Source organism: Salinicola endophyticus, assembly GCF_040536835.1.
GTDB lineage: Bacteria > Pseudomonadota > Gammaproteobacteria > Pseudomonadales > Halomonadaceae > Salinicola > Salinicola endophyticus_A.
The window spans coordinates 2,218,540-2,330,803 of the sequence record NZ_CP159578.1 but is presented as its reverse complement, the minus strand read 5'-3'; the positions used below and the strand labels follow the sequence as shown (position 1 = coordinate 2,330,803).

The window sequence follows — 112,264 nt, the reverse complement described above, 5'->3', positions numbered from 1 at the left end:
GCGGCGGCCAGCGCACTCTCCAACAGTATCAGCGGCAGCGGGGTGTTCTATGAGTCTCATCTGTCGCGTTGGCTGCAGGGCAACTATCCGCTGGCCAAACTTTGGCAGGAGCCACAGGCCTGGATGGGGCTCAGCTTTCGTCCCAGCCCTCAACCCCAGGCTGCCTTTTCGCCGCTGCTGGCGGCGTGGCGCTCACTGCTGCTCGAGCGCCCAGGTGTCTCGTCTTCTGGTCCGGCCCCGCGCAGTGACAGGCACGCCGGAAACGCCGCTGCCGCAGCCAGCGCGGTGCCGCGAAGTGGTACGCCCGCGACGTCGTCCAGTGTCCCTGCCGGAGCGTATCGGGCGGATGGCACTCAGGTCGCAGCGCGGCCGGCTGCCGCTGTGACGGCTGCGCCGCCACCGCTGGGGGGGGGGCAAGTCACGGCGGGTGACGATATGGTCTCGCCAAGGCAGGTGCATCAGCTGTCGCATCAGCCGCCCGAGCATCTACAGTCGCTGGTACGTCATCAGCTCGAGCTGGTAGCGTCGCCGACGCTGCGCTGGGAGGGGCAACTGCTGCCGGGCATGCCGATGTTCTTCATGCTCACGGAGATGCCCTATCGGGAATCGCACGAGCAATCGGAGGGCTCAGGCGAACGTGAGCAGGCACAGCGACAGTGGCGTGGCGAGATTCGTCTGACGCTGCCGCGGTTGGGCGAGATCGAGGTCGAGCTGGAAAGTGTCACCGCCGATCACTGGCGCGTCGTCATTGGCGCAAGCGATGCGCAGGCGCAGCAACGCATCGTCGAGGCGTTGCCGGCGCTGCGCGAGCAGCTCAACGCAAGGCAGCTGCGCGTCGATCTCGACATGGCCGAGGAGAAGCTGGCATGAGCGACAGCGATTCGCGTAAGCGCGCCGTAGCCCTGGCCTACTCTGGCGAGCGTCACGATGCACCGAGGGTGGTCGCCAAGGGGTATGGCGATGTGGCCGAACGCATCATTGCCTCGGCCAGCGCCGCGGGCATCTTCGTACACGATGCGCCCGAGCTGGTAGCGCTGTTGATGCAGGTCGACCTCGACGAACGCATTCCCGAGTCGCTCTACCAGGTGGTCGCAGAGCTGCTGGTATGGATTGCCCAGGTCGATGGTACCGCGCTGACGGTCGACGCCCATCGACCAGGCCCTGTAGCCAGCGAGTGAACGGCGAGGGTGTGGCTCATCATTCTGTAACGTTAGAGCGTTAACTTTCCCAAAATACCCTGAACAATCAGTCACCTTGGGTTCGAATTAAGGTGTTTGCCCCACAAATTCGGTTACGGCGAGAAAAATTTAGTAACAAAGGTTGATTTTTTTCATCCGGAAGTTGCACACTATATCCATCAAAAAGATCTGATGTAAGTGAGATTGACTTACAAACAGACGGAGCGTCCGGCTCACGGGCGCCAACAAAAAACCCACACGCAGGGACCCCAGGCATGCACAAGAACGGCTATCTCGAAGACATCCAAGACCTCAACCTGTCTTATCTGCTTTTAGTTCAGCGGCTTCTGAATGAAGACCGCGAGACCGCCATGTTCCGCTTGAATCTCGATGCCGAGATGGCTGACGCCATTGCCGGGCTATCGATCAAGCAGTTGACGCAGCTGTCACGCACCAATCAGCTACTTTGCCATCTGCGCTTCTCCGATGCGCGCCAGCTCGATCTGCTGCTCAACAATCCGCGTGCCCAGGGGCTCAGTCAGACCCATGCCGCGCTGCTGATGGCGGGGGCCAATCGTGCCGTGCTGCCATCATCCCAGGAGGTCTGAGCCATGAGCGACAAGAGCCTGGTGGGGGAGATGCTGCAGGTTCAACTGGCCATCGAGCTGATCGAGTTGGGCGCTCGGCTGCAGGTGCTCGAGACCGAGACCGCACTGAGCCGTGGTCGGCTCATCAAGTTGTACAAGGAAGTCAAGGGGATGTCGCCGCCCAAGGGGATGCTGCCGTTCTCGGCTGACTGGTTCGTCACCTGGCTGCCCAATATCCACTCGTCGCTGTTCTACAACGTCTACCGCCGTCTCCACGAGGAGCTTGGCTGCGAGCGCATGAGCGCCTTCGTCAAGGCCTACCGGCTCTACCTGGAGCAGGTGCAGCTGGATCAGGCTGAGCCTACGCTCGGGCTGACCCGCGCCTGGACCCTGGTGCGTTTCTTCGAGAGCGATCTGCTTCAGCTCTCGCGCTGCCAGAGCTGCGGCGGCGACTTCGTCGCCCACGCCCACAGCCCCACGCGGGATTACGTCTGTGGCATCTGTCAGCCGCCGTCGCGGGCTGGCAAGACGCGCAAGGCCAAGCAGGGTGCCGGCAGCGAAGAGCCGGCTGGCGATCACGAGCAAGTGCAGCCGCTGCGCCGCATCGCTTCGCGCTGAGCGGGGGAGTGCGACCCAGGACGGACCCCTTCGGGGGTCCGTTTTGCGTTTCAGGGTCGCGTGTCTGTGTGCCCGGGTTATGCGCTTTTCTATGCCGCTCACCCTCAAGTGAACCCCAGCGTCTGCCGATAGAGAAGGCAGATTCGCCATGCATCGTCGCCGGGAGCGTGCCTCGTGTTGATTTTAATCGGTTACATCGTTGTCATCGGCAGCGTCTTCGGAGGCTACGCGGCGATCGGCGGCCACCTGGGCGCGCTGATACAGCCCTGGGAGTTCGTGATGATCGGGGGGGCTGCGGTCGGTGCCTTCATCTGTGCCAATAACGGCAAGGCGATCAAGGCAACGCTGAGATCGTTCTCCAAACTCAAGCGGACCAAGCGCTACAACAAGATGATGTACATGGAGCTGATGGCGCTCCAGTACCGTCTGCTGACCAAGGCGCGCCGCGACGGGATGTTGGCGATCGAGCGCGACATCGATTCTCCCCAAGAAAGCGCGATTTTCGGGGACTACCCCAAGATTCTTTCCGATCCCATGATCATGGCGTTCCTGACCGATTATCTGCGCCTGATGGTCAGCGGCAACATGGATCCATTCGAGATCGATGCGTTGATGGAGCACGAGATCGAGACCTTCCAGCACGAGGCTGAGGTGCCCGCGCATTCGCTCTCCGCGGTTGGTGATGGTTTGCCTGCTTTCGGTATCGTGGCCGCGGTCATGGGAGTGGTTCATGCCTTGGGTGCCGCCGATCAGGGTGCGGCGATGATGGGGCAGATGATTGCCCAGGCGCTGGTGGGCACCTTTGCCGGGATCCTCATGGCGTACGGCTTCGTCACCCCGGTGGCTCACCATCTCAATCTCCAGGTGAGTGAGGCGACCAAGATGCTGCAGTGCATTCGCGTGACCTTGATGGCCAGTCTCAACGGTCTGGCTCCGCAGCTGGCGGTGGAGTTCGGCCGCAAGGCGCTGTTCACCGCGGTGCGGCCGTCGTTCAGTGAGCTCGAGGAGCATGTGCGCTCGAGCGGCCAGACCCTGCGAGGAACCGGGACGGATAACTCATGAGTGCGGGGGGCGATCGGCGGCCGATTATCGTCAAGCGCAAACGCGTCCAGAAAGGCGGGCATCACGGTGGCTCATGGAAAATCGCTTACGCCGACTTCATGACCGCGCTGATGGCGCTGTTCCTGGTGCTATGGATTCTCTCGACCGTCAGCGAAAACGAGCTCGAAAGTATCGCCGAATACTTCCGCACGCCGCTGGCGGTGGCATTGACCGGCGGTGACAAGAATACCGCCAGTACCAGCGCCATTCCCGGCGGTGGCGCCGATCCCACTGCCAGCAAAGGCGAGGTGCGTCGGATCGATATCCGTGAGCAGACCCGCCCGAGCGACGAGCAGCGCATGCTGCGTGCCCTGCGTGATCGCCTGAGCAGCGTGATCCGCAATGACCCCCAGTTACGCCAGCTGCAGTCGCAGCTGCGCATGGACTTCTCCCCTGAAGGGCTGCGCGTGCAGATCGTCGATAGCGATCAGCGGCCGATGTTCGAGCTCGGCAGCGATCGACTGGAGCCCTATATGGTCAAGATCCTGCACAAGATCGCACCGGTGCTCAACGAGATGCCCAACCTTATCAGTATCAGCGGGCATACCGATGCGCTGCCCTATGCCGGTGGCGAAAAAGGCTATAGCAACTGGGAGCTCTCCGCCGACCGCGCCAACGCCTCGCGGCGCGAATTGATCGCCGGTGGACTGTCGCCCGACAAGCTGTTGCGCGTCGCCGGCATGGGCTCTCGCGTAACGCTGCCGGGTACCGACCCGACCGATGCCGTCAATCGTCGTATCAGCATCGTCGTACTCGACAATCGCGCCTCAAGGGCGATCGAGCAGCGCGACGAAGCAGCGCTGCCGAACCCGCTGGATGATCAAGGGCAGCCCGAAGAGGGTGGGGCAATGCCGACGCCGTCAACCACGTCGCCCGGCAGCGACGCGGTACCCGCGATACCGGCATCGGCAGTTGACGAGACCACGCCGGGCGGCCCGATTCCGTCAGCAGCGCCGGCTGCCTCGGCTCCGATGGCTGCCGGTGCCGCGCAGTCCGAGTAGACGTCAGCGCTCGCGCGTCGGGTCGTATCTGGCTTGCGGCATGCCAGAACGGGGTCGAGGAGTCCTGGGTATCTCGCCCTTGCGCTCGCTGCCAGCCGCACGACCGCGTGGTGTGCGCCATGTCAGAAGACATCCACCGCGCTGAGCCTCTCGCCCGCCAGGCGGGCTGCCGATAAGGGTATTTAACGGCAATGCCTAAACAATCCTCATGCGCTGCCGATAGTGGCAAGTAACGACGCTGTTCAGCGCAGGGGTTGCCATGAACAGGCGTTGGTGCAAGCGGTTAGGCCGCGCCGAGGTCGCTATCGTGCCAGCATTATCAATGGCTTGGGTACTTCATAATGGACATAAGTGATTTTTACGACACGTTCTTCGAAGAGGCCGAGGAGCTTCTGGCGGACATGGAACGCCTGCTGCTCGAGCTGGACGTGGATGATCCCGATGTCGAGGATCTCAACGCCATCTTCCGGGCCGCGCACTCCATCAAGGGCGGCGCGGGTACGTTCGGTTTCACGGTTCTCCAGGAGACGACGCACATCCTGGAGAACCTACTCGACTATACCCGGCGTGGCGAATTGACCCTGCGCCGCGACATCGTCGATACGTTCCTGGAAACCAAAGATATGCTTCACGATCAACTGGATGCCTACCGCAACGGCAATGAACCCGACGCCGAGGCCTTCGAGCGCATCTGTCGCATCCTCCAGCAGATCGCGCAGGACGAGCTGGGTCTGCGCAACGCCGTCTCCGCCACTGCAGCGGCGGAAACACCGGCGGCCGCGCCGGCGCCTGTCGCAGAGCCCGAGCCCGAGCCCCAGCCAGCAGCCTCTGCTGCCAGCGAACCCGCGACCTCTGGGGCGCGTCAGCTCACCATTACGTTGCTTGGGGTGAGTGCCAAGGACCGCGAGCTGCTGGTCGAGGAGCTCAAGCACTTTGGTGACATCGGCGCCCAATCTGGCGACGAGACGCGCTTCCAGGTGAGCCTCGAGAGCTCGGAGTCCCAGAGCGATATCGAAGCGGTGCTCTGCTTTATCATCGAGCCCGAGCAGTTGCAGGTCGAGGTGTCCGCGCCTGTCAGTGCTCCCTCGGCCAGTGCCAGCGCGCCTGCCGCCAGTGCCCACGACGCCGAGCCTGCGTCTGCAGCGTCCGTCCAGGCCAGCGCGCCGGCCGCGGGTGGTCCCGAGGAGAGTGCGGCGACGGCGCCTGCCGCCAAGCCGCCCGCTGCCGGTGGCCCCAAGTCGAAGGCGGCGGCCAAGGCCAAGGCCAAGGGCGGCGAATCCGGCACCATCCGGGTGCCCGTCGACAAGGTCGATCAGATCATCAACCTGGTCGGCGAGCTGATCATTACTCAGTCGATGCTCGAGCAGACCGCTAGCGACATGGATATCGTCTCCCACGGCCCGCTGGTCAATGGCATGAACCTGCTCCAGCGTAACGCGCGCGATCTGCAGGAGGCGGTGATGTCGGTGCGTATGATGCCGATGGACTACGTCTTCAGCCGCTTCCCGCGACTGGTGCGCGATCTGGCCGACAAGCTGGGTAAGGACGTCGAGCTGGTCACCGAAGGGAAATCGACCGAGCTCGACAAGAGCCTGATCGAGCGCATCATCGATCCGCTCACCCACTTGGTGCGCAACAGTCTCGACCATGGCCTCGAGTCGCCTGACAAGCGCGAGGCCGCAGGCAAGTCGCCCACGGGTCGACTGACGCTCTCGGCCCAGCATCAGGGTGGCAACATCCTGATCGAGGTGATCGATGACGGCGCCGGACTCAGCCGCGAAAAGATCCTGGCCAAGGCCCGCGCCAACGGTCTGACCATCCCGGATAACATCAGTGACGACGATGTCTGGCAGATGATCTTCGCGCCGGGCTTCTCCACCGCCGAGCAGGTCAGTGACGTCTCCGGACGCGGCGTGGGCATGGATGTGGTCAAGCGGAACATCCAGGAAATGGGCGGCCACGTCGAGATCATGAGCCAGCCGGGCAAGGGTACCAACACGCGAATCGTGCTGCCGCTGACGCTCGCCATCCTCGACGGCATGTCGATCCGCTGCGGCGAGGAGACCTTCCTGCTGCCGCTCAACGCCGTGCTCGAATCGCTGCAGCCGCTGGACGAGGATATCTACTCGATGGCCGGTGATGACCAGGTGCTCAAAGTGCGCGACGAGTACCTGCCCATCATCACGCTGCACCATGCGCTCGACATCCCAGGTGCCAAGACCACGGTGACCGAGGCGATCGCCGTGATCGTGCAGGGCGAGGGACGTCGCTATGCATTGCTGGTCGATGACCTGATCGGTCAGCAGCAGGTCGTGGTGAAGAACCTGGAAACCAACTATCGCCGGGTGCCGGGTATCTCCGCGGCGACCATCCTGGGTGACGGTAGCGTCGCCTTGATTCTCGATATCGCCGACTTGCATCGCCTCGATCGGCGCAAGTCCCAGCAGCGCCATCAGGCGAAACACCATCATTCAGTGGAGGTACAGCCAGCATGACAGCACAAGCGAGTGTGGCGGCCATCGTCAGCGAGGCAGCCAGCAACGAATATCTGGTCTTCTCCCTGGGCGACGAGGAGTATGCGGTCGATATCCTCAAGGTCCAGGAGATCCGGGGCTACGAGAACGTTACCCGTATCGCCAACGTGCCCGAGTTCATCAAGGGCGTGACCAATCTGCGTGGCGTGATCGTGCCGATCATCGATCTGCGTCTGAAATTCCATCTCGAGAACGTCGAATATGGCGGTCAGACGGTGGTCATCGTGGTCAATGTGGCCGATCGCATCGTGGGTATCGTGGTCGACGGCGTCTCCGACGTCATGAGCCTCACGCCGGATCAGATCAAGCCGGCTCCCGAGTTCGGAGTCACCCTCTCTTCCGACTACCTGAACGGTATCGGCAGTCTCGATGATCGGATGCTGGTGCTGGTGGACATCGAGAAGTTGTTGACTCACGAAGAGATGCAGCTGGTCGACCGTACCGCCACCCAGGGTTGAGCTATCGCTAGCGCGATGTAGATCAAGACCGCAGCCTCGGCTGCGGTCTTGCGTTTGGAGCCCCCGATTTTCGACGTCGTCGCTCTCGACACGTGGCGGCGGTGGGCAAGTCAGGCCGATCGAGGCATCCAGCGGTGCGATGGGGGCCTCATGGGGGAGGCGAATCAGGGATGATTCAGGTGGCGGTCCATTCAGGCCACGTCGATGACAGACCATGGAAGGTTTAAGACAACGCTGTATTAGCCGATATAGCCAAAGTTATCGATTCCGCGCGGTGTCACGCGATTCACGTTATAGCCGACGCAGGCATCGATTAGCGGCACTATCCAACCTTCAGGAATGTAATGACATGTTGAACCTTCGTGATTGGACCATGCGCCGCAAGCTGTGGGCGACCCTGATTCTGATGTGGGTCGGATTGATCATGGTCGCTGGATGGTCACTCTATTCCATGCGCGCCAATCTTTTCGAGCAGCGAACCCAGAGTCTCGAGTACTTCATCGGCAGTGCCAAGCAGCTGGTCGACAGCTACGTCGATCAGGCGCAGCAGGGCAAATTGAGCAAGCAGGAGGCCGAGGCGCGCGCCATTGCCGATCTCTCTCATCTCAGTTTCGGCGCCGATGGCTATCTGTTCGTCTTCGACTCCAAGCTCGATATCGTCTATCACCCGCGCCGCGATACCGGCAGTAGCATGCGTGATTACCAGGACCCCAACGGCAACTATCTCTATCGCGACATGCTCGCTGCGGGGCAGCAGCCGGGCGGTGGCCTGGTGCGCTACGTATCGCGGCGCAGCGGCGGCGACAAGATGTTCGACAAGCTGAGCTACGTCATGCGCGTCCCGGCGTGGGACTGGCAGATCGCCACCGGGGTCTACGTCGATGATATCGACGCCATCATCATGCGTGGCCTGCTGGTCTACCTCGGCCTGATCCTGGCCATCGGCGGCGTGCTGTCGCTGATCATGGCCTGGGTCATTCGTAACGTGCTGTCGCGTCTGGGTGGTGATCCGGGACACGCTCGGGAGCGCGTCCAGCGTATCGCCGACGGAGACTTCACCCAGCCCCTGGCACTCAAGTCCGGCGACGACAGCAGCTTGCTGCACGCCATCGAGGGCATGCGCCAACGGCTCAACGATACCTTTGCCGACGTTCGCGCCAGTGCCGAGTGGGTCAACGTGGGCGCAGGGCAGATCGCCAGCGGTAACCAGGATCTGGCGGTGCGTACCGACCAGCAGTCGGCGGCGATCGTCGAGACCGCCTCGAGCATGGAGCAGTTGACCCAGACCGTGCGTCACAACGCCGACAACGCCGATGCCGCGACCCAGGCTGCGGCGCAGACCCGCGACCGGGCCCAGCAGGGCGGCAGCATGATGCATGATGTCGAATCGACCATGGCCAAGATCCAGGAGAGTTCGCGTCGCATGGCCGAGATCGTCGACATGATCGACAACATCGCTTTCCAGACCAATATCCTGGCGCTCAACGCCTCGGTCGAGGCGGCGCGCGCGGGTACCGCGGGCCGCGGCTTTGCCGTGGTCGCCGAGGAAGTACGTAACCTGGCCAGCCGCAGTGCCGACGCCTCGCGCGAGATTCGCGGCCTGATCGGTACCGCCGGGGAACAAGTGGAGACTGGGGTCGACCTGGTCGGCAAGGTCGGTGCGGCGATGGAAGAGATCGTGGCGTCGGTATCCAGTGTCAGCGGCCTGATGGACGAGATCGCAAGTGCCTCGCGCGAGCAGCGTAGTGGCATCGAACAGGTCAATCAGGCGATCTCCGAACTCGATCAGGTCACCGGTCAGAACGCCAGCCTGGTACAGCAGACCGCCAGTGCCTCGCAGTCCCTGGTCGAGCAGGCCAAACGCCTCGAAGCGGCGCTCGAGCAGTATCGCGTGCAGGCCAGCGATGCGCCTGACAGCCATCTCCAGGTCGGGCGGCAGCCCGCAGCGCGGGCTCGACTGGCGTCAGCGCCGGCCACGGCCTGAGGTAGGACACCGTAGCCAAGACTAAAGTTCGGGCCCGGTGCGCCGATAGCTAGAGCAACTAATAAAGCGGGTACGGGAAGCGTAATCAGCTCGTTACCGTACCCGAAACAATACCAGGGAAACTGCCATGCGAAACAACCAACCCGTGATCGACCGGGAAGTCCCGCTGGACGACGACGCCTATTTGATTTCGCGCACCGATCTCGATAGTCGGATCACCTATGCCAATCCGGCCTTCGTCAGTGTCAGCGGTTTTGGCTACGAGGAGCTGCTCGGGGAGCCGCACAACATCGTGCGCCATCCCGACATGCCGCCGGCAGCCTTCGCCGATCTGTGGCAGACCCTGAAGCAGGGCAAGGCCTGGACCGGGGTGATCAAGAACCGTTGTAAGGACGGCAGTTTCTACTGGGTGCAGTCGACGGTGACGCCGATCATCGATGGCGGAGAAGTGGTTGGTTACACCTCGGTGCGCGTCAAGCCCAGCGACGAGGAGCGCAAGCTCGCCGAGGCGGTCTATCCGCGCATGCTCGCCGGCCGTGGTCGCGGCTACCGCCTGCAGCAGGGGCGTCTGCAACGGCGTGGTGTGTTGGCGGCCCTCGGACGTTTCAATCTGGGCTCGCTCAAGGGTCGTCTGATCGCGATGATGTTGTTTGCGCTCTTGATTCTGGTGGCCAGTGGAGGGGTCGCGGTCTATGCGCTCAATGCCAGCGGCGAGCGCTTGCATACGCTCGCCGAGGAGGGTATGGGCGATCTGGCGCGTCTGCAGAAGATCGATCAGTTGATGTCGAAGGGGCGCGACCTGGTGTCAAAACCGGTCAGTAATCCCATGGCCGCCGATCTGGCACCGGTCAAAACCCAAGTCGATGCCTTGATCGGCGAATTGCAATCCACCTGGCAGGCCTACTATGAAGGTCGCCCGGAGAATCACACTCCCGCGGCCGAGACGTTCGCTGCCGATCTGCAGCGCTATCGGGAGCAGGGTCTGGGCGCGGTGATGAAGGCGCTGGAGGGCGGCGATTTCTACCAGTCCTACGTTGCCTTCAACGATGTCCTGCAGGCGGACAGCGACAAGAGCAGCGCCGATCTCAACGCGCTGGTGAAAGCCAAGCGCAGCAGCGCTCAGGAGATGGTCGCGACCGCCGAAGCGGCTCAGCATCGGGCCCTGATGGTGTTGATCGGTCTGCTGTTAGCTGGTGCCTTGGTGCTGTTGATCATCGGTGCGTCGACGATCCGCGCTGCGCTCAGACCCGTGCGCGAGGCACTCGACTTCACCCGTCAGATCGCTTCCGGCAACCTCGGCGCCGAGCTGAACCAGCGGCGCAAGGATGAACTGGGGCAGTTGATCATCGCGCTCAATGGCATGCGCCAGAGCCTGGGAACCATCGTCGGTGATGTCGATGCCAATGTGGCGGTGGTGCGTCCGGCGACCCAGGATATCGCCCAGGGCAACGAGGATCTGTCCACGCGTACCGAGCAGCAGGCCGCCTCCCTGGCGGAGACGGCGAGCAGCATGGAGCAGATGACCGCGACGGTGAAGCAGAATGCTGACAATGCGCGCCAGGCGAGCCAGCTGGCGGGGGGCGCGGCCGACACGGTCAGACGCAGTGGCGAAGTCATGGGGCAGGTGGTCGACACCATGGGGCGGATCACCGATAGCTCGCGCAAGGTCGGGGATATCGTTGGCTTGATCGACTCGATCGCCTTCCAGACCAATATCCTGGCGCTCAACGCCTCGGTCGAGGCGGCGCGAGCCGGGGAGCAAGGGCGCGGCTTTGCGGTGGTGGCCGGTGAAGTGCGCAGTCTGGCCAGCCGCAGCGCCGACGCGGCCAAGGAGATTCGCACCCTGATCGACAGCTCGAACAATGAAGTCGGGCACGGCGCGGATCTGGTACGCGAGGCCGAAGGCGCGATCGGAGAGGTCGTCGATGCGGTGACCCGAGTCAATGACATCATCAGCGAGATATCGGCCGCCTCCGAAGAGCAGACCAGCGGAATTCAGCAGATCAGTCAGGCGGTGGCACAGATGGACGAGGTGACACAGCAGAACGCCCAGCGCGTGCAAACCAGCGCGGCGTCCGCGGTGGAGCTGCGCACCAGCGTCGACAGCCTGGCACGCTCCATTGCGGTATTCCGGCTTGCCGGAAGTGGTAAAGAGCGGGTGCCCGGTGGTGGCCGAGAGCCGCGCCTGGCGCCTAACCAGGCAGCGTCGAAACGTGCTGCCCCGGCGTTGGTATCGAGCGACAAGTCCCGGGCACGCCCGGCCGGCGGTAACGATGCAGGGGAGTGGGAGGCATTTTGAAAAACGATCAGACCATGTTTGCTGCTGCCAATTCGGAAGCAGCCGATGCCCCGGCGAGCTTCTCTCGCGATCTCGATTTCACCGTGCGCGACTTCGAGCGGGTGCGGGCGTTGATCTACCGGCGCGCGGGTATCGTCATGGCCGACAACAAGCGCGAGATGGTCTATAGCCGTCTGGCCAAGCGCTTGAGGCTACATGGCATGACCCGCTTCGGCGACTACCTGGCGCACCTCGACGCTCGACCGGACTCCGACGAGTGGGAGGCGTTCACCAACGCGCTGACGACCAATCTCACTGCCTTCTTCCGTGAGGCTCACCACTTCCCGGTGCTGGCGGAGGAGATCAAGCGCCGCGGCCCCAGCATCAAGATCTGGTGTGCCGGCGCCTCGACTGGCGAGGAACCCTACTCGCTGGCGATGACCGTGCAGGAAGCGCTGGGTTCGGCGGCGTCGCAGGTCAAGATCCTGGCCACCGACATCGACACCGAAGCGCTCAATACTGCGCGCCAGGGCATTTATCCGCTGGAGGCGGTGGAAAAGCTGGGTGAGGCGCGCTGTCGGCGCTTCTTCCAGCGTGGCAGCGGCGCGCGTGCGGGCAAGGCGCGGGTGCGGCCGGAACTCGCATCGATGATCGATTTCCGCACGCTCAACCTGGTCACTGACAAGTGGTCGCTGAACGCACCTTTCGACATCATTTTCTGTCGTAACGTGATGATCTATTTCGACAAGGAGACCCAGTCGGCGATCCTGCGTCGCTTCGCCTCGCAGATGAAGCCGGATGGTCTGCTGTTCGCCGGTCACTCCGAGAACTTTTCGTTTCTGAATCAGACGTTCCGCCTGCGCGGTCAGACCATCTATACCCTGGCGGCGAATGCCGTCGCCGGCGCCGCGCGAGGAGGGCGCTCAGCATGAAACCTCGGATCAAGGTACTGTGCGTCGACGACTCGGCGCTGATTCGCGATCTGATGACCAAGATCATCGAGTCGCAGCCGGATATGGAGGTCGTGGCCACCGCGCCCGATCCGCTGGTGGCGCGGGATCTGATCAAGCGCCACAACCCGGATGTGCTGACCCTGGACGTCGAGATGCCGCGAATGGATGGGCTCGACTTCCTCGAACGCCTGATGCGCCTGCGCCCCATGCCGGTGCTGATGGTCTCCTCGCTGACCCAGCGCGGCTCCGAGATCACCCTGCGGGCGCTGGAGCTGGGGGCGGTCGATTTCGTCGCCAAGCCCGAGGTGGGCATTCGCGAAGGCATGCTCGAGTATGCCGACATGATCGCCGACAAGGTGCGCGCTGCGGCGCAGGCGCGGCCGCGTCGTCAGCCCGAGACGGCGACGCCGGCGGTGCCCCGCGAGGCGCTCAAGGCGCCGATGCTGTCGAGCGAGAAGTTGATCATCATCGGCGCTTCCACCGGCGGTACCGAGGCGATTCGTCAGGTGCTCGAGCCGCTGCCCGCCAACAGCCCGGCGATTCTGGTGACCCAGCACATGCCGAGCGGTTTCACGCGCTCGTTCGCCGAGCGCCTCGACCGCCTGTGCCGGGTCACGGTCAAGGAGGCCGAGCAAGGCGAGCGTGTGCTACCCGGGCACGTCTACATCGCGCCCGGCGACTGGCACATGCGCCTGGCACGCTCCGGGGCCAACTACGTGATCGCGCTGGACGACACCGCGCCGGTCAATCGCCATCGGCCCTCGGTCGATGTGCTGTTCGACTCGGCGGCCAGCTGCGCCGGCCGTAACGCGGTCGGGGTGATTCTCACCGGCATGGGCAAGGACGGTGCTGCCGGTCTGCTCAAGATGCGCCAGGCTGGGTCGCACACCGTGGCCCAGGACGAGGCCAGCTGCGTGGTGTTCGGCATGCCCAAAGAGGCGATAGCCCTGGGGGGCGCCGAAGAGATCGTGTCGCTGCCGGATATCGCGCGCCATCTGGTACAGCAGATGCACGCTTCCGGTCGCGCACAGCGAGTGTAAAGCTGACGGCGCGGTTGCCGATAATCAGGGCAACCGCCCGCGTATTGACAAGGATTGAGGAAAGACGATGGCTGACAAGAACATGAGCATTCTGGTCGTGGATGACTTCCCGACCATGCGACGAATCGTGCGCAGCCTGCTCAAAGAGCTCGGGTTCGAGAACGTCGAAGAGGCGGAAGATGGTCAGGAAGCGCTGACCAAGCTGCGCGCCGGCGGGTTCGAGTTCGTGGTCTCGGACTGGAACATGCCCAATCTGGACGGTCTCGAGATGCTCAAGGAGATCCGCCAGGATCCGGCGCTGTCGTCACTGCCGGTCCTGATGGTCACGGCAGAAGCCAAGAAAGAGAACATCATTGCGGCGGCCCAGGCCGGCGCCAACGGCTACGTCGTCAAGCCGTTCACGGCTGCCACGCTGGAAGAGAAGCTCAACAAAATTTTCGAAAAACTGGGCAAATGACGCCACAGGAGGGTAGATCATGAGCGGTGCCAACCCTCAAGAGACGGCGGCTCCCGACGACCTGATTCGTCGCATCGGCCATCTCACGCGCATGCTGCGCGACAACATGCGCGAGCTGGGCCTGGACAAGGAGGTCGAGCGCGCGGCCCAGGCGATTCCCGATGCTCGCGACCGCCTGAGTTACGTCGCTTCGATGACCGAGCAGGCCGCCGAGCGGGCGCTCAACGCCATCGACCAGGCTCAGCCGATCCAGAACTCGCTGGAGAGCGAAGCGCTGGCGCTCGACAAACGTTGGGACGCCTGGTTCGCCGAGCCCAAGGAGCTCGACGAGGCCAAGGCGCTGGTCACCGACACCCGCAGCTACCTGCAGGCAGTACCCAAGCAGACCAGCGCCACCAATGCGCAGCTGCTCGAGATCATGATGGCCCAGGACTTCCAGGATCTCACCGGTCAGGTGATCAAGAAGATGATGGACGTCATCCGCGAGATCGAACAGCAGTTGCTGCAGGTGCTGATCGACAACGCCCCGGACAGTGCCGAGCGGCGCGAGCTCTCGGCGACCGTCGCAGCCAAGCAGTCGAATTCGCTGCTTAACGGCCCCCAGATCAACCCCCAGGCCGCCGACGTGGTGAGCAATCAGGATCAGGTCGACGACCTGCTCGACAGTCTCGGCTTCTGAACCGATGCCGCGTCCCCGGCTGGGACGCGGCACTCTCTTTCTCTGCAGGCCGCTCTGTCGATAGTGCTTGATCGGGCAGCTTCTCCCTGCTGAGTTCCCATGCCGCGGCCCTGGACAGGGCCTCGGCCGGTGCGCCGTAGTCGCGCGACAAATAGCCGCCACTTGGGCGTGCTATTTCCGCCTTTGACTTTCCCCGCCGCCACGCAAAATGTCGTCCACGCGATGATGCGCCTCACTGTGGCGGAGTCCGCTTGGCCGAGCAGAACGACAGCGATCAGGAAAAGACCGAACCAGCGACACCTCGACGCCTGCAGAAGGCGCGCGAGGAGGGGCAGGTCGCACGCTCGCGTGAGCTCGCCACCTTCCTGCTGCTGGTCTGCGGTGTCGGCGGACTGTGGCTCATGGGGCATAGCCTGTACGACGACCTGGGCATGGTGATGGAACAGTCGTTCATGTTCGATCGCGGCATGATCTTCGACACCTCGCGCACGCTCAGCCACGTCTGGAGCCTGGGCCAGAGCACCCTGATCGTGCTGCTGCCGCTGTTTTTGCTGTTTGCGGTGGCGGCGGTGCTCGGCCACACGCTGCTCGGTGGCTGGCTGATGTCGGCCAAGTCGATGGCGCCGCAGCTCAGCAAGCTCAACCCGCTCAAGGGGTTGAAGCGCATGTTCTCGACCCAGGCGCTGGCCGAGCTGGCCAAGGCGATCGCCAAGTCGGCGCTGGTCGGCGGGGTCGGCGTCTACTATCTGTGGTCGCACAAGGGTAGCCTGCTCGGACTGATGGAGCTGCCGATACAGCAGGCGCTGGCCACGGCGATGCGCATCGCGGCGATCGGCTGTGGCTTGATCGTCGCCTCGATGATCGTGGTGATCCTGATCGATGTGCCCTATCAGATCTGGAGCCACCACAAGAAGTTGCGCATGAGCCGTGAAGATATCCGGCAGGAGCACAAGGAGAGCGAGGGCGACCCCCACGTCAAGGGGCGCATTCGTTCGCAGCAGCAGGCGATGGCGCGCCGACGCATGATGAGCAAGGTGCCCGCTGCCGACGTGATCGTCACCAACCCGACCCACTACGCCGTGGCGCTGAGCTACGAGCAGACGTCGATGGCCGCGCCCCGGGTGGTGGCGAAGGGCGCTGACGCAGTCGCCGCACGCATCCGCGAGCTGGGCGACGAGCACGGCATTCCCCGACTGGAGGCACCGCCGCTGGCGCGGGCGCTCTATCGCCACGTCGATCTCGACCACGAGATTCCGGCCGATCTGTATACCGCGGTTGCCGAGGTGCTGGCCTGGGCCTTCCGGCTCAAACAGGTAGCGAGCGAAGGGGGCGAGACGCCGCCGACGCCGCACGATCTTCCCGTCCCGCCGAGTCTCGACGATCGCGGTGACGGTACCGATATCCCCAAGGAGGGTGAATGAACGCGCTGACCCAGTGGTTCGGCCGGCAGCAGATGGCCGGCAGCTCACAGTTGAAGCTGCTGGCCGGCCCGGTGCTGATCATCATGATTCTGAGCATGATGATCCTGCCGCTGCCGCCGTTCGCGCTCGATCTCTTCTTCACCTTCAATATTGCGCTCTCGATCATGGTGCTGCTGGTCAGCATGTTCACCGAGAAGCCGCTCGACTTCGCGGCCTTTCCCGCGGTGCTGCTGTTCTCGACCCTGCTGCGACTGTCACTCAACGTGGCCTCGACCCGGGTGGTCCTCATGGACGGGCACGAAGGGGGAGACGCCGCAGGCAAGGTGATCGAGGCCTTCGGTGAATTCCTGATCGGCGGCAACTTCGCCGTGGGTCTGGTGGTGTTCCTGATTCTGGTGGTGATCAACTTCATGGTCATCACCAAGGGGGCCGGGCGTATCGCCGAGGTCGGCGCGCGTTTCACCCTGGATTCCATGCCGGGCAAGCAGATGGCGATCGACGCCGATCTCAACGCCGGCCTGATCGGTGAAGAGGACGCGCGTCGGCGGCGCAGCGAACTCAACCAGGAGTCCGAGTTCTACGGCTCCATGGATGGTGCCAGTAAGTTCGTGCGCGGTGACGCCATGGCGGGGCTCTTGATCATGGTGATCAACCTGATCGGCGGGCTGATGATCGGGATCGGCCAGCACGGCATGCCGTTCGCCGAAGCGGCCAAGACCTATACGCTGCTCACCGTGGGTGACGGCCTGGTGGCGCAGATCCCGGCGCTGGTCATCTCCACCGCGGCGGGTGTCACGGTCTCCCGCGTCAACACCGACCAGGACGTCGGTCAGCAGCTGCTCAGCCAGCTGTTCAACAATCCGCGGGTCATGTACCTCGCCGCCGGCGTGATGACGCTGCTCGGGGTCATCCCCGGCATGCCCAACCTGGTCTTCCTGCTATTCGCGATCGCCCTCGGCGGTCTCGGCTGGTGGCTGTCGCGCCAGAATCAGCAGCAGGCGGCGCAGCGCGTGGAGGAGAAGGCGCCCGCCGCGGTGCAGGAGACGCCCGAGGCGAGTTGGGACGATGTGCAACTGGTCGATACCCTGGGACTCGAAGTGGGGCACCGGCTGATTCCGCTGGTCGACCAGCGCCAGCAGGGCGAGCTGCTGGGACGGATCAAGAGCGTGCGCAAGAAGTTCGCCCAGGACGTCGGTTTCCTGCCCTCGGTGGTGCATATCCGCGACAACCTCGAGCTCAGCCCCAATACCTATGTGATCACTCTCAAGGGGGTCGAGATCGGGCGTGCCGAGGCGTTCCCCGGACGCTGGCTGGCGATCGACCCGGGCCAGGTCTCCGGGGCGATCGACGGCGTCGAGACCGAGGACCCGGCGTTCGGTCTCAAGGCCTACTGGATCGATACCGCCCAGCGCGAGCGCGCGCAGATCTACGGCTACACGGTGGTCGATGCCAGCACCGTGGTGGCGACCCATCTCAACCACCTGCTGCACGAGCACGCCGATGACATGCTCGGCCGCGCGGAGGTGCAGCAGCTGCTGGACAAGGTCTCCGAGCAGCAGAAGTCGCTGGTCGAGGACGTGGTGCCCAAGCTCGTTCCGCTCACCACGGTGCAGCGTATCCTGCAGAACCTGCTCGCCGAAGACGTGCCGATTCGCGATATGCACACCATCCTCGACGTGCTCGCCGAATTCGCGCCGCAGCAGACCGACGCCAACGAACTCACCGCCATTGTTCGCGTGGCGCTGGGCCGTGCCATCACCCAGCAGTGGTTCCCCGGGCACGAGCCGATGCATGTCATCGGGCTCGAGCCGCGCCTCGAGCAGGTGCTGACCCAGGCACTCAACAACGGTGGGGCACTCGAGCCGGGATTGGCCGATACCCTGATGAAGCAGGCCGCCGCTGCAGTCGAGCGCCAGCAGAGTCGTGACGAACCTGCGGTGCTGGTGGTCCAGCACGGCCTACGGGCGCTTTTGGCGCGTTTCCTGCGGCGGCAGATCAAGTCGCTGGTGGTGCTCTCTCAGGCGGAGATTCCCGACGACCGCACGCTGCGAGTCACCGCTACCATCGGTGGTAACGGCTGATGCGGCGCGCGGCGCTGATGGCCCTGACGCTGGCGATGTGCGCTACGCTGGGGATGAGTGCCGCGTTGGCCGCGGCGGCAGGTTCGTGGGTCGGCGCGCTGCCGCGGCAGGTGGTGGTGCCCAGTCAGCGCGCGCTGAGCAGCGATCCGGTCATGCCCCCCGCGCATCTCGGCCGGGCCAGCGTGACCCGCGTGGCCTGGCGCTTCGATGTCGAGGGCCCGGTTCAGGCCCTCGAGGCGCGGCTGTGCCAGGCCGAGCTCTGTGTGGCGCTGAACGCGACCCACGGCAGCACCCGGCGTTTCGCCGGCCGTGATGCCGGGCAGCCGCTGATGTTCTGGTTCCGTCTGCGGCCGCAGAGTGGCGCGCGCGCGGTGATCAGCCACGGTCAGGTCATGGTGGACTTCGACCGTGGCGCACCGCAGCAGCGCGACAAAAAGGCAAAATAGCGTCGCCGAGCCCGGGAATTTGACGGCTAGCGCTGGTCCCGGCGGCGCATAATGGATCGACTGGCACCGCTTTTGGGGTTGGGCCGGACGGGTTAATCACGAGGCGATTCGATGTATACCGTACAGGGCAAGATCGATCAGCGGGCAATGCTCGAACAGTACATGCCAATGGTGAGGCGACACGCGCTCTCGCTGCAGGTCCGGCTGCCCGCGAGTGTCGAACTCGATGATCTGATCCAGGCCGGCATGGTAGGTCTGCTCGATGCCATGGGGCGGTACGACAATGCCCATGGCGCCAGCTTCTCCACCTACGCCAATCAGCGTATTCGCGGCGCGATGATCGACGAGTTGCGTAGCCGCGACTGGATGCCGCGCAGCGTGCGCCGCAATGCGCGGGCGCTCGATCAGGCTGTCGGACGTCTGGAACAGCGGCTCGGGCGCACGCCCGAGGAGCGCGAGATCGCCCAGGAGATGGGCATCTCCCAGAGCGAGTACCACCAGCTGCTGACAGACGCCAACAACGGCTTCCTGCTCGCCTACGACGAGAGCGACAGCGAGAACGGGGTGGGTGCGGTCAGCGAAGGTGGGCCACCTTCACCCTTCGAGGCGCTGCTCGATGGTGACAACCGCGAGCGCCTCATGGCGGCGATCGATGCACTACCGGAGCGCGAGAAGCTGCTGCTGGGGCTCTACTACCAGGAGGAGCTGAATCTCAAGGAGATTGGCGCGGTGCTGGGGGTGAGTGAGTCTCGCGTGTGTCAGCTGCATAGTCAGGCGGTTGCCCGCCTGCGTAGCCGCCTGGTCAACTAGCCGCTTCCTGACAGTGGCCGCGCCAGCGGCAGCCTATCCGCATACCGCGACCCGGACGAGTCTCTCTTCGCCCGGGTCGCTGCTTTTCCGGCGCGGCGTCTTTTCAGTTGGGCTCAGGGGCTGCAGTCGGACTCAGGGTGTCTTGCCACTGCTCGGAAGCGACAGTTCGCTGGCAATGCGCTCACCGACCGCCTCCCAAGCCTCGCCCAGGGTGCGTACCAGCGCCGGATAGCCATCGGCGTTGAGCGGCCGGGTGATGTTGAAGGGCGCCTGACGCACCACGCGATTGCCCTCGCGTAACTGCCACTCACCCGACACCACCGCCTGGCCATCGTAGCGGCCCTGGAAGCGATCCACCTCGACGCTGAGACGCGCGTCACCGCCGCTGCCGGCACCCAGTACCAGCGTCTGCGGCAGTGCCTGGGTCAGGGTCTGGCGCAGGTTACGCGTCAGCTGACTGCCCAGGCTATCGGCCCACAGGTTCTGATTGGCGCTGTTGAGCTCGATATCGCTCAACTGCATCACGATGCCCTCCTGATCCAGATAGCTCGAGATCGCCACCGGCTGTACCACCAGCGTCGGCACGCTGACGCCGGTCACCGGTGGCACGTCGCCGACCGCCGGCAAGGTATAGCGGCTGGGATTGCTGGGCGTGCCGGCACAGCCGGCCAGGGTGAACAGGCCGGCGACCAGCAGCAGGCCGAGGGCGCTGCGGCCTGGACGCAGTTTTCGTATCTGCGCCCGGCGCAGCATCTTGCGCGTCGATGTGGTGGACAGTGTCTCAGGAGACGGTCTCATGGCGCGGCCCTCGGCGTCGGATCGGCCTGAACCTCACGATCGAAGATCAGGGCATTGGGTTTTTCGCTCAGCGTACGCGCCACCGGTTGCAGGTCGCGCATCAGCTGCTCCAGTTGCTTGAGCGTATCGTTGAGCTGACGGTAGCCGGACGATCCGGAGGAGAAGCCGTTCAGCGTGTTCTGCAGCTCCTCTAGGGTGTCGTTGACGCTACCCGGCAGCTGCTGGGTGGCTGGGTCGGAGACGATCGCGTTGACCGACTCGGCGATCTGCTGAACCTGTTCGAGGGTCTTCTGCGACGTCTGCATGGTCTTGTCCAGACTCGACAGGATCGGTTCGACCTTGAGGTTGTTGAGCTTGTCGAGCAGGTTGGAGACCTTCTGTTCGATCTGCGCAAAGCCGCCGGAGACCGTCGGGAAGACCGGCTTGCCATCGAATGTCATGGGTTTGTAGGCGGGGGCATCATCGCTGAAGTTGAGGTCGACGAAGAGCGCACCGGTGAGCAGGTTGCCGGCCTTGAGCGTGGCGCGCAGGCCGAGCTCCTTGAACATCTTCTCGAAGCGCTGGCGCACCTCTTGATCGTCGATCTTCTTGTTGATGTCCTTGCCGCTCTCCAGCCGCTGCGGCTCGATCCGGATCAGCACCGGGATCGCGAACTGGCTCAGGGTGTCCGGCTGTGGCGCGGTGAAGTGCCAGGGTACCGAGACCACGGTGCCCACGCGCACGCCGCGATACTCCACCGGGGCGCCGCGGCTCAGACCGCGCACGGTGTCATCGACCAGCAGTACGTAGTCGACGTACTGATCGTAAGTGCCCTCGCGGGCGCTCTCTTCGCTGTTATAGAGCGTGTAAGTGGCGTTCTGCTTGGCCGGGTTGCCCTGGGTCACGTCCTCCGGCACACCGAAGGTGACCCCGCCGCTGATCAGGGTTTCGAACGAGTCCAGGTTGACGCTGACGCCTTCGGAGTTGAGCTGCACGTCGATGCCCGAGGCGCTCCAGAAGCGTGTGGTGTCGGTCACCAGCGAATCGTAGGGCGCCTGAATGAATAGGCGATGGCGCATCTCGCGCTTGTCGGGGTCGAAGTCGGTGCTCTCGACGCGACCCACGGTGTAGCCCTGATAGGTGACCGGATCGCCGGCGCTGAGCGAGTTGCCCACCTGGCTGACCAGATTGATACGCAGCCCCGGTGCGTCGGGCGGGGCGACCGGCGGCTGATCGAGCACCTCGAAATGGTCCTGATACTTGCCGCTCTTGCCCGGTGCCAGCTGAATGTAGGCCCCTGAGAGCACCGTGCCCAGCCCGCTGATACCCTCGCGGCCGATACGCGGCTTGACCACCCAGAACCGGGTGTCAGTGTTGAGCATGCGCCCGGCATCGCTGGACATGCGTGCGGTCACCACGGTGTGGGAGAGGTCGTCGGAGAGGCGCACGCTCTCGACGTGTCCGACCTCGACGTTACGCGTCTTGATCAGCGTCTTGCCGGCTTCGATGCCCTCGGCGTTCTCCATATCCAGCGTCACCAGCGGGCCGCGGCTGGAGAAATTGTCCCATACCATCCAGGCGCCGATCAGCGCCGCCAGCAACGGCACGATCCAGATCGGCGACAGGCGCGACTGGGACAAGCGCTTGGCGCGCTGCAGCGAATCAGACATCGTCGGCTTCCTTGACCGGAGAGTAGGGAGACTGGCGCTTGAGGGCTGCGGGCATATGCGGTTGCACATCGCGCGTGTCCCAGATCAGGCGCGCGTCGAAGGTGATCGCCGCCAGCATGGTGATGACCACCACCGCGGCGAAGGCGAGCGCCGCCGGCCCCGGGGTGATCGCCAGCAGCGAACCGGCATGCACCAGGGAGACCAGGATCGCCACCACGAACACGTCGATCATCGACCAGCGGCCGATGAACTCGGTGATGCGATAGAGCTTGAGCCGCTTGTGGCGGTAGCTTAGCTGGCCGCGTCTGCGCACCACGATGCACAGCCATGCCAGGGCCAGAATCTTGCCGATGGGCACCACCACGCTGGCGGTGAAGATGATCAGCGCGATCGGCCAATCGCCGTGGGCGAGGAAGATCATGACACCGCCGATGATGGTCGAGGGGGTCTCGCTGCCCAGCGAGGTGGTGTTCATGATCGGATAGAGATTGGCCGGAATGTAGAAGATCACCGCTGCCAGCAGCAGTGCCCAGGTACGCTGCAGGCTGTGCGCGTTGCGAAAGCGCAGCCGCTCGCCGCAGCGCGCGCAGCGCCCGCGTCCGAAGTGGCTCAGCCGATTGACCAGGCCGCAGGTGGGGCAGCCGGTCACGCCCTGCGCCGCCGCCGGCTCACCGAGCCGGCAATGCTCCGGCGCGGGTGGCTCGCCGGCGAGGGAAAACCACATCCAGTCGATGTCCAGCGAGCGCGAGGTCCACAGCAGCAGCAGGGCAAAGGCACAGAACGACCAGAAAGAGAGCCCCAGATCGACCGAGGCCATGCCCGCGATCTTGATCAGGCTGACCAGGGCGCCGATCACGAAGACATCCGCCATCATCCAGGGGGATAGTTGCACCAGGGCGCGCGCAATGCGCCGGCTACGGGGCAGCGGTCGACGGCGTAGCAGACCGATCTGCAGCCAGATCACGCTGAGCAGGTAGAACACCGGCAGCACCACGATGGTCAGCAGCACCAGAATGCCGACGAAGGGCTCGTGGAAGTCGACCAGGCTGATCGCGGTATCGGTCAACTGAATGGCGTTGCTGACACCGCGTGCCTCGAAGCGAATGAAGGGAAAGCTCAGCGCCGCGATGAGGGCGATCAGCGCGGTGATCGCCAGCGCCAGACTGCGCTGGGCCGGGCGCGCGTGGCGGTGACTCAAGGTGTGGCCGCAGCGAGGGCAACTGGCACGCTGGTGAGGACGTAACGGCGGTAATGCCACCAGCAGGTCGCACTCATGGCAGGCGCGCAGCCGCCGACGCCGCGTGGCAGAGCGCCACGGCGCGGTGTCCTGAGCGACGGGGTGGTCGATACGCAGAGAGGCCAATCAAGCTTCCTTCGAGTTGCGGTCGTGCCGAGTCGTCATGTTACCTGAATACATACATTCATGCATGTTTGCTGGCTTGTCGGTAAGCCAGTGTAAGCCACGGCAGTCCGCGACTCGTCGGGCGTGCGGCACGCTGGTTCCGTGTCACGCTCCGATACTATAGTAGGTCAAGGCGCGAGTGCCTTAGAAGAACAATCGCTTACGCGGCGTCTAGGAGGAGAGCGCGCACCGTCAAGTGCGCTCGAGTGATCGCTATAAGGAGAGGGATAGCCATGCTGGCTCTTGGGGCAATCATCATTGGGCTGTTACTACTCGTCTGGAGCGCCGACCGTTTCGTCGAAGGGGCCGCCTCCACGGCGGGGCATCTGGGGCTGCCACCACTCCTGATCGGTATGCTGGTGATCGGCTTCGGCACCTCGGCGCCGGAGTTGATGGTATCAGCACTGGCGGCGAGCCAGGGTAACCCCGGGTTGGCCCTGGGCAACGCGTACGGTTCCAATATCGCCAATATCGGCCTGATCGTTGGGCTGGTGGCGCTGATCAGTCCGCTGATGGTGAATTCGCAGGTCATCCGTCAGGAGCTGCCGCTGCTCGGCGTGGCGACCCTGGTCTCGCTCTGGTGTCTACACGACGGTGAGATCTCGCGCGGCGACGCCGCACTGATGCTCGGGCTGCTGGCACTCTACTTGATCTACAGCGTGGCGCGCGCGCGGCGCCAGGATGACGACACTCTGGCGGTCGATGTCGAGAGTCATGCCGCGGCGCACGCCATGAGCCTCAAGCGCGGCCTGTTCTGGACCCTCTTCGGGCTGGTGCTGCTGATCGCCAGCTCACGGCTGCTGGTGTGGGGGGCGGTGAGCATCGCCCAGGCGCTGGGGGTCAGTGACCTGGTCATCGGCCTCACCGTGGTAGCGATCGGTACCTCGCTGCCGGAACTTGCCTCATCGCTGGTGGCGGTGCGCAAAGGGGAACACGACTTGGTACTCGGCAACGTAGTCGGCTCCAACTTCTTCAATACACTGGCGGTGGTGGGCTTGGCCGGGATGATCCATCCGATCGCCGTCGACGCCGTGGTAGTGACTCGAGACTGGCCGGTGATGGCGGGGCTGACCCTGGCGCTGCTGGTCTTTGGCATCGGTCTGCGCGGTCGCCAGGGGCGTATCAATCGACTCGAAGGCGGTGCGCTGCTGGCCAGCTTCATCGCCTACACCACCTGGCTGGTCGCCACCGTACTGGTATGAGGTCAGTGGCGCTCTAGCCAGCAGGGGAGCGCCAAAGGCAAGCGTCAGGGCTTGGCATATTGTCGCACCCTCAAGCGGGTGGCGACCCCGCTGCGAGCGTGGTGGGCGTCGCCAGCCCGCGTGGTTGGCGGCTTATGGCAGATTTGCCTAATGTTTGATCAGGGCCTGCGGCAGGGCTGCGACATTGCGACATCGTGTTAGCGGCTGTCAGCGCTCGTATCATCATTGCCAAGACCTGCGAGGGTCGATCTCCGCCGACCTCGACGGCCGGTCACTATAGAGGGAGCGCGCTCGGCAAAGCGGATGGCCCATCCGTTCCACCGGCTTGCGACGCTCTCGCACATCCGAGGAGCCAGCCATGGCACTAGATCCCATCCTACTCTCACGATTGCAGTTCGCGTTCGTGGTCTCTTTCCACGCCATCTTCCCGGTGTTCACCATCGGTCTGGCCTCCTATGTCGCCGTGCTGCAGGGGCTCTACGTCGCCACCGGTAACGCAGTATGGGACCGACTGGGCTACTTCTGGACCAAGATCTTCGCCGTGGTGTTCGGTATCGGCGTGGTCTCGGGCATCGTCATGGCGTTCCAGTTCGGTACCAACTGGAGCAACTTCGTGCGCTTCGCGGCCAATATCATCGGGCCGCTGCTCAGCTATGAGGTGATCACGGCGTTCTTCCTCGAGGCGGGGTTCCTCGGCGTGCTGCTGTTCGGCCGCCACCGGGTGTCACCCTCGGTGCACTTCTTCGCCGCACTGATGGTGGCGGTGGGCACCTTCATCTCGGCGTTCTGGATTCTGGTCTCCAACAGCTGGATGCAGACCCCTCAGGGCTTCGAGATTCGTGAGGGCGTGGCCCACGTGACCTCTTGGATGGAGGCGATGTTCACTCCGTCGTTCCCGTATCGCTTCGCCCACATGGCGCTGGCGGCCTTCCTCACCGGCGGTTTCGTGGTGTGCGGTGTCAGCGCCTGGTTCCTGATCCGCGGGCGCGACGTCGAGGCCCATCGCCGGGCGCTGTCGATGACCCTGTGGCTGCTGCTGATCCTGGCGCCGCTGCAGGCCTTCGTCGGTGACGAGCACGGGCTCGATACGCTCGAGCACCAGCCGATGAAGGTGGCGGCGATGGAGGGCAACTGGGACACCCAGTCCAACGTGCCGCTGCTGCTGTTCGCGCTGCCGGATCGCGAGCTGCAGGCCAACCGCATGGAGATCGGCATTCCCAATGGCGCCAGCCTGATCCTGCGTCACGATCCCAACGGGGTGGTGCCGGGGCTCAAGGAGATTCCCGAGTCGCAGCAGCCGCCGGTGTGGATGGTGTTCTACAGCTTCCGGGTGATGGTGGCGATGGGGCTTTTGATGATCGCCTTCGCGCTGGCCGGGTTGTTCCTGCGCAAGGGCGGGCGCCTTTACACCTCGCGGTTCTATCTGCGCGGGCTGCAGTTCATGAGCCTGGCGCCGTTTCTGGCGGTGCTCTCGGGCTGGTTCGTCACCGAGATCGGGCGCTCGCCGTGGCTGGTCTACAACGTGCTCTCCTACAAGGATGCGGTGACGCCCTCGCTCTCCGGCTGGATGGTTTTGGTGACGCTGATCGGCTACATCACGGTCTATGCGGTGATCTTCGTCTCCGGGGTCTACTACCTGTTCAAGGTGATTCGCCAGGGGCTCGACGAGCTCGATCCGGACGAAGAGATTCACGATGCGGATCGCCCGGCGCGGCCGCTCTCCGCCACCCACGTGCCGTTCGACGGCCACACCTCGGCCTCCAGGAGCTAAGCGCATGCAAATGTTCGATCTCTCCCTGATCTGGGCGGTCATCATCGCCGTCGGCGTGATCATGTACGTGCTCATGGATGGCTTCGACCTGGGTCTGGGTATCCTCTTCCCGTTCGCGCCGGACGAAGATGCCCGCGATGTGATGATGAACTCGGTGGCGCCGGTATGGGACGGCAACGAGACCTGGCTGATCCTCGGCGGTGCCGGGCTGATCGGCGCCTTCCCGCTGGTCTACACCATTCTGCTGCCGGCGCTCTACCTGGGCGTGTTCCTGATGCTGGCGGGGCTGATCTTCCGCGGCGTGGCGTTCGAGTTCCGCTTCAAGTCGCACCGCTCCAAGCGCTACTGGAGTCTCTCCTTCGCCGGCGGCTCCTTCCTCGCGGCCTTTGCCCAGGGCTGCGTCGTCGGCGCCTATATCCAGGGCTTCGAGACTGCCAATGGGGTCTATGTCGGTGGTGCCCTCGACTGGCTGACGCCGTTCACCATTCTTACCGGCTTCGGTCTGGTGGTCGGCTATGCGCTGCTGGGGGCGACCTGGCTGGTGCTCAAGTCCGAAGGCCACGTGCGTGACTGGGCGCGGGCCCTGGTGCCCAAGCTGCTGCTGGGGGTACTCGCGGTGTTCGCCATCGTCAGCCTGTGGACGCCGTGGATCGATCAAGGAGTATTCGACCGCTGGTTCGACCACCTGCAGGTGATCTGGCTGCTGCCCGGCGGGGCGCTGCTGTGCGCGCTGGGTATCTTCCTGTGCAATCGTCACGGGCGTGAAGGCGCTGCCTTCCTGCTCACACTGGGGCTATTCGTGTGCACCTATCTGGGGCTGATCGTCAGCCGCTGGCCCTATGTCGTGCCGCCTAAGATCACCCTGTGGGATGCTGCCTCGGCGCCGGAGTCGCAGTTCTTCCTGCTGATCGGGATGCTCTTCGTGCTGCCGATCGTGCTGGTCTACACCGCCTGGTCCTACTGGGTATTCCGCGGCAAGGTGCGCGTCGGCGAGGGCTACCATTGAGCCGAGCGTCGCGTTCAGGTGCCAGCTCACGTCCGCGCAACCCGTCGCGGGCGTGGCTGGAAGCCCAGGCCACGGCCATTCGGCCGTGGCACCGGCGTGCGCTGGGCTGTGGTTTGCTTGCGGCCTTGGCCACGCTGGTTCAGTTGGGCGGGCTGGCCTGGATCGTGAACCAGGCGGTGATCGCCAAGCAGGGCATCGCCGAGCTGTGGCCGGCACTGCTGGTGGTGGGCCTGGCGCTGACGTTGCGCGCCGCCGCCCAGTGGGGGCAGGAGGTGAGCGGTCAAGCCTGCGGCTTGGCAGTGAAGCGCGCGGTGCGTGCGCAGCTGCTGGCCAAGCTCCACGCGCTCGGCCCTGTGCGCCTGGCCTCCCGGCACAGCGCCGGTCTCGCCAGCCAGCTGGTCGACCAGGTCGAGTCACTGGAGGGCTACTACGCGCGGTTTCGTCCTCAGGTGATGCTGGCGCTGGCGGTGCCGCTGCTCTATCTGGCGGTGGTGCTGTGGCTCAACTGGCTGGCCGCGGTCTGGTTACTGATCGCCGCACCTCTGATTCCGCTGTTCATGGCGCTGATCGGCATGGGCGCGCAGCGTTTGAACGAGGCGCAGTTTCGTGCCGTCACGCGGCTTTCCGGCCACTTCCTCGACCGCGTGCGCGGGATCACCACGCTGCAGCTGTTCGGCCTTGGTGAGCGCGCTACCGCCGAGGTAAGCGATGTCGCCCATGATTATCGACGGCGCAGCATGCGTACCCTGCGCGTGGCATTTCTCTCCTCGGCGGTGCTCGAGTTCTTCGCCGCGGTGTCGGTCGCGGTGGTGGCGATCTATATCGGCCTGGGCCTGCTGGGCTATATCGACTATGGCCCGGCCGGCGAGCTGGGCTTGTTCAGCGGCCTGTTCATCCTGCTGCTGGCGCCGGAGTTCTTTCAGCCGCTGCGTACGCTGTCGCAGCACTACCATGACCGTGCCTCGGCGCTGGGGGCAGCGGAAGGGCTGATGGCGCTGCTCGACGAGCCAGTGCCAGAGACGGACCCTGCAGCGGCGCCAACATCGAGCCGGACGATGACGGCAGCGGTGGAACTCGAGACCGTAGAGCTCAGCCATGTCGGCCGACAGCGGGTGCTGGGGCCGCTCTCGCTGCGCGTGGAAACCGGCGAGGTGGTGGCTCTGGTTGGTCCCTCCGGCAGTGGCAAGTCGAGCCTGCTGCAACTGATTGCCGGCTTCGTCGCCGCCGACCGCGGCCGCGTCGCGGTGGCCCCCGGTGCGGCGATCGCTTGGCTCGACCAGCGTCCGCTGATCATCCAGGGCACACTAGCCGAGAATCTGCGCCTGGTGGCGCCGGCGGCGAGCGATACGGCGCTGCACGAGGCGCTGGAGGAGGCCGGACTGGGCGCCTGGCTGCGCGCGACCGGATCTGGCCTGGAGACCCCATTGGGTGAGCGCGGCGTCGGGCTTTCAGGGGGGGAGGGGCAGCGTCTGGCGCTGGCGCGAATCTTCCTGTCGCCGGCGCGTCTGGTGCTGCTCGACGAGCCTACCACCGCCCTCGACCCGGAGACCGAACGCGCGGTCGTGGCCGCGCTCCAGCGGCTCGCCGCCAGCGGTCGCACACTGCTGGTGGCGACCCATCATCCGGCGCTCATGGCCATGGCCGATCGCGTGCTCGCCCTCGATGGCGGCCGCTTGATCACCGCACCCGGCACCCTGTGGCAGGAGGCCTCGAATTCATGAGTACGTTGGCAACGGGACTGACGCATCTCTACCGCAGCCTGCGCCCATGGCTCGGTGTGCTCGGTGCACGACGTGGTCGGCTGTGGCTCGGTGCCGCGTTGATGCTGGCCACACTGGTGAGCGCGCTGGGCCTTTTGTCGCTCTCTGGCTGGTTCATCACCGCCACCGCGGTGGCGGCGCTCTCCCTAACGGTGTTCTTCGATGTCTTCGCGCCGGGCAGCGGGGTGCGCGCCTTCGCCGTGGCACGTACCGCGAGCCGCTATCTCGAGCGGCTCTACAACCACGATACCGTTCTGCGCCTGCTGGCGGATCTGCGTGGTGGGGTGTTCGCAAGGCTGGTGCGGCTGGACGCGCGCACGCTCTCCCGCGCCCGCGCCGCGCAGTGGCTCAATCGTCTCACCGCGGACATCGACACCCTCGACAACCTCTATCTGCGCCTGCTGGCACCGCCGCTGGTGGCGCTGGCGGCGATTCTCGGTTTCGCCCTGTTCGCCATGCTGTTCCTGCCCGTGGCGGGTTGGCTGCTGCTGGGGCTGTTGGTGCCCTTGTGGCTGGTGCTGACGGTGGGCTGCGCGGTGTGGGGTTGGCGTGCCAGTCATCGCCGGGTGGATCGCCAGGAGGCGCTGCGGGTACGTGCGGTGGAGCAGGTGGAAGGGCTGGCCGAACTCACCGCCTATGGTGCCCTGGAAACGCATCTGGGCCATTGGCGGGCCGAGGAGCAGGGCCTGCTCGACGATCAGCGCCAACTGGGCAAGCGCACCGCTGCAGCCAATGCGCTGACCACGCTGGTGATTCAGCTTGCCGCCGTGGGTGTGCTCGCACTCGGCCTGGGGGCGCTGTCGAGCGCTGCGCTGAGTGGCGCACAGATGGTGATGCTGACCCTGGGCACGCTGGCCGTGGCGGAGGGCCTCGGCGGCCTGCCGATGGCCTTCACCCAGCTCGGCGCGACCCAGCGCGCGGCGGAGCGTCTCAATGCCCAGACCGCGCTGACGCCCGAGCAGGAGGGCGCGAGTCTGCAGGGCGGTGGTGCCGCACCGAGTCTGGTCTATCGCGATATCGGGTTGCGCCAGGGCGGGCGCTGGGTTCTGCGCGGGGTCGACCTGGTCCTGGCACCGGGGCAGCAGGTTGGGGTGATCGGCGCCTCCGGCAGCGGCAAGTCGACCCTGGCGCAGCTGGCGGTGCGCGCCTTCGATCCCGATATCGGCGAACTGCGCTTCGATGATCATGGGGTCGCCGGATTGTCGCCGGATTCGCTGCGTGCGCGCATCGGCTACCTCACCCAGCGCAGCGAGCTGTTCCACGACACGCTGGCGGCAAATCTGCGCATGGGCGACCCCACCGCCAGCGACGCCCAGCTGTGGACGGTGCTGGAAAAGGTGGCTCTGCGTGAGTGGGCCGAGGCGCTGCCGCAGGGGCTAGAGACCTGGGTCGGCGAGCAGGGTCGTCAGCTCTCCGGTGGCCAAGCGCGTCGGGTGGCGCTGGCGCGGGTGATGCTGCGCAACTCGCCGCTGGTGATTCTCGACGAGCCGCTGAGCGGGCTGGATGCGGCAACCGCGGAGGTGGTGAGAACGGCGCTGTCGCACTGGCTGGCCGGGCGCACCGCACTGCTGCTGGCGCATGAACCGGCCGCGCTACCGCCCTGCGATAGCTGCTGGCGACTGGTACCCGGCGCTCAGGGGGCCGCGTTGCAGCCGATGTCTTGAAAGTGCCGAGTAGTCTCAGTGTCTCAATGGAAACGTCGATATTTCATATGGAATATCGACGTTTTTCGCATATCCCTTCTGTCAGCCCTGGCGTACGCTGCTCCTCAGGCGCTGTCTTCATGCGCCATTCTCTCCTTTCGACATAGCGCCAGGAGGCGTGTGCCATGTCCGGTTTCCAGTGGGACGATCCGCTACTCTTCGACCAGCAGCTCGACGATGAAGAGCGCCAGATCCAGCAGGTGGCGCGGGACTACTGCCAGACACGGTTGCAGCCCAGGGTGCTGGAAGCATTCGAGTCGGAGCGCTTCGAGCGCGAGATTCTCTCCGAGATGGGCGAGCTGGGGCTGCTCGGCGCGACCGTGAGTGAAACCTACGGCGGCGCCGGGGCCAGCCACGTGGCCTACGGCCTGATCGCGCGCGAAGTGGAAAGGGTCGATTCCGGCTACCGCTCGGCCATGAGTGTACAGTCGTCGCTGGTGATGTATCCGATCGAGGCCTACGGCAGCGAGGCGCAGAAGCAGCGCTGGCTGCCGGGGCTGGCGCGCGGCGAGCTGGTCGGCTGCTTCGGGCTTACCGAGCCCAACGCCGGCTCCGACCCCGGCAGCATGCAGACCCGGGCGCGCAAGGTCGACGGCGGCTACCGGCTCAGCGGCCAGAAGATGTGGATCACGAATAGCCCGATCGCCGATGTGGCGGTGGTGTGGGCCAAATCCGATGCCCACGAGGGGCGCATCAAAGGCTTTCTGGTCGAGCGCGGCGCGCCGGGTTTCTCCACGCCTACCATCCAGGCCAAGGCCTCGCTGCGGGCGTCGGTCACCGGCGAGATCGTGCTCGACGACGTCTTCGTCGAAGAGGAGGCGCTGCTGCCCGGTGCCGCTGGCCTGAGCGGGCCCTTCGGCTGTCTCAACAAGGCGCGCTTCGGTATCGCCTGGGGCACGCTGGGCGCCGCCGAGTTCTGCTGGCACGCGGCGCGTCAATACACCCTGGACCGCCAGCAGTTCGGCCGCCCGCTGGCGGCCAACCAGTTGATCCAGCTCAAACTGGCCGACATGCAGACCGAAATCGCCCTGGGGCTGCAGACGTGTCTACGTGTCGCGCAGCTGCTCGATGCCGGTAAGGCGACGCCGGAGATGATCTCGCTGATCAAGCGCAACCACAGCGGCAAGGCGCTGAACATTGCGCGCGCCGCCCGCGACATGCACGGCGGCAACGGTATCTCGCTGGAGTTCGGGGTGATCCGGCACATGCTCAACCTGGAGACGGTCAACACCTACGAAGGCACCCACGATATCCATGCGCTGATCCTGGGGCGTGCCCAGACCGGCATTCAGGCGTTCGGGTGAGGCCATGAGTGACGCCCAACCTCCACTCGCCGGCCTGCGTGTGCTCGACCTGTCGCGGGTGCTGGCAGGCCCCTGGTGTACCCAGCAACTAGCCGATCTGGGCGCCGAGGTGATCAAGATCGAGCGCCCCGGGCGGGGTGACGACACTCGTGGCTGGGGGCCGCCCTGGCTGCCGGGCACCCGGGAGTCCGCCTACTTCCTGAGTGCCAACCGCGGCAAGCGCTCGGTGGCGATCGATCTCGCCGACCCCGAGGGCCAGGCGCTGGTGCGCCAGCTGGCGGCTCATGCCGACGTGCTGATCGAAAACTTCAAGGTGGGCGGACTGGCGGCCTACGGGCTCGATCACGCCAGTCTCCAGGCGGATAACCCCGGCCTGGTCTACTGCTCGATCACCGGTTTCGGTCAGGATGGCCCTTATGCCGCGCGGGCGGGATACGACTTCCTGATCCAGGGCATGGGCGGGCTGATGAGCCTCACCGGGCAGCCCGACGCGGCCGGCGGCGAGCCGACCAAGGTGGGCGTTGCCCTCACCGATATCTTCACCGGGCTGTATGCCGCCAACGCCATTCTGGCGGCGCTGCGCCGGCGTGAACACGATGGCAAGGGCGCCTATATCGACATGGCGCTGCTCGATGTGCAGGTCGGCGTGCTGGCCAATCAGGCGCTCAACTATCTCACCAGTAGCAGCGTGCCCCAGCGCCTGGGCAACGCTCATCCCAATATCGTGCCTTATCAAGCATTTGCCGCCGCTGATGGCCATCTGATCATCACCGTGGGCAACGATGACCAGTTCCGGCGTCTGTGCGAGGTGCTCTCGCTGGCGGCGTTGGCCGACGATCCGCGCTTCGCCACCAACGCTGCCCGAGTGGATCACCGCGAGCTGCTGGTGGCGCAGTTGGCGGCGCGCCTGGTCGAGCGCCGCCGCGACGACTGGTTATTGGCGCTGGAACGGGCGGGGGTGCCGAGCGGGCCGATCAACACCCTGGATCAGGTGTTCGACGACCCGCAGGTACGCCATCGTGGTATGCAGATCGAGCGCCGTGGCGACGATGGCCGCGTCGCACATCTGGTCGGCAATCCGATCAAGCTGGATGGCGAGCGCCTGGGTGCGTCGGGTATGCCGCCGCGGCTGGGCGAGCACACCCTCGATGTGCTCGAAGGGTGGCTGGGCCCCGGCGCGGCGGACTGGGAGGCGCTGCGCGAGCGCGGCGTGATTGGCTGAGACCGTTCATGCCCATGCTCCGTTCACGCCCAGCCACGCTCTATCAGCCGTCGCTGGATGATCGCCACCGGCGTCAGTAGATGGTCACGTAGTGCGCGCGCGGCACCCTCGGCGTCGCGCGCCAGCACGCGCTCGACCAGTTCCGCGTGCTCGACTCGCTTGGTGGTCAGCGCCTCGGCCGAGAAGACCGTCTGGTGCAGCCACAGGTGGCGGTAGCGCTGGGCCTGATCGAACAGCGCCGCCCGGGCCTGCAGCAGCGGGGGGCAGCCGCAGCCGGCGACGATCGCCGCATGCAGCGCCTGATGGCGGGCATCCCATAGATCGAGCATGTCATCACCCGAGTGCAGCTCGCTGACCCGAGACAGGCGATGCGCTGCGGCCAGGATCGCCGCTTCCCAGGTGTCGTCGCCGCGTTCGATGGCCAGCCGGGTCAGCAGCCCCTCGAGTTCGGCACGCGCATCGTAGATCGCCTCGAGTTCGCCTAGTGACATCGGCGCCACGCGGTAGCCGCGTTGGCTGATGCTGGTCACCAGGCGCTCGCCCACCAGACGGGTCAGCGCCTCGCGTAGTGGCCCGACGCCGATGGCGTAGCGCGCCTTGAGTTCGCTCATCAGTAGCTTCTCCGACGGGGCGTAGTGGCCCCGTACGAGATCGCGCTTGAGCGCGGTATAGGCGGCTTCGGCGCTCTGGGGCGCGGCGCTGGGAGCGCCCTGGGGCGTGGCGGATGGCATGGTGAGTCGACCGAGACGGTGAATGAGGAAGAGATGTAGATATTGAACGAAAATATCGATGCCTTGAGAAGCGCGACCAGAGACGCATTGCATCGCACCGGCCTGCAGGTTACACCAGATGGAGCGATCCTAAGGATGCTTTGCCCATGCCGTTGACCTCAGCCTCTCAAGTCGCTCACCAGATCGATAGCCTCATGGGGTTCTACCACCCGCGTTGCATCGATACCCAGGCGGGATTCTTCCACGCCTTCACCGATAGCGGCGAACGACTTCAGCCCCAGCGGCGCCATCTGCTCTCCAGCGCCGGCTTCGTGATCAACTATGCGCGCTACGCGGTGTATCGCGGCGAGCCGGAGTATCTGCACTGGGCGCGCCACGGGCTGCGTTTTCTCGAAGAGCACCACTACCAGACGCGAACTCAGGGCTACGCCTGGCTGCTCGATGGCGCCACGCCGGAAGACGAGGTCCAGCGCTGTCTGGGGCTGGCGCGGGTGCTCGAGGCCTATGCGGTGGCCCTGGACGCTGGTATCGGCGAGGCGGTGGCGGGGCTGACGCGGGTACGGGCACTAATCGACAAACATTTCTACGAAACTGGCAGTGGACGCTACGCCGACTCGGCGGATGCGCGCTGGCGGATCGCACCCTACCGCAGTCAGCGCGCCAACCTGGAGATGTGCGAGGCGCTGCTGGCCTGCCAGGCGGTGAGCAGCGATGCCGAGCCTCTGGCGCGGGCGTTGAGTGTCACCCGCAGCGTCTGGCAGCAGTTGGCACCGCTCGCCGGCGGCTGGCTATGGGAGCACTTCGATCGCGACTGGCGGGTGGATTTCGAGCTGCACCGCTACCGCCCCGATGACCGCTACCGCCCGTGGGGCTTTCAGATCGGCCATCTCGCCCAGTGGGCCAAGCTGATGACGCGACTCGCCGCGTGGGTGCCAAGTGCGCGTGGCTGGCTGCTGGATACCGCCGGGTCGCTATTCGCAGGGGCGATGGAGGCGGGCTGGGATGGTGTGCATGGCGGGCTGTTCAGCGGCGTGGACATGCGCCGCGAGGTGGTCAATCGTGACAAGCAGCACTGGGTTCAGGCGGAGAGCCTGGCCGCCGCGGCGCTGCTCGGCGACGCTACCGGGCAGCCGCGCTACTGGCGCTGGTACGACCGCATCGCCGACTACTGCGGCCAGCATATGATCGACGGCGCACGTGGGGGCTGGTATGCCACGCTGACCGCGGACAATCGCCCCTATTCGCGTGAGAAGAGCCCGCTGGGCAAGACCGACCGCCGCCCACTGGCCACCTGCTATCTGCTGCTGCCGATCCTGCGTCGCCGCGAAGGGCTGGAGAGACCGGGGCACGTCATCGGCGGCGGGTTCGCCGATGCCTAAGAGGGTCTTTCACAACCGCTAGACGGCGTGGGCTTGTCCGGCGGCAGGGCATCGCGAGGGCGCTGTGAACCCCTCCCTGGGCGCTACCTTTGCCATCCCTGGCAAAGGACCCTCGCTTTGCCTTGCCTCCGGCGCCCATCGTCAGAAAGTTTGGAAATGAGCTCTAAGGCCTCAACTGGCGGCGTCCGGTGATTCGGCGTTGGCTCGGGCTTCATCGTCCAGGCGGTGGCGCAGCTCGGTCCAGGCGGCGTAGGTGCTGAGGTAGACCTCGCCGCTCAGGTGGTCGAGAAAGTCGCTCTTCTTGAGCCGATCCATCACCGGGCCCTTGACCTCGGCCAGGTTGAGCGCGATCTGGGAGTCGGCCAGGCGCGCATTGATCGCTTCCAGGCTCTCCAGCGCCGAGGCGTCGATCATATTGACCGCCGAGCAGATGAGCACCAGATGGCGCATGGCCGATCGATCGGCGATCAGCGCGTAGACGGTATCCTCGAGATAGCGCGCGTTGGCGAAATAGAGACTCTCGTCGATTCGCAGCAGCGCGATCTCGGCATCGATCTCGGCCTCGTGGCGGCGTACGTTGCGAAAGTGTTCGGTACCCGGCAGCCGGCCCACCACCGCGGTGTGCGGCCGGCTGGTACGGTAGAGATAGAGTGCCAGCGATACGCCCACTCCTGCCATCACGCCAGCCTCTACCCCTTCCAGGAAGGTGAGCACGATGGTGATCAGCATGGCGGCGAAGTCGCTTTGTGAGTAGCGCCAGGTCCGCTTGAGCCCGGGCAGGTCGACCAGGGTCATCGCCGAGACGATGATGCTGGCGGCCAGGGTGGCGATCGGCAGATAGGCGATCAGCGGCGTCAGGCACAGGATCACCAGACCCACGCCGAGCGCCGCCAGCGCGCCGGCGGCGGGGGTCCGCGCACCGGCATCGAAGTTGATCACGGTCCGCGACAGGCTGCCGGTGACCGGCATGCCCGAGGTGAAGGCGGCGGCGAGGTTGGCACTGCCCAGACCGATCAGCTCCTGATCGGGCGAGATGCGCTCGCGCCGCCGGGCGGCCAGCATCTGCGCCAGCGACACCGACTCGATGAATCCCACTACGCTGATCAGAAAGGCCGGCAGCAGCAGCTCGCGCCACACGGACGGGTCGAGCGAGGGCAGGCTGAGCGGCGGCAGGTGGGCGGGAATCTCGCCGACTACGGCCACCCCCAGGGCGGGCAGGTCGAGTGTCCACGAGAGTAATGTGGTGATGGCCACCGCCATCACCGGGCCCAGGCGCACAATGAAGGTGGCGGTGCCGGCGGCAAGCCCCAGGCGGCGCAGTAACGGTGCGGCGCGGCGCATCAGCAGCAGGAACATCAGCGCACTCAGCCCCAGGCCCAGCGTGGGCCAGTGTAACTGGTCGAGCTGGCGCAGAATGTGCAATAGCTGGTCGAGTAGCGTGAAGCCGGAGCCGCCGATACCCATGAGGCTGGCGATCTGGCTGGCGGCGATCAGCACGCCCGAGGCGGTCAGCAGGCCCGAGACCACCGGGTGACTCAGGAAGTTGGCGAAGAAGCCCAGCCGCAGCAGACCCATGAGTGCCAGAATCAGCCCAGAAAGCAGCGCCAGAGTGACCGCACCCTGGCTGTAGGCGACGCTGCCGGGCACGAACAGCGGTGACAGTGCCGCGGCGGTCATCAGCGAGACGATCGCCATGGGGCCGACGGCAAGGGTGCGGCTGGTGCCGAACAGGGTGTAGGCGATCAGCGGCAGCATACTGGCATAGAGCCCGGCGACCGCCGGCAGCCCGGCGAGAATGGCGTAGGCCAGCGCCTGCGGTATCACCATCAGGGTCACGATGACCGCTGCGATCAGATCTTCGCCGAGCAGATGACGATTGTAGTAGGGCAGCCAGGTGGTGATGGGAAAGTAGCCGGCGATGCGAGCGCGCAGCCGAATCCGTTCGCGGGGCTCGCTAGCGAGCCATCGGCGCCATCGGCTCATGGTGTTTTCGGCCTCTGTTCATAAGCTTATCGTTGGAAGCGATAATGGTGCGCGCTCGCCGGAGTGCATGCAAGCGAGCCGCCGCCGAACGTGCTCAACGGGCGGGCATCTCACGGGCGAGAAAATCGAGCGCCGCTGCTTCGGCATCGCCACGCAGCAGGAAGGCGGTGATATGGCCGCGCCAGCGCATCCAGTAGAGCTCGGCGTGGACGCCGTGGGACTGCAGGGCGCTGAACAGCCCCCGGGCGTGCTCGGGCGGCACCAGATCGTCCCAGGTACCATGGAACAGGAAGAAGGGCGGAGCTCCGGCGTGAACATGGGTCAACGGCGATGCGGCGGCATAGGCTTCAGGGAGTTCCTGCTTGGTGCCACCCAGCAGCTGTATCAGCAATCGGCCGCTGTCCCAGAGTCGTAGATCTGCCGGTGTGCCCCCGGAGACCACCGCGGCAAAGCCGGTATCCGCGCCACCGTAGGGGCGATCGAGCGGGCTATCGGTGCCGGCCACCAGCGCTAGCAGGCTGACCAGGTGGGCGCCGGAGGAGTAGCCCAGACCGGCGATGCGATCCGGGTCGATCCGCCACTCGCGGGCGTGGGCATCGATCCAGTGACGCGCCAGCTGCAGGTCGTGCAACTGTGCCGGAAAGCGGAACTCGGGGGCGAAACGGTAGCTGACGTTGACCACCACGTAGCCGTGGCGCGCGAAACGCTTGGCGATCGGTGTCATGTCGTCTTTCGAGCGACCCTCCCAGCCGCCGCCGTGCACCATCATCACCGCCGGGCGCAGCTCGGTGCTCGAGCTGTCGGGCAGATAGACATCCGCCATCAGCGCTTGCGGCCAGTCGGCCGGGGTGAAGCGTTGATCATGCAGAACCTGGTAGTCGAGCCCCTGTGGGGTGCGGGCTGCCGCGGCGCCGGCATCGTCGGGCGCGTTGACGTAGGTCGAACAGCCGCCCAGCGCCAGGCTTATCAGTAGCCAGATCCCCATGCCTTTCAAGCTTCGCAGGGCACGCATCGCGCGCGCCACCGATCGCGTTCTCCTTTTCACCACCCATCGACCCATCATCTCGCCGCTCCCTCGGCCATCAGTCGTGACCTCAGCGTAAGCGCTGGCGCGTGATTCGACGAGTCGAAACCTTGTGCCACGAGTGCTTTCACGCTCTCCAAGACGTTGTGTTGCCTCAGTGAGCAGGCCGGTGGCGGGAGGGGGCGACCCTGGCGTCAGGCCGAGGCGTCGACCAGGCGCCCCTGATCATCGGCGAAAGCCTGGGCGATGCGCAGCATCTCTTCCGACGGGATCTGACGGATGACCTCGCCGGTAGCCCGATCGACGACCTGGGTGATCACCTGGCTGTCGAAGTCACTCAGTTCGAAGCGCAGGCCGTATTGATACATCACGGCGTTGAGCTCGTTGATCTGGTCGCTCAAGTAGCCCTTGCCCTTGCGTTCCTCATCGTTGGCGGCCGCACTGGTCTCCTGAGCGAAGGGCAGATTCTGTCGCGCCTGCTGCATCAGGGTGTCGAGGCGCTGCTGCGGCGAGCTCCCGGTTCCCAGGTTGAGCGATAGTGTGTTGAGATCGATGGGGCTGGGCATGGCTTGTCACTCCCGTTGCGATACTTGGATCAGAGGCCTCTGCTGCCAGCATCCAGCCGCTGTCAGCCATTTTTGTTGACTGGTCGACTCAACGCGGCGGGTTGCCCACGCGAGGGCCGCCGACATTGACGTTTCCTGACAGGCTTGCGCCCTCGTCGCACTGCAGGCGATGCGCCTTGAGCGTGCCCTGCACCCGCGCGCCGGGAGCGATCATTGCCGTACCCTTGACACGCTGCTCGCCCGATACCCGACCTGAGATGCGCAGCGTGCCTGCCCTCAACCGCGGGCCGACCTCGGCCTGCGATCCGATGACGACATCATGTTCGTCGGCTGCCAGCGTGCCGTCGAGCCGCCCTTCGACACGGATCGATTCGGCGCAGTCGATGTCACCAATCACTCTCACACTGGCGCCGATCAACGTGGCCGCGCTGTCGCGCGCTAGGCTGGGCGAAGGGGCTGCTGGCTGCGGGGAAGGCGCGGGTGGGCAGGAAGATGAGGCGTCGACTTCGGCCGGCATTGGCTGGGCTTCATGCTGCGGACTCTCGATGCGCGTCGCCTGCAGCGACGACGATGACTGGGCTGTCAGCACGCGCTCACGCCGCCCACGTGCCCGACGGTAGCCGTCGAGCAGCAGCAGCAGACAGCAGCCTAGGCCGCCCAGTAGAAGCCACTCTCCCAAATCCATGCTGCCCTCTTCTTGTACTGATGCCCGCATCCGTCTCCTGGCGTTGGCAGGGTGCAGGCTCGGCGCCGACCATCATCTTGACGGAGGCATTTGATCCTTGTATCGGCGCTGATACGCAAACCTGAAGGTAGCCGTGACTCTTCTGTAGCACGGCACGCGGTGCCGTCCGTCGTACGCGTCGACGAATGAGAGTGAGTAAGGTTTGATCCCGGCTAGGGGGCGAATGAAATCGCGCGCGGACGCGGAAACGCGAGGGTGAGGCCTTTCGTGGTCAAGATATCGGCATGATCGCCGATGAAGGAATTCAGCGTTCGGGCAGCTTGCGCCCGAATATCGCCAACCCGTGATCGAGAGCTGTCCGATGTTTCCCAAATCCAGCCAAGCGCTTCGCCAGACCGCTTCGAGTGAGACCATCAGCACGCCGGCGCGTGGTAGTGAGCCTACCCAACCGCTACACGGCATGTCGCGGATTGGCGCCAGGACTACGATTCGTGGCGATGTCAACGGCGACGAAGACCTGCTGATCGAAGGCCGAATCGTCGGCGATGTCAGCTTTCCCCATCATGCGGTGACGGTCGGCAGTGATGGCCAGGTCGAGGGGCGCCTGATCGCCCGCGAGATCACGGTGAAAGGGCGGGTCGAGGGGCAGCTCATCGCGGCCGAGCGGATCACGCTGAAAGCTACGGCCGCGGTCCAGGGTGAGCTCTACGCCCCTGGTTTGATCCTCGAGGATGGTGCGGCCTTCCACGGCAACATCGATATGAATCCCGAGCACGATGTACTGCGCGAGGCGTTTGGTGGCGAGCCCCGGGGCGACAGGGTGACACCGTCAGCCGTAGCGGAAAGCGACGAAGCGGAGGACGAGACCCACGCCGACCGGCCGGTCGAATGAGTCGGTAAGACACGCCAGTCGTCTCGCCGCTCGCTGACTGGCCGCTCGTCTCTGAAGGGGCGTGTCGAACGTGGCGTTCCGTCGTCCGATAAGCGACGAACTGGAGCGCCTGGAGGCACTTATTCACCGTAACGTTCGCTGCCGATGCGGGCATGCTGGCAGTCAGCGGAGAACTCTCGACGGGTGCGGCATGAAAATAGTGGTCACGGGCGGTGCGGGTTTCATCGGCAGAGCTCTGGTTCAACACCTGCTGACGGCTACCGAGCATAGCGTCGTCAATATCGACAAGCTCGGCTATGCCTCGCACCCGGATAACAGTCTGGTTGACGCCTATGCCGGCCGCTACTGGATGGAGCCGATCGATATCAATGATCGGGCGGCCCTGGAGCAGGTCTTCGGGCGCCATTCGCCTGACGCCGTCATGCATCTGGCTGCGGAGACGCATGTCGACCGCTCCATCGACGATCCGCTCTCGTTCGTGCATCACAACGTCCTCGGTACGGCCACGCTGCTGGAGGTGACGCGAAGCCACTGGCGTGGACTCACCCCGGCCCGCCGTGAGGCGTTTCGCTTTCACCATGTCTCCACCGATGAAGTGTTCGGCGATCTCGGCGCAGATCGCGCGGCGCGCTTCGATGAGAACTCGCCCTACGCTCCCAACTCCCCCTATTCGGCCAGCAAGGCGGGGGCCGACGGGCTGGACTTGTCTCGACTGGGGACGCCGGCATGACGCGCTACAAGGGTATCGTGCTGGCTGGCGGTGCCGGTAGCCGTCTGCACCCGATCACCATGGGTGTCTCCAAGCAGCTACTACCGATCTACGACAAGCCGATGATCTACTATCCGCTGTCGGTGCTCATGCTGGCGGGGATACGCGACATTCTGATCATTACCACCCCCGAAGATCGAGACAACTTCCAGCGTCTGCTGGGCGACGGCGCGCGCTTCGGTATCGATTTGCAATACGCCGTGCAACCGCGACCTGAGGGTTTGGCACAGGCGTTTTTGATCGGCGAGTCCTTCATCGGTCAGGACAACGTCTGCCTGGTGCTCGGCGACAACATCTTCTACGGGCAGGCGTTCAGTCCCAAGCTCAGAAGAGCCATGGCATGTGCCTCTGGCGCTACAGTGTTCGGCTACCAGGTCAAGGATCCGGAGCGTTTCGGCGTGGTCGAGTTCGATGCCGAGCGTCGCGTACTGTCACTCGAGGAAAAGCCGAGCCAACCGCGGTCCCATTATGCGGTCACCGGGCTCTACTTCTACGACAACGACGTTATCGAGATCGCCAAGCATCTGAAGCCTTCGAGTCGAGGCGAGTTGGAAATTACCGATGTCAATCGCGCCTATCTCGAGCGAGGTGACTTGCAGGTTCAACTGCTAGGGCGCGGCTTTGCCTGGCTCGATACCGGTACCCACGAAAGCCTGCTGGAAGCCGCCCAGTTCGTCGAGACCATAGAGAAACGCCAAGGGTACAAGATCGCTTGCCTGGAGGAGATCGCCTGGCGCCAAGGGTGGCTGAGTGAAAGCGAGCTGGCCGCGGCGGCCAAAGTCTTCGCCAAGAATGGTTATGGGCGTTATCTGCTCGAGTTTCTCGAAGAGTCCTCATAACCACGATCAACAAGGGCCAATCAGCTCACGATACCAGTGGGGCCGGTGGGTATCCGAGAAAAGGTAATTCATGAACGACAAGCCCATCTATGTCACCGAGCCCTATCTGCCACCGCTTGACGAGTTCATCCCCTATCTCGAACAGATATGGGCGAGCAAGAAGCTGACCAACAACGGGCCGATGCACCAGCAGCTTGAAGCAGCGCTCCGTGATTACCTGGGCGTACCGGAGATCGCGCTCTTCAACAACGGCACCATTGCGCTGCTGACCGCGTTGCAGGCGCTCAGAATCAGCGGCGAGGTGATCACTACGCCGTTTTCGTTCGTGGCCACCGGGCATGCTCTGCTCTGGAACGGCATCACGCCGGTCTTCGTCGATATCGATCCGCAGACCTTCAATCTCGACCCCCGGAAGATCGAGGCGGCTATCACGCCGCGGACGACCGCGATCATGCCCGTGCACTGTTACGGCAACCCCTGCGATGTCGCAGCGATCCAGGAGATTGCCGATACCTACAACCTCAAGGTGATCTACGACGCCGCTCACGCCTTCGGCGTCGAGGACAAAGGGGGCAGCATTCTGCGTCATGGCGACCTGAGTGCAATCAGCTTCCACGCCACCAAGGTCTTCAACACCTTCGAAGGTGGCGCCATTGTTTGCCCCGACGCCAAGACCAAGCGCCATATCGATAACCTCAAGAATTTCGGCATCGTCAACGAGACGACGGTGGTGGCATCGGGTATCAATGGCAAGATGAGCGAGATCAACGCGGCCTTTGGTCTGCTGCAGCTGAAGCATATCGATGGTGCGATACGCCGTCGTGCGGAAGTGGACCACTTATATAGACATCGCTTGAAAGGTGTCGACGGCATCCAGCTGCCGGATTTTCACCGGCAGGTCGTCTCCAACTATGCCTATTTTCCTGTGCGTGTCGGTCGCGGCTACGGATTGAGTAGAGATGACCTGTACGAGCGCTTGCGAGCACAGGATATTTATGCGCGGCGCTACTTTTATCCGCTCGTTAGTGACCACTCGGTGTATCGCGGGGGAGAAAGCCTGACGCCGTCATCCTTGAGTCACGCACGCAGCGCTGCGGATGAAGTGATTTGTTTGCCAATGTCAGCTTCTCTTTCTGAAGAACAGGTCGAATTCATTTGCCAGATTGTCAGAGCGTCTCGGGGTGAGGTGTCGTATGGATAAGCTTGTGATCGGCATCTGTTCAATTGGTAGTGGTGTCGGGCAATCGGTGATCGACTCATGCAAGCTGTTCAAGCCGGGTGCCGTTCAGACAGTCGGTTTGGGGAACACTCCCTCGGCCTTCGGCGCGACGGAGTGCGATCGCAGCCGGCTGATTCCTGGTTACCATGACGGCGGCTATATAGAGAGATTGATCGAGGTCGCGACAGAAGAAAATATCACGTTACTCATCCCGGGACACGACGATGAGGCGTATATACTGGCAAAAAATAGAGAAAAACTCGGGGCGCACGGTATCGGAGTGCTGGCCGCGCCGGAAGCACTGATTGCGATGTGTAGGGATAAATACAGCTATACGGAGACGTTTCAAGAAGCTGCGCCTTTTTTTGTGAAAAGTTATACTCATCAAGAGTTGCTTGACGCTGACGAGGACATCTTTCCACTGATCAAAAAGCCGCGATCAGGGTACGCATCTAAAAGCATTAGCGTCATTGCGAATCGGCAGGGTTTGAATGCGGTCGATGACGGGGAAAGCCATATCTATCAAGAAATCGCCATGCCGGCTAGTGGCGACGATCTCTCTGTTGAGTACAGGAGCAGCTTGTCACGTGGAGAGAATCGACAAGTCAGCGAGATCTCCTTACAGTTGATTTTCGATCAAGGTTCAAAGCTGCGGGCCTGCTGTGCCACGACTAATCGTCTGGTCAACGGCGTGCCGATCGAGATCGTTCCAATCGATCTTGCACCGCTCAATCACTTTATCGAGGCCTTTTGCCGATCGATGCTTCGATGGAGTGCTTTTGGACCTATCAATGTACAAGGACGCATGACGGACGAAGGTTTTAAAGTCTTCGAGATCAATCCGCGCTTTACCGGTATTACTGGGCTCAGAGCCAAGCTCGGGTTCAATGAGGTCGAGTATGTGGTCATTGGATTGCTGATGAAGCAGCCATGTTTGCAGCCTCGTCTATCGTCGAGACATGCCGGTGTCAGGCAGGTGGCGAGTAAAAAGATCGATCTGCCCCCATCGCGTTGGCCAGCCTCGGACTCGGGGCATCGCGCTGAGGTATCGGGGGTGAGGAGGGTGTTGCTCTCTGGTAGTACCGGATTGCTCGGGGGGCTCTTGTTGGATCGCCTGCTCTCTGACACCGACTTTGAAGTCTATACAGTCGACCGCCACCGTAACGGAAGACAGGGGATTAGACAGGCTTACTGTTTTGAGGAGCTGCGCTCCGGAGTGGCAGATATTCGCGGTATCGATGTAGTGCTCCATGGCGCCTTTGCCAGGCCTCACCACGGGCCTGAAGATCATTTTGCCGCCATTCAGACGAGTATGGAATTCTTGCGGGCCTGCATGTGCATGGCGCCTGCGAAGATCATCTTCCTCTCCTCTCAAAGTGTCTACGGGAATTCGAAAGACGTGTTGTCTGAGGCGTCTCTGCTACGCCCGGAAAGCTCTTACGCCCAAGCCAAAGTGCTCGTGGAAGATCACTTGAAATCGCTTTCACAGATGACCCGGGAAACTCGATTCACGATCTTGCGGCTCTCTTCCGTCATGGGGCCGCTGGATGCGCTAGTTGAACAGGAAGCTTACTCATCCATGATGTCGACATTGGCGGGCGGCGGTGAAGTGTCGGCAAGACACTTATCGCGTCGGATCAGTAAGATTGACTATAGAGACGCTGTCGATGCGTTGCTTCATTTTACAAAGCGCGAGTCGCAGCATGGCTTCTTCGACATCATCAATATAGGCCCCGGCAGCACGCCTTCTCTAGGAGAGGTTCTCGATGCCGCGGTAGAGAGGTTGGGGGCGAGTTATCGCGTCATGGCGTCGTATGCTGAGGGTGTGCCTGATGACCTGATCATCTCCAGCCATAAAGCCCATCAAGAGTATACCTGGTATCCACGTCACGATATGCAAAGTACCATTGACAGCTTCAGGAAATAACGCATGGCGAGGAAAGCCTTTGTTTTTTGTAGCGACCTGAGGAATTACCAGGTCTTCGGGACTTTTCTGGAGATGCTGCATAGGCTCAGCGTGCAAGGTGGCTTCCAAGTTGTCCCGTGGGTCATTGTGGGGGAGCGGGATGCTGAACGTCTCGCCGATATTCGGTCAGTTGTCTCCCGAATCCTCGGAGATCATCAGGGCTACTATCAAACGACAACTAGGTCTGCCGAGTCTTCCAGGGAGATATCGGTGCTGGTCGATGAGCTGCTGCGGCCGGTGACTGATATCGAAGCCTTGAGGGCCGTCACCTATCGAGACCTCAATATTGGGGTGGCCATCGTCTCTAACCTGATCTCGCGCTACCGTTGTGTCTCGTTGGATATCGACAGCTGTTGGTCAGAGGTCGAGTCTTATCTTTTTCAGGCGATACTTTTCGTAGATCACTTTGAGACCAGCGTGCAGTCGGTTGGCCTGGAGTCGGGTGATTGTGTTTATATTTATAATGGGCGCTCATATAATACTTACCCACAAACATTGATGCTGGAGCGAATCGGACAGCAGGTTGTCTATTATGAAAGAATGAATGCAGGGGCAGCACTCAGGATTCAGCCTTGTCGTATACATGACTTTGGAGCTATGTCTGCGGTAGTCAAGGATTTTTGGGAAGCGTCCAGTGATCCACGGAAGGTGGAAAAGGCGGAGGCTTTTTTTGCCAAGCAAAGAGCCAATGTGTTTGCCGATAAGTTTTCTGAGATGCCAGCCAGGTGTCGCGAGTACATCGTCTATTTTGTGTCTAGCGAAGACGAGTATGCATCTCTAGATCCGAGAATAAAGTTGTCGACTATTTTTGCGACCCAGCGTGAAGCCGTTGCATGGCTGATAAGCTGGGCTGCCAACCAGTCTCGCTACCAATTGGTTATTCGTAACCACCCCAATCAAGCGGGTATCTGTCGTCGTGATTTCGACTACTGGCATGGTCTGGCCGGTGACAATGTCGATGTCATTCAGAGCGATTCCGTCGTCAGTTCTTACGATCTCATGCAGGGTGCTGCCAAGGTTCTGTGCTTTTTCTCGACGGTGGGTGTCGAGGCGGCCTATATGGGGGTGCCGAGCATCATGCTGGGTAAGGCCATCTATAGCGGCCTCGATGCCGTTTACGAGCCCGATACTCGCGAGGCGCTGGCACTCATGCTCGACACAGACATCGAACCGAAGCCCGCTGCCAATGCGCTACCCCATGGCTATTTCACTAGTTGTTACGGCTGGCCGATGACGTTCTTCGAGACCCTTGGGCTCTCCCGTTTCGACGAGTATCAGCGGTTGTTTGCTGTTTGAGTCCTTTGGGCTGTGGGGTGAGTTGTCAAGTCACCGATTTGTTGACCAGGGACGTTGATTGTGAATGTATAGCGGGGCCTGATCCCGGCGGGCGAGGACATGCCCAGCCGGGTTGCTCTTGATAAAGGGTTTCGGGTTAACGAGGATCGTTGAGGTATTCGGCAAGCCTTTTCTCGAGATCATCGAGGGCGAGGTTCGGCTTGACGCTGAAGAGCCCCGCAGTATCGACCCGTCGTACCGGCTGCAGATAGTCGAGCACAATGTGATAGTGGGGACGATTCCAGAAGTCGTGGATGAAAATCCGGGGCTTGCTGACATCGTCGGCCGTTTTCATGATGTGAATCACGGTCGCCACGACACAAGCAACTCGGAACCTGCCATCGATCAGTGTCAAATCGAAAGTCGCGGTAAAATCGAGGATGTGGCGACTATAGTTGCCATAGTTTGCGATCGCCGCATTCGAGGTGGGGAAACCCCAAGCGCCAGTTGGGCCGATATCGATGTAGGCCAAACGGCACTTCTCGCCGAGTTTTGCTTTCAGTGCATGTATCCACTTGCCATCACTCTCGACACCTTCCACTACCAGGCCGTTTTCGATGGCCCAGACGGTAGAGCCACCCGACCCAAATTCGAAGTAGCTGCTCGCGGACCTCAGCGCATCGCGGAAGAGTCCCTTCTCTGCGCTGCTCATAAAGGGCGCGTCGGGCAACTCCAAGGTCTGCTGTACGTCATCCATGCCGCCAGTGCCGGCCGACTGGTTGTCGAACCGCTCAAGATAATCGGCATAAGCATCGATGGCGTTAGCGAAGGTTTCCTTTTCGCTGGGCAGCTGGTTCATGACCTTGTCACGCGCGGCGAAGCCCAATGACTCGCTATGACTTCGGTCTTCCGAGTAGATAGCCTCCTGAGAGGTGCGCTCGAAGAAGAGAATATCCTGGCCCTGATTGAAAAACTGGTCTGCGCGTTGCGTTAGGTTGGAAAGAACCGCGCAACCCGAGATGGCCGCATGTCTTATGCGCTCATGCAGCCAATCGTGATAAGTCGGTGAGACGTTGAGTACATAGCGAGCCCGTGTATACAGAGACTGAAGCTCATCGAACGTTTTCTCGCCGATAAACTGCCAGTGGCGAATGGCGTCGATACCCACAAACCTTCCTAGTACTTGCCGGGCGACCTCTGGCGCTAGCACGACAATGTTGGCTGAAGATGGCATCTGCGCCAGCACTTCGATGGCCTTGAGCCTGGCGCGTCCACGGCTCACATCGTCGAGCAGGCTGAGCAGGCCCAGCAGGCGCTCGTCTTCCTCCGACCAAGGGTAGTAAACTTGCCATTTGTATCCGAAAATACGTTGGTAGGTTTCCCGAAAGATCGATAGCAGCGGGCGTGAGAAGTCGGTGAACTGCTCGAGCACTTCATTCACGAGCGTGACGTAGTCATCGCCATAACTCGTGGCTTTATCCAACAGTTCGTTATATAGCACATCAGCACGCGGCGCGTAGCTGAGATTCATCGGCACCAGAATGTCGATATCCCGTTCTATATGTGGTCTGTCACCCCCTTCCCACACCTTGGGGGACGACTCCGTTGTCGGGCTGAATATGAACGAGATATCGGGTCTGACAAAAGCGAGTTCGCTACTCAGCGAGGCGCGCGCGACAAATAGTCCGCTCGGCGAGGCATGGCGCATCCTATCGAGCATGAAATCGGCATAAGGGTGGTCATTGACCGCGCCGATGATGGGGTGGCCATAACTGTGAAAGACATTGCTACTGCCATAGCCGCTGATATTGAGCGAAAAGTCGAAGTAGCGATTGCCGCCCAACAGGACATGGTCTGCAGAGGTGGCCAGCTTGAGTATGGTCTTGGGGCCGATGTTATCGGCATTTACCCACTCCACCGGACAGCCGGCACCCTGCAGCGTGCGGAACATCCCGTGCATGCCACGCTTGATGATACCGTGATTGGCCTGGTTGCCGGTGTCGATCAGGCACAGTTTGCGCTTGCCAAGTGCGCGGCTTAGGCGTTCCAGGGGGGCGAGCTGAACGCCATCTGGCCTGGTAGACGCCGTCTGGAGTGGCGTCGTTTCACCAAGCGATTTCTGTGACGAGGCCTCCAGCGGTTCGCTCTCCGAGGAGAGGAATCTGTCGAGATAGCGGCGGGCCAGCGCTGCATCCAACTGATGCAACAGGCTGCCGGTCACATCTTTGAATCCATAGACGACGTGCAGGAGGAAAGCCAGCTTGATCCGCTGGCTATCGCTCAGGCTGGCCATGCGCGTCTGGTCGGGTAGCAGTAGCGCCTGGGCGGACCACAGCTCGGAGGCGGCCACGTCGGCATGGATCTCATCCATGGGCAGGGCGCTGCGATGGTGCTGATCGTGCAGGTGGTAGAGGCGGAAGCCATTCTCCTTGGCCCAGCGCTGAACCTCGCCCAGATCGGGCTGGCGCTCGTGGGTCGGCTGGAAGGCGATCTTGACCTGAATCAGTAGCGCCGCGGCCAGCGACTGACTGCCATGGCTAAGAATGTCGGCAGCATCGCTGGTGTCGTCCAGCACCAGCCAGTCCAGAGCCGGCAGGCCTTCGATGCTGTCCAGAGCAAGGGTGTCGAAAGCGTGGGGTTCGGCCGCTACCTGAGGCTGCCGCTGCTCATGCTGGCGATCCGCTGGCAGTGCGCTCGGCGAATTGGGGCTTGGCGTGAACAGGGTGGCCGGTGAGCCCGTGCCCAGGCCATGGCCGGCATAGTAATGTACGCGCTCGGCACGGCTCATGGGATGATGGGCCGCGTCCCTTGAAGGATCGAACACGATCAATTCGAGGCGCTCGTCCCGCAGCAGCTTCTCGACGTTCTCATCGTTCAGTAGCTGTCCACCGTTGTCGATGGCGATGATCGGCTCTTCGAGCGGCCAGCCGAAGCCATCGTCGGTTTCGAGCGCCGGAGGACGGGGCACTTCCACCGGCTCGTCGCGATCCTCGAAATAAGCGCGTCCATGGCCGTCGAAGGTGAGGGCGGCCGGCTCTGCGCTTTCGCAATAGCGCTGCCAGACGGCTCTCAGTGCCTTGCGCAGATGGCGACCGAACTTGGGCGCGTCGCAGATCGGAGAGTGTTCGAGATAGGTTCTCAGCGCCGCGCGGATCACTGCCAGGCTCGGCAGGTCGGACGCGAGTTCGATCACTCGCTCGCGGAACGCTTCCCAGCTATCCGTGACCAGTTCCGGCATGCCGGTGTTCGACAAGTGCGTGGCGCTATGCCGTCCGGCGAAGGTCGGGCCGACATGCGTGACTACGGGAACGCCCATCAGCAGCGCTTCACAGGTCGTCAAGCCTCCTGAGTAGGGCCAGGTATCCAGGGCAATATCGACACGGTTGTAGCTCTTGAGCAGCGTTTCATGGTCCGAGGGCCCTTCGAGCATGACACGCCCGGATTCGATGCCGTGATGCTCAAGCGTAGACAGAATACGCTGGCACACGTCGGGGCTGGTGTACTGCCCCCCTTTTAGGAAGAGGCGGCTGCCGGGCACCTGGTGCATCAGCTTGGCCCACTCGGCCAGCAGCACGTCGTTCACCTTGGCTGGGTTGTTGAAGCAGCCGAAGGTCACGTAACCGTTGCTGATGGCCGGCAACGACGTGATCGCGGGGGTATAGGCGGGCGGCGTATAGCAGATGTAGTCATTGGGCAGGCGGATCAGCTTCTCGGTATAGAGATGATCCACCCCGGGCGGCGTTTCATATGGGTCGCTCAAGAAATAGTCGAACGCCGCCATGCCCATGCTGCTGATCTGCATGCCGACCCATTTGATGATGATCGGTGCCGGCTTCATGTCGACGACCGGGAGTCGGCTCTGGGCGCCGTGACCCGCCAGATCGATCAGGATATCGATATCGTCGGCAACAATTCTATCGGCGAGCTGCTGGTGGCTTAGATGATAGGTAGGTATCCAGTGGCAGCGTCGCTTGATTTTTTCGGCAATCGGATCGTGAGCGTCGTTATCGGTGTAGGCGTAGAGCTCGATATCGCTGGCAAGATTCTCCAGAGCACTGCTCACCATCCAGCCTACCGGGTGAACCCTGAGGTTGCTCGAGAGCAGTCCGACCTTGAGCGTACGATCTGAGGTGCGATCCTTGGCATCGTGCGTCAATAGTCGTGGCGGCGTGAAGTGGTCCTTCCACGCCTTGGATTTGCGCAGAATGCTTTCGGCCGAGGCCGCGGGATTGTAGTGGTCGTTCAGCAGTCCGTTGGAGTAAGCCGTGTAGTACTGTGGGCTCAGTCGCAGCGCCTGGGCGTAGTAACGCTCCGCCGCCGCGAAGTCGGTCATATCCTTGTGATAGTTGCCGAGCGTATTGAGCACCGAGGGGTCTTTCGGCTTGAGCGTGTGTAGGCGCTCCAACGCTTCCAGGCCCTTCTGGAACTCGAAATGCAGTGAAAACAGGATGCTGCGCATGGCCAGGATCTCCGCTTCCGGATGTCCTGCCCGCTCGGCTTGTGCCAGATGCTTTTCCGCGCGGGGGTAGGCGCCGATCTCATAGCACATGTTGGCCATGTTGAAATGAGCCTGGGCGCTGTCACCGTCGATCTCCAGACTGCGGGTTTGCAGCTCGAAGGCGCGCTCCTTCTGCCCCTGCTTGAAGTACGCTTTCGACAGCGCCGTCAGTACCAGAGGGTCCGTCGGAGTCAGCGTCATGGCCCGCTCCAGCGAGGAGAGCGCACCGGCGGCATCGCCGGTCTGCAGCTGGCTATTGCCCAACGCTTTCCAGGAAAAGGCATCCTGTGGGTAGCGCTGTGCCAAGGACTCGGCTTCTTTCCTGGCGTGCTGATAGTCACCTTGCCGATAGAGGTCCATGAAGCGCTTTTGCAGTGGGGCGGGGACGTGTTGGCTATGGTTCATGAGCAGCAATGTTCCGACAGGAGGTGAGGAGTCTTTCAAGCTTCCCATGTCTCGAGAAGCGCGAAGCGGCGAATAGTTGGCCTTGACGGCGCCATTCTCGGTCGCGGGCTTTCTGGGTGGCGGATAGGCAACGAAAAAGGCCGGCAAGATGCCGGCCTTCCATCACTCCCTGGGGAGGGATTAACGCAGCAGCGAGAGAACTGTCTGCGGGGTCTGGTTCGCCTGGGACAGGACCGAGGTGCCAGCCTGCTGCAGGATCTGCGCGCGGGTCATGTTCGACACTTCGGTGGCGTAGTCGGCATCTTCGATGCGCGAACGGGCTGCCGACAGGTTGGTCGAGGTGGTGGTGATGTTGTCGATCGCGGTTTCGAAACGGTTCTGGACCGCACCCAGGTTGCTGCGCTCGGTGTCGACGTTGTTGAGCTTGTTGTCGAGGACCTTGAGGGCGTCGGTGGCGAGCACGTCGAAGCCGCTGGCGCTGACGGAGCGGGTGCCGCCGTTGGCAGCCGATGCGCCGGCAGTCGCAGTGGAGGAGTACATGTTCCAGCCGCTGGCAGCGTTGGTCGAGGTGCCGGAAGCGCTGGCCCCACCGATGGTGATGTTGATGGTTTCGCCATCGTTCGCACCGACCTGGATGCTGAACGAGGAGTTGCTGGTGCTGGTCTTGAAGACGTTGGTGCCGTTGAACGTGGTCTGTTCGGTGACACGGTTGATCTCTTCCAGACGCTGGTTGACTTCCTTCTGGATGGAGTCGATGTCGTCGGCGCTGTTGGTGCCGTTCTGAGCCTGAACGGTCAGCTCACGGATGCGCTGCAGGTTGTCGTTGACCTGGTCCAGGGCGCCTTCGGCAGTCTGCGACAGCGAGATACCGTCGTTGGCGTTACGGCTGGCCTGGTTGAGACCGGTGATCTGGCTGCTCATGCGGTTGGCGATGGCCTGGCCGGCGGCGTCGTCCTTGGCACTGTTGATACGCAGGCCGGAGGAGAGACGCTCCATGGCGGTCGAGAGCTGGCTCTGCGACTTGTTCAGGTTGTTCTGACCGATCAGCGCGGTGATGTTGGTATTGATAACTGCCATTGTCGTATTCCTTTCTCATAGTGAGAGGGCAATTTGGGCCTGATCCGCAGAACGTCGAATGGCTGTCGGATCCTGCTGCAACGGCCCCTTGGCCGTTGTCCCATTTATCGGCGCTACCCCGGGGAGCTTTAGAAAAAGATTTTCGCTTTTTGTGAAAAAATGTGTCGAAGGGGGTGGCGGGGATATTGTGTAGGCACGCGCAGGGCTTCGATCAGTTGATCAGGGAAAACAGGAGGTTGCCTGCGTCTGCTCAAGAGCGGACGCCAGCCGATGGCCGCGCGGCACCACGTGCTTCGCTAGAAATGTATCGGGGGAAGGGCAAGAATGACAGCTGGACAAGGCGCTCGAAAACACCTGTGATGTTGCCCGGATTGTCAGCCGCTGGCGGTATGAATGACTGAGTGTCAAACACCGGCGAGAGGGTCATGATCTGCCTTGCGCCGTGCTGAAGCGCAAGGTCATCCGATGAGGGTCAGGCGCGGGAACTGATGCCGCTGAAATTCTTGGGTTTGGCCTGGCCATTGCGGCCATAGACGCTGCCACCCACGGCTCGCTCGAGAAAATCGATCGCGCGCTGGTTGTGTTCCATGCGCTGGGAGATGACAAAGCCATTGAGGCGGTTCATCTGCTTCAGGCGGTCTGCCTGCTGGCGAATCTGTCCCCAGAGCTGATCTGCGTCGTGCATGCTGGCCAGCTGCTCGGCACCGCGGGCGCCATCTCCCAGGCCTTGCGCCTGCTGCGCTTCGCGGCGCAGATGTTCGAGGCGTTCGAGCTCGGCGAGTTGCGCCTGCTTGTGGGTCGCTAGCGTGTTGAGAACCTCGCCGTCGGCGCGGCCCTCCTTCAGGCACTCTCGTTCTGCCGTCAGCGTCTGCAGAAGCTGTTCGAGCTGATGCAACTGTTCGGTGAGCAGGTCTGTGACGTTCATCTAAGGCTCTCGAGAAGGATATGCCAAATAGGGCGCGAGCGTTGCTTAGCCGCGCTCGTCGAGCATGTCACGCACGCTCTGGAGCAGGCCATCGGCGATCTTGCTGGTATCGAGCTGCAGCGTGCCATCGGCGATCGCCTGACGAATCTCTGTAACCCGGGCAGTATCGATATCGCCGTTGGCATTCTGGGTATCGATCTGGCTCAGCGTGGTCTTGGAGCCCGCCGGCGCTGCGGCGCCCTCGGTGTTCTTGATGTTGCGCTTCTGGTCGAGGGCGTCGCTCTGCGTCAGGCGCGTCAGCGAGTTTGTCTGGTCAATCTTCATCTCGTCACCTCTGGGCGATGCCCACGGTCATGTGCTTGCCGATAGTGTAGGGCCTTGGCCCGCTTGCAAGGATTATCGGCAGCCATGGCCGAAACTGAAAGCTGGCCACGCAGAGATTTGTCAAAAAAGTTTGCAATTGCGTATGCAGATTGTGTGGCGCTAGAAGTTGACTCGCAGCTGATCGGGGCCGACGACCTGACCCTGCAGGATCTGATTGCCTTCGGTCTTGAGGCGGATGGTGTTACCCATGCCGCCATTCTCCAGCGCTTCGACGCTGCGACTGACGCGAAAGCCTGGACCCTGGGCTGTCAGCACTACGGTGTCGCCGCGCTTGACCAGCCAGGGCTGTCTTACCATCGCCTCGGTGAGCGTTGCTCCGGCAGGTATTCGCCGCGTGGCGACACGTCCGGCCGCATCGGTCATGGCGCTGAGATAGCCTCGCTGCAGGCGGGTGACATCGGAGGATTGCCATTTCAGCGCCGTGGCGTCGATGGGTTCCCCGGGTTCGAGCGTGCGGGCTGCCACCAGATGTCTGACGCTGGCCGATACCGTTGCCTGGACGTAACGGGAACGCTCTTCCCCCTGGCAGTTGACCCCGACCGTGACGCGGCCCTGGGGAGTCCCCGGGCGCGGCAGAAACGGCTCCGGGGCCACGCAGGGGCCGAGACGGGCGGTGTTGTCGTGCACTTTCACACTGACTTGATCACCCAGCGAGCGCGTCTGGGTGAGCAGGAAACGCTTGACGCTGGCAGCCAGCGGGTCGGCGTCCTGCGCCTGGGCGATCGAAGGCAGTGGTAGCAGTGCGAGACCAAAGAGCGTCAGCAGCAGCATGCCGGCTCCCGTCAGCAGCAGGCGGCGCAGGCGCGGGCGGCGTGCGAGCCAGGCATCTTGTGGGCCTTCCGGTCTGGGCGCTGTCATGGGGTTTTCCAGCTGCATGCTTCGTGTCGGTATCGAAAAGACCTCACCGGTGGACAGGCCTGCCGAACCCGACCCGTGCGGTTCTTTCCATCATGGAAAGCGATTGTAGAGCGAAGCGGTAGGAGTCATTGCGGGAAATGACGCGCAATTGACGGTCTGTTTACGAGTTTACCATGCGTAACTCGCCGCTATTCTCCACCCTGTCCAAGAAAGTCGACGGACGCGGACGCATCACTGGTCTCGCTGCCGTCTGGCCATCATCAGGAGATCATCGGCATGTTCGACAAGTTGGAGAGTGCGCTGCGCTATCAGCAGGAGGCGCTCAACCTGCGCGCCGAGCGCCAGAAGGTGCTGGCCAACAACATAGCCAATGCCGACACCCCCAACTTCAAGGCGCGGGATTTCGACTTTCGTGCCGAGCTCGATCGAGTCATGCAGCAGGGGCGTTCGGCAGGTGAGGGCGGTCTCTCGTTGAGCCGCACGTCCAGCCGGCATATTGCGGCCGAGGGGCCGCGCGTCTCGAGCGTCGACGACCTCCTTTATCGCGTGCCGGATCAGCCCAGTCTCGACGGCAACACCGTCGACATGAACCGCGAACGTGCCGCCTTCGCCGATAACTCGGTGCGCTACCAGGCGGATGTCACCTTCGTCAGTCGCCGGATCCAGGGGATGAAGAAGGCGATGCAACCGGAGTAAACCGATGTCGATGTTCAGTGTTTTCGAAATTTCAGGCTCGGCGCTGACGGCCAACTCCCAGCGCATGAACGTGACCGCCAGTAACCTGGCCAACGCCGACAGCGTAGCCGGGCCTGACGGTAAGCCTTATTACGCACGTCAGGTCATGTTCCAGGCGCTGGGGCAGTCGGGCGGCAGCCCCGGCGGCGTGCGCGTCGACCGCGTGGTGGAGGATACCACCACACCGTTGCGCCAGGAGTACCGCCCGGGGCATCCGCTGGCGGATGCACAGGGTTACGTGTCGCTGCCCAATGTCGACCCCGTCAATGAGATGGTGGACATGATCTCGGCGTCGCGCTCCTACCAGGCCAACGTCGAGGTGATGAATACCGCCAAGACGTTGATGACCAAGACCCTAACCATCGGCGAAGGCTGAGCCTAAGGCGCAGCTCAAGGTAGTCGCGGTCTCCGCTGCGGAGGTCGGACGCCAAGGAGAAACGGTATGTCCAGTCCAGTCATCGGCAGCAGCACGCTCGCCAATATCAATGGCACCGCGTCCCCGAGCAAGGCGACCGGCACCAATTCCGGCAGTGAGCTCAATGACCGCTTCATGACGCTTCTGGTCACGCAGTTGAAGAATCAGGATCCGACCAATCCAATGGACAACTCGCAGATGACCGCGCAGTTGGCCCAGATCAATACCGTCAGCGGTATCAACAAGCTCAACGATAGCCTGCAGGCGATCACCGAGCAGATCGACGCCGGCAAGGCGCTGCAGGCCACCGCCCTGATCGGCAAGGGCGTCATGGTGCCGGGGGATCGGATTCTGGTCGGCAATGCCGATACCACCACCGGCGCCGTGGCCACCACGCCGGTCGGTGTCGATCTGGATCGCGCGGTCGGCGATCTGCAGGTCTCCATCAAGGGCGCCAACGGACAGGTGGTGCGTTCGTTCTCGACCGGCGCACTGAATGCCGGCGTCCATAGCTTCACCTGGGACGGCAAGCTTGAGGATGGCTCCATGGCCGCCAGCGACAGCACCTATACGGTGGAGATGAAAGTGTTGGATGGCGACAGCAGCACATCGCCCAAGGTTCTCAACTACGCCCTCGTCAACGGTGTGATGCAGGGTGACGACGGCGTGAAGCTGGATCTCGGTTTCAACCGCAGTCCGGTGACGCTGGGCGAAGTCCGTCAGATTTTGTGACCGGCGACGCCAGCACGCTTTTCTCGATACGCATCTCGATCGCCATCCCGGCGATCGGCCCGCAACGCTAACGCAGGGATACGAACATGGGCTTTTCACAAGCGCTCAGCGGTATGAACGCAGCGTCGCAGCAGCTCGACGCCATCGGCAACAACATCGCCAACTCCCAGACCAAGGGCTTCAAGAGCTCATCTGTGCAGTTCGCCGATGTCTACGCCAGCAGCAGGATCGGTCTGGGCACCAGCGTGGCCGGTGTGCTGCAGGACTTCGGTAATGGCACGCTGGAGAGCACCAACCGCAACCTCGATCTGGGGATCAGCGGCGACGGCTTCTTCCGCTTCCAGCAGGGCAACCAGGTCGGCTACTCGCGTAACGGCCAGTTGACGATGACCACCGAAGGCTATCTGGCCAACGCCCAGGGTGGGACGTTGATGGGCTACAACGTGCGCAACTTCAACGATCCCAATGTCGCCGCGACGCTGCCGACCGGTGGCCAGCCGGAAGTGATCCAGATCCCCAGTGGTTCGATCACCGCCAAGGCGACCGCCAATGCCTCCGCGACGATCGATCTTGATGCCAGTGGCGACACCATCGCTGCCAACTTCGATGCCAACAATCCGGATACCTTCAACTACAGCACCTCGACCACGGTCTATGACTCGCTGGGCGTGTCACACAACCTGCAGCTCTACTTCACCAAGACTGGTGAAAATGAGTGGCGCGTCGATTCGCGGGTGGCGCTGGATGATGGCACTGTCGCCAACGCTGGCGGCGGCAACCTCGACTTCGATGCCAATGGCCGCCTGACCAACGACCCCTCGACGTTGGCGATCAACTTCGATCCTAATAATGGCGCCAATGCCGTGGACTTCGATTTCGATTTCGCCGGCTCCACCCAGACCGAACAGTCCTATGCGATCAACTCCCCCAACCAGGACGGCTATGCCGCCGGCCAGCTGGTGGGGGTGAGTATCGACAAGGACGGCACGATTCGTGGCAGCTACTCCAACGACCAGAGCGTTGCCCTGGGCCGGGTGGTGCTCTCGGACTTTGCCAACGTCGAGGGGCTCAAACCGATCGGTGACAACCTGTGGCAGGAGACGACCGCCTCCGGTCAGGCGGTGGTGGGCGTGGCTGGCAGCGGCTCCTTCGGAGCCCTGCAATCGGGCACGTTGGAAGCCTCCAACGTCGATCTGAGCAAGGAGCTGGTCGATCTGATCATCGCCCAGCGTAACTTCCAGGCCAACTCCAACACCATCAAGACGCAGGACCAGGTGCTGCAGACCGTCGTCAACCTGCGTTGATGTCAGCAATACGTCGGCCGATCACTGCACGCCTGAGCGTGCAGTGACGCCGGCCCTGCCGAGGGCCTCAAGATGGACCGTATTCTCTACACAGCCGGCGGTGGCGCCAGCCAGACCATGGCGCAGCAGGCGGTGGTCAACAACAATCTGGCCAACGTCTCGACCCCGGGTTTCCGCGGCGAGCTGATGGCGATGCGCGCCGTCCCGATCGAGGGTGAGGCGCGTCTGCCGACCCGCGTGGCGTCGATGATGACCACGCCGGGGTCCGACTTCACCCAGGGCAACATCAGCACCACCGGGCGCAGCTTGGACTTGGCGCTGCAGGGCGATGCCTGGCTGGCGGTGCAGCCGCCGGGTGGCGGTGAAGCCTATACCCGCCGCGGCGACCTGCAGGTCGATGCCACCGGGCTCTTGACCTCGCTCGGCAACCCGGTAATGGGCGACAACGGTCAGGCGATCGTGATCCCTGTGGGGGCGGATGTCACCATCGGGGCGGATGGCTCGATCAGCGTGCTCGAGCCGGGCCAGAACCCGGACTCCATTGCGCCGCTGGCGAAACTGAAGCTGGTGGCCCCGGGCAACGAGAACCTGGTCCGCGGTGAAGACGGCCTGTTCCGCATGACTCCGCCGCCGGGGCAGCAGAACGCCAATCCGGTACCGGCGGACGATACCCTGCGGGTGATTCCCGGTGCGCTCGAAGGCAGCAACGTGACGCCCACCGAGGCGATGATCTCGATGATCGACTCTTCCCGCCGCTACGACATGCATATGAAGATGATCGAGAGCGCGGACGAAAACGAGCAGCGTGCCAATAGCCTGCTGTCGCTGACCTGAGCCCGCTCGGTGCCGAGCTCACGACTATGAGAATGCCATCATGATCAAATCACTCTGGACCGCCAAGACCGGCCTGGAAGCACAGCAGGTCAAGCTGGACGTCATTTCCAACAACCTGGCCAACGTCTCGACCAACGGCTTCAAGCGCTCGCGCGCCGTGTTCGAGGACCTGCTCTATCAGAACGTGCGCCAGCCCGGCGCCCAGTCCTCGGTCGTCGACACGCTGCCCTCCGGCATGCAGGTGGGTACCGGGGTACGCCCGGTGGCCACCGAGCGTCTGCATACCCAGGGTGGTCTGCAGAATACCGAGAACTCGCGCGATCTGGCGATCAACGGCAAGGGTTTCTTTGCCGTGCAGATGCCCGATGGCACCACCGGCTACACCCGCGATGGCAGCTTCCAGGTCAATCAGAACGGCCAGCTGGTGACCGCTGGTGGCTACCCGGTCGATCCGCCGATCACCATTCCGCAGAACGCGCTGTCGATCAGCGTGGCCCAGGATGGCACGGTCTCGGTCACCCAGCCGGGGACCTCGCAGAGCAATCAGGTGGGTCAGATCATGGTTTCCACCTTCATCAACCCGACCGGTCTGCAGAGCATCGGCCAGAACCTCTATCTCGAAACCGATGCGTCCGGCCCGAGCACCAGCCTGACCCCGGGCCTGCAAGGCGCCGGTACGGTCTATCAGGGCTACGTGGAGACCTCCAATGTCAACGTGGTCGAGGAGATGGTCAGCATGATCGAGACCCAGCGCGCCTACGAGATCAACAGCAAGGCCGTCGAGACCTCCGATCAGATGCTCGCGCGTCTGAGCCAGCTGTAACCGAGGCCAAGCATTCATGGGATCTTTGCTGTTGCGCACCTGGCGGCTGCTGACCGAAGGCGGCTTTCGCAGCCGCCGTGTCGTGCTGCTCTGCCTGCTCGTGGGTATGAGCGGCTGTGCTCAGATACCGCGCCACTCGGTGGTCGAGAACTCGTCGCCTGTCGAAATTCCCTCGACGCCACCGTCCCAGGCCAACGGCTCGATCTATCAGGCGCGCTTCGGCTTCCAGCCGCTGTTCGAGGATCGGCGCCCGCGCCAGGTCGGCGACATCATCACCATCGTGCTCGACGAGCAGGTGAGCGCGAGCAAGAGCTCTGCGGCGCAAGCCTCGCGCGACGGCACCATCGGCCTGACGGTAAACCAGGTGCCAAGCCCGCTCAGCGTGCTCGAGGACTACGGTACCGATGTGGAGGGCAGTAATGTCTTCAACGGGTCGGGGGGGGCCAACGCCAACAATACCTTCACCGGCACCATCACGGTGACGGTCTACGATCTGCTCGCCAACGGCAATCTCAAGGTGCGTGGCGAGAAGCAGATCGCGATCAATCAGGGCACCGAGTACATCCGCTTCTCCGGGGTGGTCAATCCGCGCTCGATCAGCGGTTCCAACACCGTGCAGTCGACTCAGGTAGCCGATGCCCGTATCGAGTATGTCGGCGATGGCTACATCAACGAGGCGCAGACCATGGGCTGGTTGCAGCGTTTCTTCCTCAATATCGCGCCGTTCTGATGCTTATGACACTGCTATCCCGCTGCCGCACTCGTCTCTCTCGCTGGCTGCTCCTCGTTGCGACGCTGGTAGCCACTGCCAGCGTCCAGGCCCAGCCGATTCAGGATCTGGCCAACTTCGCCGGCGTACGTGACAACCCGCTGGTGGGCTACGGTCTGGTGGTCGGCCTCGATGGCACCGGTGACCAGACCACCCAGGCGCCATTCACTGGGCAGAGCATCGTCAATCTGCTGTCGCAGCTCGGCGTGACCGTTCCGGCCGGCACCAACATGCAGCTGCGCAACGTGGCAGCGGTGATGGTCACCGCCCAGTTGCCGCCGTTCTCGCGCCAGGGACAGGAGTTAGATGTCACCGTCTCCTCGGTGGGTAACGCCAACAGCCTGCGTGGCGGGACCCTGCTGATGACCCCGTTGAAAGGGGCCGACGGCCGTGTCTATGCCCTGGCCCAGGGCAACGTCTACGTCGGCGGCGTCGGCGCTCAGGCCGGAGGCAGCAGCGTGGCGATCAACCATCAGGCAGCAGGGCGCATCCCGGGTGGCGGTCTCGTCGAGCAGGAGGTACCGGTACGTTTGGGGGCCGCCGATGGTTCTCTCGACATGTTCCTCAAGCGCTCCGACTTCGAGAATGCGCGACGCGTGGTGACAGCGATCAATCAGGAATTCGGCGCGCCGGTCGCCGCGGCGCTGGATGGCCGCACCGTGCGGCTGCAGCTGCCGGCGGACCCCAATGCCCGGGTCAACTTCCTGGCGCGGGTTCAGGGGGTCGACGTGACCGCCGATCGTGGGCCGGCCAAGGTGATCGTCAACTCGCGTACCGGCTCGGTGGTGCTGTCGGATACGGTGACGCTCAATCGCGCGGCGGTCGCCCACGGCAATCTCTCGGTGGTGATCGATTCGAATCCGCAGGTCAGCCAGCCCAATGCGCTCTCCGGTGGCACCACGGCGATCGTGCCCAACGCCAGCATCAACGTGCAGCAGGAGGGCGGTGCGCTGCAGATAGTGCAGACCAGTGCCGACCTGATGGACGTGGTCAATGCGCTGAATGCGCTGGGTGCCTCGCCCCAGGATCTGATGTCGATCCTGCAGGCACTCAAGGCCGCCGGCTCGCTGAACGCCGAACTGGAGATCATCTGATGACCGGCAACGACCTCTCGTCGCAGTTCGCGCTGGATGTCCAGGGTATCCAGAAGCTCAAGTACAGTGCCGGGCATTCGCCTCAAGGCAGTCTGAAGGAGGCCGCCAAGCAGTTCGAAGCGGTCTTCCTGCAGATGATGCTCAAGAGCATGCGCGAAGCCACCCCCAAGTCGGATCTGCTGCACAGCCAGCAGGGCGATATGTTGCAGTCGATGCAGGACCAGCAGTGGGCCCAGCAGCTGGCCGGCAAGGGCTTCGGCCTGGCCGAACAGCTGGTGACGCAGCTCGAGAGTAGCGGCCTGCCCGGTACCCAGCCGGCCCGCCCGCAGCAGGAGGATATCAGCAAGCTGATCGCCGGCATTCCGCGCGGTATCCCCACACCCTTGACGAATGCGCTGCGCACACCGGTGGCGGGCGATGTGGCGCCTGGCGCGGCCGCGGATCAGCTCGCGACGTCGGCGGCCAGTGTGGCCGGCGCTGCGACCCAGTTCGCCGGACGCGCCGCACATGTTGCCGACTTCCTCGCCAAACTGGCGGCGCCGGCCAAGCGCGCCGAGCAGGCTTCCGGCGTGCCCGCCGAGCTGATCCTGGCGCAGGCCGCGCTGGAGACGGGCTGGGGCAAACGGGAAATTCCTACGGAATCCGGTGGCAACAGTCACAACCTGTTCGGGATCAAGGCGGGGAGTGCCTGGCAGGGCAAGACCACTGACATCGCCACCACCGAGTACGTCAATGGTCGCCCGATCCAGACCGTGGATCGCTTCCGCGTCTACGACTCCTACGCCGATGCCTTTGCCGACTACGCAGCGTTGATCGGTGACAACCCGCGCTATAGCAACGTGGTCGCAGCCGGATCGCCGCAGCAGGCAGCCCATGCCATCCAGAGAGCCGGCTACGCCACCGATCCCAACTATGCCGACAAGCTCAATCGGATCATCGGCCAGTTTGGCGATCTCGCCCCGGTATCGGCCGAGCCGACGCTTGCCGCTGCCTCCGACCCCTACTCGCTGGCGCGGGCGCCGACCACTTTGTTCTGAGCCGAATGTCGAGCGTCTGGTGCCGGCGAGGCCGATTACAAAACATTGCGAAATCAACGACCGTAACGTTAAAGCGCGTTGCGCTGGCGCCGATAAAGATCTCAACGTGATTGCAACTCGCCATGCAGCATGGCATCTGACAGGGATTCGACATGAGCCTGTTCTCGATTGGATTGAGTGGTCTGGGGGCGGCGCAGTCCGCGCTCTCCACCACCAGTAACAACATCACCAACGTCTATACCGATGGCTACAACCGTCAGCTGGTCCAGCTCGGCGAGAACGCCAGCAGCGGCGAAATGGGGACTGGTGTTCAGGTGAACGGCGTTCAGCGCCAGTACAACGCCTATATCAGTGGCCAGCTCAATCAGGCCAACAGCCGCGAGACAGCGCTCGAGACCTATCAGAAACAGATCAACCAGGTCGATGACCTGCTGGCGGATGGCGACTCCGGGCTCACGACGCTGATGCAGAAGTTCTTCTCCAGTCTCGAGGATCTCTCCGGCTCGCCGTCGGACGCGGCGGCTCGTGAGGGGGTGCTGGGGACGGCGCAGAGCATGGTGGCACAGTTCCGCGCCTTCGATACCTACCTCCAGGACATGCGTGACGGCGTCAACGGTCAGATCGGTAGCGTCGTCTCCCAGGTCAACGATCTCAGCGGTCAGGTCGCCGATCTCAACAAGCAGATCACCCTGGCACGGGCCAAGACTGGCGAAGAGCCCAATGCGCTGCTCGATCAGCGCGACAAGCTGGTCGGCGATCTGAGCAAGCTGGTGGATGTCGATGTGACCATCCAGGACGGCTCCACCTATCAGGTATCGCTCTCCAATGGCTTGCCGCTGGTAGCGGGTAACAAGAGCTATCAGCTGCGCGCCATGTCCGGCGAAGAGGACAGCGCCAATCAGGCGATCGGCTACCGCAACGCCACCGGTGGCGTGCGTCAGCTCAATGCCTCCGTGATTCAGGGCGGTGAGCTCGGCGGCCTGTTGCGCTTCCGTGACGACACACTGGACGGCGCGCAGAACAAGCTGGGCCAGCTGGCCGCCAGCCTGGCGACCAGCTTCAATGCGGTGCAGGAGCAGGGCTTCGATCTCGACGGCGATCCGGGTCAGGCCTTCTTCTCGATCGGTTCTCCCGCTGCCCAGGCGAATACGCGCAATGTCTCCAACGTGACTATGAGTGCCAGCTACAGCGACGCGACGCCGGTGAGCGCTGACGACTATCGCCTCACCTATCAGAGCGCCAGCGACGACTATCAGCTGGAGAACCTGACCAGCGGCGAGACCTCGACCATCGCGACCAATGCGGACGGTGATCTGGTCTTCGGCGGCGTCTCGGTCACGCCCAGCGGCACGCCGGCAGACGGCGATACCTTCCTGGTACAGCCGACGCGCAATGCCGCGGCGGGCTTCGAGATCGCCTTCACCGATACCAGCCTGTTTGCGGCGGCGGCCAGCGCCAACGGTGGCAGTGGCGACAATGGCAATGCGCTCAAGCTGCTGGATCTGCAGAACCAGAAGCAGGTGGGCGGGCAGGCCACGTTCAGCGGCGCCTACGCTGCGCTGGTCAGCGACGTCGGTAATCAGTCGGCGATCGTCAATGCCAATCTCACCACTCAGCAGGGGCTGGCGGATCAGCTCTACAGCTATCAGCAGGCCGATTCCGGGGTCAACCTGGACGAAGAGTACGCCAACCTGCTGCGCTATCAGCAGTACTACACCGCCAACGCCAAGATCATCGACGCCGGCACTTCGGTGCTCGACACGATTCTCGGCCTGAGAAGTTAAGCCTCTGGCCTTCGCCCCCGGGAGAAGGCCGCGTATCGAATCGACCAAGCGCGTGCCCGCCGCGGGCACCCAGTCAGGAGAGTGTCATGCGCGTCAGCACCGTCATCATGTTCGAGCGCAGTGTCAGTTCGATGAACCGGCAGCAGGGCCAGTTCATGGAGATCGGCGAGAAGATCGCCTCCGGCAAGCGCGTCGTGCGCCCGTCGGACGACCCCCAGGCGGCAGCGCGTGCGGTCGGCGTTTCGCAGTCGATGGCGACCAACAATCAACAGTCGGACAGCCGTATCACCGCGCGCAACGCGCTGAGCCAAGAAGAGAGCTCACTCAATAGCGTGACCGACGCGCTGAGTCGGGCCAAGGAGCTGCTGGTACAGGGCGGCAACGGCACGCTGAACGATGCTGCCCGCCAGTCCATGGCCACCGAGCTGCGCGGTGTCTACGAGGCGCTGGTGGGGCAGGCCAATGCCACCGATGGCAGCGGCAACTACCTCTTCGGCGGCTACAAGGATGGCGCGGCGCCTTTTGTCGAGACCAGCGGTGGCATCAGCTATCAGGGGGCCACCGAGGGGCGCGAGCAGAAGGTCGGGCCGTCACGCCTGATGGCGGTAGGTAATACCGGCGACGAGGTATTTCAGCGCGTGGCCAGCGGTGCCGGCTATCTGGCGCGGGCGGGGGACGGCAATGGCGGCTCGCTCACCTTCACCGGCCCCGAGATCATCGACAGCACGGCGAACGGCTATGGCAGTACCTTCGACATCAGCTTCAGTGACAACGGTGATGGTACTTACGACTACAACGTGAGCGGTGGCCCGGGCGGCAGCGGTACCTACGACGGCAAGAGCGGTGCGATCGAGATCGGTGGCGTGCGCCTCAAGCTCGAGGGGCGTCCGGCGGACGGTGATACGCTCACCATGGGGCGCGCCCAGAACATGAATCCCGACGTCTTCGGCGCGCTCGAGAAGATGCTCGGTGTGCTGGAGACCCCGATCGATTCCGATCAGGCTCAGGCAGCCTTCACCAATACGCTCTCCACCACCAGTCGCGAGATGGACAACGCGCTGGACAACGTGCTGACCGTACGTGCATCCGTCGGGGCACGTCTCAACGAGCTCGACGTACTGGATACCGTGGGTAATGATCGCAATGTCGCCTATACCCAGACCAAGAGTGACCTGATCGATCTCGACTACAACTCGGCGGTCTCCGAGTACGTGCTGCGTCAGGTCGGGCTGCAGGCGGCTCAGAAGTCGTTCATGAATCTCCAGGGTACTTCGCTGTTCGACCTGGTTTGACGAACACCGGTATACCGTTATCTGGCTCGACGAACCCAAACACGACGCCCGGCTGCGAAGTACTTCGCAGCCGGGCGTCAGCGTTTTCGATCGACGTTGTCAAGTCAAGTCGTGCCTAAGTGGGTCAAGTAGCGCCGAAGGGGCGAAGGGGATCTCAGCCAGTACCGGCCATCTGTTCGATCATGCCCTGCATGAACTGCAGCTGGTGCTCGAACAGGTCGCTCAGGAAGCCACCCAGGTTGGGCGTCAACGCCAGAATCATCGCCAGGCCGGCGGTGAGGGTCATGGGGAAGCCGATGGAGAAGATCGTCAGCTGCGGCGAGGCGCGGTTGAGAATCCCCAGCGACAGATTGATCAGCAGCAGCGAGGCGACCACAGGCAGGGCCAGCAGCAGCCCCGAGGTGAAGATGGTGCCGCCCCAGCGTGCCAGTGTTTCGGCGAAGCTGGCATCGATCGATGTCGCACCCACCGGAAGCACTTCGAAGGTCCAGGCCAGGATCTCGAGGGTGATCAGGTGGCCATTCATGGCCAGGAACATCAGCAGTGTGATCATTTCCAGAAAGCGCGACAGCACCATGGTGTTGGTGCCTGAATCTGGCGAGAAGAAGGTCGCGAAGCCCAGGCCCATCTGCATGCTGATGTATTCGCCGGCGTTGATCACCACCGCGATCATGATCCGCAGTACCAGGCCCATGGCGGCACCGATCAGAATCTGCTGCAGCATGATGCCGACGCTCTCCAGCGAGAACAGCGGCACGTTGGGCATCGGCGGCAGCGACGGCGCAATGGCGAAGGCCATGGCCACACCGAACAGCAGCTTGAACTGGCGCGGCACGCTCGACCAGCTCCAGATCGGTGAGGCGGCCAGGAACGCCAGGATGCGCACGCTGGGCCAGCCGAAGAGCTGGAGCCAGGCCTGCCACTGGGCGCTGGTGATATCGATCATGCCGCTGTCAGTTGACCATCTGCGGGATATTCGTCAGCAGCTCGATGGTGAAGTTGCTCAGCAGCTGGATCAGCCACGAGCCGGAAATGATCAGCGCGGTGAAGACGCCGAGGATCTTGGGGATGAAAGACAGCGTCATTTCGTTGATCTGGGTCGCGGCCTGAAACAGGCTCACCAGCAGACCGATCAGCAGTGCCGTGAGCAGCAGGGGGCCGGCCATCATCAGCGTCAGTTTCATCCCCTGGTAGGCCAGGCTCATAACCATTTCGGGCGTCATTGCACACCTCCGGGCCGGTCACGGCAGTGACCGTGCGTGTCAGCTCATGTAGAAGCTCTGAGTCAGCGAACCGATCAGCAGCTGCCAGCCATCCACCAGCACGAACAGCATCAGCTTGAACGGCAGCGAAATCGTGGCCGGCGGCACCATCATCATCCCCAGCGACATCAGCACGCTGGCGACCACCAGATCGATGATCAGAAACGGTATGAAGATGGTGAAGCCGATCTGGAACGCGGTCTTCAGCTCGCTGGTGGCGTAGGCGGGTACCAGGATACGCATCGGTACGTCCTCCGGCCCCTGCATCTCACCGACCTTGGCGATTCGCGCGAACATCGCCAGATCGCTCTTGCGGGTCTGCGCCAGCATGAATTCACGGATCGGCTGGCTGCCGCGCTCGAGCGCCTGCTCCAGCGAGATCTGCTCGGCCGCATATGGCTGCCAGGCGTCCTGGTAGACGCGATCGAGTACCGGCGACATCACGAAGAAGGTCAAGAACAGCGCCAGGCCGATCAGCACCTGGGTCGGCGGTGACGACTGCGTGCTCATGGCGGTACGCAGCAGCCCCAGCACGATGATGATGCGGGTGAAGCAGGTCATCATCAGTAGCAGGGCGGGCAGGAACGCCAGCGACGACAGGAACAGCAGCGTCTGCAGGCTGAGCGACCAGCGCTGCCCGCCGTCGCTCAGCGGCTCGCTGACGATACCCGGAAGGGTCTGGGCCAGCGCTTGCGTCGCTGGCGCCAGCAGCAGGGCGGCAGCGGTCAGCGCGAGGGCGACACCAGGCAGACGGCGGTGCAGGTTCACGACTCGTCCTCCCGGCGTTGGCGCGCTGGGCGTGACTGACGCAGGTTGTGCTGCATCGCCTGGCGCAGGCGACTGGCGAAGCTGCCGGTGAGTGGCGGGCTTGCTGGACCCTCGGGGGCCGGCGGCGGCACTGGCGGTGAGTCCAGGGTGTCGAGTTTGGTGACCTGGCCACCGCCCACGCCGAGCACCAGCCAGCGATTCTCGACCTCGACGATGACCACGCGCTCGCGCTGGCCTACCGAGGTGCTGGCGACTACACGCAGGTGCTTGCCGCCGCCGCGGCGCTGGGTGCCGAGGCGCTTGAGTAACCAGGTGCAGAGCAGAATGATGGCGACGACCACCAGCAGCGAGACGGCGGTCTTGCCCATCATCAGCAGGCCGATGTCGTTGCTGGCACCGCCGACCAGTGGTTCGGCCTGGTGCACGACGTCTTCCTTCATCGGTTGAGTTTCTGCACGCGCTCGGAGGGAGTGATGATCTCGGTGATACGGATGCCGTATTTATCGTCGACCACCACGACCTCGCCCTGGGCGATCAGGTAGCCGTTGATCAGGATGTCCATCGGCTCCCCGGCCAGGCCGTCGAGCTCTACCACTGAACCCTGGGCGAGTTCCAGCAGCTGCTTGATGGTGATCCGCGTGCGTCCGAGCTCCACCGAGAGCTTCACCGGGATATCCATGATCACGCCGAGATCGCGGGTCGAGTGGGACGGGCCCCCTTCATCGAACGACTGGAACATCGTGCGCTCGTCGGCGGCGCTGACGAAGGCCGCGTTGTCGCTATCCTTTTTCTCCTGCTTGGCCGGTTTGGGCGCCGGCCGCGGTGTCGGTTTGGGGGCGGGTTCCGGCTCGGGCTCGGGCTCGACGCCCTGTTCGGCCATGGCGGCAGCCCAGAGATCCTCGGCGTCTTCCTGCGTCTCCGCCTGGGATTGCTCATCCTGCGGCTTGGCGTCGTCGGCCGGAGAGCCGGGCTTTTTGTCGTCACTCATTGTCGAAGTCCTTCATGGCGGAGTAGGTACCATGGTCGATCAGATGCTTGACGCGCAGAGCGCGCTGGCCCTGACGCGTGCCGTATTCGCAGGCCATGACCGGCACGCCGTCGACCCGCACGTCGAGGGTCTGCGGCAGGTCGATGGGCAGGACGTCGCCGACTTCCAGTGCCATGACTTCGCCGAGAGTGGCGTCGACCTCGGTGAAGTCGGCGATCAGTTCGACCTCGGTCTGGCGGATCTCGCCGGCCATGCGCGACTCCCACTGGGCGTCGTTGCTGCCGTACACGCCGATCGGACTCGACAGCACGTCACGGATCGGCTCGATCATCGAGAACGGAATACAGATATTGAAGTCGCTGGCCAGGTTGCCCACCTCGAGGTGGAAGGTGCTGTTGACCACGATCTCGTTGGGCGAGTTGGTGATGTTGGCGAAACGCACCTGCATCTCCGAGCGCATGTACTCGATCTCCAGCGGGTAGACCGACTTCCACGCATCGCCGTAGCACTCCAGCGCCAGCGACATCAGACGCTGGATGATGCGCTGCTCGGTGGCGGTGAACTCACGCCCGTCGGATTTGGTCGGGAAGCGCCCATCGCCGCCGAACAGGTTGTCGACCACCATGAACACCAGGCTGGGCGGAAAGACCAGCAGGGCGGTGCCCTTCAGCGGCTTGAGGCTGATCAGGTTGAGGTTGGTCGGAACCGGCAGATTGCGCGCGAACTGGCTGTAGCTCTGGTAGCGCACGCCGGACACCGTGATGTCGGCGCTGCGCCGGATCAGGTTGAACAGCGCCACACGGAACAGGCGCGCGAAGCGCTCGTTGATGATGTCCAGCGATTGCAGGCGTTCGCGGATGATCCGGTGCTGATTGGCTGGATCGAACGGACGCGCGCGCTTCTCACTGGGCGCCTCCTCGGCTTGCTTGTCGTCGTCGCCGCTGACGCCATTGAGGAGGGCGTCGATCTCTTCCTGCGACAGCAAATCGTCTTGGGACATGGGTAACCTGGCGCCGCTTACTGCACGATGAAATCGGAGAACAGCACGTCGTCGATCGACAGCTCGGGCTGCGGCGTGGTGATCGGCTTGTCGAACAGGCCCAGAATCTCCTGCTTCAGTTCGATCTTGCCCTGTGGCTTGATCAGCTCGTCGGCACTCTTGCCTGACAGCAGCATCAGCAGTCGGCTGCGGATCTCGGGCATATGCTGAACCAGGAAATCGCTGGTCGCCTGATCGCCGACGCGCAGTGACAGCCCCACATAGAGCAGGCGGTCGCCGTAGTCGCTCTGCAGGTTCACGGTGAACGGGGCGATGGTGACGAAGATCGGCGTCGGCGGCTCGGCCGGCTTCTCCTCGACGGCGGCGGTCTGCTCGGCATCGCCACGCGAGTGGAGGAAGAAGTAGATCGCGGCGGAGCTGGCGGCGGCCAGCAGCACGATCAACAGCCCGATGATCAGGCGCGAGCGCTTCTTGCGCGGCGCGGCTTGAGGTGCAGCCATTGCTTCTGCCATGAATAGAAACCCTGGGAAGTTGCAGCGGATTATGCGCTGTCGTGGTGCCCGGTCATTGCCGGAAAAGGGCCCCATCCTTTGCGCTAACTGCGCCTTTCAGACGGTGGTCGGCCCCTCGTGAACCGCACGACAGCAAGGGTGGTGCCGGCGAGTGCCGGCCCCCGTATTATCGGCAGTGCGGATCAGGCATAAAGGTTGATATTGCCGCGGGCCCCGAGCAGCGTGTTCAGCGTGGTGGTGGCGGCGTCGGCCGATTCGTCGAGACTGGCCAGCCCGGTGGCGTTGAGCGCGCCGCCCGGGGTGCCACGGCCGTCGCCTTCCTGCTGTTCGCGCTGGAACTGGCCATGATCGCCGACCATCGCTTCCCCGAGGGCGATGCCGCTCTGGGCCAGCGCCTCACGCAGCTGCGGCAGGGCGGCTTCGACAGCCGCGCGTACCGGCGCGTGCGCGGAGAGAATCTGCAGCTGGGCCTGATTGTCGTGGACATTCAGACTGACGCTCAGAGCGCCGAGCTCGCGGGGGTGCAGCTTCAATTCCATCTGGCTGTCACCGCGCTGCTGCATCTGCAGTACCTGTTGACCCAGCGAGGCGGGCCACTGGGGCGACTGAACCGCGACTGGCAGGGCCTGACTCGGCACGGCCGCGGGAGCGGTGCTGGTGGGCATCGCCAGCGGTGAGCCGCTCTGCTGCTGCAACTGGCCGGCAAAGCCCGCAGTGGCCTCGGTGGAAGCGCCATGACCGCGGCTCAGCGAGGAGAGCTCTACCCCCTGGGGCGCAGTTTGGGCGCGTGCGGCCAGCTGCTCCGCGGTCAAAGGGGCGTCCGTAGTGGCGGTGGCCTGTGCCTGGGTCGAGGCCTGATGCCCCGCCGCTGAGCGCGTGAGCAGAGCGGCGAGTGGCGACTCGCCGCGAGCCTGCGCGTCGCGCTGGGCCAGGGTGTCGCCATGGCGCTGGGCCGCCGTAGCGTCCAGTGCGGACGACAGCGCGCGTGCGCTGGCACGTGCCGTCTCGCGGTCGTCGGCGGGGGCTTGACCGCCGAGGTCGCGAGTGGCGAGTCCGATGGCCGAGGCCAGCACGTTGGCCGAGCCTGCGGGGCCACTCGATGGCAGGGTTGCTGGCGTCAGACGTTGCCCGTCACGGGCCTCCGCCGGCGCGCGCGAATCGGCATTGGCGCTAAGTGGCTGCAGGCCGGCGAACAGTGCTGCCAGTGTCAGCGCATCGGCTTGCTCGGTGGTCCCTTCCTGGTTACCGCCCGCGCCGGTTAGCGCCTCGGCAATGTCGTTACCACTAGCATCGCTAGTGCTCTCGCGTAATGCGCTTAGCGCCTCGATAATGCCATCTTCACTGCCGCCGGCGGCCTTGGTGAGCAGTCCGCTCAGCGTCTCGGCAACGTCGTCGCCATTGGCACTGGGCGTCTCCTCGAGTGCCAGCTTGGCGAGGGCATCAACCAGCTCTGCCGGCAGTCGAGCGCGGGTGTCGTCGGTCAGGCGGGCGGCATCGGGGCGCGCCTCGCGGCTGCCGGCCGCGCCAGCGTCCGACGGCGAGCGGGGCTTAGCGCCGGCCTGGGTCAGCGCCACGGCGAAGCTCGTCGACGACGATGCCTCGCCGCTCGACTTGGCGTTTGCTGCCTTGTCGCCTGCAGCGGTCATACGGGGAATCGGTGTCACGTCCATGCGCGTCGTCATCTCGCTGTAAGTGTCGGGCTCAATGCCCCGCTACCGCCTGATTGCCGCCAATCCAACCATCGGCTAGTAGGGGCGGCCGTTATCCTGCTGACGCCGACGCAGCTGGGCTGCCATCTCGTCGCTGTGTCGTTGTTCTGCGCGGGCGTGGTGCTGTAGCTGATCACGCTCGCCGCGGGCGTAGAGTGTGTCGTAGGCGTTGAGCTTGCGCTGTTCCCCACGCCAGCGGGTAACGCCGCTCTCGACCCGAGACTCCTGCTCGCTGAGCAGCCGGCGCTGCTGGGCAATGGCGCTGTCGAGCGAACTCAGGAACTGCTGGAAGTCCCGCCACTGGGTCGAGGAGACGCCTTCGGTCAGGCTGGTGTGGAGCTTGTGCTGATACTCTTCGCGGTACTGCAAGAGCTGCTCCAGGCGCGTCTCGGCCTCCTGGCGCTGGCGCTGCAGCTGACCCAGATCCTTGACCGCCTTGTCGCTGCTGTCTCGCGCGAGATCGCGCAGCATCGCCATGGCTTGCATGTTGGCCAAAATCTGTACCTCCGTGATCCGGACGTCACGCGATGAGAGAGCCGTGACCGAATGCCATTGTGGTCCACATCTGGCCAGGGCAAAGCCTCGATAAGCGTGCGCCGAGGGCAGCTATTCGGCATGCGAGGAGATCGGCTCGGGGCGAATTCGGGCCCAGCCCTATCCTCTGGTCTAGTCGGTCTCGGGTAGCAGGCGGTCCAGCTCGGCCAGGGTGTGTGCCATGTCGGAAATCTCGTCCATTCCTTGCTGAAGAAAGGCCTCCAGCCGCGGGTAGAGCGCTACCGCGCGATCGAGCTGCGGGTCCTGACCGCTCACATAGGCACCCACGTTGATCAGGTCGCGGTTGCGCTGGTAGCGCGAGATCAGCTGCTTGAAGCGCTGCGCCTGACGCAGTCGCTTGCCGCTGACCACCGCCGGCATGGCGCGACTGATCGAGGCTTCGATGTCGATCGCCGGGTAGTGGCCGCTCTCGGCCAGGGCTCGCGAGAGCACGATATGGCCGTCCAGGATGGCGCGCGCCGAGTCGGCGATGGGGTCCTGCTGATCGTCGCCTTCGGTGAGTACGGTGTAGAAGGCGGTGATCGAGCCGCCGCCGCGCTTGCCGTTGCCGGCACGCTCGACCAGCCCCGGCAGTTTGGCGAACACCGATGGCGGATAGCCCTTGGTCGCCGGCGGTTCGCCGATCGCCAGGGCGATCTCGCGCGCGGCCATGGCGTAGCGGGTGAGAGAGTCCATGATCAGCAGCACGTTGCGCCCCTGGTCGCGGAAATCCTCGGCCAGGCGGGTGGCGTAGGCGGCCCCCTGCATGCGCTGCAGCGGGGAGGTGTCCGCCGGTGCGGCCACCACCACCGCGCGTGCCAGCCCCTCCTCGCCGAGAATGTTCTCGATGAAGTCCTGCACCTCACGGCCGCGCTCGCCGATCAGGCCGACCACGATGACGTCGGCGTTGGTGAAGCGCGCCATCATGCCCAGCAGGACGCTCTTGCCCACCCCGGAGCCGGCGAACAGCCCCATGCGCTGACCGCGGCCGACGCTCAATAGCCCGTTGATGGCACGGATACCCACGTCGATGGCGGTGTCGATCGGCGCTCGGGCCAGGGGGTTGATCGGCGGTGTTTCCAGCGGCGCGTGGGGGGTGAGATCGAGCGGGCCACGCGTATCGAGCGGACGCCCGTTGCCATCGACGATGCGTCCCAATAGCCCGTCGCCGAGGGGAAAGCGGCGTGCACTGGCGATGTCCAGTCGGTTGCCGCTCAGCGCCAGTACCCGCGCGCCGGGCAGCAACCCGCTGGTGTCCGCCAGCGGCATCAAGAACAGCTTGTCGCCGGCAAAGCCGACTACTTCGGCTTCGGCAAAACGTTCGTCACCCTGGCCCGAGAGCTCGATCAGGCAGGCGCTGCCCAGTGGCAGGCGCAGACCTACCGCCTCCAGCACCAGCCCGGTGGCACGCGTGATGCGTCCTTCGTGGCGATAGTGTGACAGTGCCTCGACGCGGTGGCGCACCTTCTCCAGCGTCTGTTGCCAGTGCTGCCGGTGGCGCGCTACGTCAGCAGGAGAGACCTCGGTTTCACGCATCGCCATCTGTGGCATCCGACTCGCTGGGTGTATCGGGCGTGCCAGTGGCGTCCGGCGAGGGTGGTTGGCGTCGTCGGCGCTGGTCGAGAATCGCCTTCCACTGGGTGCCCAGGCTGGCGTCCAGGCCGCCGCTGGCGCTGGTCACGCGGCAGCCGCCGCGCTCTAGGGCATGATCGGCGCAGCACTCCCAGCCGCTGGCTTCGAGAGTGTCACCGATCGCCGAGCTGACCAGGGTCAGGTCGTCTGGGTGCAGCCATAGGCGCGACTTGCCGTTGAGGCTGTGGTCCGCCTCTAGTAGTTCGCGCACCACGCTCAGGATATGGTCGGGATTGGCGGCCAGCGACTCGCCAGCCAGCTGGCGGCCGGTGATCAGCGCCAGTTCGACCAGCTGGTTGGCGGTTTCGTCATCGAGCTGCGCCAACGCCTCACGGAAACTCTCGGCGAGGCCGGCAAGCGGTGTCAGATGCAGTGACACCCGCTTGTGGAATTCGAGCTCGGCGGCAGCATTGGCGGCCGCCAGACCCTCGGCGTAGCCGTCACGGTAACCTTCCGCATGCCCCTCGGCATGGCCCGTTGCATAGCCCTCGTTGCATGCAAGCTCCGCCTCGGCACGCAGCGCGGCCGCCTTGGCGTCCTGCTGATGGGGCTCTGCGGGCTCGGCACGGCCGCTGTCGCCGGGCGCCGCCGATCGCTTGCGCTCGAGATCGCCCATCTGCCAGCGGTGCCAGCGCTCGCCGTCGGCACCCAGGCGACTGCCGCGGCGTCGATCAGACGTAGCCATCGTCGCCACCGCTCAGAGCGATCTCGCCGGAGTCGGCCAGGCGCCGCACCACACCGAGGATCGCTTTCTGCTCGTTCTCCACCTGGGAAAGGCGCACCGGGCCGCGGTTCTCCATATCCTCGCGCATGAGCTGGGCCGCGCGCTGGGACATGTTGCGGGTGAACTTGTCGATGAGTGCCTCTTCCGCGCCGCGCAGGGCGATGACCAGCGAGTTGGTCTCGATCTCGCGCAGGATGAGCTGAATGCCGCGGTCGTCGATGTCGAGCAGGTTCTCGAACAGGAACATCTCGTCGATGATCTTCTGGGCCAGGTCTTCGCTGTGTGCGCGGACCACGTCGATAGCCTGCTCCTCCTGGGAAGAGTTCATCAGGTTGAGGATCTCGGCGGCAGTTCTCACGCCGCCCATCTTGCTGCGCTTGAGATTGGTGCCGTCGAGCATCGAGCTGAGTACCTCGGTCAATTCCTGCAGCGCCGCCGGCTGTACGCCACTAAAGGTGGCGATGCGCAGCATCACATCGTTGCGCAGCTTGTCATCGAACAGCTCCAGAATATCGGCGGCCTGGCCGCGCTCGAGGTGGACCATGATGGTGGCGATGATCTGCGGATGCTCGTCGCGGATCAGCTCGGCCACCATCGAGGCTTCCATCAGATTGAGCGAATCGATACCGGAGGCCGTGTTGGAGCTCTCCAGGATGTCTTCGATCAGGCTGCTGGCGCGCTCGCTACCGAGCGCCTTGGTCAGCACCGAACGGATGTGGTCGTTGGTGTGCAGGTTGATGGCGGTGAACTGCTCGGCCTCGTTGTGAAAATCGCGCAGCACATCGGCCATGTCCTGGTGCGATACCTGGCCGAGCTGGGCCATCTCCTGACTGATCTCCTGCACCTCGCGCGAGGAGAGGTATTTGAATACCTCGGCCGCGCTGTCCTCGTCGAGCGAGAGCAGGAGGATCGCGCCGCGCCGGGCGCCATTCATTTCCTTCATGGCTTTTCCATCCAGCTTCTGACCACCATCGCCACCAGGCGCGGATCCTCCTGGGCGATCTCACGCGCGTCCTTGAGATCCTGCTCGTAGCCGGAGGAGCGACGCCGGCTGCGTTCGCGAGTCGAATTGACGGGAGCGGGCTCGTCGTCGCCGCCGGCCTCGCTCACCTGCTGATAGCTGGCGGCACCCGCTGCGCCCGAGACGCCTGAGGGGGCATTGAAGGCGGCGGGCTGGGCGTCGCGAGTCTGGCGCCGGATCAGCGGCTTGACCACCTTGAACCACAGGAACATGGCGACCAGCGCGACCAGCAGGTACTTCAGCACGCTCTTGCCCAGACTCCAGATTTCCGGCGCTTGCCACCAGGGCAGCGGTGTGAAGGTCGGCTCGCTGGTCTGGAAGGGGCTGTTGACCACCGCGAGGTCGTCGCCGCGGGCCTGGGAGTAGCCCATGGCCTGACGCACCAGACCACGGATCTGATCCATTTCGGCGTCGCTCAGGGCGACCGTCTGGGTCTGCCCATCCTCGCCGGTGGTCTCACGGTAGTTGACCACCACCGCCACCGACAGGCGTTCGATGGCGCCGCTGTGCTGCTTGACGTGCTCGACGGTGCGATCCACCTCGTAGTTGATGGTGCTGTCGCGGCGTACCTGCCCGGTCCGGGCGTTGGCGTTCTGGGTGGTCTGATCCTGGCCGGCATTGTTGTTGCCATTATTATTGCCGGCATTGTTGCCATTGTTATTGTCGGCGTTGTTGGCAGCGTTGTTACCGGTATTGTCATTGCCGGCATTGCCATTGGCCTGGGTGCCCGGGGCGTTGATCGGCGACGCCGCGGTGCCTGGGGGCTGGTTGCTCAGGGCGCCGGGGATGCCCATGGCGAGATCGGCGTCGCTCTGATAGGAGGCGCTGTTCTGCTCGCTGCGCACGGCGGCTTCGTTGGGGGCCTGGTTGGGTGCGTAGCGCTCGGCGGTCTGTTCGCGCTGAGCAAAGTCGACCTGGGCGGTCACCTGGGCCTTGACGTTCTTGGCGCCGACGATAGGGGCGAGGATCGCTTCGATGCGCTCGGCGTAGGTCTTTTCCAGATTGTGCACGTAGTCGAGCTGGGTGCCGTCGAGCCGCGTGCCATCGCCCTGTTCCCGGGTCAGCAGGTCGCCGTTCTGGTCGATCACGGTGATGGCATCGGTAGCGAGCTCGGGCACGCTGCTCGAGACCATGTGCACGATTGCGTTGACCTGGCCGGGGCTGAGCACGCGTCCGGGCTGCAGGTCGATCACCACCGAGGCGCTGGCGGGCTGGCTCTCGCGCACGAATACCGACGGCTTGGCCATGGCCAGGTGCACTCGCGCACGATCGACACTGCCGAGGGTGGCGATAGTGCGGGCAAGCTCTCCCTCCAGGGCGCGCTGGTAGTTGACCTGCTCGGCGAACTGGCTGATGCCGAAGGCCTGGTCGTCCATCAGCTCGAAGCCGACGCCGCTGGCCTGGGGCAGCCCCTGTTCAGCGAGCTTGAGGCGCAGCGGACGCACCTGGTCGGCCGGTACCAGCAGCGCCTGGCCGCCTTCGCTGAAGCGATAGGGCACGCCCATGGTATCGAGCTGGGTGATGATCCGTCCGCCGTCGGCGTCGGTGAGGGTCGAGTAGAGCACCCGGTAATCGGGCGCGCGCGCCCACAGCAGCAGCGCGACGATGATCGCCAGTGCGGCGGCGCCGCCGACGATCAGGGGGATACGCGGGTTACCCTGCAGCTTGCCCAGCCAGTCGCGACCGGGCTTCTGCGCGGCGCCGGCACGTGCTGATTGCGCGCCGGCTGCCTGAGTGTCGTTGGGCGACGTGGCCGTGCTCATGCCGCGCCCCGCTCAGCGACCGTGATTTGACTCGACGACATACGGTTTTTTCCGTTCCCTGCATCGCGGACTGCTCGTCCCGGAGCGCGGCCCGGCTGGCGAGCACGGGCCCCGCTCCGGGGGCATATGTGTGATGGCAGCCATTATGTGTTTGAACGTAAACCCCGAAGACGGGAAAAGCCGCTGTTTTCGCGCGCATTTAGCGCAATGGCGTGGCGACCCTGGCTGCTAGTCTGCGAGCGTCCCATCCATCGTGTGGTGCCATGGCGCTGCCGATCGGGTCTCTGTCATCAGGCAACCCTTTTACAGGAAATCCGCATGAGTGTTCCCGCCATTCAGGCTGCGCTGCAGCAGATGCAGGCGCTGTCTAACCAGGCCGCCGGGCAGAGTGCCGGTGCTGCGGCCGCTCCCGATCAGCCCGGTAGCTTCGCCGGCGAGCTCCAGGCCTCGATCGGGCGGATCAACCAAATGCAGCAGAGCGCCAACCAGCAGGCGATGGCGTTTCAGGCCGGTGATCCCGACGTCGCCCTGAACGACGTGATGATCGATATGCAGAAGGCCAGCGTCTCCTTCGAAATGGGCGTGCAGGTGCGCAACCGCCTGGTGACTGCCTATAAAGATGTCATGAGCATGCAGATCTAGGCCCTGCACGAAAACTGCCTGCGCTCGGCGACTTTTCGTACACACCCTAGCGCTATTCACGCGCTACCATGGCGCCCGCCGCTGGTTTCAGCGGTGGGCGCTTTGCGTTGGACGGCCGGCTTGTCGCGTATCGTCGTGGCGCGTACCGGTGTCAGCGGGTGCTTCTTCCCCGCCAGGCGTCGAGCGAATAGCAGGCCAGGCCCACCCAGATCAGCACGAAGGTGGTCAACTGCGGGAGCGACAGGGGTTCGCCGAACACCCACAGCGCCAGTGCGAACTGCAGCGTCGGATTGATGTACATCAGAAAGCCCACGGTGGAGAGGCGCAGGCGCCGAGCGGCACCGGCAAAAGCCAGCAGCGGCAGGGTGGTAAGCACGCCGCTGACCACCAGCAGGGTGGTGTTGGTCAGTGCGATGCCGAAGTGTGAGGCATCCTGGCCCACCAGCCAGGCCAGGGCTGCGAGGCTGAATGGGAGCAGTAGGGTGGTTTCGGCGAACAGCCCCGAGAGACCGTCGAGAGGGACCTGCTTGCGCAGCAGGCCGTAAGTGCCGAAACTGCCCGCCAGTGCCAGACTGATCCAGGGCAGACGGCCCAGCACCACGAGCTGGATCAGAATCGCGATCAGGGCCAGGGTGATCGCCACGCCCTGCCAGCGGCTCAGCCGCTCCTTGAGTATCAGTATGCCGAGGGCGACGTTGACCAGTGGGGTGATGAAGTAGCCCAGGCTGGCCTGGAGCACGTGCTGGCTCTCGACTGCGTAGATGTAGAGCCCCCAGTTGAGACCGATCAACAGCGCGCAACCGAGTACCGGCAGCAGCCGGCGGGGCTGGCGGAAGGCTGCCCGCACTGGTGACCAGCGCCGCATCAGGGTGATCAGTAGGGCCAGGAACAGGCACGACCACAGAATGCGGTGGATCAGTATCTCTCCCGCCGGCACGCCGTCGAACAAGGCGAAGAACAGCGGAAAACAGCCCCAGATACCGTAGGCGGCCAGCCCGAAGCCAACGCCGCGGCGCGCCTCGCGACGCTGCGCGGTAGCGCTCTCGGTTGGCGTCGCGGATGTCGGTGCGGAACGGTGGGCGGCTGACATGGCGGTGATTCTCTGGCTGTTCGATATGACGGCTCGGTAATCTATCATGTCCGCGGCGCGCTTCGGGTGCGAAAATGGTTCCAGAATCCCGCCACGAACAAGGAGATACCCATGAGCGATCTGCGCGTCACGCTGATACAGACGGAGCTCCAGTGGGAGGATCCGGCGGCCAACCGGGCACTGCTCGAGGCACGGATGGGGGCGCTGGATTCGACGCAGACCGACCTGATCGTGCTGCCCGAGATGTTCGCCACCGGTTTCAGCATGAACGCCGCGGCGCTGGCCGAGCCCGCAGAGTCGAGCGCCTCCCTGGCCTGGCTCGAGCAGCAGGCACGGGCCCGCGGCTGCGCCATCACCGGCAGTCTGGCGATCAACGAGGGCGGGTGTGCCTACAACCGCATGGTGTGGGCCGAGCCCGGAGGCCGCACGCTGACCTACGACAAGCGCCATCTCTTTCGGATGGGGGAAGAGCCGCGCTACTACGCCGCCGGTGGCCGGCGCCGAGTGGTCGAGTATCGCGGCTTCCGGATTCTGCTCGCGGTCTGCTATGACCTGCGCTTTCCGGTCTGGCTGCGCCAGCAGCCGCCCCATGACGAGGCTTTCGAATACGATCTGCTGCTGTGCGTGGCCAACTGGCCGGCGCCCCGGCGGCGCCCATGGCGTACACTACTCCAGGCGCGGGCAGTGGAGAACCTGAGCTATGTGGTCGGCGTCAATCGCATCGGCGAGGACGGCAACGGTCTGGCCTACAGTGGCGACTCCCTGGCCGTGGACTTCAAGGGCGACCCGCTGGTGGATCATCCTCCCGAGACACCTTTCGTCGAGACGGTGACCCTGTCGGCAGCGGCACTGTCATCGTTTCGCGATACCTTCCCCGCCTGGAGAGACGCAGATGCCTTTGCGTTGACCGACTTCGACGATGACCTGCAGAGTAAGGATGGGCAATGATCCGAACCTTTCGCCTCGACCAGAACGATTTTCAAGAGCTCAGCGAAGGCCCCATCGCCGAACGCCTGCTGGAGGCCAACTGGATCGATGCCTATGATCTCGATGACGACGATCGCGAGGCGCTGAAGCCGTTCCTCGCCGAGGAGCTGCCGGCCAATACCGATATCGAGGAGATCGAATCATCGGCGCGCTTCTTCACCGATACCGATGGCCTGCACGTGCACTCGCTGTTTCTATCACGCAATGAGGGCAAGCATCAGACCAACACTGTGGTGTTCATTCTGCAATCGCAGCGCCTGCTTTCGCTGCGTGAAGATGACCTGGCCGATTTTCGCCTGTTCCGGCTGCGTGCGCGGCGCGGTCAGACCGAGGCCCACTCGCCGCAGTCGCTGATCGTTACGCTGTTCGAGCAGAAGGTCGAGAACCTCGCCGACAGTATCGAGGACATGCACCGCGATCTCGAGCAGGTCAGCCATATGGTGCTGGAGATCGAGGATGCCGATCTGGAAGAGGCGATCGATCGACTGGCCAAGGTCGAGGATAGCGTGGGCAAGATCCGCCTGTGCTTGATGGATACCCAGCGCTCGCTCTACTTCCTCATTCGTCACCTGCGCTATCACGCCGAGCTGCAGGAGCAGGCCAAGGAGGCGCTGCAGGACGTCGAGGTGCTGATGTCGCACAGCACCTTCCTGTCCGACAAGGTCAACTTCCTGATGGATACCACCCAGGGCTTCATCAATATCGAGCAGAACCAGATCATCAAGATCTTCTCGATCGCCTCGGTGGTGTTTCTACCGCCGACCATGATTGCCAGCATCTACGGTATGAACTTCCACGTGATGCCCGAACTCGACTGGAGCTTCGGTTACCCGTTGGCGATCGGGCTGATGGCGCTGTCAGGGGTCTCGCCTTATCTCTATTTCAAGTATCGCGGCTGGCTCTAAGCCCGCTGCCCCAAGGAATGTTTCGAATTCATGCGGTTGGACAGATTTCTCAGTGAAGCCACCGAGCTGACGCGCAGCCAGGCCAAGCGTGCCCTGCGTCAGCTGGAAGTCAGCGTCGATGGCGAGACCGTGCGCGATGCCGCGTATCAGGTCTCGGATACCCAGGACATCCGCTGGCAGGGGGCGCCGCTGGCGCGGGTCGGCTGGCGCTACCTGATGCTGCACAAGCCGGTCGGGGTGGAGTGTTCTCTGCGCCCGGCCCACTATCCTTCGGTGATGAGCCTGATCGAGATCGAGCAGATCGAGCGCCTGCACCCGGTAGGGCGGCTGGATGTCGACACCTCGGGCCTGCTGCTGATCAGCGATGATGGCCAATGGACCCACCGCGTGACCTCGCCCAACCGAGCCTGCGTCAAACGCTACCGCGGGGAGATCGCCGAGGCGATGTCGGAGAGCGTCGCAGCCAAGGTGGCGCAGCAGTTCGAAAAGGGGATCACCCTGCAAGGGGAAGAGAAACCGACCCGGCCGGCGACGTTCGAGCGGGTGGGTCCGCACGAGGTACTGATCGGCGTCACCGAGGGGCGCTATCACCAGGTGCGGCGGATGATGACGGCGGTGGGCTATCCGCTGACCTCGCTGCATCGCGAGGCGATCGGCCCGCTCAGCCTCGACCCAATGCTCGAACCCGGTGAATGCCGGCATCTACGTCCGGAGGAGATCGCGGCCTTCTAGGTCACATCTTCCTGCGTCGGTGGGCTGGGTTGTAGATTTATACCGTTATCTTGTCCGCCTGTCTTTTATCCCTCATATAACCTCCGAGGCATACCACGCTCGCGTCAGTCGAGAGCGGCCGCGGCGATCAGGGCACGGGTGTAGTCGCTCGTCGGGGCGTTGAGCACCCGGGCGCATTCGCCGCTCTCCACCACCTCTCCCGCCTTGAGTACCATGATCTGGTGCGCCATGGCGCGCACCACGGCGAGATCGTGGCTGATGAAGAGATAGCTGATGCCGTGGCGCGCCTGCACCTGGCGCAGCAGCTCGATCAGCTGTTTCTGCACGCTGCGGTCCAGCGCCGAGGTAGGCTCGTCCAGCACCAGCAGGCGTGGCTTGAGAATCAGCGCCCGGGCGATGGCGATGCGCTGACGCTGGCCGCCGGAGAATTCGTGCGGATAGCGCTGGGCGCAGTCCGCCGGCAGATGGACCTCGGCCAGCGCTGCGGCGACGCGTGTCCTCAGCGTGGCTTCGTCCAGTTCCGGATGGTGGAAGCGCAGACCCTCGCTGATGATATCGGCGACCGGCATGCGCGGCGACAGCGAGCCGTAGGGATCCTGGAAAACGATCTGGAACTGGGGGCGGCGTCGGCGCAGCGCGTTGCCCTTGAGGCGGTCGAGGCGTTCGCCGTCGAACTCGATCTCGCCGTGGGCAGGCAGTAGCCGGATCAGGGCGGCGGCAAGCGTGCTCTTGCCCGAGCCGGATTCCCCCACCAGGCCCAGCGTTTCGCCCTGACGCAGGCTGAGCGAGAGCGGCGCCACGGCGACGAAGGCGGGCGGCCGTGCTCGCAGCAGTGGCTTCGGGCGCAGGAAGTGGACCCCGAGACGGCGCGCTGCCAACAGCGTGGGGGCATCGGCGGGCAGCGCTGAGGGCGTACCGGCAGGAGTGGCGTCGATCAGGGCGCGGGTATAGTCCGCCGTCGGGGCGTTGAATACCATTGCCGTCGGGCCGCTTTCGACCACCTGGCCGCGATGCATGACCACCACCCGATCGGCGTGGCGGCGCACCAGGTTGAGGTCGTGGCTGATCAGCAGGACGCCCATGCCGTGCTCCCGGCGCAGTTCGTCGAGCAGGGCGAGTATCTCTTGCTGCACGGTGACGTCGAGGGCGGTGGTCGGCTCGTCGGCGATCAACAGCTGCGGGTCGTTGGCGATCGCCATGGCGATCATCACCCGCTGGCGCTGGCCGCCGGAGAGCTGATGCGGGCGCGCCTCCAAGAGCTCCTCGACCCGCGGCAGGCGCACCTGTTCGAGCAGCTGGCGGCAGCGCCGTGTGGCGCGCTCACCGCGCAGGCCCTGATGCAGGCGCAGGCTCTCGCGCAGCTGCTTGCCCACCGTGTGCAGCGGGTTGAGCGAGGTCATCGGCTCCTGAAATACAAAACCGATGCGCCCGCCGCGCAGGGCATTCCACTGCCGCGCGGTGAGGTGCGCCAGGTCTTCGCCGGCGAAGTACCGCCGCCCGCTGACCTCGCTGCCGGGCGGCAGCAGCCCCAGCGCACCGAGGGCGCTGACCGACTTGCCGGAGCCGGACTCGCCGACCACCGCCACGGTCTCGCCCGGCGCTACCTCCAGATCGAGCCGGGTCACGGCCTGAAAGCCGCCGACGCGGATCGCCAGACCCTCGAGGGAGAGCAGCGGTGGATGACTCATGGCAAGGCCCTCGTACTCTCGGTTGCACCGGCGGCGGCTGGCGTGGCGGCGGTGACGATGTGACGCGGGTCGAAGGCGTCGCGCAGCCCCTCGCCAATGAACACCAGCAGTGACAGCATCACGCTGAGCGAAAGAAAGGCGGTGATGCCAAGCCACGGTGCCTGCAGATTGTTCTTGCCCTGGGCTACCAGCTCCCCCAGCGACGGCGAACCGGGCGGCAGGCCGAAACCGAGGAAATCCAGCGCGGTCAGGGTGGTGATGGCACCGGTGAACAGAAATGGGATGAAGGTGAGGGTGGCGACCATGGCGTTGGGCAGTACGTGGCGCCACATGATCAGCCGTGAGGGCAGGCCCAGAGCCCGTGCCGCGCGCACGTACTCCAGGTTGCGCGCGCGCAGGAACTCGGCGCGCACGATATCGACCAGCCCCAGCCACGAGAACAGCAGCATGATGCCCAGCAGCCACCAGACGTTGGGCTCGACCAGACTGGCCAGGATGATCAGCAGGAACAGCACCGGCAGACCCGACCAGATTTCGATCAGCCGCTGACCGAACAGGTCGACCTTACCGCCGTAGTAGCCCTGCACTCCACCGATCAGCACCCCGAGCACGATCGAGCCGACGGTGAGGGCGAGGGCGAAGGCGACCGAGAGACGGAAGCCGTAGAGCACGCGGGCGAAGACATCGCGGCCCTGGTCGTCGGTGCCGAGCCAGTGGCGCAGGCTGGGCGGCGAAGGCACCGGGCCCTGGATGTCGCGATCCAGGGTCTGGTAGGAGAACGGTACCGGTGGCCACAGCGCCCAGCCGTGACGCTCGATCTGCTCGCGCACGAAGGGATCGCGATAGTCGGTGGTGGTGGGCAGGAAGCCGCCGAACGCGGTCTCCGGATAGTCCACCAGCAGCGGCACGTACCAATGGCCCTGGTACTGCATCACCAGCGGTTTGTCGTTGGCGATCAGCTCGGCGCCCAGGCTGACCACGAACAGGATGGTGAACAGCCATAGTGAGACGCGTGCGCGACGACTGGCGCGGAAGATCTGCAGACGCCGGCGTGCGATGGGGGAGAGACGGCGGCGGTGGCGGCGCTCGGTCGATGGTGCCTCGGCGTTCACGGGTGGGGTCACGTCGCTCATCACGCCTCTCGGGTAGCGAAATCGATGCGCGGATCCACCCAGACGTAGGTGAGATCCGAGATCAGCTTGAGCAGCAGGCCGATCAGCGTATACAGGTAGAGGGTGCCGAAGATCAGCGGATAGTCGCGCTGCATCACCGCCTCGAACCCCAGTAGACCCAGGCCGTTGAGCGAGAAGATCACCTCGATCAGCAGCGAGCCGGTGAAGAAGATACCGATCAGTGCCGCCGGCATCCCGGCGATGATGATCAGCATGGCATTGCGAAAGACGTGTCCGTAGAGCACGCGGCGCTCGGAGGCGCCCTTGGCGCGAGCGGTGAGCACGTACTGCTTGTGGATCTCGTCGAGGAAGCTGTTCTTGGTCAGCATGGTCAGGGTGGCAAAGCTGCCGATCGCCGAGGCGGCCACCGGCAGGGTGATGTGCCAGAAGTAGTCCTGCACCTTGCCGAGCAGCGAAAGCTCGTCGAAATTGGCCGAGGTCAGCCCGCGCAGGGGGAACCAGTTCAGGTAGCTGCCACCGGCAAACACCACGATCAGCAGGATCGCGAACAGGAAGCCGGGGATGGCGTAGCCGACGATCACCACCCCCGACGACCAGACGTCGAAGGCGCTGCCGTGGCGCAGCGCCTTGCGAATGCCCAGCGGGATCGAGATCAAGTAGACCAGCAGCGTGGTCCATAGCCCCAGAGAGATCGACACCGGCAGGCGATCGAGAATCAGATCGAGCACCGGACGTCCGCGGAACAGGCTGTCGCCGAGGTCGAAGGTGGCGTAGTCGCGCAGCATCAGCGCGAAACGCTCCCAGGCCGGCTTGTCGAAGCCGAACTCCTGGGTCAACTGCTGGCGCAGCTGATCGTCGATACCCGCTGTGCGCATGCCGCGCTGGCCGCCGACGCTGTCCCCGCCGCCGCCTTCCAGGCCGGTGCTGGCGTTACTGCTCAAACCCTCGAAGCGCGCCATCATCTGGTCGATGGGGCCGCCCGGGGCCGCCTGCACGATCACGAAATTGAGCAGCAGAATCCCCAGCAGCGTGGGGACCATCAGCAGCAGACGACGCAGAACATAGCTGGCCATGGAGGCGTTCACTCCTGCCCGCGCTGACGCGCGGTGATCGCCGGGGCGCGGTTCGGGTCGACCCACCACACGCTGAAGTCCGGAGTGTAGCGCGGGAACGGCTGCGGGTAGCCGAACTTGTTCCACAGTGCCACCCGGGTGCCGTCGAAGTTCCACTGCGGCACCACATAGAAGCCCCAGCGCAAGACCCGGTCGAGGGCGCGGGCGGCGGTGTCCAGTGCGCTGCGGCTGTCGGCCCGGATCAGATCGTCGACCAGTGCATCGACCACCGGATCGCTGACGCCGGCAAGGTTGCGGCTCTGCGGGGTCTCGGCGTAGGCACTGGTCCAGAAGTCACGCTGCTCGTTGCCCGGATTGGCCGACTGCGGGTAGCTGCCGACGATCAGGTCGAACTGGAACTGGCGCAGCCGGCTCAGATACTGGTTGACGTCGACCACGCGGATGCGGCTCTGAATGCCGAGCCGGGCCAGGTTGTGCACGAAGGGCTGGGTGATGCGCTCGAACTGGCTGTCGTAGAGCAGGAACTCCAGCGTCAGCGGACGCCCGCTCTGGCGCTCGACCATGACTCCGTCGCGCACTTCGTAGCCCGCCTCACGCAGCAGCTCGAGGGCCTGGCGCAGGCGCGGGCGCAACTCCTCGGGCTGGGGGATGGGCAGCGGTTGGTCGAATACCGCCGCCGGAAGCTGGTCGCGGTAGGGCGCTAGCAGTTTCAGCTCCGCCGGGCCGGGCAGGCCGCTGGCGGCCATCTCGGAGTTCTGGAAATAGCTCTGGGTGCGGCGATAGGCGCCATAGAAGATGTGCTGGTTGAGCCAGTCGAAGTCGAAGGCCAGATTGAGCGCATGGCGTACGCGGGTGTCGGAAAGCGCCGGGCGGCGGGTATTGATGATATAGCCCTGCATGCCGGCGGGCTGTCCGTCGGGGACGACCACCCGGCGGATCGCCCCGTCTGCCACTGCCGGGGTGTCGTAGGCGGTTGCCCAGTTCTTGGCGCTGCTCTCCAGGCGCAGGTCGAGCGCGCCGGCGAGAAAGGCTTCCAGCGCCACCGACTGATCGCGGAAGTAGTCGTAGACCAGTCGATCGATATTGTAGCGGCCGCGGTTGATCGGCAGATCGCGCCCCCAGTAGTCGTCGACCCGGCGATAGACGATACGCCTGCCGGGGTCGACATCGGCGATGGCGTAGGGACCGGAGCCGAGCAGCTTGTCGAGGGTCGGGCGGGTGAAATCGCGCCCCTGCCAGTAGTGCTCGGGCAGCACCGGCAGCTGGCCCAGGATCAGCGGCAGTTCGCGGGAGTCGTTGTCGGGGAAGTCGAAGCGCACCCGATGGGTGCCGAGTGCGGTGACCGAATCGACACTGGCATAGTAGGCGCGGTAAAAGGGCGAGCCCTTGTCGCGCAGCAGGCGAAAGCTGAACACCACGTCGGCGGCGGTGACCGGGGTGCCGTCGTGGAAGCGCGCCTGCGGGCGCAGATCGAACTCGATCCAGTGGCGGTCGGGATCGAGTCGCACCCCGGCGGCGAGTAGCCCGTACATGGTGAAGGGCTCATCGGCGCTGGAGGCCATCAAGGTATCGTAGATCTGCTCGAGCCCGCTGGCGGGGGTGCCCTGGATGATGAACGGATTGGTCGAGTCGAAGCTGCCGTTGGCGGCGCGGCGCAGGGTGCCGCCCTTGGGGGCGTCGGGGTTGGCGTAGGGCAGGTGGTCGAAGTTCGCCGGCAGTGCGGGATCGTCGTAGAGCGCCAGCGCATGCACCGTGGGCACCGGCGTGGTGTCGGCCACGCCACTGGTCGCCATCAGCATCAGTGCCACGCCCAGCGCCAGGACACCTCTCCAGCCCCCGCCTCGCAGCCGCTCCCCTTGCATGCGTGCTCCCGTACTCATCGTTGTCTGGCCGTGAGTTATACCCGAATCCCAGAGGTTTGTACGCAAACGGCGTGCGCGCGTCGACGCCGTTGGCAACACCCTGTGCCATTCATGGGCTGGCCTGTGCTCTCAGCGCGAATTGTTCGCGAGCGCGCGGGCCGGCACCGAGAGCGCCTGGCCGATACGGATGGTGTTCCCGTGGAGCCCGTTCTCGCGCCGAATGTCGCCGACACTGGTGGCAAAACGCGCGGCAATGCCGGACAGAGTATCGCCACGCTTGACCACATAGCGGTCGAGCACCGTGCGCTCGGACGCCGGCAGGCTGGCGAGATTGGCCAGGAAGCGCTTTTTGGCCGCCACCGGCACCAGGATGCTGGCATCCTCGCGGGGCCGGGTCGAGGCGCGCTTGAAGCCGGGATTGAGCTGGCGCAGGGTGTGCGGGTCGACCCCCGAGAGTTCGGCGGCCATGGAGAGCGTCAGCGGGCCGTCGGTGGCGACTTTGACGAACGGCGTGCGGTCGGGGATCGACGGTAGCGCGACATCGTAGTCAGCGGGCCGGGCGATCACCTCTGCCAGGGCCAGCAGCCGCGGAATGTAATTCATGGTCTCGTTCGGCAGACGCAGGTGCCAGTAGTCGATTGGCTCGCCGCGGTTGGCGGCGGCGTCGCGTGCCGCGTTGACGGTGCCGGCACCGGCGTTGTAAGCGGCCAGTGCCAGCAGCAGATCGCCGTCATACCAGCGATCGGCAAGCTGACGCAGATAGCGCATGGCGGCGTCGGTGGCGGCGACCACATCGCGCCGGCCGTCGTACCAGGCAGTGCGCGAGAGCCCCATGGCATCGCCGGTGGCGGGCATGAACTGCCACAGCCCGGTGGCGCCGCCGGGATTGGTGGCGGTCGGATTGTAGCCGCTCTCGATGAACGGCAGCAGGGCGATCTCGGTGGGCAGATGGTTGGCGGCGAGCCGCTGGGTCACCCAGTGCAGCCAAGGGCGGGCCTGTTCGGCGACCAGCTCGACGTGGTGCGGGTGCTGGCGGTACCACTCGAGCCAGCGCGCCACGCGCGGATTGTCGGTCTCGTGGGAGAGCGCGAAGCCACGGCGCAGGGTGTCCCAGGCGTCGGCCGAGGGCCGTTCGGCCAGGCGCAGCGCTGACCAGAAGGTGGCTTGGCGCGGCTGGGCGGACTGACGCTGACCGGCGTCATTCCAGGCCATCGCCGGCAGTGCCGAGCAGAGCAGACTGCCGGCCAGGCCGATGACCAGATAGCGGCGTCTCGAGCGGGCATTCATGCAGCAGACATCCTTGGGTGTAAATTGCCGCCCGCGACGCCGGTCGAGGCGCCGTGTCGGCGGGCAACGTTCAAAAACGATCCTTCCAGCCGCGCAGCGTGGCGAAGGCCTCTGCCGCGCTGGCGCTGGGGCCTTGCTCGCTCAGCGTCTGGCGCAGCGCGGGCTGGTCGAGGCGCAGGAATGGATTGATCTGGCGTTCGCGGCCCAGCGTGGTGGGCAGCGTCGGGCGTTCCAGCCGGCGCGCCTGCTCGCACTCCTGGCGGTAGGCGTCACGGGCAGCATTGTCAGGCTCGGCGGCGCTGGCGAAGGCGAGATTGGCCAAGGTGTACTCATGCGCCGGGAACACCAGGGTGTCGTCGGGCAGGGCATCGAACTTGGCCAGGGAGTGGCGCATCTGCTCCGGTGAACCTTCGAATAGGCGCCCGCAGCCGGCAGAGAAGAGCGTGTCGCCGGCGAACAGCAGCCCCGGCGTGCCGGGAGCGTAGAAGGCGATATGGTCGAGGGTGTGTCCGGGGACGCTCGAGACCTCGAAGCGGCGCCCCAGTATGCGACACTCGTCGCCCTCGCCGAGGTGCTGGCCGATACCTTCGATGCGCGGATTCTCGGGCCCATAGACCTGCGGCGCGTAGCGCTCGATCAGCTCACGCAGACCGCCGGTGTGATCATGATGGTGATGAGTGATCAAGATGCTTTCGAGGCGCAGCTGTTCGCGCTCGAGCCAGTCGATCACCGGCGCCGCGTCGCCCGGATCGACCACGGCAACGGCATCGGTGGTGTCCTGACGCAGGAGCCAGATATAGTTGTCATTCAGCGCGGGAATCGGCTTCACGCTCAGCATGTGTCATCCTCTTGCGACGATGGAGCGGGTGTCGACGGTAAAGCAGTCAGCGATGTTGAAGGCATTGTCGACGGGACGATGTCAGGTTGGACCCGATCGACCTCGCTGAGACCCGGATCGACCCGGCCGGTTCCACCGCATGTGGCCTTCGGCTGCGCCGAGGGTGGCGTCGCGCACCGCTCAAAAAGCGATAACCTTGGGGAGTTAAGGCGCCCGTGTCAATCACGTCTACGCAGCAACGGCTCGCCGAAGCGGTCCGGCGCGGCCGCCAATTCTGGGACTCCGGGCCCGGTGCCGCGCTGTGGCGCGCCGAGCGTGCCTGCCTCGGCCCCCACTGCGAGCAGCACCATGGTGCGCTCAGCCTGCAGCTGGGTATGGCGCCACTGATCAGTGACATGAGCCCCATCCGCCATGCGCTGGAGTGGGCGCCCAGCGCGGCGCTGGCGCGCCAGCCCAATACCCTGATCTGCGCGCCGGAGCGCCTGCCGCTGGCCGATGACAGCCTCGACCTGACCGTGGTCCATCATCTGCTCGAGGCGGTCGAGCGCCCCCATCAGGTGTTGCAGGAGGCCGCTCGGGTGACCCGCGCCGACGGCCGACTGGTGGTTTTCGGCTGGCACCCCTATGCCCCGACCGGGGGCGTCCCGCGTCGGCATCAGCCGCCTTGGCAGCGCGCCTGGCGTACCCCCCGGCGGCTGCGCGACTGGCTCGAGTTTGTCGACTTCGAGATCGAGCGAGTAGACTACTGCGGCTTCCGGCTGCCCTGGCGTTCGGCACGCAACCGACGGCTGGAAACATTCGGCCGGCGCTATAACGTGCCGCTGGGGCAGGCCTATCTGTTGATCGCCCGGCGCCGGGCGCTGCCGGTGCAGCCGATTGCGCTGCGCGAGCCCACCCTGGTGGGGGCCAAGTCCGGTGCCTGGCTGGGATTGGCGCGGCATCATCTGCAGGCACCGACACGGGAAGCCGCCGGTGCCACTGGTTCCCCCACGGCGCGCTCGCTGCAAGATGCCGCCGTGCGACGTCTGGAGACGTCGCACGACGCTTGACCCCAGGATGCCGGGGCGCTGCCAGGCGCCGATAGCCGACCGCCCGGCGCCGTTGGGGCGGTCGAACTACCCATCGATGCATGCCGTCGATGGGCCAATACGCCAGAGAGAATTCACGTTTTGCCAGCTTCCTCTTCATCTGCCTCCGCCGCTGACGCCACGTCTCAGGCCAATCCGCCTCAGGTCACCATCTACACCGACGGCGGTTGCCGCGGTAACCCCGGCCCCGGCGGCTGGGGGGCGATGCTGGTCTCGGGCCAGCACCAGAAGTCACTCAAGGGCGGCGAGCGTCATACCACCAACAACCGCATGGAGCTGATGGCGGCGATCCAGGCGCTGCGGGCCCTCGACCGCCCCTGTCAGGTGGCGCTGTGGACCGACTCCCAGTATCTGCGCAAGGGAATCACCGAGTGGATTCACGGCTGGCAGAAGCGTGGCTGGAAGACCGCCTCCAAAGAGCCGGTGAAGAATGCCGAGCTGTGGCGTGAACTGCTGGCGGAGACCCAGCGGCATCGCATCGAGTGGCACTGGGTCAAGGGCCACAGTGGCCACCCCGGTAACGAGGCGGCCGACCGGCTGGTCAACGAGGCGATCGACGCGGTGATCGCTGGCGACTGACCCGCGCCAACCAGAGCCCCGGCGTGTGAGCGCTGGTGCTACTACAGATCGAGTTACTACAGATCGAGTGCTTGAGAGCGAGGAGAGCCGCATGCGCCAAATCGTCATGGATACGGAAACCACCGGGATCGACCCGCGCGAAGGGCATCGCATCATCGAGATCGGTGGGATCGAGCTGATCAACCGCCGCTTCACCGGCCGCACCTATCATCAGTACGTCAACCCCGAGCGCCATATCGAGGCCGAGGCGATCGAGATTCACGGGATCACCAACGAGCGGGTGGCCAACGAGCCTGTGTTTGCGCAGATCGCGGATGAGCTGTGGGAGTTCATGCGTGGCGCCCAGCTGGTGATCCACAACGCGCCGTTCGACGTCGGCTTCTTCGACCATGAGTTTCGCCTGCTCAAGGCCGCCCGCGGCGAGCCGGTGCTGGGACCGGTAGCCGAGCACTGCAGCGTGCTCGACACCCTCAAGATGGCGCGACAGATGCACCCGGGGCAGCGCAACAGCCTGGATGCGTTGTGCAAGCGCTACGATATCGACAATGGCCAGCGCGTGCTGCACGGCGCCTTGCTCGACTCGGAGATCCTGGCCGAGGTCTACCTGGCCATGACCGGTGGCCAGACGGCGCTGTCGCTGGCCGGTAGCGAAGAGAACGAGAGCCGCAACGAGAGCGGCGCCGGTGCCCATCTCCAGCTCGATCGGGCGGCCACGCCGCTGGTCGTGGCGCAGCCCAGCGATGCCGAATGGGAGGCGCACCGCGAGCGCCTGGCGCAGATCCGCCAAGCCGCCGGTCAGTGTCGCTGGGACGCGCTGAACGGTGATGGGGCCGCCTCCTGATGCTGCGTCGCGAGCTGCCCCCCGCGGATGTGCGACGAGGCTGGCTTATCCGCATGAACGCCCAGGGCGTGGCGCCGGGCAGTGGCGGCCAGGGCGTGCTCGAACGTGACGTAGCCTGGCCGCCGCAGGCGCTGCGCCTGGGCTTCTGGAACGACGAGCCGGTGGCGCTGTCGATCGAGACGGGCGACGAGACGTGGCCCGCGGCGCGGGATTGGCTGGCGCAGATATCGCCGGCCGAGAGCGAACTGCTGGCGACGGCGCTGCAGGTCAGCCACTGGGAACGCGATCACCGTTTCTGCGGGCGCTGTGGCCATCCTACCCAGCGCCTGGCACATGAGTTCGCGATGGCCTGCGAGCAGTGCGGTCTGCGTGCCTACCCGCGTATCTCGCCCTGTATCATCACCCTGGTGACCTTCGGCCGCGACATGCTGCTGGCGCGGAGCCCGCGCTTTCCGCCGCGGCGTTACTCGACGCTGGCCGGCTTCATCGAGCCCGGCGAGGCGGTAGAGGGGGCCGTGCGCCGCGAAGTGATGGAGGAGGTCGGCGTCGAGGTGGGGCGGGTCAGTTTCTTCAAGAGCCAGTCATGGCCTTTCCCGCACTCGCTGATGATGGGCTTCTTCGCCGAGGCGACCAGCCGGCGCATTCGTATCGACGGCCACGAGATTGCCGATGCGGCCTGGTTCACGCCGGAACGCCTGCCGGAACTGCCGCCCAGCTACTCGATCTCGCGCCAGCTGATAGAGACTCACCGGCGCGCGGTGGCGACCCGCTGAGAGACGGTCGATGTCACACGCCGAGCAGTCGACGCCTACGGCCCCGTCGGAGAGTTCTTGGTTGTCATTGGAGAGTGCTTAGGGTTTGCACGAAAAGTCATCGAGCTAAGGCAAGACAAGGCAAAAATCGGCGAAAGCGGACCGGGCTGGCGCTCCAGTTTACAGGGTGTAAATGAGCATTTTGACCGGGCTGGCGCTCCAGCCGATTCTTAACGCCGTATTGCCGAGCACAGGTAGTTTTCGTACAAAACCTAGTCGTTGCGCTTGCCGAACAGCTTGGGCAGACGTGCCGCCAGGCCAATATCGCCCTTGACCTTGACCCGGCCACCGAGCAACGCCTGCATGGCATTGAGCTCTTTTTTGATCAGGGCGATGAGGGTGGCGGTATCACTCTCGATGGTCACATCGGGTGCCGTGTGGTGACCAGCGTGGATGCTGAGGCTGCCACCTTCGATCACCAGATGATGATCGTCGGCGTCGTGCAGCAGGAACTGGTAGGTCGCGTTGAGATCGCCTGCGGCCGCGGGGTCGAAGCGGTGTTGTAGCTTGGCGATCAGCTGGTCGTCATCCATGATGGCCCTCCATTGGCTTTAGGACAAGCAAACCACTGCGCTTGGCGTTATGCAAGTTGCGGTTTCTCAAGCCGATTCTCGCCTGCCCGCGGAGAGCGTCGGCGTTTGCCGAATGATCAACTGGATTTGCACCGGGTCTCAGCGAGGGCTGGGCGGATATTGGATTAGAAGTAAACCATGTGAAGGAGCGAGATGTGATCGGATGGCTGGCGGAGTACGGTATGTTCCTGGCCAAGACGGCGACACTCGTCGTCGCGCTGGCGCTAGTTCTGGCCCTGGTGGCGCGCGGCCGCCGCCGCGGCGGTGGTGATAGCGGAGGCCAGTTGCGGGTGACCTCGCTGGATGCGCGATTCTCCGAACGTCGGCGTCAGCTGCAGTTGGCGGCGACGCCCAAGTCGGGACGGCGCCAACTGGCCAAGCGACTCAAGCGTGAAGAGAAGCAGGCGGCCAAGGCGGCGGTGGACGAGCGGGTCTGGGTGCTGGACTTCGAGGGCGATCTCAAGGCCTCGGCGACGCCGGCGCTGTCTGAACTGGTGTCGCTGCTGATCGCACAGCTCGAATCGGGCGACGAAGTGGTGCTTCGGCTGACCTCGGGTGGTGGGCTGGTCCACAGCTACGGCCTGGCGGCGGCGCAGCTCGACCGCCTGCGCGACGCCGGCGCACGACTCACGGTATGTGTGGACAAGGTCGCGGCCAGTGGCGGTTACATGATGGCGTGCTGTGCCCATCACCTGATCGCGGCGCCCTTTGCGGTGATCGGTTCGATCGGTGTGGTGGCGCAGATTCCCAACGTGCACCGGCTGCTCAAGAAGCATGACGTCGACGTCGAGCTGCTGACGGCGGGACGCTACAAGCGCACCCTGACCGTGCTGGGCGAGAACAGCGAGGAGGGCAGGGCCAAGTTTCTCGAGGATCTGCAGTCGACCCACGACCTGTTCAAGCGCTATGTCGGCGAGCGCCGCCCGCAGCTCGACCTCGATCAGGTGGCGACCGGTGAAATCTGGTACGGTAGTGAAGCGCGATCCCAGGGCTTGGTCGATGCCGTCGGCACCAGCGACGCCTATCTGCTGGAGAAAATATCCAGCCAGGCGCGGGTGCTGCATATCTCATTGGCAAGCCGTCGTGGTCTTGCCGGGCGCCTGGCCAAAGGCGTCGAAACGGGCGCCGAGCGGACGCTTGACCGGATGCTGGAGCGGCTCGGTCGCCTGGGCTGGGAGCGTCATTGAGCGCTGGCGCGTGCACGCCTCGAGTTTTCACGCACCTGTCGCCCCGGCGTGTCCACCCGTGGCAGCGTCCGGGGCTAGCCTATTTCCAGGCTGGCGAGGGTGGCGATCAGCCGGCCCGCGGTATCACCGTTGAGCGAGTAGTAGATGATCTGAGAGCTGCGCCGTGTGGTGACCAGTCTCTCCTGTCGCAGCACGGCGAGGTGCTGCGACAGCGCCGATTGGCTCAGCGCCATCTGCTGGTTGATCTGGGTCACCGAGCGCTCCCCGGCCATCAGTAGGCACAGAATACGTAGCCGACTCTCGTTGGCCATGGCCTTCAGGGTCGCGGTGGCGGGCCCGAACTGAGTTTCCGATAAAGTGTGTTCCATCATAGTGAAGTCCGCATTCGCAGGGCCGGCGCTGAACAATCTGTTACATTCAATTCTTATATTACCCTCTGTAACTTTAGGTTACAAAGTTTTTTTAGTGGTCCATCTGGTCTGGTATTGGAGGGGTGCCTATAATGCCGCCCCCTGCCGATGCAGCCCGAGGCCATGGCAGGCGGTAACGATGTGACTGAGGGTTCCCTTACCCCTCGGCCGACCGGCAGACGAAAAAGGTTCTTTCATGCTCAAGCTCGACGAGAGTCAGATTCGCCAGACGCTTTTGTGGCTGGTCTCGTTTCACGTGGCGGTGATCACTGCCAGCAACTATCTGGTGCAGCTGCCGTTCACGCTGTGGGGGCTGCACACCACCTGGGGGGCGTTCAGCTTCCCGTTCATCTTTCTGGCTACGGATCTCACCGTGCGGCTGTTCGGCAAGTCGGCCGCGCGGCGTATCATCGCCGGGGTGATGGTGCCGGCGCTGATGATCTCCTATGCGGTATCGGTGCTATTCCAGCAGGGCCGCTTCCAGGGCTTCGAGGCGCTGGGGCAGTGGAATCTGTTCGTCGGGCGCATTGCCCTGGCCAGCTTCATGGCCTACGTGCTGGGCCAGCTGCTCGACATCCATGTCTTCGATCGCCTGCGCCGACTGCGCGCCTGGTGGGTGGCGCCGACCCTTTCGACTATCCTCGGCAATCTGGCCGATACCTTTGCGTTCTTCGCAATTGCCTTCTGGCACGGCCCCGACGCCTTCATGCGCGAGCACTGGGTGGATATCGCCTGGTTCGACTACGCGGTGAAGCTGACCATCAGCCTGCTGTTCTTCCTGCCGCTCTACGGGGTTCTGCTGGCCTGGCTGGGGCGGGTCGTGCTCAGTAGCCGCGATGAATCACTGCCGGGCCTGCCGCGGCGCTGAGGTGGGGAGCTGGCAGGCCGAGGCACGGCCTGCCTGGCGCTCTGTTATTCTTACTGCCCGCGCCAAGTCAACGCCAAGCTGTAGTCGCAGGGCAGGCTGAAAGGCGAGTCAGCGGTGGAGAAAGCCGGCGAGTGGTAGAAAAAGAGAGGAGAGCCAGGTTGCAACTGCACTGTATCGATACCGGCATCGTCGACGCCGATGACGCCACACGCCCTCTGGTCGTGCTGCATGGCCTGTTCGGGAGCGCCGACAACTGGCGCTCGCATATCAAGCAGTGGCAGCAGACGCGCCGCGTGGTTGCGCTCGATCTGCGCAATCACGGGCGTTCGCCGCATGCGCCGGGGATGCGCTACGCGCAGATGGCAGAGGATGTCGCCGAGTCACTGGGCGCGCTCGAGATCACGCAGTTCGATCTGTTGGGACATTCGATGGGGGGCAAGGTGGCGATCACCCTGGCCCGGCAGCGGCCGCAAGCGGTGGCCAGCCTGATCGTCGCCGACATCGCCCCGGTACCCTATGAGCATGGTCACGACGAGATCTTTGCCGCCATGCGCCGGGTTGTCGAGGGCCAGCCTGAGTCGCGCCGCGAGGCCGATGCGCTGATGGCCGAAAGTGTTGATGTCGCTGCCACGCGCCAGTTCCTGGCAACCAATCTGGTGCGCGACGACGACGGTATCCTGCGCTGGCGGGTAGGGCTGGACGAGATCGCCGACGGCTATGCGGACATCATCGCTGCGCCGGATGGCGAGGGTGCCTATCCGGGGCCCGCGCTGCTGCTGCGCGGCGGTGACTCTACCTATGTGCGCGACGCCCACCGTGAGGCAGTGGCAGCGGTGATGCCCGAGGCGACCTGGCAGACGCTGGAAGGGGCCGGACACTGGCTCCACGCCGAGCAGCCGGAGGCGTTCCAGCAGGCGCTGTCACGCTTTTTCGCCGCTATCTGAGAGGGTATTTACAAAATGCCTGCGCTCGGCAATACGGCGTTAAAATCGGCCTCAAAATGCTCATTTACCCCGTGTAAACTCCGCTTTTTCGACCGATTTTGCCTTGTCTTGCCTTCGCTCGCCGACTTTGTAAAAACCCTCTGAGTCGGCACCGGCTCGCCACCGCTGATGCGTCGCTGGCCGGGGCTTGCCAGCCTGTGATCCGGTGGCGCTCAATCGCCGTCATCCATCTCTCCCTCCACCGGGATGATATCGAGATTGTCGGGCTGAGCGGCGAGAAAGCGGTTGAGGATCCGGTAGGTATCGATATCGAAACCGCGGTTGTCGGGTAGTACCTCGAGCTGGTGCAGCTCGCTGACGCTGCCCTGGTAGTGCCAGTGGTCGACCACGTGCAGCCCGACGTCGCCACTGTCACTGCGTTCGCGAAACGCCACCCGGCCCGGCCACGGCCAGTTCTCGATGCGTAGCCGCTCCATTGCCGCCTTGGCACGCCGGGAGTGGCTCTCCAGACTCTCTTCGCCGCAGCAGGCACCGCGACAGCGCCCCAGCTGATAGCCGAAACAGCGCCCGCGTCCCGTCTCCAACCCCAGCACCCGCAGGCACAGCCCCTGCTCGGTGGCAATATCCTTGAGCGTGGCGCGGGCTGTATGGCGATTGCGGAACAGCCCGTAGAAGCGCGAGCGCGCGGTGACCACCCACTGGCCATCGCTCAGTTCGGGGTGCGCTTCACCCTCCGGCCAGTCCCAGCTGATCAGCCTGACGCGGCGACGCAGCTGGCGATTGTAGAGCGGCACCCAGCGCTTGATCAGGTCGGCCTCGAGCAGCTGTGCGCCGAGGTCGCCACTGGTCAGAATCCAGGCGATACGCTGGGTCTGCTCGATCATGTGGCGGTGACGCCCGGAAGCGGGATCGCGCAGGTGAGCGCGCACGCGAGTCCGAATGTCGAGGCTCTTGCCCACGTAGAGCGGCAGGCCGTTATGACCGAAGAAGACGTAGACGCCGGTGCGTGACGGCAGGGCATCGAGGGTATCGATGCCGGTGCTGGGCAGCGATTCGGCGGGATCGCGGCGAGGATCGTAGAAAGGCATGGGGGAGCTCATGCTCCCCACCTTAGCCGATTCTGTTCACCTTGGCCGATTCCGCGTCAGGGCGCGTTGAGATCGACCGCCAGACGCGAGATCGGGCTCTGGCTCTTGATCTGGCCACGCTCGAGCAGGAAGGCTTCGAAGTCGCGGTAGCGCTTGACGTCCAGCGCCGCTGGGCGCAGCGCGAAACGCGGCAAGGTGGCGTTCCAGGCCGCCTTGTTGAGCGGGGTATCCAGCGACGGGTCATAGGCGATGAAGCGCTGCCAGCCCTCATCCGGATGGTTGATGATCCAGGCGGTGGCTTCGCCGATCGCGTCCATGAAGCGGCGATAGGCGTCGCGGTGCTGATTCAGGGTGTCGCGATTGGCGACGAAGATCAGCTCGTCATAGGTGGGAACGCCTTCTTCCTCGATATAGAAGGGCTTGCCCTCGACACCTTCCTGCTTCATCTGCGCCAGCTCGAAGTTGCGGAAGGCTCCGGTGACCGCATCCACCTTCTGGCTGATCAACGCCGGCGTCAGCGAGAAGTTGACGTTGACCATCTCGACGTCGTCCAGGGTCAGCCCGTGGTGCTCGAGCATTGCCGCCAGCAGCACTTCCTCAACTCCGCCCACCGAGTAGCCGACCTTCTTGCCGGCGAGCTGGGAGAGATCGTCGATACCGCTGTCAGCGCGTACCAGCAGAGCATTGAGCGGCGTCGCGATCAGCGTGCCGATGCGCACCACCGGCAATCCCTGATCGACCTGCAGATGCAACTGCGGCTGGTAGCTGAGCGCCAGGTCGATGCGCCCGGCGGCGACCAGCTTGGGCGGCACGCTGGGGTCGGCCGGCGCCTGGATGTCGACATCCAGCCCGCGCTTGGCGAACAGCCCGCGCTGCTTGGCCACCAGGATCGGGGCATGGACCGGGTTGGGGTACCAGTCGAGCATCACGCTCAGCGGAATCATCTGGGGTGGTGTCAGGTCGTCGTCATCGGCCTGGGCGTGAAGCGGCAGCAGCGTGGCCAGCATCAGCAGGATCAGACCGAGAAGCGCCGGGCGGCGCGGTCCGAGCGTGGCGGGGATGGTTCGAGATGGCGTGGGCATACGCAGGTTCCCTCCGGTTGGGGTTATTGTCGGCTTGTGATCGTCATCTAGGGGCATGGCCTTACCTGAGGGGCGTCGCTCACACGCTGGCCTCCAGGCGGTCGCGGTGCCAAGGCATCGCCGCGCGAATCGCCGCGTCGACGCCGAAATAGAGCGCCAGCGCGAAGGCCACCAGCACCACCAGGGCGGCGAACATCAGGTCGATCTGCAGGCGCGCGTTGGCGTTGAGCATCAGATAGCCCAGGCCCTGGCTGGCGCCGACCCACTCACCGATCACCGCGCCGATCGGCGCGGCGCTGGCGGCCATGCGCAGCCCCGAGGCAAGAGATGGCAGCGCCGCCGGCAGCTGGACTCGCAGCAGCGTCTGGCGCCGTGACAGGCCGAAGGTGGTGGCTAGATCGAGCCACCCCTGTGGAGTCTGGCGCAGGCCATCGTAGCCGGTGGAAGCGACCGGGAAATAGATGATCAGCATGGCCATCAGGATCTTGGGCCACAGCCCATAGCCGAGCCACAGCATCAGGATCGGTGCCAGCGCGAACAGCGGTATCGCCTGGCTGACCAGCAGCAGTGGCAGCAGGGTGCGCCGCAGCGGCCGGAAGCGCGCCAGCGCCAGGGCCGTCGCCAGGCCCAGCAGCACGCCGCCGATGAAGCCGCCGAGGATCTCGGTCGCGGTGACCAGCGCGTGATGGCCCAGCAGCGCGCGCTGTTCGACCAGCGCCCGCGCCACTGCCAGCGGCGAGGGCAGGATGTAGCGGGGCACACCGGTGAGAATGATGACCGCCTGCCAGGCGGCGAGTAGCAGCGCCAGCGCCAGCAGCACCCGTGCGGAGCCGTGGAGCTTGCCCAAGAGGCCGGGCCGACGCGCCTTCAGCGCGGTCGATTCAGGCATGTGCCGGCTCCCGCAGCAGGGCCACCAGCTCGGCCTGATGGGCCAGCAGTTGCGGATCATCCAGCGCCCGTGGCCGCTGGCCAGTGGGCGCCGCCAGCGGGACCGCCTGGGCCGGCTCGCCCTGCAGCACCAGCAGGCGGTCGGCGAGCCGCAGCGCCTCCAGCGGGTCATGGGTGACCATGATCACGGTGCGGGTGGCGAGCAGTTCACTGGCCAGATCATGGAGCTCGAGCCGGGTAATCGCGTCGACCGCAGAGAAGGGCTCGTCCATCAGGACGACCCCGGCATCCTCGTACAGCGTACGTGCCAGCGCCACCCGCTGGCGCTGGCCGCCGGAGAGTGCCGCCGGCCAGGCATCGGCCTTGTCCGCCAGGCCCACACGGGCTAGCAGTGCCAGTGCACGTTCACGCGCCGCCGAGGCTGTCGGACCGGCCCACGGGCCACGCCACTTGGTGCCCAGCATCACGTTGCCGATGACCCGCAGCCACGGTACCAGCAGATCTTGCTGAGACATCCACGCCAGGCGTCCCCGCAGCGGCTGAGCGTCGCTGGTCGTGCACTCGATGTGATGGCGGTCGGGCAGGGCGAGGCCGGCGATCATGCGCAACAGCGAACTCTTGCCGCAGCCGCTGCGCCCGAGCAGACAGGTCCAGCTGCCGGCATCGAATTCGACGGCGAGATCGTGGAACAATGGCCGGGCGCCGAAGGTGAGCGAGGCGCGGCGAATGTCCAGCCCGGGTGGTGACATGACCACTCCCATGACGGGGGCTGCAACGGCGGGAGGGCATCATGCGCGGGCAGGCTGGCCTTTCCTCCGCCGGTGCTAACCGGTTCAGGTTCCAGGGTTGTGCGCTGCACTCTCAGCCCGGCCGGCGGGCACCCCTATCCAGTGAGCGCCGATTGTACGCCGCCCGGAAGCCGCTGCCCACCTTCGGCCCGATGCACCGAACTCGAGAGGAGTCGCGATCTTGTCAGATCTCCCGCCCATGGCCGACGCCGAACTGACGCGCCGCGTGTCGCTCTATGCCGGGGTGGCGTTGACGCCGCTGCCGCTGCGCTTTGCCGACAGTGCCAACTGGCTGTGGCGCAGTGAAGAGCTCTCGCCCAAGCTCTACAAGCTGGCCCGTACCGATGCCGACGGTGACCCGTTCTGGCGCGGCATGCGCGAGCTTTTCGGTGTCGATCGCTGGCGCCATGCCCATGAGCTGCCGGCGCTGGCAGGCTCGCTGCCGCAACATCTGCCACTGGCACCGCTGCCGTTGACCTGGCTGGGACGGCTCCAGGGCGCGCCGCTGTGGAGCCTGCCCTGGCGTCAGGCGCCGGCGGCGCGGATGGATATCGCCTTTGCGGGCCAGTTGGGCCGGCAGCTGCGGCGACTCCACCGTGACTCGCTGCCGGGATGGGGGCATCCGGCGAGCGGTGTCTACGCGCTCGACGCCTGGCCGCGGGCGGCGCGCGCCTTCGTCGCCGGCCACGCCGCTCTCGATGCCGTGGAGCTGGCCAGTCTGTCCTGGCCACTGCCGAGCCGAGCGGTCTGGAGCCTGCCGGATCTGCGTCCCGACCAGTTCCTGCTCGGCGGGCTGGATGGCTACTGGGCCGATTGGGAGGCACTGGTGTGGGCGCCGCTGGAGTTCGATCTGTGCCTGCTCGAGCTGATGCTCGAAAACGCGGCGCAGCGTGAGGCCTTCGTCGAGGCATACGGTGCCGAGCATCTGCCGTCGCTCGACCTTCATCGGGCCGGCATGCGCGCGGTCATCCTGACCCTCGGTGTGCTGGGGCCGCAGAGCACGCCGCTACGGGAGTACCCCCATTGGCTCTAGGCATATGAAAAAGAAAAAAAATTCGGTGCACCTCCCGGCGCAATCGGGTAGCGACATGGCATACTGATTTTTTCGCAACGGATATCGACGATAGTCTCGTGGACTCGATCAATAGCTTGTTTCTCGTTTGCGGCGCGCTGATCGCGCTGAGCATTCTCGCCAGCCGGGTCTCCTCCCGGATCGGCGTGCCGCTGTTGCTACTCTTCCTCGGGCTCGGCATGCTCGCGGGCGAGGAGGGCGTGCTCGGCCTGCAGTTCGATGATTACTCGCAAGCCTTCTTGATCGGTCACCTGGCGCTCGCCATGATCCTGCTGGACGGCGGCCTGCGTACGCGCTTCCAGACCTTCCGCGTGGGGCTCAAGCCGGCACTGTCGCTGGCCACCATCGGTGTCTTTCTCACCAGCGGTATCGTCGGCCTGCTGGCAATGTGGTTGCTCGACCTCAGTCCGATCGAGGGGCTGCTGGTCGGGGCCATCGTCGGCTCCACCGACGCTGCGGCGGTCTTCTCGATGCTCAAGGGGCAGGGGGTCAATCTCAACGAGCGTGTCGGCGCGACCCTCGAGATCGAGTCGGGTACCAACGATCCGATGGCGATCTTTCTTACCATTACGCTGGCGGAGATGCTGACCGGTGGCGTGGGCGGGTTTGGCGATACGCTGATGCGCTTCGTGCTGCAGTTCGGCGTGGGGCTGGCGATCGGCCTCGGCGGTGGCTGGATATCGGCCAAGATGCTGCGCTGGCTCGATCTGGCGCCGGGGCTCTACTCGCTGCTCGCCCTGGCACTGGGGTTCTGCATCTTCGGCGCTACCAGCGCCATCGGTGGCAGTGGTTTTCTCGCGATCTATCTCACCGGGCTGATGATTGGCAATCAGCCCGGCCGCCACCTGACGCACATTCTGCCGGTGCACGACGGCCTGGCGTGGCTGAGTCAGATCGGGCTGTTCCTGGTGCTGGGCATGCTGGTCACGCCGTCCGAAATGATCAATTACGCCGTGCCCAGCGTGATCCTGGGGGTGGCGCTGATCCTGGTGGCGCGTCCGGTCGCGGTACTCGTCTCGTTGTTGCCGTTCTTCAACTTCCGCTGGCGCGAACTGGGCTTCATCTCCTGGGTCGGGTTGCGCGGCGCCGTGCCCATCGTACTGGCGATCTTCCCGGTGATCAGTGGTGTCGAGAACTCGGCGCTCTACTTCAACGTGGCCTTCTTCGTGGTCCTGATCTCACTGTTGCTGCAGGGGTCGACCCTGGCGCGTTTCGCCCACTGGATGCGCGTGGCGCTGCCCGAAACCACGACGCCGGATCGCCGGGGCCAGCTCGGTGTGCTACCCGAGAACGACTACGAGATGTTCGTCTACAAGGTCGAGAACGAGTCGCTGGACGATGCGCCCATCCGCTTGCTGCGGCTGCCCTCGGGTACCTTGATCTCGGCCATCTTTCGCCAGCACGCCATGCTCCATCCCAAGGGCAGCACCCGCTTGCGACTAGGGGACGTGATCTGCCTGATCGGGCGCACTGGCGATCTACCTTCGCTGAACCGACTGTTCAATGGTGAAGCCAAACTCAAGCGCGAGCGCGCCTTCTTTGGCACCTTCTCGCTCGACGGCGAGGCGCTGATGCAGGACGTAGCCAATGCCTATGGTCTCACCCTAAGCCCGGGCGAGCAGGAGATGACGCTGGGTGAGTTCGTGGCGCTACGCGTTGGTGGCCATCCGGTGGTGGGCGACGATGTCGACTGGCACGGCTTCCACTGGGTGGTCAGTGAGATGGAAGGCAACCGGGTGACGCGGGTCGGTCTCAGGCTCTATCACTGACGGCCAGCCAGGCTGTCTCGGGAAACCAGGCTTTCTAGAAAACCAAACTCTCTCGAAAACCAAGCTAGCCCGGCAAGCCAGGAACACGAAGACCCAGGCGGAGATGGCCCGGGTCTGACTGGGAGGCATTTATTGGGAGAAGTGCTTATTGAAGTAAGCGCTTCCTGAAAAAGGAAAGGGCTGGCGGCGGCCTACTCGACCTCGGCATCCAGCGACGGGCGACTCAGTTGCTTACCGGTCTCGCGCTCGATCATGCCGTTCATGCGCGCGGCGCGGTGCTGGGCCTGTGACTCCTCGTCGAAATAGCCCAGGCTGCCGCCGGTATCGCCGTCGAAGACTTCGTAGCAGACCTGATTGTGGCTGCCCGGCTTGAGGGTCTTTCGCACTTCGATGAAAGGCTCGGCCATGATGGAATCCTCGCGCAAGAGATGAACGTTGAGCGTAGCTCACTCGATGCCGCTGTATAGGTGCGATTGTCTAGGGTGCGACGTCGTGGCATGGGGACGTGGTGTCCGCGATCGGGCAGGCTTGCCCCAGACCAGCCTAACGCCCGCATATGACCGTTTGGCGTCACGCTCGGTGGAGGCCGGCTGCTGGCACACCTCATGGCGCTAGTCGGGATCGAGATCCCACTGCAACCCAAACTGTAACCCGTTGACCGCCTCGTTGAGCAAGTCCTGGTCGCGATTGGCGCTGCTGGTGTCGTTCTGAATTCGTGCGCTCTGACTCTGCGGGTCCGGCCAGCCCAGACGGCCCATGCACGCCTGGTACTCCGGCTCGCCGGCGATCTGGTGCGTCTGGCGCTCGCAGGTACGACTATCCCTGAGGAAATTCGTCGCGCTCAGACGCGGCACGGCCGAGACACAGCCGGCCAGCAGGCAGCAGATCAGAAAGAGGGATAGCAGACGACACATGGAGGCTTCACCGGGAACTGCCCCGAAGCGTAGCACTCCTGGCGAACTTTGTTACCAGAATTCGTGCTTCAAGTACTTGTTCGTAAAGCGACTCGTGTCGTTCGAGCCCCGCCGACAGGCGCCGATGCCTGCCCGGGAGCGCGGTTCGCCGTCACTGCAAGGCCATGCCAGACTGCGTGGGCAGCTGACTCACTCGCTGCTTCGCGGTTGTGACACAACGGAGCCCGACGATGCACCGAGACGACCTTGCCGATCTCTACCACGGCTATATCGATTGCCTGAACCGCCAGGCATGGGACGAGCTGGACCGCTTTGTCCACGAGGCGGTGACTCACAATGGCCGCCAGTTGGGGTTCGCCGGCTATCGTGGAATGCTGGAGCAGGATTTCGCGGCCATCCCGGATCTGCATTTCACCATCGAGCTGCTGGTGGTCGAGCCACCGCGCATCGCTGCCCGGTTGGCGTTCGACTGTACTCCGCAGGGCACCTTCCTCGGCCTGGCGGTCAATGGCCGCCGGGTTCGCTTCGCCGAGAACGTCTTCTACACCTGCCATGACGGCAAGATCATCAGCGTCCTGTCGGTGATCGACAAGAGCGCGATCGAAGCGCAGCTGGCGTAGGAGGGCGTGGTAGGGAGCGTTGCCTTCAGGCGAAGGAGATCGGGCGTATTGAAAGGCCGGTAACAGCGAGTGCAAAGCAAAAAGGCCAGCTAAATAGCTGGCCTTTTTGATGATGCGGTGGCGGAGGGACAGGGATTCGAACCCTGGAAGGGCGTTAACCCTTGCCGGTTTTCAAGACCGGTGCATTCAACCGCTCTGCCATCCCTCCGGCTTACGGCGGGAGATAGTACCAGCTCTCCCTCGGCCGTCAACAGGTTCTTTAGCTTTCAAAGGGTTATTTCACTTCCGGCGGCGCTATTTACGCTTGTCAGGGGAACTTTGCAAGGGCATTCTGGTCCATGGGTGTAATCGACATAACCGAGGGGATACGTATGGACTACCGCACATCGCACGACGTCACCGAGCGTCGATCGAGCGTGGCCAGCACCAACAAGGTGTTACGCAACACCTACATGCTGCTGGCCATGACCCTGATGTTCTCTGCCGTGACCGCGGGCGTCGCGATGGCGCTGGGCGTCACACAGATCAACATCTTCATCTTCTTCATCGGTGCCTATGGCCTGATGTTCCTGGTGCACAAGACCGCCAACTCGTCTGCCGGCATTCTGGCGACCTTCGCGTTCACCGGGTTCATGGGCTTCACGCTGGGGCCGATCATCGATCTCTACCTGTCCATCCCCAATGGGGCGCAGCTGGTGATGACTGCACTGGGCATGACCGCGGCGACCTTCCTGGGGCTGTCGGCGGTGGCGCTGATCACGCGCAAGGATTTCAGCTTCCTGGGCAACTTCATGGTGGCGGGTGCCATCGTGCTGGTGCTGGCGATGGTCGCGGCGCTGATCTTCAACATCCCGGGTCTGGCGCTGGCGGTGTCGGCGGGCTTCGTGCTGTTCTCGTCGGCGGCGATCCTGTTCCAGACCAGTGAGATCATTCACCGTGCGGGCGAGACCAACTACATTCTCGCCACCATCACGCTCTACGTGTCGATCTACAATCTGTTCATCAGCCTGCTGTCGATTCTGGGTGTGATGTCCGACGATTGATCCGCACGCCGGGCAATGACCGGTACAATCGCTGAACGGAAACCCCACTTCGGTGGGGTTTTCTGCGTTTGGGGTTGAGGTTTGGCGGTGAGGGCGGCTTTGGTAAGATGCGACTTTTCCCCTGATCGATAGGCCCTACGACGTGTTGAGCTATGCGCTGCTGGTACATGCCGCGCCCTACAGCGAACAGGGTGCGCTCTCGGCGCTGCGTTTCGCCCAGGCGGCGGTGGCGCAGGGCCACCGGGTGTCGAGCGTGTTCTTCTACCGCGATGGCGTGCACAACGCCTCGACGCTGATGGCGCCGCCGCAGGACGAGGTGCACCTGGCCGAGGGCTGGCGCGCGCTGGCCCAGGAATATGGCACTGAGCTGCTGGTCTGCATCGCGGCAGGCCTGCGTCGTGGCCTGATGAACGCCGAGGAGGGCCTGCGCCACGGTCGCGAGGCGCACAACCTCGAGCCACCCTTCGTATTGACCGGGCTGGGGCAACTGGTCGATGCGATGCAGGCCAACGACCGCGTGATCACCTTTGCCCCCTGAGCGCCGACCCACGAGTGAGTGTCAGAGATTGAGTGTCGGAGTAAGTGCCATGCAAGACGATGAGGCGGCGCTGGCCGCCGATATCCCGATAGCGCCGCTCGATCTGCTGGTGATCCTGCGCCATCCACCCCACGGCAGCAGCTGGCTGCGCGAGGGCGTCGATGTTGCGCTGGTGGCGGCGGCCTTCGGCCAGTCAGTGGGTCTGTTGTTCCAGGGTGACGGTGTCTTCGCGCTGGTCGAGGGTCAGTGTGCCGGGCCGTTGGGCCAGAAGGGCACCCATGCGCAGCTGGCCATGCTGGAGATGTACGATATCGAGCGGCTCTGGGTCAGCGCGAACGCTCTGCGCGCCCGCGGGCTCATGCCGGCGGATCTCATGTTGCCGGTGCAGCTGCTCGAGGCCGAGGCGCTCGAGCGCCTGATCCACGCGCAGCCGCGCACGCTGCTCTTCTGAGCGAGGAGATTTCGATGATGCTGCATCTGCTCAACCGCTCGCCCCAGTTCGACGGACTCTACTGGGACTTGAGCGAGGCGTTCGGTGCCGACGACCACCTGCTGCTGATCGAAGATGCCTGCTACGCCGCACTGCCCGCCGCCGCAGCCAGCCTGGCAGCTTTCGGCGGGCGCGTCTCGGCGCTCTCGGAGGACGCCGCGTCACGCGGCCTGCTGGGGCGCCTGAGCGACGATGTGGCGCTGGTCGATATGGCCGGCTTCGTCGCGTTGACGGCGACCTTCCCCCGTAGCTTGAGCTGGTTCTGATGACGACGATGGCACGCACGATAACGGTCGAGGGGCGTGATATCGCGCTCGACCCCGAAGGGTATCTGGTTTCGCTTGCCGACTGGACGCCGGCGGTGGCGGAGGCACTGGCGAGTGAGGAGGGGCGCGCGTTGAGCGCCGCACACTGGGAGGTGCTGACGGTGCTGCGCGACTTCTACCAGCGCTACGAGGCGGCGCCGGCGATGCGCCCGCTGGTCAAGGCGGTGCGTCAGGCACTGGGCGAGGAGAAGGGCAGCTCGATCTATCTGATGCAGCTGTTTCCGCAGAGCCCGGCCAAGGTCGGCGCGCGTCTGGCCGGGCTGCCCAAGCCGACCAACTGCCTGTGACCCCGCATGAGCGATCGTATATGAGCGCCAGCCGATGAACTTTCTCGCCCATGCCGAGCTCGCTCGCCACGGCAGTGACGACTTCCTGCTGGGCAATCTGATCGCCGATGGCGTCAAGGGGCAGCAGCTGGCGGCGTGGCCGGCAGCGGTAGCGGCGGGTATCCGTCACCATCGCCAGGTGGATGCCGCCATCGACTGCCACCCCGAGGTGGTTGCCCTGCGTGCCAGCGCCCCGTCCGCACAGCGGCGCTTCGTGGGTATTGCATTGGATCTGGTGTGGGATCACTTCCTCGCCGCCTGCCATCCCGATCGTCAGCTGGTCACCCGCTGTTATCGCGTGCTCGGCAGTGCCCCGGCGCCGGATCGGTTGGGTCGCCTGGTGCCGGCGATGATCGAGGGGGACTGGCTGGCGCGCTATGCCGATTTCGCCTTCACCTGCCGCGCGATTGCCGGTATCGGCAGCCGGCTCCGCGGCCCCAATCGGCTGGCCGAACTGACGCCCTGGCTGGATGACGAGTATCCACGGCTCGAGGCGGCATTCGCGCGATTGTGGCCGGAGATGCAGGCGCGCTTTGCCGGCTGATCGGTGGTCGCCGAGCCGGGAGCTGTCACCGCTGCGTGGGTAGGGGCCATGAGTCAGCGCCGGCGAGCGCAGCGGCTCGCCGGCTATCTTCGACCGGCTTCTGTTTCTCCGCCTGGGTCAGGCTTCCAGCCAAAGGCACTCGACCCGATCGCCGGGAGAGATGTCGCTATGGGGCGGAATCACCGCGAAGGCGTTGGTGGCCGCGCAGGAGGTTAGCACGGCGGAGCTCTGTTCCGGATAAGCCCGCGCCACGATGCGTTCGCCCTCGAATGCCAGGGTGGCGCGCAGATAGTGGCGGCGGCCCTCGGTGCGGGTGCTGAAATCCGCCTCGGCGGGGACCCGGGGCAGCTCCAGTTGATCCTGGCAGCCCATCAGCGCGCCCAGCAGCGGGCGCAGATAGAGCCAGGCGCCGACATAGCTCGATACCGGGTTGCCCGGCAGACCCACCACCCGCGTGGTGCCGATGGTCCCCAGTGCCAGCGGTTTGCCCGGGCGCATGGCCAGGCGCCACAGCGTCAGCTCACCGAGCTGCTCCAGCGCCGGCTTGACGTGATCCTCCTCGCCGACACTGACCCCGCCGGTAGTGACGATCACGTCGGCCATTGACGCTGCCTCGGCGAGCCGGGCGCGGGTGGTGTCGAAACTGTCGGCGACCCGCACCTGGGCCACCAGCTCGCCGCCGAAGCGCGCGATCAGGCTCGCCAGCATCGCCCCATTGCTGTTGTAGATCTGCCCCGGCGCCAGCGGCTGTCCCGGTTCGACGATCTCATCCCCGGTCAGCAGCAGTGCTACCCGCGGGCGCCTTACCACCTCGACCGTCTCCAGCCCTTGGCCCGCGAGCAGGCCCAGGGCGGCGCCACCCAGGCGGGTGCCGGCGCTGAGCAGGCGGCTGCCTACGCTGACGTCGAGCCCGCGCCGGCGCACGTTCTGGCCCGGCTGAGTGGGGGGTATGCGTGCCAGCCCATCCGCCAGCGTGACGTTTTCCTGGATCGCCACGCAGTCGGCACCGGGCGGTATCTCGCTGCCGGTGAACAGGCGTGCGCAGGTGCCGGGTGCCAGCGGCTGCGGCGCCTGGCCGGCGGCGATGCGCTGCGATATCGGCAGGGCGTTGCCGGAGTCGCCGCTGGCCAGGGCGTAGCCGTCCATGGCGCTGTTGTCGGCAGGCGGCACGTCGAGCGCCGCGGCAACCTCTCGCGCCAGCACGCGGCCGGCCGCTTCGGCACATGCGATACGCTCGGCGCCCAATGGGGTCACGCCGTCGAGCAGGGCTTCCCGGGCGCGCTCGACGCTCTCCAGCGGGGGTGTCGTTTCAGCCATGCGTGTGGGTGCCTCGTTCCGGAATCACCAGATTGGCGAAGTTGCACGGACGGTGGCGGCTGTCGAGCTGCTCGCCGAGGATGCGGTCCCAGCCAGTGCGACAGGCGCCGGTGGAGCCGGGCAGGGCAAAGATCACGGTGCGATTGGCCAGGCCGCCGAGACAGCGGCTCTGCACCGTGGAGCTGCCGATCTCCTCGAATGAGACCTGGCGGAACAGCTCGCCGAAGCCCTCGATATGCTTGTCGAGCAGCGGCGCTATCGCCTCCGGGGTCGAGTCGCGTCCGGTGAAGCCGGTGCCGCCGGTGGTCAGGACCACCTGCACCTCGGGGTCGGCGATCCAGGTGGCGACGACCGCGCGGATACGATAGACGTCATCCGGCACGATGCGCTTTTCGGCCAGCCGGTGGCCGGCCCCTTCGAGCCGCTCGACCAGGGTCTGGCCGGAGCGATCGCTCTGCTCGTCACGGCTGTCGGAGACGGTCAGTACCGCGATCGACAGCGGTATCAGCGCCTCGCTCATGCGTCCGCTCCGCCGTTGGTCTTGCGCTGCTGGCGTGCTTCCAGTGCGGCCAGCTGCGCATCGCTGGCCGGCGCCTGGTGGTTGGCCTTCCACTCTGAGTAGGGCATGCCGTAGACGTATTCACGCGCGGCTTCGTAGTCGAGCGTCTCGCCGCGCTCTTCGGCTGCGCTCACCAGCCACTTGGAGAGGCAGTTGCGACAGAAGTCGGCGAGGATCATCAGATCGATGTTCTGCACGTCCTTGTTGGCGTCGAGATGGCGCAGCAGGCGGCGGAAAGCGGCCGCCTCGAGTTCGGTACGCGTGGCGTCGTCGAGATGTTGCATCGGTAGGGGCTCCTCGGATCGGGAAGACAGAGCTTGGAAGGTGGCATGCGAAGACGAGAAGGCGTGTCCAGGCCAGGGTCGTCGCCTGACTAGTCACCTTCACCCGGCGTGCAGACCGACAGCACCACGGCATCGCTATCGCTGGTGGAGACCAGCGCATGGCCCATGTCGCTGTCGAAGTAGAGCGAATCGCCGGTGGCCATGGCGAGCGGTTCGTAAAACTCGGTGTAGATCAGGATCTCGCCCTCGAGCACCATCAGGAACTCCTCGCCGGCGTGGCGCACCCACTCCTGGAATTCATCGAAGCGGCGCGCCCGCACGATGGTCTTGAACGGCACCATGCGTTTCTGCGCCAGCTGCCAAGAGAGTAGTTCATGTTCGTAGGTGGGGGTGGGGTGCTGCTTGCCATCACCGCTGGGGGTGAGATCGCGCCGCCCGCGGGAGTGGGAACGCGACTTCGCCGGGGTCAGCAGTTGAGGCAGATCGATGCCCAGCCCGGTGATCAGTTTCTGCACCGCACTGAAGGTGGGCGAGATCTGGTCGTTCTCGATCTTGGACAGGGTCGAACGTGCCAGCCCCGTGCGTGCGCTGACGTCACCCAGGGTCCACTGGTTGGAGAGACGAATCTGCTTGAGCCGTTCACCCAGGCGCAGGGGCTCGACGAAGGGCTTGCGGCCCGAGGCGATGCGCAGCGCGGCATCCTGATCGTTGCTGGCGGCCATGAAAATCTCTGTCTGGGTCGGTTTGGACCCAGAATATCACAGCGCCCCGGCCCGGCTCTGCCACATGACGACGTTGCGCGTGACGAGAGCGTCGCCGGCGTGTCTGTCTCGCCGAGCCAGGCAGTCTCTTCGAGATAGATGCTCTAACCGGGGTAAGGCTGGCCGAGCAGCGCGGTGAGATGCGCCTCCACGCTCAGCGGCAGCACCTTGGGGTGGTAGCCGCCCTCGAGTACCGACACCAGCTTGCCGCCGGCGTAGCGGCGGGCGATGTCCATCGCCAGGTGCGTGATCCAGTAGAAGTCGCCATGCTCCAGCGCCAGTTCACCCAGCGGGTCGTCGCGATGGGCATCGAAGCCGCTGGAGAGCAGCACCAGCTGCGGGCGGTGGCGCTCCAGTGCCGGCAGCCAGTCACGCTCGATTGCCAGGCGAAAGTCGCGGCTGGCAGTACCGGCGGGCAGCGGGGTGTTGACCACGTTGCGCCAGTCGCCTTCGAGGTAGCGCCAGGGGTAGAACGCCTCCTGATAACTGCTGCAGATCAGCACGCTCGGGTCGTCGTGAAAGATGTCCAGGGTGCCGTTGCCCTGATGGACGTCGAAATCGAGGATGGCGATACGCTCCAGGCCATGCACGGCACGCGCGTGCGCCGCGGCGACGGCGACGTTGTTGTAGAAACAAAAGCCCATCGCCAGCGCGCGTTCGGCGTGAT

At 64.3% G+C, this 112,264-nt stretch carries 108 protein-coding genes, 1 tRNA gene, 1 pseudogene and 1 riboswitch (1 of these 111 cut by a window edge); of the genes and pseudogenes, 63 read left to right on the top strand and 47 right to left on the bottom strand.

The window, feature by feature from the left end; genetic code table 11:
- Positions 1–123 precede the first annotated feature (123 nt).
- The 18 genes and pseudogenes from ABV408_RS10535 to ABV408_RS10450 all read left to right on the top strand — a co-directional run.
- Positions 124–780, top strand: a pseudogene (locus ABV408_RS10535) (hypothetical protein); the annotation flags it as partial.
- Positions 735–1,178, top strand: a complete 444-nt coding sequence (locus ABV408_RS10530; RefSeq protein WP_353982229.1) for an EscU/YscU/HrcU family type III secretion system export apparatus switch protein — start codon at positions 735–737, stop codon at positions 1,176–1,178. The pseudogene ABV408_RS10535 and the gene ABV408_RS10530, both read left to right, overlap by 46 nt.
- A 275-nt stretch (positions 1,179–1,453) precedes the next feature.
- The gene (gene flhD, locus ABV408_RS10525) at positions 1,454–1,786 is read left to right on the top strand and encodes a flagellar transcriptional regulator FlhD (protein WP_353978927.1); all 333 of its coding nucleotides are present in this window, start codon (positions 1,454–1,456) and stop codon (positions 1,784–1,786) included.
- 3 nt (positions 1,787–1,789) lie between these two features.
- The gene (gene flhC, locus ABV408_RS10520; protein ID WP_353978926.1) at positions 1,790–2,383 is read left to right on the top strand and encodes a flagellar transcriptional regulator FlhC; all 594 of its coding nucleotides are present in this window, start codon (positions 1,790–1,792) and stop codon (positions 2,381–2,383) included.
- A 174-nt stretch (positions 2,384–2,557) separates the two neighbouring features.
- On the top strand, positions 2,558–3,445 hold the full coding sequence (gene motA, locus ABV408_RS10515; protein ID WP_353978925.1) for a flagellar motor stator protein MotA: 888 nt from the start codon (positions 2,558–2,560) through the stop codon (positions 3,443–3,445).
- Positions 3,442–4,485: a flagellar motor protein MotB gene (motB, locus tag ABV408_RS10510; RefSeq protein WP_353978924.1), complete on the top strand. Its 1,044-nt coding sequence runs from the start codon at positions 3,442–3,444 to the stop codon at positions 4,483–4,485. Before motA ends, motB begins: the two co-directional genes overlap by 4 nt.
- A gap of 341 nt (positions 4,486–4,826) precedes the next feature.
- A complete protein-coding gene (gene cheA, locus ABV408_RS10505; RefSeq protein WP_353978923.1) occupies positions 4,827–6,980 on the top strand; it encodes a chemotaxis protein CheA in 2,154 nt (717 codons plus the stop codon).
- Complete coding sequence (gene cheW, locus ABV408_RS10500) at positions 6,977–7,477, top strand: chemotaxis protein CheW (protein ID WP_035471726.1); 501 nt, start codon at positions 6,977–6,979, stop codon at positions 7,475–7,477. The genes cheA and cheW overlap by 4 nt, the downstream gene beginning before the upstream one ends.
- 349 nt (positions 7,478–7,826) lie before the next feature.
- A complete protein-coding gene (locus ABV408_RS10495) occupies positions 7,827–9,461 on the top strand; it encodes a methyl-accepting chemotaxis protein (RefSeq protein WP_353978922.1) in 1,635 nt (544 codons plus the stop codon).
- A 127-nt stretch (positions 9,462–9,588) separates the two neighbouring features.
- Entirely contained in the window at positions 9,589–11,760 is a 2,172-nt protein-coding gene (locus ABV408_RS10490) for a methyl-accepting chemotaxis protein (protein WP_353978921.1), read from the top strand.
- Positions 11,761–11,774: 14 nt separating this feature from the next.
- Positions 11,775–12,671 carry a CheR family methyltransferase gene (locus tag ABV408_RS10485; protein WP_353978920.1) on the top strand — a complete coding sequence of 299 codons (897 nt, stop codon included), beginning with the start codon at positions 11,775–11,777 and terminating at the stop codon, positions 12,669–12,671.
- Complete coding sequence (locus ABV408_RS10480; protein WP_353978919.1) at positions 12,668–13,732, top strand: chemotaxis response regulator protein-glutamate methylesterase; 1,065 nt, start codon at positions 12,668–12,670, stop codon at positions 13,730–13,732. Before ABV408_RS10485 ends, ABV408_RS10480 begins: the two co-directional genes overlap by 4 nt.
- A gap of 67 nt (positions 13,733–13,799) precedes the next feature.
- A complete protein-coding gene (cheY, locus tag ABV408_RS10475) occupies positions 13,800–14,189 on the top strand; it encodes a chemotaxis response regulator CheY (RefSeq protein ID WP_035471732.1) in 390 nt (129 codons plus the stop codon).
- 19 nt (positions 14,190–14,208) lie between these two features.
- Positions 14,209–14,868 carry a protein phosphatase CheZ gene (gene cheZ / locus ABV408_RS10470; protein ID WP_353978918.1) on the top strand — a complete coding sequence of 220 codons (660 nt, stop codon included), beginning with the start codon at positions 14,209–14,211 and terminating at the stop codon, positions 14,866–14,868.
- A 251-nt stretch (positions 14,869–15,119) separates the two neighbouring features.
- On the top strand, positions 15,120–16,289 hold the full coding sequence (gene flhB / locus ABV408_RS10465) for a flagellar biosynthesis protein FlhB (RefSeq protein ID WP_353978917.1): 1,170 nt from the start codon (positions 15,120–15,122) through the stop codon (positions 16,287–16,289).
- The gene (gene flhA, locus ABV408_RS10460) at positions 16,286–18,370 is read left to right on the top strand and encodes a flagellar biosynthesis protein FlhA (protein WP_353978916.1); all 2,085 of its coding nucleotides are present in this window, start codon (positions 16,286–16,288) and stop codon (positions 18,368–18,370) included. Before flhB ends, flhA begins: the two co-directional genes overlap by 4 nt.
- Positions 18,370–18,816 carry a flagellar protein FlhE gene (locus ABV408_RS10455; protein WP_353978915.1) on the top strand — a complete coding sequence of 149 codons (447 nt, stop codon included), beginning with the start codon at positions 18,370–18,372 and terminating at the stop codon, positions 18,814–18,816. Before flhA ends, ABV408_RS10455 begins: the two co-directional genes overlap by 1 nt.
- A gap of 111 nt (positions 18,817–18,927) precedes the next feature.
- On the top strand, positions 18,928–19,626 hold the full coding sequence (locus ABV408_RS10450; RefSeq protein WP_353978914.1) for an RNA polymerase sigma factor FliA: 699 nt from the start codon (positions 18,928–18,930) through the stop codon (positions 19,624–19,626).
- A 132-nt stretch (positions 19,627–19,758) separates the two neighbouring features.
- On the opposite strand, the gene ABV408_RS10445 is transcribed toward ABV408_RS10450, so the two are convergent.
- The 3 genes from ABV408_RS10445 to ABV408_RS10435 are packed head-to-tail and all read right to left on the bottom strand — an operon-like array spanning position 19,759 to position 23,427.
- Positions 19,759–20,424: an ABC-type transport auxiliary lipoprotein family protein gene (locus ABV408_RS10445; protein ID WP_353978913.1), complete on the bottom strand. Its 666-nt coding sequence runs from the start codon at positions 20,422–20,424 to the stop codon at positions 19,759–19,761.
- Entirely contained in the window at positions 20,421–22,073 is a 1,653-nt protein-coding gene (pqiB, locus tag ABV408_RS10440; protein WP_353978912.1) for an intermembrane transport protein PqiB, read from the bottom strand. The genes ABV408_RS10445 and pqiB overlap by 4 nt, the downstream gene beginning before the upstream one ends.
- Complete coding sequence (locus tag ABV408_RS10435; protein ID WP_353982228.1) at positions 22,066–23,427, bottom strand: paraquat-inducible protein A; 1,362 nt, start codon at positions 23,425–23,427, stop codon at positions 22,066–22,068. Before ABV408_RS10435 ends, pqiB begins: the two co-directional genes overlap by 8 nt.
- 281 nt (positions 23,428–23,708) lie before the next feature.
- On the opposite strand from ABV408_RS10435, the gene ABV408_RS10430 reads away from it, so the two are divergent.
- The 7 genes from ABV408_RS10430 (at position 23,709) to ABV408_RS10400 (ending at position 33,443) form a co-directional block, all read left to right on the top strand.
- Positions 23,709–24,677 (top strand): calcium/sodium antiporter, encoded by a 969-nt coding sequence (locus tag ABV408_RS10430; protein ID WP_353978911.1) that lies wholly within the window; start codon positions 23,709–23,711, stop codon positions 24,675–24,677.
- Positions 24,678–25,035: 358 nt separating this feature from the next.
- Positions 25,036–26,448, top strand: a complete 1,413-nt coding sequence (locus ABV408_RS10425) for a cytochrome ubiquinol oxidase subunit I (RefSeq protein ID WP_353978910.1) — start codon at positions 25,036–25,038, stop codon at positions 26,446–26,448.
- A gap of 4 nt (positions 26,449–26,452) precedes the next feature.
- Positions 26,453–27,454, top strand: coding sequence for a cytochrome d ubiquinol oxidase subunit II (cydB, locus tag ABV408_RS10420; protein WP_353978909.1), 1,002 nt, complete (start codon positions 26,453–26,455; stop codon positions 27,452–27,454).
- Positions 27,451–29,175 (top strand): thiol reductant ABC exporter subunit CydD, encoded by a 1,725-nt coding sequence (cydD, locus tag ABV408_RS10415; protein WP_353978908.1) that lies wholly within the window; start codon positions 27,451–27,453, stop codon positions 29,173–29,175. Before cydB ends, cydD begins: the two co-directional genes overlap by 4 nt.
- Positions 29,172–30,878, top strand: a complete 1,707-nt coding sequence (cydC, locus tag ABV408_RS10410) for a thiol reductant ABC exporter subunit CydC (protein ID WP_353978907.1) — start codon at positions 29,172–29,174, stop codon at positions 30,876–30,878. The genes cydD and cydC overlap by 4 nt, the downstream gene beginning before the upstream one ends.
- Before the next feature lie 164 nt (positions 30,879–31,042).
- Positions 31,043–32,221, top strand: coding sequence for an acyl-CoA dehydrogenase (locus ABV408_RS10405; RefSeq protein ID WP_353978906.1), 1,179 nt, complete (start codon positions 31,043–31,045; stop codon positions 32,219–32,221).
- Positions 32,222–32,225: 4 nt separating this feature from the next.
- Positions 32,226–33,443 carry a CaiB/BaiF CoA-transferase family protein gene (locus ABV408_RS10400; protein ID WP_353978905.1) on the top strand — a complete coding sequence of 406 codons (1,218 nt, stop codon included), beginning with the start codon at positions 32,226–32,228 and terminating at the stop codon, positions 33,441–33,443.
- A gap of 23 nt (positions 33,444–33,466) precedes the next feature.
- On the opposite strand, the gene csiR is transcribed toward ABV408_RS10400, so the two are convergent.
- Positions 33,467–34,174: a DNA-binding transcriptional regulator CsiR gene (csiR, locus tag ABV408_RS10395; protein WP_353978904.1), complete on the bottom strand. Its 708-nt coding sequence runs from the start codon at positions 34,172–34,174 to the stop codon at positions 33,467–33,469.
- 146 nt (positions 34,175–34,320) lie between these two features.
- Here csiR and ABV408_RS10390 point away from each other — a divergent pair, with 146 nt between their 5' ends.
- Positions 34,321–35,553: an AGE family epimerase/isomerase gene (locus tag ABV408_RS10390; protein ID WP_353978903.1), complete on the top strand. Its 1,233-nt coding sequence runs from the start codon at positions 34,321–34,323 to the stop codon at positions 35,551–35,553.
- Positions 35,554–35,724: 171 nt separating this feature from the next.
- Here ABV408_RS10390 and ABV408_RS10385 read toward each other — a convergent pair whose 3' ends face one another.
- The 4 genes from ABV408_RS10385 to ABV408_RS10370 all read right to left on the bottom strand — a co-directional run bounded on the left by ABV408_RS10385 (position 35,725) and on the right by ABV408_RS10370 (position 39,811).
- A complete protein-coding gene (locus ABV408_RS10385; protein WP_353978902.1) occupies positions 35,725–37,536 on the bottom strand; it encodes a sulfate permease in 1,812 nt (603 codons plus the stop codon).
- Positions 37,537–37,630: 94 nt separating this feature from the next.
- Positions 37,631–38,548 (bottom strand): alpha/beta hydrolase, encoded by a 918-nt coding sequence (locus ABV408_RS10380; protein WP_353978901.1) that lies wholly within the window; start codon positions 38,546–38,548, stop codon positions 37,631–37,633.
- 206 nt (positions 38,549–38,754) lie between these two features.
- On the bottom strand, positions 38,755–39,126 hold the full coding sequence (locus ABV408_RS10375) for a flagellar protein FlaG (RefSeq protein ID WP_353978900.1): 372 nt from the start codon (positions 39,124–39,126) through the stop codon (positions 38,755–38,757).
- A gap of 88 nt (positions 39,127–39,214) precedes the next feature.
- The gene (locus ABV408_RS10370; RefSeq protein ID WP_353978899.1) at positions 39,215–39,811 is read right to left on the bottom strand and encodes a polymer-forming cytoskeletal protein; all 597 of its coding nucleotides are present in this window, start codon (positions 39,809–39,811) and stop codon (positions 39,215–39,217) included.
- A 361-nt stretch (positions 39,812–40,172) separates the two neighbouring features.
- On the opposite strand from ABV408_RS10370, the gene ABV408_RS10365 reads away from it, so the two are divergent.
- The 6 genes from ABV408_RS10365 (at position 40,173) to ABV408_RS10340 (ending at position 46,792) form a co-directional block, all read left to right on the top strand.
- On the top strand, positions 40,173–40,703 hold the full coding sequence (locus ABV408_RS10365; RefSeq protein ID WP_353978898.1) for a polymer-forming cytoskeletal protein: 531 nt from the start codon (positions 40,173–40,175) through the stop codon (positions 40,701–40,703).
- A gap of 190 nt (positions 40,704–40,893) precedes the next feature.
- Complete coding sequence (locus tag ABV408_RS10360; protein WP_353978897.1) at positions 40,894–41,433, top strand: GDP-mannose 4,6-dehydratase; 540 nt, start codon at positions 40,894–40,896, stop codon at positions 41,431–41,433.
- Positions 41,430–42,311 (top strand): glucose-1-phosphate thymidylyltransferase RfbA, encoded by an 882-nt coding sequence (gene rfbA / locus ABV408_RS10355; protein WP_353978896.1) that lies wholly within the window; start codon positions 41,430–41,432, stop codon positions 42,309–42,311. The genes ABV408_RS10360 and rfbA overlap by 4 nt, the downstream gene beginning before the upstream one ends.
- A gap of 70 nt (positions 42,312–42,381) precedes the next feature.
- Positions 42,382–43,512, top strand: a complete 1,131-nt coding sequence (locus tag ABV408_RS10350) for a DegT/DnrJ/EryC1/StrS family aminotransferase (RefSeq protein ID WP_353978895.1) — start codon at positions 42,382–42,384, stop codon at positions 43,510–43,512.
- Positions 43,505–45,457: an NAD-dependent epimerase/dehydratase family protein gene (locus ABV408_RS10345; RefSeq protein ID WP_353978894.1), complete on the top strand. Its 1,953-nt coding sequence runs from the start codon at positions 43,505–43,507 to the stop codon at positions 45,455–45,457. The genes ABV408_RS10350 and ABV408_RS10345 overlap by 8 nt, the downstream gene beginning before the upstream one ends.
- Before the next feature lie 3 nt (positions 45,458–45,460).
- Positions 45,461–46,792 (top strand): hypothetical protein, encoded by a 1,332-nt coding sequence (locus ABV408_RS10340; protein ID WP_353978893.1) that lies wholly within the window; start codon positions 45,461–45,463, stop codon positions 46,790–46,792.
- A gap of 136 nt (positions 46,793–46,928) precedes the next feature.
- Here ABV408_RS10340 and ABV408_RS10335 read toward each other — a convergent pair whose 3' ends face one another.
- The 5 genes from ABV408_RS10335 to flgA form a co-directional block, all read right to left on the bottom strand.
- Complete coding sequence (locus tag ABV408_RS10335; RefSeq protein WP_353978892.1) at positions 46,929–51,821, bottom strand: tetratricopeptide repeat protein; 4,893 nt, start codon at positions 51,819–51,821, stop codon at positions 46,929–46,931.
- A gap of 33 nt (positions 51,822–51,854) precedes the next feature.
- A complete protein-coding gene (locus ABV408_RS10330; RefSeq protein ID WP_353978891.1) occupies positions 51,855–52,751 on the bottom strand; it encodes a flagellin in 897 nt (298 codons plus the stop codon).
- Positions 52,752–53,223: 472 nt separating this feature from the next.
- Positions 53,224–53,676, bottom strand: a complete 453-nt coding sequence (locus ABV408_RS10325) for a flagellar protein FlgN (protein ID WP_353978890.1) — start codon at positions 53,674–53,676, stop codon at positions 53,224–53,226.
- A gap of 45 nt (positions 53,677–53,721) precedes the next feature.
- The gene (gene flgM, locus ABV408_RS10320; protein ID WP_353978889.1) at positions 53,722–54,000 is read right to left on the bottom strand and encodes a flagellar biosynthesis anti-sigma factor FlgM; all 279 of its coding nucleotides are present in this window, start codon (positions 53,998–54,000) and stop codon (positions 53,722–53,724) included.
- A gap of 159 nt (positions 54,001–54,159) precedes the next feature.
- A complete protein-coding gene (gene flgA / locus ABV408_RS10315; protein WP_353978888.1) occupies positions 54,160–54,918 on the bottom strand; it encodes a flagellar basal body P-ring formation chaperone FlgA in 759 nt (252 codons plus the stop codon).
- A gap of 276 nt (positions 54,919–55,194) precedes the next feature.
- On the opposite strand from flgA, the gene flgB reads away from it, so the two are divergent.
- From flgB to flgL, 11 genes are all read left to right on the top strand, one after another.
- Positions 55,195–55,614: a flagellar basal body rod protein FlgB gene (gene flgB / locus ABV408_RS10310; RefSeq protein WP_353978887.1), complete on the top strand. Its 420-nt coding sequence runs from the start codon at positions 55,195–55,197 to the stop codon at positions 55,612–55,614.
- Positions 55,615–55,618: 4 nt separating this feature from the next.
- Positions 55,619–56,029 (top strand): flagellar basal body rod protein FlgC, encoded by a 411-nt coding sequence (flgC, locus tag ABV408_RS10305; protein ID WP_353978886.1) that lies wholly within the window; start codon positions 55,619–55,621, stop codon positions 56,027–56,029.
- A gap of 66 nt (positions 56,030–56,095) precedes the next feature.
- Positions 56,096–56,800, top strand: coding sequence for a flagellar hook assembly protein FlgD (locus tag ABV408_RS10300; protein ID WP_353978885.1), 705 nt, complete (start codon positions 56,096–56,098; stop codon positions 56,798–56,800).
- An 86-nt stretch (positions 56,801–56,886) separates the two neighbouring features.
- Positions 56,887–58,104, top strand: coding sequence for a flagellar hook protein FlgE (gene flgE, locus ABV408_RS10295; RefSeq protein ID WP_353978884.1), 1,218 nt, complete (start codon positions 56,887–56,889; stop codon positions 58,102–58,104).
- Between the two features lie 72 nt (positions 58,105–58,176).
- On the top strand, positions 58,177–58,938 hold the full coding sequence (locus ABV408_RS10290) for a flagellar basal body rod protein FlgF (RefSeq protein WP_353978883.1): 762 nt from the start codon (positions 58,177–58,179) through the stop codon (positions 58,936–58,938).
- Positions 58,939–58,978: 40 nt separating this feature from the next.
- Positions 58,979–59,761 (top strand): flagellar basal-body rod protein FlgG, encoded by a 783-nt coding sequence (gene flgG, locus ABV408_RS10285; protein ID WP_353978882.1) that lies wholly within the window; start codon positions 58,979–58,981, stop codon positions 59,759–59,761.
- Between the two features lie 16 nt (positions 59,762–59,777).
- On the top strand, positions 59,778–60,491 hold the full coding sequence (locus tag ABV408_RS10280; RefSeq protein ID WP_353978881.1) for a flagellar basal body L-ring protein FlgH: 714 nt from the start codon (positions 59,778–59,780) through the stop codon (positions 60,489–60,491).
- 5 nt (positions 60,492–60,496) lie between these two features.
- Positions 60,497–61,624, top strand: a complete 1,128-nt coding sequence (locus tag ABV408_RS10275; RefSeq protein WP_353978880.1) for a flagellar basal body P-ring protein FlgI — start codon at positions 60,497–60,499, stop codon at positions 61,622–61,624.
- On the top strand, positions 61,624–62,661 hold the full coding sequence (flgJ, locus tag ABV408_RS10270; protein ID WP_353978879.1) for a flagellar assembly peptidoglycan hydrolase FlgJ: 1,038 nt from the start codon (positions 61,624–61,626) through the stop codon (positions 62,659–62,661). The genes ABV408_RS10275 and flgJ overlap by 1 nt, the downstream gene beginning before the upstream one ends.
- A 152-nt stretch (positions 62,662–62,813) precedes the next feature.
- Positions 62,814–64,445 (top strand): flagellar hook-associated protein FlgK, encoded by a 1,632-nt coding sequence (gene flgK, locus ABV408_RS10265; RefSeq protein ID WP_353978878.1) that lies wholly within the window; start codon positions 62,814–62,816, stop codon positions 64,443–64,445.
- A gap of 86 nt (positions 64,446–64,531) precedes the next feature.
- Positions 64,532–65,737 carry a flagellar hook-associated protein FlgL gene (flgL, locus tag ABV408_RS10260; protein WP_353978877.1) on the top strand — a complete coding sequence of 402 codons (1,206 nt, stop codon included), beginning with the start codon at positions 64,532–64,534 and terminating at the stop codon, positions 65,735–65,737.
- A 154-nt stretch (positions 65,738–65,891) separates the two neighbouring features.
- Here flgL and fliR read toward each other — a convergent pair whose 3' ends face one another.
- From fliR to fliF, 13 genes are all read right to left on the bottom strand, one after another.
- Positions 65,892–66,683, bottom strand: coding sequence for a flagellar biosynthetic protein FliR (fliR, locus tag ABV408_RS10255; RefSeq protein WP_353978876.1), 792 nt, complete (start codon positions 66,681–66,683; stop codon positions 65,892–65,894).
- A 7-nt stretch (positions 66,684–66,690) separates the two neighbouring features.
- The gene (gene fliQ, locus ABV408_RS10250; RefSeq protein WP_035473267.1) at positions 66,691–66,960 is read right to left on the bottom strand and encodes a flagellar biosynthesis protein FliQ; all 270 of its coding nucleotides are present in this window, start codon (positions 66,958–66,960) and stop codon (positions 66,691–66,693) included.
- Positions 66,961–66,999: 39 nt separating this feature from the next.
- Positions 67,000–67,767, bottom strand: coding sequence for a flagellar type III secretion system pore protein FliP (gene fliP, locus ABV408_RS10245; RefSeq protein ID WP_405049913.1), 768 nt, complete (start codon positions 67,765–67,767; stop codon positions 67,000–67,002).
- Positions 67,764–68,207 (bottom strand): flagellar biosynthetic protein FliO, encoded by a 444-nt coding sequence (gene fliO, locus ABV408_RS10240; RefSeq protein WP_353978875.1) that lies wholly within the window; start codon positions 68,205–68,207, stop codon positions 67,764–67,766. Before fliO ends, fliP begins: the two co-directional genes overlap by 4 nt.
- On the bottom strand, positions 68,204–68,755 hold the full coding sequence (gene fliN, locus ABV408_RS10235; RefSeq protein WP_353978874.1) for a flagellar motor switch protein FliN: 552 nt from the start codon (positions 68,753–68,755) through the stop codon (positions 68,204–68,206). Before fliN ends, fliO begins: the two co-directional genes overlap by 4 nt.
- Entirely contained in the window at positions 68,748–69,755 is a 1,008-nt protein-coding gene (gene fliM, locus ABV408_RS10230; RefSeq protein ID WP_353978873.1) for a flagellar motor switch protein FliM, read from the bottom strand. The genes fliN and fliM overlap by 8 nt, the downstream gene beginning before the upstream one ends.
- 17 nt (positions 69,756–69,772) lie before the next feature.
- A complete protein-coding gene (fliL, locus tag ABV408_RS10225) occupies positions 69,773–70,255 on the bottom strand; it encodes a flagellar basal body-associated protein FliL (protein ID WP_353978872.1) in 483 nt (160 codons plus the stop codon).
- Between the two features lie 194 nt (positions 70,256–70,449).
- Complete coding sequence (locus ABV408_RS10220) at positions 70,450–71,913, bottom strand: flagellar hook-length control protein FliK (RefSeq protein WP_353978871.1); 1,464 nt, start codon at positions 71,911–71,913, stop codon at positions 70,450–70,452.
- 99 nt (positions 71,914–72,012) lie between these two features.
- Complete coding sequence (gene fliJ / locus ABV408_RS10215; RefSeq protein WP_353982226.1) at positions 72,013–72,462, bottom strand: flagellar export protein FliJ; 450 nt, start codon at positions 72,460–72,462, stop codon at positions 72,013–72,015.
- Between the two features lie 180 nt (positions 72,463–72,642).
- Positions 72,643–74,046 (bottom strand): flagellar protein export ATPase FliI, encoded by a 1,404-nt coding sequence (fliI, locus tag ABV408_RS10210; RefSeq protein WP_405049944.1) that lies wholly within the window; start codon positions 74,044–74,046, stop codon positions 72,643–72,645.
- On the bottom strand, positions 74,039–74,827 hold the full coding sequence (locus ABV408_RS10205; RefSeq protein WP_353978869.1) for a flagellar assembly protein FliH: 789 nt from the start codon (positions 74,825–74,827) through the stop codon (positions 74,039–74,041). The genes fliI and ABV408_RS10205 overlap by 8 nt, the downstream gene beginning before the upstream one ends.
- Positions 74,814–75,800 carry a flagellar motor switch protein FliG gene (fliG, locus tag ABV408_RS10200; protein WP_405049943.1) on the bottom strand — a complete coding sequence of 329 codons (987 nt, stop codon included), beginning with the start codon at positions 75,798–75,800 and terminating at the stop codon, positions 74,814–74,816. Before fliG ends, ABV408_RS10205 begins: the two co-directional genes overlap by 14 nt.
- Before the next feature lie 5 nt (positions 75,801–75,805).
- The gene (fliF, locus tag ABV408_RS10195) at positions 75,806–77,650 is read right to left on the bottom strand and encodes a flagellar basal-body MS-ring/collar protein FliF (RefSeq protein ID WP_353978867.1); all 1,845 of its coding nucleotides are present in this window, start codon (positions 77,648–77,650) and stop codon (positions 75,806–75,808) included.
- Positions 77,651–77,968: 318 nt separating this feature from the next.
- On the opposite strand from fliF, the gene fliE reads away from it, so the two are divergent.
- The gene (gene fliE, locus ABV408_RS10190) at positions 77,969–78,292 is read left to right on the top strand and encodes a flagellar hook-basal body complex protein FliE (protein WP_285952535.1); all 324 of its coding nucleotides are present in this window, start codon (positions 77,969–77,971) and stop codon (positions 78,290–78,292) included.
- Between the two features lie 151 nt (positions 78,293–78,443).
- Here the strand turns inward: fliE and rarD are convergent, their stop codons facing one another.
- The gene (gene rarD / locus ABV408_RS10185; RefSeq protein ID WP_353978866.1) at positions 78,444–79,382 is read right to left on the bottom strand and encodes an EamA family transporter RarD; all 939 of its coding nucleotides are present in this window, start codon (positions 79,380–79,382) and stop codon (positions 78,444–78,446) included.
- A 111-nt stretch (positions 79,383–79,493) separates the two neighbouring features.
- Between rarD and ABV408_RS10180 the strand changes: the two genes are divergently transcribed.
- The 3 genes from ABV408_RS10180 to ABV408_RS10170 are packed head-to-tail and all read left to right on the top strand — an operon-like array spanning position 79,494 to position 82,006.
- On the top strand, positions 79,494–80,330 hold the full coding sequence (locus ABV408_RS10180) for an amidohydrolase (RefSeq protein WP_353978865.1): 837 nt from the start codon (positions 79,494–79,496) through the stop codon (positions 80,328–80,330).
- Positions 80,327–81,274, top strand: coding sequence for a magnesium/cobalt transporter CorA (corA, locus tag ABV408_RS10175; RefSeq protein ID WP_035473287.1), 948 nt, complete (start codon positions 80,327–80,329; stop codon positions 81,272–81,274). Before ABV408_RS10180 ends, corA begins: the two co-directional genes overlap by 4 nt.
- Before the next feature lie 30 nt (positions 81,275–81,304).
- Positions 81,305–82,006 (top strand): pseudouridine synthase, encoded by a 702-nt coding sequence (locus ABV408_RS10170; RefSeq protein ID WP_353978864.1) that lies wholly within the window; start codon positions 81,305–81,307, stop codon positions 82,004–82,006.
- Between the two features lie 104 nt (positions 82,007–82,110).
- Here ABV408_RS10170 and ABV408_RS10165 read toward each other — a convergent pair whose 3' ends face one another.
- The 6 genes from ABV408_RS10165 to gloB form a co-directional block, all read right to left on the bottom strand.
- A complete protein-coding gene (locus ABV408_RS10165; RefSeq protein ID WP_353978863.1) occupies positions 82,111–83,694 on the bottom strand; it encodes a dipeptide ABC transporter ATP-binding protein in 1,584 nt (527 codons plus the stop codon).
- Complete coding sequence (locus ABV408_RS10160) at positions 83,691–84,827, bottom strand: ABC transporter permease (protein WP_353978862.1); 1,137 nt, start codon at positions 84,825–84,827, stop codon at positions 83,691–83,693. Before ABV408_RS10160 ends, ABV408_RS10165 begins: the two co-directional genes overlap by 4 nt.
- The gene (locus tag ABV408_RS10155) at positions 84,827–85,900 is read right to left on the bottom strand and encodes a microcin C ABC transporter permease YejB (protein WP_353978861.1); all 1,074 of its coding nucleotides are present in this window, start codon (positions 85,898–85,900) and stop codon (positions 84,827–84,829) included. The genes ABV408_RS10160 and ABV408_RS10155 overlap by 1 nt, the downstream gene beginning before the upstream one ends.
- 8 nt (positions 85,901–85,908) lie before the next feature.
- The gene (locus ABV408_RS10150) at positions 85,909–87,762 is read right to left on the bottom strand and encodes an extracellular solute-binding protein (RefSeq protein WP_405049912.1); all 1,854 of its coding nucleotides are present in this window, start codon (positions 87,760–87,762) and stop codon (positions 85,909–85,911) included.
- A gap of 129 nt (positions 87,763–87,891) precedes the next feature.
- Positions 87,892–89,049: a transglycosylase SLT domain-containing protein gene (locus ABV408_RS10145; protein ID WP_353978860.1), complete on the bottom strand. Its 1,158-nt coding sequence runs from the start codon at positions 89,047–89,049 to the stop codon at positions 87,892–87,894.
- A 70-nt stretch (positions 89,050–89,119) separates the two neighbouring features.
- Positions 89,120–89,887 carry a hydroxyacylglutathione hydrolase gene (gene gloB / locus ABV408_RS10140; RefSeq protein ID WP_353978859.1) on the bottom strand — a complete coding sequence of 256 codons (768 nt, stop codon included), beginning with the start codon at positions 89,885–89,887 and terminating at the stop codon, positions 89,120–89,122.
- Between the two features lie 215 nt (positions 89,888–90,102).
- Between gloB and ABV408_RS10135 the strand changes: the two genes are divergently transcribed.
- The 4 genes from ABV408_RS10135 (at position 90,103) to nudC (ending at position 93,168) form a co-directional block, all read left to right on the top strand.
- The gene (locus ABV408_RS10135) at positions 90,103–90,936 is read left to right on the top strand and encodes a class I SAM-dependent methyltransferase (protein WP_353978858.1); all 834 of its coding nucleotides are present in this window, start codon (positions 90,103–90,105) and stop codon (positions 90,934–90,936) included.
- A 120-nt stretch (positions 90,937–91,056) separates the two neighbouring features.
- Complete coding sequence (rnhA, locus tag ABV408_RS10130; protein WP_353978857.1) at positions 91,057–91,554, top strand: ribonuclease HI; 498 nt, start codon at positions 91,057–91,059, stop codon at positions 91,552–91,554.
- A gap of 91 nt (positions 91,555–91,645) precedes the next feature.
- Positions 91,646–92,395, top strand: coding sequence for a DNA polymerase III subunit epsilon (gene dnaQ, locus ABV408_RS10125; protein WP_353978856.1), 750 nt, complete (start codon positions 91,646–91,648; stop codon positions 92,393–92,395).
- 53 nt (positions 92,396–92,448) lie between these two features.
- Entirely contained in the window at positions 92,449–93,168 is a 720-nt protein-coding gene (gene nudC, locus ABV408_RS10120; protein ID WP_353978855.1) for an NAD(+) diphosphatase, read from the top strand.
- 251 nt (positions 93,169–93,419) lie between these two features.
- Here the strand turns inward: nudC and ABV408_RS10115 are convergent, their stop codons facing one another.
- Positions 93,420–93,740, bottom strand: a complete 321-nt coding sequence (locus tag ABV408_RS10115) for an SCP2 sterol-binding domain-containing protein (protein ID WP_353978854.1) — start codon at positions 93,738–93,740, stop codon at positions 93,420–93,422.
- A gap of 194 nt (positions 93,741–93,934) precedes the next feature.
- On the opposite strand from ABV408_RS10115, the gene sohB reads away from it, so the two are divergent.
- Complete coding sequence (gene sohB, locus ABV408_RS10110) at positions 93,935–94,966, top strand: protease SohB (RefSeq protein WP_353978853.1); 1,032 nt, start codon at positions 93,935–93,937, stop codon at positions 94,964–94,966.
- A gap of 74 nt (positions 94,967–95,040) precedes the next feature.
- On the opposite strand, the gene ABV408_RS10105 is transcribed toward sohB, so the two are convergent.
- Positions 95,041–95,337 (bottom strand): metalloregulator ArsR/SmtB family transcription factor, encoded by a 297-nt coding sequence (locus ABV408_RS10105; protein WP_353978852.1) that lies wholly within the window; start codon positions 95,335–95,337, stop codon positions 95,041–95,043.
- Positions 95,338–95,572: 235 nt separating this feature from the next.
- On the opposite strand from ABV408_RS10105, the gene ABV408_RS10100 reads away from it, so the two are divergent.
- Together ABV408_RS10100 and ABV408_RS10095 are read left to right on the top strand one after the other, a co-directional pair.
- Positions 95,573–96,244 carry a 7-cyano-7-deazaguanine/7-aminomethyl-7-deazaguanine transporter gene (locus tag ABV408_RS10100; protein ID WP_353978851.1) on the top strand — a complete coding sequence of 224 codons (672 nt, stop codon included), beginning with the start codon at positions 95,573–95,575 and terminating at the stop codon, positions 96,242–96,244.
- Between the two features lie 158 nt (positions 96,245–96,402).
- A complete protein-coding gene (locus ABV408_RS10095; protein WP_353978850.1) occupies positions 96,403–97,188 on the top strand; it encodes an alpha/beta fold hydrolase in 786 nt (261 codons plus the stop codon).
- A gap of 212 nt (positions 97,189–97,400) precedes the next feature.
- Here ABV408_RS10095 and ABV408_RS10090 read toward each other — a convergent pair whose 3' ends face one another.
- The 4 genes from ABV408_RS10090 to ABV408_RS10075 form a co-directional block, all read right to left on the bottom strand.
- Complete coding sequence (locus ABV408_RS10090; RefSeq protein WP_353978849.1) at positions 97,401–98,288, bottom strand: GIY-YIG nuclease family protein; 888 nt, start codon at positions 98,286–98,288, stop codon at positions 97,401–97,403.
- A 44-nt stretch (positions 98,289–98,332) separates the two neighbouring features.
- Complete coding sequence (locus ABV408_RS10085; RefSeq protein ID WP_353978848.1) at positions 98,333–99,358, bottom strand: ABC transporter substrate-binding protein; 1,026 nt, start codon at positions 99,356–99,358, stop codon at positions 98,333–98,335.
- Between the two features lie 79 nt (positions 99,359–99,437).
- Positions 99,438–100,247, bottom strand: coding sequence for an ABC transporter permease (locus tag ABV408_RS10080; RefSeq protein WP_353978847.1), 810 nt, complete (start codon positions 100,245–100,247; stop codon positions 99,438–99,440).
- Positions 100,240–100,995 (bottom strand): ABC transporter ATP-binding protein, encoded by a 756-nt coding sequence (locus tag ABV408_RS10075; protein WP_353978846.1) that lies wholly within the window; start codon positions 100,993–100,995, stop codon positions 100,240–100,242. The genes ABV408_RS10080 and ABV408_RS10075 overlap by 8 nt, the downstream gene beginning before the upstream one ends.
- A 43-nt stretch (positions 100,996–101,038) precedes the next feature.
- Positions 101,039–101,141, bottom strand: a riboswitch (TPP riboswitch).
- Positions 101,142–101,215: 74 nt separating this feature from the next.
- Between ABV408_RS10075 and ABV408_RS10070 the strand changes: the two genes are divergently transcribed.
- On the top strand, positions 101,216–102,067 hold the full coding sequence (locus ABV408_RS10070) for a hypothetical protein (RefSeq protein WP_353978845.1): 852 nt from the start codon (positions 101,216–101,218) through the stop codon (positions 102,065–102,067).
- Positions 102,068–102,165: 98 nt separating this feature from the next.
- Positions 102,166–103,875 (top strand): potassium/proton antiporter, encoded by a 1,710-nt coding sequence (locus ABV408_RS10065; protein ID WP_353978844.1) that lies wholly within the window; start codon positions 102,166–102,168, stop codon positions 103,873–103,875.
- A 191-nt stretch (positions 103,876–104,066) separates the two neighbouring features.
- On the opposite strand, the gene ABV408_RS10060 is transcribed toward ABV408_RS10065, so the two are convergent.
- A complete protein-coding gene (locus ABV408_RS10060; protein WP_035473317.1) occupies positions 104,067–104,282 on the bottom strand; it encodes a hypothetical protein in 216 nt (71 codons plus the stop codon).
- Positions 104,283–104,486: 204 nt separating this feature from the next.
- Positions 104,487–104,789, bottom strand: coding sequence for a hypothetical protein (locus ABV408_RS10055; RefSeq protein ID WP_353978843.1), 303 nt, complete (start codon positions 104,787–104,789; stop codon positions 104,487–104,489).
- Between the two features lie 230 nt (positions 104,790–105,019).
- On the opposite strand from ABV408_RS10055, the gene ABV408_RS10050 reads away from it, so the two are divergent.
- Positions 105,020–105,409 carry an ester cyclase gene (locus tag ABV408_RS10050; RefSeq protein ID WP_353978842.1) on the top strand — a complete coding sequence of 130 codons (390 nt, stop codon included), beginning with the start codon at positions 105,020–105,022 and terminating at the stop codon, positions 105,407–105,409.
- Positions 105,410–105,527: 118 nt separating this feature from the next.
- On the opposite strand, the gene ABV408_RS10045 is transcribed toward ABV408_RS10050, so the two are convergent.
- Positions 105,528–105,617: transfer RNA gene (locus ABV408_RS10045), tRNA-Ser, on the bottom strand.
- A gap of 163 nt (positions 105,618–105,780) precedes the next feature.
- Between ABV408_RS10045 and ABV408_RS10040 the strand changes: the two genes are divergently transcribed.
- The 6 genes from ABV408_RS10040 (at position 105,781) to ABV408_RS10015 (ending at position 108,676) form a co-directional block, all read left to right on the top strand.
- Positions 105,781–106,452 carry a Bax inhibitor-1/YccA family protein gene (locus ABV408_RS10040; protein WP_207035610.1) on the top strand — a complete coding sequence of 224 codons (672 nt, stop codon included), beginning with the start codon at positions 105,781–105,783 and terminating at the stop codon, positions 106,450–106,452.
- 142 nt (positions 106,453–106,594) lie between these two features.
- Positions 106,595–106,990 carry a sulfurtransferase complex subunit TusD gene (gene tusD / locus ABV408_RS10035; protein ID WP_353978841.1) on the top strand — a complete coding sequence of 132 codons (396 nt, stop codon included), beginning with the start codon at positions 106,595–106,597 and terminating at the stop codon, positions 106,988–106,990.
- 49 nt (positions 106,991–107,039) lie between these two features.
- Entirely contained in the window at positions 107,040–107,441 is a 402-nt protein-coding gene (gene tusC / locus ABV408_RS10030; protein WP_353978840.1) for a sulfurtransferase complex subunit TusC, read from the top strand.
- Between the two features lie 14 nt (positions 107,442–107,455).
- Positions 107,456–107,746: a sulfurtransferase complex subunit TusB gene (gene tusB / locus ABV408_RS10025; RefSeq protein ID WP_353978839.1), complete on the top strand. Its 291-nt coding sequence runs from the start codon at positions 107,456–107,458 to the stop codon at positions 107,744–107,746.
- 8 nt (positions 107,747–107,754) lie between these two features.
- The gene (locus ABV408_RS10020; protein WP_405049911.1) at positions 107,755–108,093 is read left to right on the top strand and encodes a TusE/DsrC/DsvC family sulfur relay protein; all 339 of its coding nucleotides are present in this window, start codon (positions 107,755–107,757) and stop codon (positions 108,091–108,093) included.
- Positions 108,094–108,127: 34 nt separating this feature from the next.
- Positions 108,128–108,676, top strand: coding sequence for an ACP phosphodiesterase (locus tag ABV408_RS10015; RefSeq protein WP_353978837.1), 549 nt, complete (start codon positions 108,128–108,130; stop codon positions 108,674–108,676).
- A 117-nt stretch (positions 108,677–108,793) separates the two neighbouring features.
- On the opposite strand, the gene glp is transcribed toward ABV408_RS10015, so the two are convergent.
- The 5 genes from glp to ABV408_RS09990 form a co-directional block, all read right to left on the bottom strand.
- Entirely contained in the window at positions 108,794–109,993 is a 1,200-nt protein-coding gene (glp, locus tag ABV408_RS10010; RefSeq protein WP_353978836.1) for a gephyrin-like molybdotransferase Glp, read from the bottom strand.
- Positions 109,986–110,513 carry a molybdenum cofactor biosynthesis protein B gene (gene moaB, locus ABV408_RS10005; protein WP_353978835.1) on the bottom strand — a complete coding sequence of 176 codons (528 nt, stop codon included), beginning with the start codon at positions 110,511–110,513 and terminating at the stop codon, positions 109,986–109,988. The genes glp and moaB overlap by 8 nt, the downstream gene beginning before the upstream one ends.
- Entirely contained in the window at positions 110,510–110,836 is a 327-nt protein-coding gene (locus ABV408_RS10000; RefSeq protein ID WP_207035601.1) for a DUF1244 domain-containing protein, read from the bottom strand. The genes moaB and ABV408_RS10000 overlap by 4 nt, the downstream gene beginning before the upstream one ends.
- An 89-nt stretch (positions 110,837–110,925) precedes the next feature.
- Entirely contained in the window at positions 110,926–111,558 is a 633-nt protein-coding gene (locus ABV408_RS09995) for an XRE family transcriptional regulator (protein ID WP_353978834.1), read from the bottom strand.
- Positions 111,559–111,701: 143 nt separating this feature from the next.
- On the bottom strand, positions 111,702–112,264 hold the 3' portion of the coding sequence (locus ABV408_RS09990) for a histone deacetylase family protein (RefSeq protein ID WP_353978833.1). Its footprint extends 373 nt past the window's final position; the window shows 563 of its 936 coding nt (coding positions 374–936); the start codon falls outside the window, past its right edge; it ends in the stop codon at positions 111,702–111,704.

Bases quoted from the DNA above. Each gene is read 5' to 3' on its own strand.
- rarD (WP_353978866.1), bottom strand. From the start codon at position 79,382: ATGTCAGCCGCCCACCGTTCCGCACCGACATCCGCGACGCCAACCGAG.
- cydC (WP_353978907.1), top strand. From the start codon at position 29,172: ATGAGTACGTTGGCAACGGGACTGACGCATCTCTACCGCAGCCTGCGC.
- flgC (WP_353978886.1), top strand. From the start codon at position 55,619: ATGTCGATGTTCAGTGTTTTCGAAATTTCAGGCTCGGCGCTGACGGCC.
- ABV408_RS10480 (WP_353978919.1), top strand. From the start codon at position 12,668: ATGAAACCTCGGATCAAGGTACTGTGCGTCGACGACTCGGCGCTGATT.
- ABV408_RS10075 (WP_353978846.1), bottom strand. From the start codon at position 100,995: ATGTCACCACCCGGGCTGGACATTCGCCGCGCCTCGCTCACCTTCGGC.
- ABV408_RS10050 (WP_353978842.1), top strand. From the start codon at position 105,020: ATGCACCGAGACGACCTTGCCGATCTCTACCACGGCTATATCGATTGC.
- cheY (WP_035471732.1), top strand. From the start codon at position 13,800: ATGGCTGACAAGAACATGAGCATTCTGGTCGTGGATGACTTCCCGACC.
- ABV408_RS10430 (WP_353978911.1), top strand. From the start codon at position 23,709: ATGCTGGCTCTTGGGGCAATCATCATTGGGCTGTTACTACTCGTCTGG.
- ABV408_RS10275 (WP_353978880.1), top strand. From the start codon at position 60,497: ATGACACTGCTATCCCGCTGCCGCACTCGTCTCTCTCGCTGGCTGCTC.
- ABV408_RS10340 (WP_353978893.1), top strand. From the start codon at position 45,461: ATGGCGAGGAAAGCCTTTGTTTTTTGTAGCGACCTGAGGAATTACCAG.
- fliF (WP_353978867.1), bottom strand. From the start codon at position 77,650: ATGAGCACGGCCACGTCGCCCAACGACACTCAGGCAGCCGGCGCGCAA.
- fliI (WP_405049944.1), bottom strand. From the start codon at position 74,046: ATGCGTGAAACCGAGGTCTCTCCTGCTGACGTAGCGCGCCACCGGCAG.
- ABV408_RS10405 (WP_353978906.1), top strand. From the start codon at position 31,043: ATGTCCGGTTTCCAGTGGGACGATCCGCTACTCTTCGACCAGCAGCTC.
- ABV408_RS10375 (WP_353978900.1), bottom strand. From the start codon at position 39,126: ATGCCCAGCCCCATCGATCTCAACACACTATCGCTCAACCTGGGAACC.
- fliG (WP_405049943.1), bottom strand. From the start codon at position 75,800: ATGAATGGCGCCCGGCGCGGCGCGATCCTCCTGCTCTCGCTCGACGAG.
- glp (WP_353978836.1), bottom strand. From the start codon at position 109,993: ATGGCTGAAACGACACCCCCGCTGGAGAGCGTCGAGCGCGCCCGGGAA.
- cheZ (WP_353978918.1), top strand. From the start codon at position 14,209: ATGAGCGGTGCCAACCCTCAAGAGACGGCGGCTCCCGACGACCTGATT.
- flgL (WP_353978877.1), top strand. From the start codon at position 64,532: ATGCGCGTCAGCACCGTCATCATGTTCGAGCGCAGTGTCAGTTCGATG.
- ABV408_RS10220 (WP_353978871.1), bottom strand. From the start codon at position 71,913: ATGACCGCTGCAGGCGACAAGGCAGCAAACGCCAAGTCGAGCGGCGAG.
- ABV408_RS10100 (WP_353978851.1), top strand. From the start codon at position 95,573: ATGCTCAAGCTCGACGAGAGTCAGATTCGCCAGACGCTTTTGTGGCTG.
- ABV408_RS10450 (WP_353978914.1), top strand. From the start codon at position 18,928: ATGTATACCGTACAGGGCAAGATCGATCAGCGGGCAATGCTCGAACAG.
- flgK (WP_353978878.1), top strand. From the start codon at position 62,814: ATGAGCCTGTTCTCGATTGGATTGAGTGGTCTGGGGGCGGCGCAGTCC.
- ABV408_RS10365 (WP_353978898.1), top strand. From the start codon at position 40,173: ATGTTTCCCAAATCCAGCCAAGCGCTTCGCCAGACCGCTTCGAGTGAG.
- ABV408_RS10040 (WP_207035610.1), top strand. From the start codon at position 105,781: ATGGACTACCGCACATCGCACGACGTCACCGAGCGTCGATCGAGCGTG.
- ABV408_RS10280 (WP_353978881.1), top strand. From the start codon at position 59,778: ATGGGATCTTTGCTGTTGCGCACCTGGCGGCTGCTGACCGAAGGCGGC.
- tusC (WP_353978840.1), top strand. From the start codon at position 107,040: ATGCAAGACGATGAGGCGGCGCTGGCCGCCGATATCCCGATAGCGCCG.
- flhA (WP_353978916.1), top strand. From the start codon at position 16,286: ATGAACGCGCTGACCCAGTGGTTCGGCCGGCAGCAGATGGCCGGCAGC.
- ABV408_RS10180 (WP_353978865.1), top strand. From the start codon at position 79,494: ATGAGCGATCTGCGCGTCACGCTGATACAGACGGAGCTCCAGTGGGAG.
- ABV408_RS10330 (WP_353978891.1), bottom strand. From the start codon at position 52,751: ATGGCAGTTATCAATACCAACATCACCGCGCTGATCGGTCAGAACAAC.
- tusB (WP_353978839.1), top strand. From the start codon at position 107,456: ATGATGCTGCATCTGCTCAACCGCTCGCCCCAGTTCGACGGACTCTAC.
- rfbA (WP_353978896.1), top strand. From the start codon at position 41,430: ATGACGCGCTACAAGGGTATCGTGCTGGCTGGCGGTGCCGGTAGCCGT.
- ABV408_RS10105 (WP_353978852.1), bottom strand. From the start codon at position 95,337: ATGATGGAACACACTTTATCGGAAACTCAGTTCGGGCCCGCCACCGCG.
- ABV408_RS10380 (WP_353978901.1), bottom strand. From the start codon at position 38,548: ATGCGTGCCCTGCGAAGCTTGAAAGGCATGGGGATCTGGCTACTGATA.
- fliO (WP_353978875.1), bottom strand. From the start codon at position 68,207: ATGAAGGAAGACGTCGTGCACCAGGCCGAACCACTGGTCGGCGGTGCC.
- fliJ (WP_353982226.1), bottom strand. From the start codon at position 72,462: ATGCAAGCCATGGCGATGCTGCGCGATCTCGCGCGAGACAGCAGCGAC.
- ABV408_RS10345 (WP_353978894.1), top strand. From the start codon at position 43,505: ATGGATAAGCTTGTGATCGGCATCTGTTCAATTGGTAGTGGTGTCGGG.
- ABV408_RS10360 (WP_353978897.1), top strand. From the start codon at position 40,894: ATGAAAATAGTGGTCACGGGCGGTGCGGGTTTCATCGGCAGAGCTCTG.
- ABV408_RS10495 (WP_353978922.1), top strand. From the start codon at position 7,827: ATGTTGAACCTTCGTGATTGGACCATGCGCCGCAAGCTGTGGGCGACC.
- ABV408_RS10020 (WP_405049911.1), top strand. From the start codon at position 107,755: ATGGCACGCACGATAACGGTCGAGGGGCGTGATATCGCGCTCGACCCC.
- ABV408_RS10445 (WP_353978913.1), bottom strand. From the start codon at position 20,424: ATGAGACCGTCTCCTGAGACACTGTCCACCACATCGACGCGCAAGATG.
- ABV408_RS10160 (WP_353978862.1), bottom strand. From the start codon at position 84,827: ATGAGCGACGTGACCCCACCCGTGAACGCCGAGGCACCATCGACCGAG.
- ABV408_RS10085 (WP_353978848.1), bottom strand. From the start codon at position 99,358: ATGCCCACGCCATCTCGAACCATCCCCGCCACGCTCGGACCGCGCCGC.
- ABV408_RS10055 (WP_353978843.1), bottom strand. From the start codon at position 104,789: ATGTGTCGTCTGCTATCCCTCTTTCTGATCTGCTGCCTGCTGGCCGGC.
- ABV408_RS10165 (WP_353978863.1), bottom strand. From the start codon at position 83,694: ATGAGTCATCCACCGCTGCTCTCCCTCGAGGGTCTGGCGATCCGCGTC.
- flgB (WP_353978887.1), top strand. From the start codon at position 55,195: ATGTTCGACAAGTTGGAGAGTGCGCTGCGCTATCAGCAGGAGGCGCTC.
- ABV408_RS10145 (WP_353978860.1), bottom strand. From the start codon at position 89,049: ATGAATGCCCGCTCGAGACGCCGCTATCTGGTCATCGGCCTGGCCGGC.
- ABV408_RS10060 (WP_035473317.1), bottom strand. From the start codon at position 104,282: ATGGCCGAGCCTTTCATCGAAGTGCGAAAGACCCTCAAGCCGGGCAGC.
- flhC (WP_353978926.1), top strand. From the start codon at position 1,790: ATGAGCGACAAGAGCCTGGTGGGGGAGATGCTGCAGGTTCAACTGGCC.
- fliE (WP_285952535.1), top strand. From the start codon at position 77,969: ATGAGTGTTCCCGCCATTCAGGCTGCGCTGCAGCAGATGCAGGCGCTG.
- flgA (WP_353978888.1), bottom strand. From the start codon at position 54,918: ATGACAGCGCCCAGACCGGAAGGCCCACAAGATGCCTGGCTCGCACGC.
- fliL (WP_353978872.1), bottom strand. From the start codon at position 70,255: ATGGCTGCACCTCAAGCCGCGCCGCGCAAGAAGCGCTCGCGCCTGATC.
- flgM (WP_353978889.1), bottom strand. From the start codon at position 54,000: ATGAAGATTGACCAGACAAACTCGCTGACGCGCCTGACGCAGAGCGAC.
- ABV408_RS10155 (WP_353978861.1), bottom strand. From the start codon at position 85,900: ATGGCCAGCTATGTTCTGCGTCGTCTGCTGCTGATGGTCCCCACGCTG.
- cheW (WP_035471726.1), top strand. From the start codon at position 6,977: ATGACAGCACAAGCGAGTGTGGCGGCCATCGTCAGCGAGGCAGCCAGC.
- ABV408_RS10455 (WP_353978915.1), top strand. From the start codon at position 18,370: ATGCGGCGCGCGGCGCTGATGGCCCTGACGCTGGCGATGTGCGCTACG.
- ABV408_RS10300 (WP_353978885.1), top strand. From the start codon at position 56,096: ATGTCCAGTCCAGTCATCGGCAGCAGCACGCTCGCCAATATCAATGGC.
- ABV408_RS10090 (WP_353978849.1), bottom strand. From the start codon at position 98,288: ATGAGCTCCCCCATGCCTTTCTACGATCCTCGCCGCGATCCCGCCGAA.
- ABV408_RS10485 (WP_353978920.1), top strand. From the start codon at position 11,775: ATGTTTGCTGCTGCCAATTCGGAAGCAGCCGATGCCCCGGCGAGCTTC.
- fliR (WP_353978876.1), bottom strand. From the start codon at position 66,683: ATGATCGATATCACCAGCGCCCAGTGGCAGGCCTGGCTCCAGCTCTTC.
- moaB (WP_353978835.1), bottom strand. From the start codon at position 110,513: ATGAGCGAGGCGCTGATACCGCTGTCGATCGCGGTACTGACCGTCTCC.
- cydB (WP_353978909.1), top strand. From the start codon at position 26,453: ATGCAAATGTTCGATCTCTCCCTGATCTGGGCGGTCATCATCGCCGTC.
- ABV408_RS10115 (WP_353978854.1), bottom strand. From the start codon at position 93,740: ATGGATGACGACCAGCTGATCGCCAAGCTACAACACCGCTTCGACCCC.
- pqiB (WP_353978912.1), bottom strand. From the start codon at position 22,073: ATGTCTGATTCGCTGCAGCGCGCCAAGCGCTTGTCCCAGTCGCGCCTG.
- ABV408_RS10015 (WP_353978837.1), top strand. From the start codon at position 108,128: ATGAACTTTCTCGCCCATGCCGAGCTCGCTCGCCACGGCAGTGACGAC.
- cheA (WP_353978923.1), top strand. From the start codon at position 4,827: ATGGACATAAGTGATTTTTACGACACGTTCTTCGAAGAGGCCGAGGAG.
- csiR (WP_353978904.1), bottom strand. From the start codon at position 34,174: ATGCCATCCGCCACGCCCCAGGGCGCTCCCAGCGCCGCGCCCCAGAGC.
- corA (WP_035473287.1), top strand. From the start codon at position 80,327: ATGATCCGAACCTTTCGCCTCGACCAGAACGATTTTCAAGAGCTCAGC.
- dnaQ (WP_353978856.1), top strand. From the start codon at position 91,646: ATGCGCCAAATCGTCATGGATACGGAAACCACCGGGATCGACCCGCGC.
- motB (WP_353978924.1), top strand. From the start codon at position 3,442: ATGAGTGCGGGGGGCGATCGGCGGCCGATTATCGTCAAGCGCAAACGC.
- ABV408_RS09995 (WP_353978834.1), bottom strand. From the start codon at position 111,558: ATGGCCGCCAGCAACGATCAGGATGCCGCGCTGCGCATCGCCTCGGGC.
- flgJ (WP_353978879.1), top strand. From the start codon at position 61,624: ATGACCGGCAACGACCTCTCGTCGCAGTTCGCGCTGGATGTCCAGGGT.
- ABV408_RS10385 (WP_353978902.1), bottom strand. From the start codon at position 37,536: ATGAGCCGATGGCGCCGATGGCTCGCTAGCGAGCCCCGCGAACGGATT.
- ABV408_RS10150 (WP_405049912.1), bottom strand. From the start codon at position 87,762: ATGCAAGGGGAGCGGCTGCGAGGCGGGGGCTGGAGAGGTGTCCTGGCG.
- ABV408_RS10080 (WP_353978847.1), bottom strand. From the start codon at position 100,247: ATGCCTGAATCGACCGCGCTGAAGGCGCGTCGGCCCGGCCTCTTGGGC.
- ABV408_RS10490 (WP_353978921.1), top strand. From the start codon at position 9,589: ATGCGAAACAACCAACCCGTGATCGACCGGGAAGTCCCGCTGGACGAC.
- ABV408_RS10170 (WP_353978864.1), top strand. From the start codon at position 81,305: ATGCGGTTGGACAGATTTCTCAGTGAAGCCACCGAGCTGACGCGCAGC.
- ABV408_RS10370 (WP_353978899.1), bottom strand. From the start codon at position 39,811: ATGGATTTGGGAGAGTGGCTTCTACTGGGCGGCCTAGGCTGCTGTCTG.
- ABV408_RS10350 (WP_353978895.1), top strand. From the start codon at position 42,382: ATGAACGACAAGCCCATCTATGTCACCGAGCCCTATCTGCCACCGCTT.
- fliN (WP_353978874.1), bottom strand. From the start codon at position 68,755: ATGAGTGACGACAAAAAGCCCGGCTCTCCGGCCGACGACGCCAAGCCG.
- nudC (WP_353978855.1), top strand. From the start codon at position 92,449: ATGAACGCCCAGGGCGTGGCGCCGGGCAGTGGCGGCCAGGGCGTGCTC.
- ABV408_RS10425 (WP_353978910.1), top strand. From the start codon at position 25,036: ATGGCACTAGATCCCATCCTACTCTCACGATTGCAGTTCGCGTTCGTG.
- ABV408_RS10205 (WP_353978869.1), bottom strand. From the start codon at position 74,827: ATGGCTACGTCTGATCGACGCCGCGGCAGTCGCCTGGGTGCCGACGGC.
- ABV408_RS10000 (WP_207035601.1), bottom strand. From the start codon at position 110,836: ATGCAACATCTCGACGACGCCACGCGTACCGAACTCGAGGCGGCCGCT.
- gloB (WP_353978859.1), bottom strand. From the start codon at position 89,887: ATGCTGAGCGTGAAGCCGATTCCCGCGCTGAATGACAACTATATCTGG.
- flgE (WP_353978884.1), top strand. From the start codon at position 56,887: ATGGGCTTTTCACAAGCGCTCAGCGGTATGAACGCAGCGTCGCAGCAG.
- flgG (WP_353978882.1), top strand. From the start codon at position 58,979: ATGATCAAATCACTCTGGACCGCCAAGACCGGCCTGGAAGCACAGCAG.
- fliM (WP_353978873.1), bottom strand. From the start codon at position 69,755: ATGTCCCAAGACGATTTGCTGTCGCAGGAAGAGATCGACGCCCTCCTC.
- ABV408_RS10325 (WP_353978890.1), bottom strand. From the start codon at position 53,676: ATGAACGTCACAGACCTGCTCACCGAACAGTTGCATCAGCTCGAACAG.
- flhD (WP_353978927.1), top strand. From the start codon at position 1,454: ATGCACAAGAACGGCTATCTCGAAGACATCCAAGACCTCAACCTGTCT.
- ABV408_RS10290 (WP_353978883.1), top strand. From the start codon at position 58,177: ATGGACCGTATTCTCTACACAGCCGGCGGTGGCGCCAGCCAGACCATG.
- fliQ (WP_035473267.1), bottom strand. From the start codon at position 66,960: ATGACGCCCGAAATGGTTATGAGCCTGGCCTACCAGGGGATGAAACTG.
- ABV408_RS10400 (WP_353978905.1), top strand. From the start codon at position 32,226: ATGAGTGACGCCCAACCTCCACTCGCCGGCCTGCGTGTGCTCGACCTG.
- ABV408_RS10390 (WP_353978903.1), top strand. From the start codon at position 34,321: ATGCCGTTGACCTCAGCCTCTCAAGTCGCTCACCAGATCGATAGCCTC.